111 protein-coding genes and 1 pseudogene (2 of these 112 cut by a window edge) are annotated in these 113148 nt (G+C 58.1%); 65 read left to right on the plus strand and 47 right to left on the minus strand.

The annotated features are described in order from the left end of the window. Positions 1 to 1668, plus strand: the 3' portion of a protein-coding gene (uvrC, locus tag AC2TCY_RS02260; protein ID WP_480845489.1) for an excinuclease ABC subunit UvrC. Its footprint begins 207 nt before the window's first position; 1668 of the gene's 1875 nt are visible here — the last part of the coding sequence; the start codon falls outside the window, past its left edge; its stop codon occupies positions 1666 to 1668. On the opposite strand, the gene AC2TCY_RS02265 is transcribed toward uvrC, so the two are convergent. Continuing rightward, positions 1665 to 2549: a DMT family transporter gene (locus tag AC2TCY_RS02265; protein ID WP_480845186.1), complete on the minus strand. Its 885-nt coding sequence runs from the start codon at positions 2547 to 2549 to the stop codon at positions 1665 to 1667. The two genes, uvrC and AC2TCY_RS02265, sit on opposite strands and share 4 nt — an antisense overlap. 191 nt (positions 2550 to 2740) lie before the next feature. Here AC2TCY_RS02265 and pgsA point away from each other — a divergent pair, with 191 nt between their 5' ends. The 3 genes from pgsA to AC2TCY_RS02280 are packed head-to-tail and all read left to right on the plus strand — an operon-like array spanning position 2741 to position 4106. After that, complete coding sequence (gene pgsA / locus AC2TCY_RS02270; protein ID WP_480845188.1) at positions 2741 to 3409, plus strand: CDP-diacylglycerol--glycerol-3-phosphate 3-phosphatidyltransferase; 669 nt, start codon at positions 2741 to 2743, stop codon at positions 3407 to 3409. A 3-nt stretch (positions 3410 to 3412) separates the two neighbouring features. Further along, entirely contained in the window at positions 3413 to 3658 is a 246-nt protein-coding gene (gene moaD, locus AC2TCY_RS02275; protein WP_480845189.1) for a molybdopterin converting factor subunit 1, read from the plus strand. 4 nt (positions 3659 to 3662) lie between these two features. Further along, positions 3663 to 4106: a molybdenum cofactor biosynthesis protein MoaE gene (locus AC2TCY_RS02280; RefSeq protein WP_480845191.1), complete on the plus strand. Its 444-nt coding sequence runs from the start codon at positions 3663 to 3665 to the stop codon at positions 4104 to 4106. 47 nt (positions 4107 to 4153) lie between these two features. Here AC2TCY_RS02280 and AC2TCY_RS02285 read toward each other — a convergent pair whose 3' ends face one another. The 4 genes from AC2TCY_RS02285 to ubiA all read right to left on the minus strand — a co-directional run bounded on the left by AC2TCY_RS02285 (position 4154) and on the right by ubiA (position 8100). Further along, positions 4154 to 4684: a hypothetical protein gene (locus tag AC2TCY_RS02285; RefSeq protein WP_480845193.1), complete on the minus strand. Its 531-nt coding sequence runs from the start codon at positions 4682 to 4684 to the stop codon at positions 4154 to 4156. A 160-nt stretch (positions 4685 to 4844) separates the two neighbouring features. Continuing rightward, positions 4845 to 5165, minus strand: a complete 321-nt coding sequence (locus AC2TCY_RS02290) for a hypothetical protein (RefSeq protein ID WP_480845194.1) — start codon at positions 5163 to 5165, stop codon at positions 4845 to 4847. Position 5166: 1 nt separating this feature from the next. Further along, entirely contained in the window at positions 5167 to 7071 is a 1905-nt protein-coding gene (locus AC2TCY_RS02295; protein ID WP_480845195.1) for an OmpA family protein, read from the minus strand. Positions 7072 to 7137: 66 nt separating this feature from the next. Then, complete coding sequence (ubiA, locus tag AC2TCY_RS02300) at positions 7138 to 8100, minus strand: 4-hydroxybenzoate octaprenyltransferase (RefSeq protein ID WP_480845196.1); 963 nt, start codon at positions 8098 to 8100, stop codon at positions 7138 to 7140. 12 nt (positions 8101 to 8112) lie between these two features. Between ubiA and AC2TCY_RS02305 the strand changes: the two genes are divergently transcribed. The 7 genes from AC2TCY_RS02305 to AC2TCY_RS02335 all read left to right on the plus strand — a co-directional run bounded on the left by AC2TCY_RS02305 (position 8113) and on the right by AC2TCY_RS02335 (position 16239). Continuing rightward, entirely contained in the window at positions 8113 to 8838 is a 726-nt protein-coding gene (locus AC2TCY_RS02305; RefSeq protein ID WP_480845198.1) for a 16S rRNA (uracil(1498)-N(3))-methyltransferase, read from the plus strand. After that, positions 8808 to 9683, plus strand: coding sequence for a GNAT family N-acetyltransferase (locus AC2TCY_RS02310; protein ID WP_480845199.1), 876 nt, complete (start codon positions 8808 to 8810; stop codon positions 9681 to 9683). The genes AC2TCY_RS02305 and AC2TCY_RS02310 overlap by 31 nt, the downstream gene beginning before the upstream one ends. Then, a complete protein-coding gene (locus tag AC2TCY_RS02315) occupies positions 9680 to 10207 on the plus strand; it encodes a hypothetical protein (RefSeq protein ID WP_480845200.1) in 528 nt (175 codons plus the stop codon). The genes AC2TCY_RS02310 and AC2TCY_RS02315 overlap by 4 nt, the downstream gene beginning before the upstream one ends. A 65-nt stretch (positions 10208 to 10272) precedes the next feature. Beyond that, positions 10273 to 11643 carry a glutamate--cysteine ligase gene (locus AC2TCY_RS02320; protein ID WP_480845201.1) on the plus strand — a complete coding sequence of 457 codons (1371 nt, stop codon included), beginning with the start codon at positions 10273 to 10275 and terminating at the stop codon, positions 11641 to 11643. An 82-nt stretch (positions 11644 to 11725) separates the two neighbouring features. Next, positions 11726 to 12799 carry a phenylalanine--tRNA ligase subunit alpha gene (gene pheS, locus AC2TCY_RS02325; protein ID WP_480845202.1) on the plus strand — a complete coding sequence of 358 codons (1074 nt, stop codon included), beginning with the start codon at positions 11726 to 11728 and terminating at the stop codon, positions 12797 to 12799. A gap of 962 nt (positions 12800 to 13761) precedes the next feature. After that, complete coding sequence (locus AC2TCY_RS02330; RefSeq protein WP_480845204.1) at positions 13762 to 14376, plus strand: GNAT family N-acetyltransferase; 615 nt, start codon at positions 13762 to 13764, stop codon at positions 14374 to 14376. 141 nt (positions 14377 to 14517) lie between these two features. After that, positions 14518 to 16239, plus strand: a complete 1722-nt coding sequence (locus tag AC2TCY_RS02335) for an adenylate/guanylate cyclase domain-containing protein (RefSeq protein ID WP_480845205.1) — start codon at positions 14518 to 14520, stop codon at positions 16237 to 16239. 52 nt (positions 16240 to 16291) lie between these two features. Here the strand turns inward: AC2TCY_RS02335 and AC2TCY_RS02340 are convergent, their stop codons facing one another. The 9 genes from AC2TCY_RS02340 to AC2TCY_RS02380 all read right to left on the minus strand — a co-directional run bounded on the left by AC2TCY_RS02340 (position 16292) and on the right by AC2TCY_RS02380 (position 25532). Next, positions 16292 to 17155, minus strand: a complete 864-nt coding sequence (locus AC2TCY_RS02340; protein ID WP_480845206.1) for a hypothetical protein — start codon at positions 17153 to 17155, stop codon at positions 16292 to 16294. A 154-nt stretch (positions 17156 to 17309) separates the two neighbouring features. Next, positions 17310 to 18605, minus strand: coding sequence for a gluzincin family metallopeptidase (locus AC2TCY_RS02345; protein WP_480845208.1), 1296 nt, complete (start codon positions 18603 to 18605; stop codon positions 17310 to 17312). Between the two features lie 51 nt (positions 18606 to 18656). Next, positions 18657 to 19985, minus strand: coding sequence for a TfuA-like protein (locus AC2TCY_RS02350; RefSeq protein ID WP_480845209.1), 1329 nt, complete (start codon positions 19983 to 19985; stop codon positions 18657 to 18659). Further along, positions 19982 to 21190, minus strand: a complete 1209-nt coding sequence (locus AC2TCY_RS02355) for a YcaO-like family protein (RefSeq protein ID WP_480845210.1) — start codon at positions 21188 to 21190, stop codon at positions 19982 to 19984. Before AC2TCY_RS02355 ends, AC2TCY_RS02350 begins: the two co-directional genes overlap by 4 nt. A gap of 138 nt (positions 21191 to 21328) precedes the next feature. Then, positions 21329 to 21868 (minus strand): DUF3833 domain-containing protein, encoded by a 540-nt coding sequence (locus AC2TCY_RS02360; protein ID WP_480845211.1) that lies wholly within the window; start codon positions 21866 to 21868, stop codon positions 21329 to 21331. Beyond that, complete coding sequence (locus AC2TCY_RS02365) at positions 21865 to 22482, minus strand: DUF3833 domain-containing protein (protein ID WP_480845212.1); 618 nt, start codon at positions 22480 to 22482, stop codon at positions 21865 to 21867. Before AC2TCY_RS02365 ends, AC2TCY_RS02360 begins: the two co-directional genes overlap by 4 nt. Then, positions 22479 to 23702 carry an MFS transporter gene (locus AC2TCY_RS02370; protein WP_480845214.1) on the minus strand — a complete coding sequence of 408 codons (1224 nt, stop codon included), beginning with the start codon at positions 23700 to 23702 and terminating at the stop codon, positions 22479 to 22481. Before AC2TCY_RS02370 ends, AC2TCY_RS02365 begins: the two co-directional genes overlap by 4 nt. Then, a complete protein-coding gene (locus AC2TCY_RS02375) occupies positions 23702 to 24247 on the minus strand; it encodes a hypothetical protein (RefSeq protein ID WP_480845215.1) in 546 nt (181 codons plus the stop codon). Before AC2TCY_RS02375 ends, AC2TCY_RS02370 begins: the two co-directional genes overlap by 1 nt. Then, positions 24198 to 25532: an NAD(P)/FAD-dependent oxidoreductase gene (locus tag AC2TCY_RS02380; RefSeq protein ID WP_480845216.1), complete on the minus strand. Its 1335-nt coding sequence runs from the start codon at positions 25530 to 25532 to the stop codon at positions 24198 to 24200. The genes AC2TCY_RS02375 and AC2TCY_RS02380 overlap by 50 nt, the downstream gene beginning before the upstream one ends. Positions 25533 to 25725: 193 nt before the next feature. Between AC2TCY_RS02380 and AC2TCY_RS02385 the strand changes: the two genes are divergently transcribed. Next, positions 25726 to 26451, plus strand: coding sequence for an SDR family NAD(P)-dependent oxidoreductase (locus AC2TCY_RS02385; RefSeq protein WP_480845217.1), 726 nt, complete (start codon positions 25726 to 25728; stop codon positions 26449 to 26451). A gap of 3 nt (positions 26452 to 26454) precedes the next feature. On the opposite strand, the gene AC2TCY_RS02390 is transcribed toward AC2TCY_RS02385, so the two are convergent. Beyond that, entirely contained in the window at positions 26455 to 28107 is a 1653-nt protein-coding gene (locus AC2TCY_RS02390) for a DUF6504 family protein (protein ID WP_480845218.1), read from the minus strand. 72 nt (positions 28108 to 28179) lie between these two features. After that, positions 28180 to 28467, minus strand: coding sequence for an I78 family peptidase inhibitor (locus AC2TCY_RS02395; RefSeq protein WP_480845220.1), 288 nt, complete (start codon positions 28465 to 28467; stop codon positions 28180 to 28182). Positions 28468 to 28597: 130 nt separating this feature from the next. On the opposite strand from AC2TCY_RS02395, the gene AC2TCY_RS02400 reads away from it, so the two are divergent. Further along, positions 28598 to 29710 carry an S-(hydroxymethyl)glutathione dehydrogenase/class III alcohol dehydrogenase gene (locus AC2TCY_RS02400; RefSeq protein ID WP_480845221.1) on the plus strand — a complete coding sequence of 371 codons (1113 nt, stop codon included), beginning with the start codon at positions 28598 to 28600 and terminating at the stop codon, positions 29708 to 29710. 74 nt (positions 29711 to 29784) lie between these two features. Here AC2TCY_RS02400 and AC2TCY_RS02405 read toward each other — a convergent pair whose 3' ends face one another. The 3 genes and pseudogenes from AC2TCY_RS02405 to AC2TCY_RS02415 form a co-directional block, all read right to left on the minus strand. After that, on the minus strand, positions 29785 to 30720 hold the full coding sequence (locus AC2TCY_RS02405; RefSeq protein WP_480845222.1) for a DMT family transporter: 936 nt from the start codon (positions 30718 to 30720) through the stop codon (positions 29785 to 29787). A 155-nt stretch (positions 30721 to 30875) separates the two neighbouring features. Beyond that, positions 30876 to 31287, minus strand: a pseudogene (locus tag AC2TCY_RS02410) (group III truncated hemoglobin). Positions 31288 to 31337: 50 nt separating this feature from the next. Then, the gene (locus tag AC2TCY_RS02415) at positions 31338 to 34256 is read right to left on the minus strand and encodes an error-prone DNA polymerase (RefSeq protein ID WP_480845224.1); all 2919 of its coding nucleotides are present in this window, start codon (positions 34254 to 34256) and stop codon (positions 31338 to 31340) included. A gap of 110 nt (positions 34257 to 34366) precedes the next feature. Between AC2TCY_RS02415 and AC2TCY_RS02420 the strand changes: the two genes are divergently transcribed. Then, a complete protein-coding gene (locus AC2TCY_RS02420) occupies positions 34367 to 34831 on the plus strand; it encodes a DUF1203 domain-containing protein (RefSeq protein ID WP_480845225.1) in 465 nt (154 codons plus the stop codon). On the opposite strand, the gene AC2TCY_RS02425 is transcribed toward AC2TCY_RS02420, so the two are convergent. After that, the gene (locus tag AC2TCY_RS02425) at positions 34828 to 35817 is read right to left on the minus strand and encodes an ABC transporter ATP-binding protein (protein ID WP_480845490.1); all 990 of its coding nucleotides are present in this window, start codon (positions 35815 to 35817) and stop codon (positions 34828 to 34830) included. The two genes, AC2TCY_RS02420 and AC2TCY_RS02425, sit on opposite strands and share 4 nt — an antisense overlap. An 87-nt stretch (positions 35818 to 35904) precedes the next feature. Here AC2TCY_RS02425 and AC2TCY_RS02430 point away from each other — a divergent pair, with 87 nt between their 5' ends. The 3 genes from AC2TCY_RS02430 (at position 35905) to polA (ending at position 39735) form a co-directional block, all read left to right on the plus strand. Next, complete coding sequence (locus AC2TCY_RS02430) at positions 35905 to 36084, plus strand: zinc-finger domain-containing protein (protein WP_480845492.1); 180 nt, start codon at positions 35905 to 35907, stop codon at positions 36082 to 36084. An 89-nt stretch (positions 36085 to 36173) separates the two neighbouring features. Further along, positions 36174 to 36815 carry a YrbL family protein gene (locus AC2TCY_RS02435; protein WP_480845493.1) on the plus strand — a complete coding sequence of 214 codons (642 nt, stop codon included), beginning with the start codon at positions 36174 to 36176 and terminating at the stop codon, positions 36813 to 36815. 115 nt (positions 36816 to 36930) lie between these two features. Next, a complete protein-coding gene (gene polA / locus AC2TCY_RS02440; protein WP_480845226.1) occupies positions 36931 to 39735 on the plus strand; it encodes a DNA polymerase I in 2805 nt (934 codons plus the stop codon). Between the two features lie 91 nt (positions 39736 to 39826). Here the strand turns inward: polA and AC2TCY_RS02445 are convergent, their stop codons facing one another. Beyond that, positions 39827 to 40582, minus strand: coding sequence for a hydroxypyruvate isomerase family protein (locus tag AC2TCY_RS02445; protein WP_480845228.1), 756 nt, complete (start codon positions 40580 to 40582; stop codon positions 39827 to 39829). Between the two features lie 181 nt (positions 40583 to 40763). On the opposite strand from AC2TCY_RS02445, the gene AC2TCY_RS02450 reads away from it, so the two are divergent. Next, on the plus strand, positions 40764 to 41726 hold the full coding sequence (locus AC2TCY_RS02450) for a DMT family transporter (RefSeq protein ID WP_480845229.1): 963 nt from the start codon (positions 40764 to 40766) through the stop codon (positions 41724 to 41726). Here AC2TCY_RS02450 and AC2TCY_RS02455 read toward each other — a convergent pair. Beyond that, the gene (locus AC2TCY_RS02455; protein ID WP_480845230.1) at positions 41695 to 42276 is read right to left on the minus strand and encodes a DUF1285 domain-containing protein; all 582 of its coding nucleotides are present in this window, start codon (positions 42274 to 42276) and stop codon (positions 41695 to 41697) included. The genes AC2TCY_RS02450 and AC2TCY_RS02455 overlap by 32 nt on opposite strands. A 64-nt stretch (positions 42277 to 42340) precedes the next feature. Between AC2TCY_RS02455 and AC2TCY_RS02460 the strand changes: the two genes are divergently transcribed. From AC2TCY_RS02460 to AC2TCY_RS02480, 5 genes are all read left to right on the plus strand, one after another. Beyond that, on the plus strand, positions 42341 to 43348 hold the full coding sequence (locus AC2TCY_RS02460; protein ID WP_480845231.1) for an AAA family ATPase: 1008 nt from the start codon (positions 42341 to 42343) through the stop codon (positions 43346 to 43348). Beyond that, the gene (locus tag AC2TCY_RS02465) at positions 43345 to 44220 is read left to right on the plus strand and encodes a DUF58 domain-containing protein (protein ID WP_480845232.1); all 876 of its coding nucleotides are present in this window, start codon (positions 43345 to 43347) and stop codon (positions 44218 to 44220) included. The genes AC2TCY_RS02460 and AC2TCY_RS02465 overlap by 4 nt, the downstream gene beginning before the upstream one ends. After that, complete coding sequence (locus tag AC2TCY_RS02470) at positions 44217 to 46979, plus strand: DUF4159 domain-containing protein (RefSeq protein WP_480845234.1); 2763 nt, start codon at positions 44217 to 44219, stop codon at positions 46977 to 46979. Before AC2TCY_RS02465 ends, AC2TCY_RS02470 begins: the two co-directional genes overlap by 4 nt. Beyond that, positions 46976 to 49018 carry a hypothetical protein gene (locus AC2TCY_RS02475; RefSeq protein WP_480845235.1) on the plus strand — a complete coding sequence of 681 codons (2043 nt, stop codon included), beginning with the start codon at positions 46976 to 46978 and terminating at the stop codon, positions 49016 to 49018. Before AC2TCY_RS02470 ends, AC2TCY_RS02475 begins: the two co-directional genes overlap by 4 nt. 66 nt (positions 49019 to 49084) lie before the next feature. Next, positions 49085 to 51301 (plus strand): response regulator, encoded by a 2217-nt coding sequence (locus AC2TCY_RS02480; protein ID WP_480845237.1) that lies wholly within the window; start codon positions 49085 to 49087, stop codon positions 51299 to 51301. Here the strand turns inward: AC2TCY_RS02480 and yaaA are convergent. The 3 genes from yaaA to AC2TCY_RS02495 all read right to left on the minus strand — a co-directional run bounded on the left by yaaA (position 51292) and on the right by AC2TCY_RS02495 (position 54501). Then, positions 51292 to 52062 (minus strand): peroxide stress protein YaaA, encoded by a 771-nt coding sequence (yaaA, locus tag AC2TCY_RS02485; protein WP_480845239.1) that lies wholly within the window; start codon positions 52060 to 52062, stop codon positions 51292 to 51294. The genes AC2TCY_RS02480 and yaaA overlap by 10 nt on opposite strands. 33 nt (positions 52063 to 52095) lie before the next feature. Beyond that, a complete protein-coding gene (gene recQ / locus AC2TCY_RS02490; protein ID WP_480845240.1) occupies positions 52096 to 54135 on the minus strand; it encodes a DNA helicase RecQ in 2040 nt (679 codons plus the stop codon). Positions 54136 to 54213: 78 nt separating this feature from the next. After that, positions 54214 to 54501: a YggT family protein gene (locus AC2TCY_RS02495; protein WP_480845241.1), complete on the minus strand. Its 288-nt coding sequence runs from the start codon at positions 54499 to 54501 to the stop codon at positions 54214 to 54216. Positions 54502 to 54630: 129 nt separating this feature from the next. Between AC2TCY_RS02495 and AC2TCY_RS02500 the strand changes: the two genes are divergently transcribed. The 10 genes from AC2TCY_RS02500 (at position 54631) to smpB (ending at position 62748) form a co-directional block, all read left to right on the plus strand. Further along, positions 54631 to 55998, plus strand: coding sequence for an MFS transporter (locus tag AC2TCY_RS02500; RefSeq protein ID WP_480845243.1), 1368 nt, complete (start codon positions 54631 to 54633; stop codon positions 55996 to 55998). Beyond that, positions 55995 to 56858, plus strand: coding sequence for a penicillin-insensitive murein endopeptidase (gene mepA / locus AC2TCY_RS02505; protein ID WP_480845244.1), 864 nt, complete (start codon positions 55995 to 55997; stop codon positions 56856 to 56858). The genes AC2TCY_RS02500 and mepA overlap by 4 nt, the downstream gene beginning before the upstream one ends. Then, positions 56831 to 57715, plus strand: a complete 885-nt coding sequence (locus tag AC2TCY_RS02510) for an esterase-like activity of phytase family protein (RefSeq protein WP_480845245.1) — start codon at positions 56831 to 56833, stop codon at positions 57713 to 57715. Before mepA ends, AC2TCY_RS02510 begins: the two co-directional genes overlap by 28 nt. A gap of 90 nt (positions 57716 to 57805) precedes the next feature. Further along, complete coding sequence (locus AC2TCY_RS02515) at positions 57806 to 58450, plus strand: queuosine precursor transporter (RefSeq protein WP_480845246.1); 645 nt, start codon at positions 57806 to 57808, stop codon at positions 58448 to 58450. A 263-nt stretch (positions 58451 to 58713) separates the two neighbouring features. Beyond that, positions 58714 to 59133 carry an alternative ribosome rescue aminoacyl-tRNA hydrolase ArfB gene (arfB, locus tag AC2TCY_RS02520; RefSeq protein ID WP_480845247.1) on the plus strand — a complete coding sequence of 140 codons (420 nt, stop codon included), beginning with the start codon at positions 58714 to 58716 and terminating at the stop codon, positions 59131 to 59133. A 60-nt stretch (positions 59134 to 59193) separates the two neighbouring features. Then, entirely contained in the window at positions 59194 to 59940 is a 747-nt protein-coding gene (locus AC2TCY_RS02525; RefSeq protein ID WP_480845248.1) for an SDR family oxidoreductase, read from the plus strand. 29 nt (positions 59941 to 59969) lie between these two features. After that, positions 59970 to 60986 (plus strand): P1 family peptidase, encoded by a 1017-nt coding sequence (locus AC2TCY_RS02530; protein ID WP_480845250.1) that lies wholly within the window; start codon positions 59970 to 59972, stop codon positions 60984 to 60986. Positions 60987 to 61099: 113 nt separating this feature from the next. Beyond that, positions 61100 to 61513, plus strand: a complete 414-nt coding sequence (locus AC2TCY_RS02535) for a c-type cytochrome (protein ID WP_480845251.1) — start codon at positions 61100 to 61102, stop codon at positions 61511 to 61513. Between the two features lie 157 nt (positions 61514 to 61670). Beyond that, positions 61671 to 62213 (plus strand): isopentenyl-diphosphate Delta-isomerase, encoded by a 543-nt coding sequence (gene idi / locus AC2TCY_RS02540; protein ID WP_480845252.1) that lies wholly within the window; start codon positions 61671 to 61673, stop codon positions 62211 to 62213. Between the two features lie 58 nt (positions 62214 to 62271). Continuing rightward, positions 62272 to 62748, plus strand: coding sequence for an SsrA-binding protein SmpB (gene smpB, locus AC2TCY_RS02545; RefSeq protein WP_480845254.1), 477 nt, complete (start codon positions 62272 to 62274; stop codon positions 62746 to 62748). Here smpB and glpK read toward each other — a convergent pair. The 3 genes from glpK to panB all read right to left on the minus strand — a co-directional run bounded on the left by glpK (position 62745) and on the right by panB (position 65981). Continuing rightward, complete coding sequence (glpK, locus tag AC2TCY_RS02550) at positions 62745 to 64223, minus strand: glycerol kinase GlpK (RefSeq protein WP_480845256.1); 1479 nt, start codon at positions 64221 to 64223, stop codon at positions 62745 to 62747. The two genes, smpB and glpK, sit on opposite strands and share 4 nt — an antisense overlap. A gap of 70 nt (positions 64224 to 64293) precedes the next feature. Beyond that, on the minus strand, positions 64294 to 65145 hold the full coding sequence (panC, locus tag AC2TCY_RS02555) for a pantoate--beta-alanine ligase (protein WP_480845257.1): 852 nt from the start codon (positions 65143 to 65145) through the stop codon (positions 64294 to 64296). Further along, positions 65142 to 65981 (minus strand): 3-methyl-2-oxobutanoate hydroxymethyltransferase, encoded by an 840-nt coding sequence (panB, locus tag AC2TCY_RS02560; protein WP_480845258.1) that lies wholly within the window; start codon positions 65979 to 65981, stop codon positions 65142 to 65144. The genes panC and panB overlap by 4 nt, the downstream gene beginning before the upstream one ends. Before the next feature lie 170 nt (positions 65982 to 66151). On the opposite strand from panB, the gene AC2TCY_RS02565 reads away from it, so the two are divergent. The 6 genes from AC2TCY_RS02565 to AC2TCY_RS02590 all read left to right on the plus strand — a co-directional run bounded on the left by AC2TCY_RS02565 (position 66152) and on the right by AC2TCY_RS02590 (position 73654). Further along, on the plus strand, positions 66152 to 67639 hold the full coding sequence (locus AC2TCY_RS02565; RefSeq protein ID WP_480845259.1) for an ABC transporter substrate-binding protein: 1488 nt from the start codon (positions 66152 to 66154) through the stop codon (positions 67637 to 67639). A 63-nt stretch (positions 67640 to 67702) separates the two neighbouring features. Then, positions 67703 to 68773, plus strand: coding sequence for a ligand-gated ion channel (locus tag AC2TCY_RS02570; protein WP_480845260.1), 1071 nt, complete (start codon positions 67703 to 67705; stop codon positions 68771 to 68773). A 40-nt stretch (positions 68774 to 68813) separates the two neighbouring features. Beyond that, the gene (locus AC2TCY_RS02575) at positions 68814 to 69761 is read left to right on the plus strand and encodes an ABC transporter permease (protein ID WP_480845261.1); all 948 of its coding nucleotides are present in this window, start codon (positions 68814 to 68816) and stop codon (positions 69759 to 69761) included. Further along, positions 69758 to 70573, plus strand: coding sequence for an ABC transporter permease (locus AC2TCY_RS02580; protein WP_480845262.1), 816 nt, complete (start codon positions 69758 to 69760; stop codon positions 70571 to 70573). Before AC2TCY_RS02575 ends, AC2TCY_RS02580 begins: the two co-directional genes overlap by 4 nt. Continuing rightward, positions 70570 to 72189, plus strand: a complete 1620-nt coding sequence (locus AC2TCY_RS02585; protein ID WP_480845263.1) for an ABC transporter ATP-binding protein — start codon at positions 70570 to 70572, stop codon at positions 72187 to 72189. Before AC2TCY_RS02580 ends, AC2TCY_RS02585 begins: the two co-directional genes overlap by 4 nt. A 13-nt stretch (positions 72190 to 72202) precedes the next feature. Then, complete coding sequence (locus tag AC2TCY_RS02590; RefSeq protein ID WP_480845264.1) at positions 72203 to 73654, plus strand: aldehyde dehydrogenase family protein; 1452 nt, start codon at positions 72203 to 72205, stop codon at positions 73652 to 73654. A 3-nt stretch (positions 73655 to 73657) separates the two neighbouring features. Here AC2TCY_RS02590 and pncB read toward each other — a convergent pair whose 3' ends face one another. After that, on the minus strand, positions 73658 to 74950 hold the full coding sequence (pncB, locus tag AC2TCY_RS02595) for a nicotinate phosphoribosyltransferase (RefSeq protein WP_480845265.1): 1293 nt from the start codon (positions 74948 to 74950) through the stop codon (positions 73658 to 73660). 165 nt (positions 74951 to 75115) lie between these two features. Here pncB and AC2TCY_RS02600 point away from each other — a divergent pair, with 165 nt between their 5' ends. After that, positions 75116 to 75649, plus strand: a complete 534-nt coding sequence (locus tag AC2TCY_RS02600) for a hypothetical protein (RefSeq protein ID WP_480845266.1) — start codon at positions 75116 to 75118, stop codon at positions 75647 to 75649. Positions 75650 to 75652: 3 nt separating this feature from the next. Here AC2TCY_RS02600 and pncA read toward each other — a convergent pair whose 3' ends face one another. Then, the gene (gene pncA, locus AC2TCY_RS02605) at positions 75653 to 76246 is read right to left on the minus strand and encodes a bifunctional nicotinamidase/pyrazinamidase (RefSeq protein WP_480845267.1); all 594 of its coding nucleotides are present in this window, start codon (positions 76244 to 76246) and stop codon (positions 75653 to 75655) included. A 96-nt stretch (positions 76247 to 76342) separates the two neighbouring features. Here pncA and trhO point away from each other — a divergent pair, with 96 nt between their 5' ends. Then, positions 76343 to 77248, plus strand: a complete 906-nt coding sequence (gene trhO / locus AC2TCY_RS02610) for an oxygen-dependent tRNA uridine(34) hydroxylase TrhO (RefSeq protein ID WP_480845268.1) — start codon at positions 76343 to 76345, stop codon at positions 77246 to 77248. 65 nt (positions 77249 to 77313) lie between these two features. Continuing rightward, complete coding sequence (locus AC2TCY_RS02615; RefSeq protein ID WP_480845270.1) at positions 77314 to 77814, plus strand: ion channel; 501 nt, start codon at positions 77314 to 77316, stop codon at positions 77812 to 77814. Positions 77815 to 77829: 15 nt separating this feature from the next. On the opposite strand, the gene AC2TCY_RS02620 is transcribed toward AC2TCY_RS02615, so the two are convergent. After that, the gene (locus AC2TCY_RS02620; RefSeq protein ID WP_480845271.1) at positions 77830 to 78159 is read right to left on the minus strand and encodes a hypothetical protein; all 330 of its coding nucleotides are present in this window, start codon (positions 78157 to 78159) and stop codon (positions 77830 to 77832) included. Between the two features lie 427 nt (positions 78160 to 78586). Between AC2TCY_RS02620 and AC2TCY_RS02625 the strand changes: the two genes are divergently transcribed. Then, the gene (locus tag AC2TCY_RS02625; protein ID WP_480845272.1) at positions 78587 to 81031 is read left to right on the plus strand and encodes a GcvT family protein; all 2445 of its coding nucleotides are present in this window, start codon (positions 78587 to 78589) and stop codon (positions 81029 to 81031) included. Next, entirely contained in the window at positions 81028 to 82389 is a 1362-nt protein-coding gene (locus AC2TCY_RS02630; protein ID WP_480845273.1) for an MmgE/PrpD family protein, read from the plus strand. The genes AC2TCY_RS02625 and AC2TCY_RS02630 overlap by 4 nt, the downstream gene beginning before the upstream one ends. A gap of 229 nt (positions 82390 to 82618) precedes the next feature. Here AC2TCY_RS02630 and AC2TCY_RS02635 read toward each other — a convergent pair whose 3' ends face one another. Genes AC2TCY_RS02635 through AC2TCY_RS02655 form a run of 5 tightly spaced genes read right to left on the minus strand, consistent with a single transcriptional unit; the run spans position 82619 to position 87276 of the window. Further along, on the minus strand, positions 82619 to 84775 hold the full coding sequence (locus AC2TCY_RS02635) for a hypothetical protein (RefSeq protein ID WP_480845274.1): 2157 nt from the start codon (positions 84773 to 84775) through the stop codon (positions 82619 to 82621). Next, the gene (motA, locus tag AC2TCY_RS02640; protein ID WP_480845275.1) at positions 84772 to 85641 is read right to left on the minus strand and encodes a flagellar motor stator protein MotA; all 870 of its coding nucleotides are present in this window, start codon (positions 85639 to 85641) and stop codon (positions 84772 to 84774) included. Before motA ends, AC2TCY_RS02635 begins: the two co-directional genes overlap by 4 nt. A 46-nt stretch (positions 85642 to 85687) precedes the next feature. Beyond that, positions 85688 to 86281 (minus strand): MotE family protein, encoded by a 594-nt coding sequence (locus AC2TCY_RS02645; protein ID WP_480845277.1) that lies wholly within the window; start codon positions 86279 to 86281, stop codon positions 85688 to 85690. Continuing rightward, entirely contained in the window at positions 86278 to 86769 is a 492-nt protein-coding gene (locus AC2TCY_RS02650) for a hypothetical protein (RefSeq protein ID WP_480845279.1), read from the minus strand. The genes AC2TCY_RS02645 and AC2TCY_RS02650 overlap by 4 nt, the downstream gene beginning before the upstream one ends. Before the next feature lie 9 nt (positions 86770 to 86778). Beyond that, positions 86779 to 87276, minus strand: a complete 498-nt coding sequence (locus AC2TCY_RS02655) for a flagellar basal body-associated FliL family protein (protein WP_480845280.1) — start codon at positions 87274 to 87276, stop codon at positions 86779 to 86781. A gap of 119 nt (positions 87277 to 87395) precedes the next feature. Here AC2TCY_RS02655 and fliF point away from each other — a divergent pair, with 119 nt between their 5' ends. Genes fliF through fliP form a run of 4 tightly spaced genes read left to right on the plus strand, consistent with a single transcriptional unit; the run spans position 87396 to position 90592 of the window. After that, entirely contained in the window at positions 87396 to 88988 is a 1593-nt protein-coding gene (gene fliF / locus AC2TCY_RS02660) for a flagellar basal-body MS-ring/collar protein FliF (RefSeq protein WP_480845281.1), read from the plus strand. Continuing rightward, positions 88988 to 89584, plus strand: coding sequence for a FliH/SctL family protein (locus tag AC2TCY_RS02665; RefSeq protein ID WP_480845282.1), 597 nt, complete (start codon positions 88988 to 88990; stop codon positions 89582 to 89584). Before fliF ends, AC2TCY_RS02665 begins: the two co-directional genes overlap by 1 nt. Further along, on the plus strand, positions 89577 to 89864 hold the full coding sequence (locus tag AC2TCY_RS02670; RefSeq protein ID WP_480845283.1) for a FliM/FliN family flagellar motor switch protein: 288 nt from the start codon (positions 89577 to 89579) through the stop codon (positions 89862 to 89864). Before AC2TCY_RS02665 ends, AC2TCY_RS02670 begins: the two co-directional genes overlap by 8 nt. Further along, positions 89861 to 90592: a flagellar type III secretion system pore protein FliP gene (fliP, locus tag AC2TCY_RS02675; RefSeq protein WP_480845285.1), complete on the plus strand. Its 732-nt coding sequence runs from the start codon at positions 89861 to 89863 to the stop codon at positions 90590 to 90592. The genes AC2TCY_RS02670 and fliP overlap by 4 nt, the downstream gene beginning before the upstream one ends. Before the next feature lie 3 nt (positions 90593 to 90595). Here the strand turns inward: fliP and AC2TCY_RS02680 are convergent, their stop codons facing one another. Together AC2TCY_RS02680 and AC2TCY_RS02685 are read right to left on the minus strand one after the other, a co-directional pair. Next, the gene (locus AC2TCY_RS02680; RefSeq protein ID WP_480845286.1) at positions 90596 to 92038 is read right to left on the minus strand and encodes a sensor histidine kinase; all 1443 of its coding nucleotides are present in this window, start codon (positions 92036 to 92038) and stop codon (positions 90596 to 90598) included. Beyond that, positions 92035 to 92772 (minus strand): response regulator transcription factor, encoded by a 738-nt coding sequence (locus AC2TCY_RS02685; protein WP_480845287.1) that lies wholly within the window; start codon positions 92770 to 92772, stop codon positions 92035 to 92037. Before AC2TCY_RS02685 ends, AC2TCY_RS02680 begins: the two co-directional genes overlap by 4 nt. Before the next feature lie 219 nt (positions 92773 to 92991). Here AC2TCY_RS02685 and AC2TCY_RS02690 point away from each other — a divergent pair, with 219 nt between their 5' ends. Genes AC2TCY_RS02690 through AC2TCY_RS02705 form a run of 4 tightly spaced genes read left to right on the plus strand, consistent with a single transcriptional unit; the run spans position 92992 to position 97160 of the window. After that, positions 92992 to 94236: an ABC transporter substrate-binding protein gene (locus AC2TCY_RS02690; protein ID WP_480845288.1), complete on the plus strand. Its 1245-nt coding sequence runs from the start codon at positions 92992 to 92994 to the stop codon at positions 94234 to 94236. A gap of 57 nt (positions 94237 to 94293) precedes the next feature. Next, positions 94294 to 95166 carry a carbohydrate ABC transporter permease gene (locus tag AC2TCY_RS02695; RefSeq protein ID WP_480845289.1) on the plus strand — a complete coding sequence of 291 codons (873 nt, stop codon included), beginning with the start codon at positions 94294 to 94296 and terminating at the stop codon, positions 95164 to 95166. Next, entirely contained in the window at positions 95159 to 96058 is a 900-nt protein-coding gene (locus AC2TCY_RS02700) for a carbohydrate ABC transporter permease (protein ID WP_480845290.1), read from the plus strand. Before AC2TCY_RS02695 ends, AC2TCY_RS02700 begins: the two co-directional genes overlap by 8 nt. Before the next feature lie 4 nt (positions 96059 to 96062). Beyond that, entirely contained in the window at positions 96063 to 97160 is a 1098-nt protein-coding gene (locus AC2TCY_RS02705; RefSeq protein ID WP_480845292.1) for an ABC transporter ATP-binding protein, read from the plus strand. A gap of 56 nt (positions 97161 to 97216) precedes the next feature. Here AC2TCY_RS02705 and AC2TCY_RS02710 read toward each other — a convergent pair whose 3' ends face one another. Both AC2TCY_RS02710 and AC2TCY_RS02715 read right to left on the minus strand, forming a co-directional pair. Next, positions 97217 to 97825, minus strand: a complete 609-nt coding sequence (locus tag AC2TCY_RS02710; RefSeq protein ID WP_480845293.1) for an MlaC/ttg2D family ABC transporter substrate-binding protein — start codon at positions 97823 to 97825, stop codon at positions 97217 to 97219. After that, positions 97815 to 98579, minus strand: a complete 765-nt coding sequence (locus AC2TCY_RS02715) for an MlaA family lipoprotein (protein WP_480845495.1) — start codon at positions 98577 to 98579, stop codon at positions 97815 to 97817. The genes AC2TCY_RS02710 and AC2TCY_RS02715 overlap by 11 nt, the downstream gene beginning before the upstream one ends. 347 nt (positions 98580 to 98926) lie before the next feature. Between AC2TCY_RS02715 and AC2TCY_RS02720 the strand changes: the two genes are divergently transcribed. The 4 genes from AC2TCY_RS02720 to AC2TCY_RS02735 are packed head-to-tail and all read left to right on the plus strand — an operon-like array spanning position 98927 to position 101684. Then, positions 98927 to 99382, plus strand: a complete 456-nt coding sequence (locus AC2TCY_RS02720; protein WP_480845294.1) for a RidA family protein — start codon at positions 98927 to 98929, stop codon at positions 99380 to 99382. Then, the gene (locus tag AC2TCY_RS02725) at positions 99379 to 100149 is read left to right on the plus strand and encodes a glycerophosphodiester phosphodiesterase family protein (RefSeq protein WP_480845296.1); all 771 of its coding nucleotides are present in this window, start codon (positions 99379 to 99381) and stop codon (positions 100147 to 100149) included. Before AC2TCY_RS02720 ends, AC2TCY_RS02725 begins: the two co-directional genes overlap by 4 nt. A 45-nt stretch (positions 100150 to 100194) precedes the next feature. Further along, positions 100195 to 101382: a GNAT family N-acetyltransferase gene (locus AC2TCY_RS02730; RefSeq protein WP_480845297.1), complete on the plus strand. Its 1188-nt coding sequence runs from the start codon at positions 100195 to 100197 to the stop codon at positions 101380 to 101382. After that, positions 101379 to 101684, plus strand: coding sequence for a 4a-hydroxytetrahydrobiopterin dehydratase (locus AC2TCY_RS02735; RefSeq protein ID WP_480845298.1), 306 nt, complete (start codon positions 101379 to 101381; stop codon positions 101682 to 101684). Before AC2TCY_RS02730 ends, AC2TCY_RS02735 begins: the two co-directional genes overlap by 4 nt. Here AC2TCY_RS02735 and AC2TCY_RS02740 read toward each other — a convergent pair. The 4 genes from AC2TCY_RS02740 to AC2TCY_RS02755 form a co-directional block, all read right to left on the minus strand. After that, positions 101667 to 101975 (minus strand): hypothetical protein, encoded by a 309-nt coding sequence (locus tag AC2TCY_RS02740; RefSeq protein WP_480845299.1) that lies wholly within the window; start codon positions 101973 to 101975, stop codon positions 101667 to 101669. The genes AC2TCY_RS02735 and AC2TCY_RS02740 overlap by 18 nt on opposite strands. Before the next feature lie 15 nt (positions 101976 to 101990). Beyond that, a complete protein-coding gene (locus AC2TCY_RS02745) occupies positions 101991 to 102338 on the minus strand; it encodes an EF-hand domain-containing protein (protein ID WP_480845301.1) in 348 nt (115 codons plus the stop codon). 11 nt (positions 102339 to 102349) lie between these two features. Beyond that, on the minus strand, positions 102350 to 102595 hold the full coding sequence (locus AC2TCY_RS02750) for a glycine zipper 2TM domain-containing protein (protein ID WP_480845303.1): 246 nt from the start codon (positions 102593 to 102595) through the stop codon (positions 102350 to 102352). A gap of 103 nt (positions 102596 to 102698) precedes the next feature. Beyond that, positions 102699 to 103184, minus strand: coding sequence for a redoxin family protein (locus AC2TCY_RS02755; protein WP_480845305.1), 486 nt, complete (start codon positions 103182 to 103184; stop codon positions 102699 to 102701). Positions 103185 to 103283: 99 nt separating this feature from the next. Here AC2TCY_RS02755 and AC2TCY_RS02760 point away from each other — a divergent pair, with 99 nt between their 5' ends. The 4 genes from AC2TCY_RS02760 (at position 103284) to AC2TCY_RS02775 (ending at position 105980) form a co-directional block, all read left to right on the plus strand. Then, entirely contained in the window at positions 103284 to 104495 is a 1212-nt protein-coding gene (locus tag AC2TCY_RS02760) for an NAD(P)/FAD-dependent oxidoreductase (RefSeq protein ID WP_480845306.1), read from the plus strand. Further along, complete coding sequence (rsmD, locus tag AC2TCY_RS02765; protein WP_480845307.1) at positions 104492 to 105052, plus strand: 16S rRNA (guanine(966)-N(2))-methyltransferase RsmD; 561 nt, start codon at positions 104492 to 104494, stop codon at positions 105050 to 105052. Before AC2TCY_RS02760 ends, rsmD begins: the two co-directional genes overlap by 4 nt. A gap of 88 nt (positions 105053 to 105140) precedes the next feature. Beyond that, a complete protein-coding gene (locus AC2TCY_RS02770) occupies positions 105141 to 105776 on the plus strand; it encodes an HAD family hydrolase (RefSeq protein WP_480845308.1) in 636 nt (211 codons plus the stop codon). Positions 105777 to 105800: 24 nt separating this feature from the next. After that, complete coding sequence (locus AC2TCY_RS02775) at positions 105801 to 105980, plus strand: hypothetical protein (RefSeq protein WP_480845309.1); 180 nt, start codon at positions 105801 to 105803, stop codon at positions 105978 to 105980. Here AC2TCY_RS02775 and map read toward each other — a convergent pair. Then, positions 105968 to 106780 (minus strand): type I methionyl aminopeptidase, encoded by an 813-nt coding sequence (gene map / locus AC2TCY_RS02780; protein ID WP_480845311.1) that lies wholly within the window; start codon positions 106778 to 106780, stop codon positions 105968 to 105970. The genes AC2TCY_RS02775 and map overlap by 13 nt on opposite strands. Positions 106781 to 106971: 191 nt before the next feature. On the opposite strand from map, the gene AC2TCY_RS02785 reads away from it, so the two are divergent. Next, entirely contained in the window at positions 106972 to 108633 is a 1662-nt protein-coding gene (locus AC2TCY_RS02785) for a tetratricopeptide repeat-containing sulfotransferase family protein (protein ID WP_480845312.1), read from the plus strand. 45 nt (positions 108634 to 108678) lie between these two features. On the opposite strand, the gene sfsA is transcribed toward AC2TCY_RS02785, so the two are convergent. Further along, positions 108679 to 109401 (minus strand): DNA/RNA nuclease SfsA, encoded by a 723-nt coding sequence (sfsA, locus tag AC2TCY_RS02790; RefSeq protein WP_480845313.1) that lies wholly within the window; start codon positions 109399 to 109401, stop codon positions 108679 to 108681. A gap of 50 nt (positions 109402 to 109451) precedes the next feature. Between sfsA and AC2TCY_RS02795 the strand changes: the two genes are divergently transcribed. Genes AC2TCY_RS02795 through AC2TCY_RS02810 form a run of 4 tightly spaced genes read left to right on the plus strand, consistent with a single transcriptional unit; the run spans position 109452 to position 112363 of the window. Continuing rightward, positions 109452 to 110174: a competence/damage-inducible protein A gene (locus tag AC2TCY_RS02795; RefSeq protein ID WP_480845314.1), complete on the plus strand. Its 723-nt coding sequence runs from the start codon at positions 109452 to 109454 to the stop codon at positions 110172 to 110174. Beyond that, positions 110171 to 110881 carry a GNAT family N-acetyltransferase gene (locus tag AC2TCY_RS02800; RefSeq protein ID WP_480845316.1) on the plus strand — a complete coding sequence of 237 codons (711 nt, stop codon included), beginning with the start codon at positions 110171 to 110173 and terminating at the stop codon, positions 110879 to 110881. The genes AC2TCY_RS02795 and AC2TCY_RS02800 overlap by 4 nt, the downstream gene beginning before the upstream one ends. Before the next feature lie 10 nt (positions 110882 to 110891). Beyond that, positions 110892 to 111464, plus strand: a complete 573-nt coding sequence (locus tag AC2TCY_RS02805; RefSeq protein ID WP_480845317.1) for a peroxidase-related enzyme — start codon at positions 110892 to 110894, stop codon at positions 111462 to 111464. Then, positions 111461 to 112363: an OmpA family protein gene (locus AC2TCY_RS02810; protein ID WP_480845319.1), complete on the plus strand. Its 903-nt coding sequence runs from the start codon at positions 111461 to 111463 to the stop codon at positions 112361 to 112363. The genes AC2TCY_RS02805 and AC2TCY_RS02810 overlap by 4 nt, the downstream gene beginning before the upstream one ends. Here the strand turns inward: AC2TCY_RS02810 and AC2TCY_RS02815 are convergent. Further along, on the minus strand, positions 112356 to 113148 hold the 3' portion of the coding sequence (locus tag AC2TCY_RS02815) for a sodium-dependent bicarbonate transport family permease (protein ID WP_480845320.1). 170 nt of this gene lie beyond the right edge of the window; only the last 793 of its 963 coding nucleotides appear in the window; its start codon lies off the right edge, out of view; its stop codon occupies positions 112356 to 112358. The two genes, AC2TCY_RS02810 and AC2TCY_RS02815, sit on opposite strands and share 8 nt — an antisense overlap.

Here is a 113148-nt window from a genome sequence, read left to right on the forward strand (position 1 = left end):
ATGATCGCCGCGACCGCCTCGATGATGTTCCTGACGACACGCACCGAGACCGAGGCACTGCTGCTGGAGCAAAACCTGATCAAGCAGCTGAAGCCGAAATACAATGTGCTGCTTCGGGATGACAAAAGCTTTCCCAATATTCTGGTCGCCAAGGATCACGCCTTTCCGCAGATCAAAAAACACCGCGGGGCGAAAAAGGAAAAGGGCGCCTATTTCGGCCCGTTCGCCAGTGCGGGTGCCGTAAACCGGACGCTGAACCAGCTGCAAAAGGCGTTCCTGCTGCGCAATTGTTCGGATTCCATGTTCGATAGCCGAACGCGGCCTTGTCTGCTTTATCAAATCAAACGGTGTTCAGGCCCATGCGTCGGTTTGATCTCGGAAGCTGATTACCGCGAAAGCGTCAAGGATGCAGAACGGTTCCTGTCGGGCCGCTCGACCAAGGTGCAGGAGGAGTTGGCCGAACAAATGATGGCCGCGTCCGAAGCGATGGAATTCGAACGCGCTGCCGGTCTGCGCGACCGTATCCGGGCACTGACGCAGGTACAGACATCTCAGGGCATCAACCCGCGCGGCGTGGCCGAGGCAGATGTGATCGGCCTGTACATGGACAGCGGTCAAGCCTGTGTGCAGGTGTTCTTCATCCGCGCCAATCAGAACTGGGGCAACAAGGATTTCTATCCGCGTGTGGGGCCAGATGTCTCTGCGGCTGAGGTCATGGAAGCGTTTCTGGGCCAGTTCTACGACAATAAGGAACCGCCCCGTCAGCTCATCCTGTCAGACGCAATCGAAAACGCCGATCTGATGCAGGAGGCGCTGTCCGAGAAGGCCGGGCGCAAGGTTGAAATCCTTGTGCCACAACGTGGAGAAAAGCAGGAATTGATCGCGGGCGCATTACGTAATGCGCGTGAGTCTCTGGCCCGCCGCATGTCAGAAAGCGCCACGCAAGCCAAGCTGTTGCGCGGGGTGGCAGAAGCGTTTGAACTGGACAATCCGCCCAATCGTATCGAGGTTTACGACAACTCGCACATTCAGGGCACCAATGCAGTCGGGGGGATGATTGTTGCCGGACCTGAGGGGTTCATGAAAAACGCCTACCGCAAATTCAACATCCGCGGCGACGATCTGACCCCTGGCGATGACTTCGGCATGATGAAAGAGGTCCTGACCCGGCGCTTCACGCGCCTGCAAAAGGAAGATCCGGACCGTGACAAAGGAATATGGCCCGATCTGTTGCTTATCGATGGTGGTGCCGGGCATGTAAGCGCCGTGCACGAAATCATGCAGGCGCACGGGGTCGAGGACATTCCGATGGTCGGTGTCGCCAAGGGCGTAGACCGTGATCATGGGAAGGAAGAGTTCCACCGGATTGGTCAGCGCCCCTTTGCATTGAAGCGGAACGACCCGGTTCTGTATTTCATCCAGCGACTTCGCGATGAGGCACACCGGTTTGCTATCGGTACCCACCGCGCCAAGCGGGCCAAAGCTGTCGGTGCGACGCCTCTGGACGAAATCCCCGGTGTCGGTGCGGCCCGTAAACGCGCCTTGTTGGCCCATTTCGGCAGCGCTAAGGCGGTTAGCCGGGCCAATTTGGCGGACCTGAAAGCGGTTGATGGGATCTCAGCCGGGCTGGCGCAGAAGGTTTATGATTTCTTCCACGACAAAGGTTAGCTTTGCCGTCCGCGCCAAAGAATATAGAGCCCGGAGGCTACAATCAGCGCGCTGCCGGTCCACATCGTCTGATCCAGGCTCTCTCCAAAAAAGAAAACGCCCAAACCGATTCCAAACAGCAGCCGGGAATAGCGAAATGGGGTTACAGCTGAAACTTCGCCGGTTCGCATGGCTTTCATAAGTGATGCATAAGCGATTGTGCCAAGGATAACCGCGCCGGACATGTGAAGGCTCGTGTGGACCGACAGCGATGCCATCGGGGCGCCTTCCCAGAACCGGTAAGCGATCCCGGCGACGACAATTGAGAGGAAACCATAAAACCCCAGCACCTCGGTTCCGAGAGTGGCGGGGGCAGCTCGGCTGGCCAGATCGCGCCCGGCAAAGCCGAGCATCCCCAGCACCGCGAGAACCGATAGTATTGAAAAGCTGTCTCCGGTGGGCTGAATGATGACTATGACACCGATCATTCCCACGAAGATTGCGCCCCATCTTCGCCAACCAACGGTTTCGCCAAAAAACAACGCGGCTCCGGCAACGACGACCAGCGGTGTGGCCTGCAGAATCACCGTGGCCGAAGATAAGGGTGTCAGCGCGATGGCCAGTACATAGAACAATCGCCCCAATATCTCGAACAGCACACGGATTTTCATCGGACGAGACAGCACGTCGGGCTGCAGTAATGGCGTGCCGCGCAGGCCTGCCACGCAAGCAAAGACTGCCGCGCCACCTGCCCCGAAGAGAACCAGAACTTGCCAGATCGGCAGAGCGACCGATGCAGCCTTGAGCAACGCATCTTCCAGCGCGAACCCGGCCATTGCGGCGATCATCCAGGCGCTTCCGATCAGGTTTGATCGCGGGTCGGTTTGAATATTTGCAGTCATTCTTGTCGCGTGCGCCCCCTGGCTCGTACGTCCGGCAATCTGACTGCAAACCAGCCGCGCGCCAAGTTGTATCCTGATGAGAGTTCCCGGTTGCGACGGTTTGACCTGAACCGCGCCAAACGCCTGTGATTGGTCCAGTTTTTTTTCACCCTGCCTTTTCTGTCCCGAAGCGGCGATGTACTGTCCGATCCATGAAATGGAACTTGCCAAACATCCTGACGGTCCTTCGTCTGCTCGCCGCTCCTGGTCTAGCAGTAATGTTTTTGTACTTCACCCGTCCGTATGCCGATTGGTTCGCGCTGATCCTGTTCTTGTCGGCAGCGATCACCGACTGGTTTGACGGTTACCTGGCCCGGGCGTGGAAGCAGGAAACCAAGATGGGGGCGATGCTGGACCCGATCGCCGACAAGGCAATGGTCGTGGTCGCGTTGATGATCCTGGTGGGGTACTCGACCGAACACTGGACGCCATGGTTGGTGTTGCCCGCGACCGTGATCCTGTTCCGAGAGGTTTTTGTCTCGGGCCTGCGTGAATATCTGGGCGATGTTGCCGGAACGCTGAAGGTGACGAAACTGGCCAAGTGGAAGACCACGGCACAAATGATCGCCATCGCGGTTTTATTCTCGCAGGGGATCTTCGAGCATTACTTTGTCATGGCCACCTTTGGAATGGATTCCACTACAATTGATCAGGTCCTGACCGGGCAGCTCGAAGACCTGAATGGTGTGCGCCGAAACCTTGAGGCTATGTTCTGGTCGGGCCGGATCGGGTTGTGGCTGCTTTGGGTTGCGGCGGCACTGACATTGATCACTGGCTATGACTACTTACGTAAAGCCATGCCCCACCTGAAGGAGAGCTAAGGGATGGATGTGCTATATTTCGCCTGGGTGCGCGAACGGATTGGTCTGCCCAAGGAAAAGGTTGAGACCAATGCCGCAACAGTATCTGATCTGGTTGCGGAGCTGAGCGCACGCGAAGACCGCTATGCTGCTGCATTCTCTGATCTGTCCGCTTTGCGCGTTGCGCTGGATCAGGAGCTTTCGGATTTTGACGCGCCCTTGTCCGGTGTTCGGGAAGTCGCGTTTTTCCCGCCTATGACCGGAGGCTGACGCAATGCGGATCGCAGTTCAGGAAGAGGCGTTTGATCTGGGGACCGAGGCGAACGCCTTTGCCGCAGGTGACGCAGTGAACGGGGCGGTCGTCACCTTTACCGGTGTTGTACGCGATCTGGCCACCGGTGATTTGGATGTAATGGAGATCGAACACTATCCGGGCATGACCGAGCGTGCACTGACCAAGATCGCACAGGAGGCCAAGGACCGTTGGTCTTTGGGGGATGTGCTGGTCATCCATCGGCATGGACGGCTGGCACCGGGCGACCGGATCATGATGGTCGCCACTGCATCGCCTCACCGCAAGGACGCGTTCGAGGCGGCGGAATTTCTGATGGATTACCTCAAATCCCGTGCGCCGTTCTGGAAAAAGGAAATTACCAAATCCGGCGCCGAGTGGGTCGCTGCAAAGGATGAGGACGAGGACGCTCTGACCCGCTGGTAGGTTTGCACCGGCACCCGCTGGGCAGGTACCGGATTCGTTGGTTCAGCTTAGCTGGACTGCTCGGTGTTACACTGTCGTGCCGCTTCGATAGCCTTCAGAGTGCCATCCAGGCTGACGGTGAAAGCAAACTCTTTTTCCGGAAACACAGTCATTTCGTGTTTATGCATGACGTCGTCGACAAACTGTGCGTTGTTCGCCAGAATGTACCCACCCGTATAGCCTTCGGCGAGATGCTTGGTTTTCTTGTGCGCTTCGGCCTCGTACACGTTGCCGTCGAGCGACAGGAAGATCTTTTCCTTTTTGCCTTTCAGCCCGATGTCGTTTTTTGTGAAAACGCCAAGATACCCCATTTCATGGTCCTTGGTCAGACCCATCTGCACGACGTTCTGGTTTTCATCCATACGCTCGATCAGGCAGGATCCGCGGTTATCATCCACAAAGATGGTCCAGCCCGATTCATCGCCCCAGTTCGAAAATGTGTCGTTCTCCGATGGGATCACGTCACTGCCAGCCAAAGCTGAGGTTGCAGAAAAAACGCTGAGGATTACGGCGGTCTTAAAAGTTGTTTGGAAATTCATTATGCACTCCAATTTTCTGGATCGTGGACATTGAATTGTGCAGGCAAATTTGCACTAATTCATGGTATTGAATTTGTTTGAAGAGTTTAAGACGGCAGAATTCAACCGGCTAAAACACGCCGATTGAATTCGTCACTTTGAAGATAAGTGAGACCGCAGTTTAATCCGCGTTGTTGATCCGTCCGCGCAGTTCTTCAGCCTCTTGTCGTGCGGCGCGTAAGCCTTCCATGGCGGCGGCCAGTTCGGCCTCGGCCTGCGTCAGTTGATTTGTCAGTTCCGCCTCGCGTTGTTGCAGATAGGTGATTGCCTGATCGCGGGTTTCTTCGGCCTCGTGCAGTTCCTGGCTCATCCGGTCCAAATCGGCCACATCGCTTTGGCGCACACGGGACAGGCGATGTGCCAGCCAGTTGGCGAACCAGCCCATGCAGAAGGCTGCGAACAGGATAATGGCAGTTGCGATGACGAATTCTGTTCTGTTCAACTTACTGGTCCTCTGCGTCCGCGTCTGAGGTGGCGGTATCCGAATTACCTGATGTCGCTTCCATCGCCTCCAACCCGGTTTCGGAGTTGGATACCGGCTCCGGTCGGATCAGACGAAATTCGATCCGGCGGTTTTCCTCACGGCCTTCTTCGGTGTCATTGTCGGCAATGGGTTGTGTCTCGCCATAACCGACGGCGGTATAGCTGGAGGTCGGAATGCGACGTCCACGCAGCTCGTTCAGGATGGATTGCGCCCGAGCCTGGCTAAGCTGCTGGTTCATCTCTTCACGCCCCTGACTGTCCGTATGGCCCTGAATTTCCAGCCGGATAGGTCCGCATTCGCGCAAAATGTCCGCGATCTGATTGACGGAATCACGAGAGTCTCCTGCAATCGTCGCCGAACCCGGCTCAAACGCGATTTTTTTGCCCGACTGAACTTCGGCGATCTGTGCCTCACAAATCTCGGGATCGGGCAGGGCGTCTTCGGGTTCAGGCGGCTTCTGGTAGGTGATCGAGAGCGTGTAATCCTGCGCATCGCCCAGCTTTTCGGACAGCTGGCCTGCAATCCGCGCCTTCGTGTCTTCCTCGTGGCTGACCCCGGACAGTTCCACCGAGTCTGGTGTAACAGTCAGTGCGCCGTGATGGAGAAATGACAGGGCTTCGAGACCGGCCAAAACGCGGACCGGCCAATCTGACGGCAGGTCCGGTGCGATCCGGGTAGCAGTGTGTACCTGCCCGGATCCAAAGGCAGCGCGTGCGAAACTGTCGGCCATATCGCGCAGGGTTTCATCGCCTACCCGGCCTCGCAGTTGTACAAGGCCCTCAGGGCTGCGTGTCGCGGAAAACTCGACCGGTCCTGATTGTGCCTCGGTTTCCGGCTCGGGCAGGACGGCGTGCAGGGCAAAGACCTCGGGCAGCGCGGTTTCCAGTTCGCCCACAACCCGGTCGAACAATACAGGAGGTGTGTTTTGCGCGGCGACCAGTGTGATATCGGCATCCGTCAGTGTCACACTTCCTTGCCCGATCTCAGCCAGCGCGCTGATGCTGAGTTCGGCCGCTTTCGCCCAATTTGGTGATGGCACGCCCAAGCCGATTGTGCAGGAATAGGGACCAGTCAGCCCCGCGTTCTGCGCGGCGGCAACAATGATGTCCCGGGCCTCTTCATCCTCTGCGGAACAGGCGTCGAACTGGCCGCCCTGATCGTCAATCAGATAGCGCAGCGTAAACGGCGTAATCACCGGTCGCGGAGCCGAAATCGCAAGGCCGATACGCAGCGTGGGCGGCGCTGCGCGGGTCAGAGCCTGCTCAAGTTGCTCTTTTTCCTGCTGACTGTCGGCGATTGCCGTAATTCGAACCAGTCCGGGACTTGCAGAGATTTTGGCGCGCGGCAGTTTTGACAACGATTCGACAGCATAGGCGATGGCTTCATCCCATCCCTTTGGCTTTGGGTAATCCGCACTTTCCATCAGGTCCGAAACCGATGTGCTCGGGTCCAGATCCTGCAGGCTGTCCATCAGCGCTTTGCGATCTTCGCTTGCGGGGACCAACCCGATAACGGAAATGCCACTGTCATTGCGCAGAATCTCGGCCGAGAATTTGGGCGGGGTCAAGTTCGCGGTTGGGGCCACGTCCATGTCGTCAATAACCCGAGAGGTTTCGACTTCGGTGCCCGCGGCCGTAAGTGCATTGAATCGCGTTGCTTCGTTCGGCGCGGTGCCGGTCAGCACGACCCGCAACCCGTCAGACTGAACTTCGGCCCAGTCATGGCCATTCAGATTTAGTGCCCGGCGAACTGCCAGTTCCGATGCCTCTTCAATCTTTGTAACCGCAAGCCCGGCACCGACCAGAGACAGTACGGCAGACACCACAAAAATCAGGGTAACGGCGATGAGATACGGCAGACGCATGGGTGAGCTTGGGACTCCTCTGGCGATTGGCCCCGGACTCATAGCGGGCACGCGGGGAAGGTGCAATCAGAGCAGCAGCGCGACGCAGAAGAAGATCAGCGGAATAAGGCCGGTGTCTCGGTTGGCGCGGAAAAGCTGAAGCAGCTTGGCATTGTCTTCAGTGTCCAGACCCCTCAGTTGCCATGCCATGTGCCAGCCCATGGCCCAGGGTCCGGCCAACGCAACGACAAGTGCCAGAATGGATGCCTGTGGAAGGGCTGCGTCTATTATGGCCAGCCCCATCAGACAAACCGTGGCGACCAGAAAATACTTGAGCCACCGAGCGGTATCCGTTCCGAATAGGCGGGCAGTAGACTTAATGCCGATCAGTTCGTCGTCCTCTGCATCCTGATGGGCATAGATGGTGTCATAGAACAGCGTCCAGGCAATACCCGACAGGTACAGGGTGACGGCAGGCCAGCCGACCGTGCCGCTATGGGCAGTCCAGGTCAACAATGCGCCCCAGTTGAATGCCAGACCCAGAAAGACCTGCGGCCACCAGGTGAATCGTTTTGCAAAGGGATAAATCGTCACAAGCAGCAGCGACAGCACCCCCATTGCGATGGCTGCCCGATTGAAGGTCAGCAAAATCGCAAACGCCAGCAAGCTTTGCAGCACCATCCAGATCACGGCTTGTCGCACGCTGACCTGACCAGACGGAATCGGGCGGGACCGGGTACGCTCGACTTGTGCGTCGAATTTGCGGTCGGTGATGTCATTCCACGTGCACCCCGCCCCTCGCATCAAAAAGGCGCCGATCGCGCACCCTACAGCAATCCACAGATCCCCCCAGCGCGCGTTTCCACCGCTGAGGATAGCCAGCGCCAAACCCCACCAGCAGGGGATCAGCAACAGCCAAGTGCCAATCGGCCGATCTGCACGCGACAGTCGCAGATACGGACGGGTAAATGCTGGCGCGTGTGTATCGACCCAGTTGCCGGTGACAGAATCGGCGACCTGACCGTCTGGTGTTGGGGCATTGCCTTGCATATGTAAGGTCTCATGAGTGCAAAAATCAGACTGTATGTAGAGCACCCTTTGGGTCCGGGGCAATCAGTTCCTTTGACGCGCGATCAGGCACATTACCTGTTTGGCGTCATGCGCCTGACTGTTGGTGGTCAAGTCGCGCTGTTCAACGGACAGGATGGTGAATGGCTGGCCGAGGTTGCCGAAGCCGGCAAGCGTGGGGGCGTGCTGGTCTGTTCCGAGCAGTCGAAGCCTTTGCAGTTACCGCCGGATTTGTGGCTGCTTTTCGCGCCGATCAAAAAGTCGCGCACTGACTTCATCGTTGAAAAAGCAGCAGAAATGGGCGCGGCGCGGATCATTCCGGTGCAGACGGAGTTTACCAATTCCGAGCGTATCCGTCAGGACCGCCTCCAGGCCCATGCAGTCGAAGCGGCCGAGCAATGCGGCGGAACATTTGTGCCTGAGGTTTCCGAGCTTAAGCGGCTTGACCGTTATCTGGATGCGTGGCCCGAAAGTCGCCAGCTGATGTTCTGTGATGAGGCGGAAGTCGGGTCTGCCCTGCGCCTCGCCAAGAATGACAGGGACCGGCCATGGGCCATCCTCATCGGCCCCGAAGGCGGGTTTTCCGAACGCGAGCGCAAACGGTTGACTGCCTTGCCCTACGCCCATGTGGTCAGCTTGGGCCCGCGCATTCTGCGCGCCGATACCGCCGCAGTAGCCGCGATGACCATGTGGCAGCAGGCACTTGGGGACTGGGCGTGATGTGGCGACTAGCGCAAGCTCATGACGTGCCCGAAATAGAGGCATTCCTGTATCGCCATGTGCAAAGTTCGATGTTCCCATTGGCAAACATGAAGGATTTCGGTCTGAACGGGTCCAATCCACGAGCGGTACAGATGTGGCTGCTTGGGAATGAATTGCGCGCGGTGTTCGCCGTGACCAACGAGGGAATGCTTCTGCCGCAATGCCCCGATAGTTCGGACGAAGAACTACGGGGCGCAATCAGTTTGGTCCGTGGTCGCAAGCTGTTCGGCATCGCTGCCGAGGCCGCCCAGACCCGGCGGATCATGCGACTTGCCGGGTGGGAGGATCGACCCGCGACCCTGAACAGTGACGAGCCGGGGTTTTCGCTTGAGCTGAGCCATCTTGTATTGCCTGATTCCACAGGGGCGGACCTTGTGTCGTTGGGCGAAGTCGATAGGTCCGCCACCGAAACATGGCGGCAGAACTACCTGATCGAGGCCATGGATTTTGACCCGGCACGCGCGCAGGAACAGGCCAAGAAAGACATTGCAGCTTACGTGGCGCGCGATTCTCACAGGGTTTTGTTAATCGACGGTCAACCCGCAGGCATGACTGGTTTTAACGCGCGCCTGCCCGAGGTGGTTCAGATAGGCGGCGTCTTTACGCCGCCCGAATTGCGAGGTCGGGGTATTGCCCGTCTGGCCGTTGCCCTGCATCTGACCGAGGCACGAAACGCCGGAGTTTCGCGCGCGGTCTTGTTTGCCGCTTCAGATGTTGCCGCGCGTGCCTATATTGCTATCGGGTTCAAACCCGCAGGCCAGTACTCTCTGATCCTGTTCACAAACCCGGAGGAAGTTGCATGAGTTTCATCCGACCCGAAGCCAAACTGGCTCTGTGGCGCTGGCGCGAAGTGTTGGTGGCCGTGTTCGTTTTGATTCTGGGTCTCAGCTGGATCAACGGACCAGGGGGATTGTTGGGCTGGTTGGGATGGGTGCTGGTAGCCATCTCGGCTGCGTTGGCCGTTATCGGCTTGCAGCGCGCGCGCTTTCGACTCGGGGTCGGCGGGCCGGGCGTTGTGACGATTGACGAAGGTCAGATCACCTATCTCGGGCCGCTTGATGGCGGCATCGTGGCCGCGCGCGAAATCGAGCGGCTTGCGCTGGACCCCACTTCGTCTCCGGCGCATTGGATTCTGGATCAGCCGGGACAGCCGACGCTTCACATTCCCGTGAATGCCGAAGGGGCTGAGGCGCTGTTCGATGTGTTCTCAGCACTGCCAGGGCTGAAAACCGAACAAATGTTGTCGGAACTGAATGGCGGAGCAATGCATCCTGTTGTTATCTGGGAACGTCAACCGATGCGCCCGGCCCATATCCGCCTGCATTGACACCGGGACAGTTTGCGCCCACGAAAGACCTCCAAGAAAGACACATCAGGATCGGAGCACGCTTCATGTCCATCCCCCAGTCCGGCGGCGGACCGATCGAACGCCACGAACAACTGGCCGAATATCTGGAATCGGGCTGCAAGCCCAAGCAGGATTGGCGCATCGGGACCGAGCACGAGAAATTCGGTTATTGCAAGGACACGCTGAAGCCGTTGCCGTTCGAGGGCAAACGCTCGATCGTGGCAGTGTTGGAAGGGCTGCGGGATCGCCACGGCTGGGCCGAAGTGCGCGAGGCCGGACATCTGATCGGGCTGGAGAAAGATGGTGCCAATGTCAGCCTGGAACCGGGCGGCGCGCTGGAGCTTTCAGGGGCTCCGCTTGAGACGATTCACGAAACCTGTGACGAGGTGAACATTCACCTGCGCGAGGTCAAGGATATCGCCGACGAGATCGGCGTAGGATTCATCGGCCTGGGTGCCGCCCCGATCTGGACCCATGATCAGATGCCTTTAATGCCCAAAGGGCGCTATCGTCTGATGAACGATTATATGGAAGAAGTTGGCACAATGGGCCGTGCCATGATGCGCCGAACCTGTACGGTTCAGGTCAACATCGACTTCGGGTCCGAGGCCGACATGGTACAGAAATTGCGGGTGGCACTGGCGTTGCAACCGGTGGCAACGGCGCTGTTCGCGAACTCTCCGTTCTTTGAAGACAAACCCATCGGTCAGAAAAGCTGGCGCAGCTATATCTGGCGGCATCTGGACGACGCGCGGACCGGCATGCTTCCATTCGTGTTCGAAGAAGGGTTCGGGTTCGAACGCTATGTCCAATACGCGCTCGATGTGCCGATGTATTTCGTTTACCGCAATGGCGAATACATCAACGCGCTGGGCATGTCGTTCCGCGATTTCCTGCAAGGCAAATTGCCTGCCTTGCCCGGTGAGACGCCGACGCTCAGCGATTGGGCCGACCATCTGACGACCGCATTCCCCGAAGCGCGGATCAAGAAGTTCATGGAAATGCGTGGAGCCGATGGCGGCCCGTGGCGCCGCCTGTGTGCCCTGCCTGCCTTCTGGGTTGGCCTGACCTATGACCAGAGTGCGCTGGACGCCGCCTGGGATCTGGTCAAGGGCTGGGATGCCGAGACGCGTGAGGCTTTGCGGGTCGAGGCCGCCAAAGACGGGCTTCAGGCTAAGGTCGGCGGGATCAGCATGCACGATCTGTCCCGCGAAGTTGTTGCGATCGCCGATGCAGGGTTGAAATCGCGCGCTCGACCGGGCGCAGGCGGTCTGGTCCCGGACGAAACCCATTTCCTGAACGCGCTCAAAGACAGTATCGAATCCGGCAAAGTTCCGGCGGACGAGCTGATGGAGCGCTACGACAGTGACTGGAACGGCGATCTGACCCGGATTTACCCCGAATACAGTTATTGATCCGCACCGTCCGGCTTGCATTCGCAAGGATAGGCCGATAGCAGGTTCTGGACCAAATTCAGGGGCCAGTTCGGAAAGCGTCATGGACGATCTTAAGGTAAAATATCTGGGGCAAATCGCCGAGGCTGGCGACGAAAATACGCTCGAAGCGATCCGCGTCGCCGCCGTTGGCAAAAAAGGCGAAGTGGCGCTGAAAATGCGCGAGCTGGGCAAGATGACGCCCGAAGAACGTCAGGTCGCGGGCCCTGCGCTGAACGCCCTGAAGGACGAGATCAACTCGGCGCTGACCGCCAAGAAATCTGCACTGGCCGATGCCGCGCTGGATGAGCGTCTGCGCACCGAATGGCTGGATGTCACGCTGCCGACCCGTGCGCGCCGTCAGGGCTCGATCCACCCCGTCAGCCAGGCGACCGAGGAATTGACCGCGATCTTTGCCGAACTTGGCTTCTCTGTCGCGGAAGGGCCGCGGATCGAGACCGACTGGCATAACTTCGACGCCCTGAACATCCCCGGCCACCACCCCGCGCGGGCCGAAATGGACACGTTTTACATGCACCGCGCCGAGGGCGACAATCGCCCGCCGCACGTGCTGCGCACCCATACGTCTCCGGTGCAGATCCGCTCGATGGAGAAGCAGGGCGCGCCGATCCGCGTGATCTGCCCGGGCGGCGTCTACCGCGCCGACTATGACCAGACCCACACGCCGATGTTCCATCAGGTCGAGGGGCTGGCCCTCGACAAGGACATCTCGATGGCGAACCTGAAATGGGTTCTGGAGGAGTTCGTGAAGGCGTTCTTCGAAGTCGACGATGTCGAACTGCGCTTCCGCGCCTCGCACTTCCCGTTCACCGAGCCGTCGGCCGAGGTCGATATCCGCTGTTCCTGGGATAACGGGCAGCTGAAGATCGGTGAGGGTGACGACTGGATGGAGATTCTTGGGTCCGGCATGGTCCACCCCAAGGTGATTGCCGCCGGTGGAATTGACCCAGAGGTCTATCAGGGCTTTGCCTTTGGCATCGGCATCGACCGTCTGGCGATGCTGAAATACGGCATCCCAGATTTGCGCGCGTTCTTTGATAGCGATTTGCGTTGGTTGCGGCACTATGGGTTTGCGGCGCTGGATATGCCGAACCTGCATGGTGGTTTGAGCCGTTAGAGAGATCATTGGACGACTGGCTAACAGCATATCGCGATTGGTGGAAACGTAGGGTTTCCAAACGTCCACTGCTTTGGCTTTTGTGCTCGTTTCTCGCGGTTTTTGTTCTACCGATGCTGACGTCTTGGGTTTCGGAAAGCAACTCGGCCGCCGTCTTGATCGCTTTTGTCGTATCTGCGCTTTTGTTTCTGCCGGGCATGCTGATTGCTGGCCTTGAGTTTTCGAAGCCCGGTGCTTTCCACATGGGAGATAGGATTCAAAAAGAAAAAACCCAAGACCTGATTAACAAACGCAACAGCGGTTTTTGGAAGTGGTGGTAGGTAGTGTATCAACTTGGTGTATACCTTGCGACCTACTACGACTAGTGCTTCGCGTTTTCTGCACGCCATCGCCGGTGGGTGGGCTATGCCGTTGTATTTGGACCTTTTTTGATCTTTTCCGGGCTTGCGAGCTTCTTTCCCGGATGGATCAACGCGCTGATCCTGCTGGCTATGACGCCGTTCCAAGGACTTTTCTTGCTAGCGCATCACCGTGTCTGGGATAAACGAGACCAGATTTACACCGACCGGCTAAACCGAGTTTACAAAACCAAAAAGCTCATAGATCGCTTCAAGAAGTAAGCGCGGAACAAAGGCCGATAGGCCGCCGCGCTATCGCCAGACCGCCCGCACGGGCTGGCGATTTGTTTCTGTAAGCGCAAAGTTTGAACGATACACCGACTTGGCCAGCATAAATTGCCCACCACGGCCCGAGGATCGCCACCCCGCGGTCTGGCGATGGCTCGGCTTGCGCTGCTTCGGGTAACCTCACTCTTCGCCAGCGAAAAAAACACTCCGCTGAGTTATGTGTAAAATACACCTTTCTTGTTTAACGCGTTTTCGTGCTAGTATCCTCGGAATAAATTTACGCATTCATTTTGGGGGTCATTTCTTTTGGCCGATATTCCGACGAGGCTGTTCAGATTGCGTCCTTTGGAAAAGGCGGATCTGGCAAATGTTAAGCGATGGTTTCAGGACGTCGAAGACCTCGCGCTTTTCGACAGGTCCTGCCGTATTCCATTGAATCAATTACAGACTGAACACATGTGGGACGATGCCGTCAGCGCTTCTAAGGATTGTAACAAATGCTGGTTCGTCATCGAAACCGACACCGGAGAGACACTGGGCATGACCGGACTAGACGCGATATCCAGCATCAACCGTGACGCGGTTATTCCGTTGTTCGTTGACAAGTCCGTGCGGCGCAGCGGTGTAGGGATCCGGGCGTCGGCCTTGTTGTTGGACTTTGCATTCCGGCAGCTTGGTCTGAATCGTATCACGTCGTATTGTCGGGCTGACAACCAGCGCAGCCGGGACGTGGTTCGCAGCCTGGGTTTTCAGGATGAAGGCACGATGCGTCAGGCCTGGTTTGCGGACGGGCAGTTTCACGACATCGTCGTGGTCGGCCTTTTGCAACCGGACTGGATCGCGCATCGTCAATCCCTGGCGCGGGATTTGGGTTCCGAGACAGTCGTTACCTTTGGATCTGACGTTTCTGCCAGCTGGTCATGGCCACCCAGGGAGATTGGAGGCAGTTGAAATGTCACAAGCTTGCAACCGCACAACGCGGCAGAATCGACTATATTTTGCCTGACAGAATCATCGATAGAACCCAATCGAGTAATGCCAGTGAATAGTTCCAGTTCGGACAGACCCATCAAACAAAAGCTTGGCGCGGTGATGTTTGCCGACGTTGTCGGCTATTCCCGTTTGATGAGCGAAAATGAGATGGATACGTATAACGCGTTGAAATCCATTATTTCCCATCTGGAAACCACTTGTGAAACCTACTCCGGAGAAGTGGTCGAAGTACGAGGCGACGGTATTTTGGCTCTGTTCGACACTGCCACCAGCGCCGTCGAATTTACGATCGAACTGCATCGTGTTGCCGCCAAGTACAACCAAACGCGTCCATATGCCGAGCCGATCAGGTTCAGGGCCGGCGTTCACCTGGGAGAAGTCCTGATCGATGAGCGCGGAATTCACGGCGACAATGTCAACATAGCCGCGCGGCTTCAGGAAATTGCCGATCCTGAACGGGTCTATGTTAGCTCGGCCGTCTATGACCAGATCCGCAACCGCTTACGCTATGGTTATGAGTATCTGGGGCCCAAGCAACTCAAGAACATCATGTCGCCCGTGTCCACTTACTGCGTCCGCAGCGAAGTCGAAGGCGCAACGATGGCGGCTGCGATGCGCGCGGAACCGCAACCGGATCTTCTGTTACAGCGCCCCGACACACCGTCTGTGGCCGTTTTACCGTTTTCCATCACCGGACAGGACGAAAACGATGATTGGATCGCCGAAGGTCTGACAGATGACATCATCATGAACCTGTCCAAGTTCCGTAACCTGTTCATCATCGCGCGGAATTCGTCGTTCTTTTTCAAGACGCAGTCCATGCCACCGCAGGATGCCGCGAAACGATTGAACGTCCGTTATGTCGCACGGGGCAGTGTGCGCCGGTCTTCCAGTCGAATTCGGATCACAGCCGAGCTGATCGACGCACAGTCCGAGCGCACTATCTGGGCGGAACGGTTCGACCGCAAGATCGACGATATATTCGACATTCTGGACGAAGTGACCGAATGCATCGTTGCGGCTATGGCGGTAATGATCGAGTCTCATGAAAAACAGCGGACGGTGCAGGCTGTTCCTTCAGATCTCCAGGCATATGGGTCGGTGTTGCAGGGGCAGCACCATATTTTCAAGTACACACGTAACGACAACCGAAAAGCTCAGAATTTCTATGAATCAGCTCTGCAAAGGGACGGCGGCTACGCCCGGGCGGCTGCCGCGCTGTCGCGGACGCTGAATATAGATTGGCGGTATTCATGGGCTGAAGACCCGTCAGGTGCGCTGGACAAAGCTTTGGGGTTGGCGCAGCGTGCGATCGATTTGGACCCCACCGACGCCCGCGGTTTTGGTGAGCTTGGCTTCGTGCATCTCTATCGCAAGGAGCATGACTCGGCGCTCCAGTCGTATAGGCGGGCACTGGCGCTTAATCCCAACGACGCGGATATGCATTCCGATTTTGCGGATGCGTTGGCCCATTCCGGCGACAATGAAGCGGCGATCAACCATTTACAGCAGGCCATGCGCCTGAACCCCTATTTCCCCGACCAATATCTGTGGCACCTGGGCGGTGCCTATTACAATCTGAAGCAGTATGAAGACGTGATCGAATCGGTGAACAAGATGAACAATCCGACCGAAGGTCAACGAATTCTTGCGGCCAGCTATGCGCAGATGGGCAACATGGAAATGGCCCGCCTCATCGCGGACCAGCACCGCGAGGCGCACCCTAATTTTTCGCTGGACCGGTGGTCAAAAGTTCAGCCAGACCGGTTAGAGGACGATACCCAGCATTTCGTGGAAGGCTTGAAAAAGGCCGGGTTCTGAAAACAATAAAGGGCGTGCAGATTGCACGCCCTGAGATTGGGTTCATCGGGGGTCAGTCGCCGCGTGCCTTTGCGCCGCTGACTTTTGCGCCGCTGACCTTGGCACCGCTGACTTTTGCACCGCTGACCTTGGCACCACTGACTTTTGCGCCGCTGACTTTCGCACCACTGATCGCCGGGCTGTCAAAGCCAAAGTAGATGTCGAGCAGAACCTGCTCAAACTGGCCGGCTAGAACGTCCATGCGCATAGTGTAGTCTGCCTTGTCGTAATCCCACACACGGATATCGTTAGCTATTTGATAGTCCGCTGCTGCAACGCCGGATATCGAAGGATCCTGAGGCGCACGGGCTCCCTGGCCGCTTGGAAGATCACCATCTGTAGCGCTGTCTCCGTTGCCATGAACAAGGAAAATGCAAGGCTCTGGAAGATCGTAATAAGTTCCTTCGTAAGAGAAGCCATAAATTCTGGCGAGACGGGTATTAGTTCCGAACTGATCGCCCAGGAAATTGTTGTTCCCCTTGCCGCGCCGCCAACGCTTACCAGTGTTTTTGAAGGATTGCTCATTGAGTTCTTTTGCTTTTTGCCGCCAGACGGAACGACTGGGTTTGCCACTTCTCTTTACTATGGCAATATTTCCGCGCTCAATCGTAGCGCGACCACCGAGAGTAAGACTGCCTGTGGTTCCAGATACTTTGTAGATGCCACTCTTCAGTGGCCCATCGTCGATCTGTACCAACACCAGATCATCGGCTTTCAGTAATACACCGTTAAGCTTATCGTCTGCTCCAATAGTTGGCACCGCTCCAGTGTCTGCCTCGTACGCAGTATCGACCTTGGTAGGTTCCAATATTCCGATGTCGTGAAGCAGGCGTCCGAATAACAACACTTCTGAAAAACTGAGCAAGGACTCAGACATATCACTATCTCCCTCTTACAGGATCGACGACGCCAGAGACCCCATCTCCCCCCTTGTTAGCCCGCAACCTGTGCGTGCCTAAATTAAAAAAATATCATCCCGCGCGGCCAAAATGCCACAAAACGGGGTGAAAACAAAGACTTTAAGGTTTTGCTTATCCAGGCACCCGCGTACGCACCGAAGACGCATGGCTGGAGTCGTCTGGTTCGGCCAGACGTGGACCCGCCGCCACCAGCCCTATATCCCGCATTCGGAAGTTACCTTCGATAATCTGCCGGAACGCACCGCCAGTGATTTCATGGTCCACCGTCAGCAACGCCCGTTCGACCCCAAAATAACTCAGCATATCCGCATCCAGCATCTCCCACGCGTCCGCGAGGTAAGAGCCAAGGAAATCGCGCGCTTCCAGCAGGGCCAAGCGGAACCCTTCGGGATTGGCGGCATACTGAGTATCGAACATCTGCTGCATGATCTCGCTGTATTCAGGAGATCCTTCCAGTTGGTCCGACAGGTCTTCCATCTCGGGGCTGATCAGGTCATGGACCAGCAGCCTTTCGTGATAGATATCGATCAGAATGTCGAACATTGCACCTGTCAGAGGCTCTGATAAGGCGTGTTCGCTAGACCAACCCTGGGCAAACTCTGACAGGGTACGGTCATTGGCGGCGATCCGGATCTGTGCATTCTGCGACAGTTCGGCAAATCGGCTCAGGCGATTGAAGGTATACAGATTGCCATGCGTGTTCCTGAGCAGGTCCTCAACGACCGAACCGAAATGCAGCGACGCCAGCAGCGCCACCATATCCGCCGCAGATTCGTGGAACCCGTAATATTCACCCGAGGCGTCCCCGTCCGACGGCATCCCGATTACGCTGTAGATTATGGAATGCCCGATTTCATGCGCCACGACATCAAAGTTCAGACTATAGGGGCGGTATTCGTCGCCGTGTTCCCACGTTCCACCGGTTTCCAGAAATCCCCAGCCAATGTGCGCATTGTCGAGGCTGGGTAGTAGCGACAATTCCAAACGGTCAAAGTCGCGAGCGAAATGCCAAGGGATTGGTCGGCCGAAATACCCCTCCCAAACGTCCATTGTGAAATGCGCCGAACCGAACAGGTGCGCCGCCTCAAAGCTAGGGTCAGAGGGTGCGATATGGACAAAATTTCCGAATTCATCGGGTTCAGGTGGCGGCTGAAAATACCCGTTCCAGGGCGGCAGATACATCTGTGGTCCATTTGGACCGGGTACGATTGCGCCATATGGTGTGGTTTTGCCGACGGGGTTAACGGTATACATGCGCGGCCCGGACGGGCCGGCGCCGATACTGCCGGGCGGTGCCGAGATTTCCACCAGCTCTGGCTGTGCGTCCGGCTCCAGATAAGGGGACTGCGGGTATAGCAGAAACCGCGTGCCCGGTGCTTCGTCTTCTATGTGCTCGGGCCGGTTCATCAATTTACCCTCCTGCAATTTGCCAGACCCGTGCCTGCCTGGGTGGCAGGGTCAGTGTTCTGTGCGATCGCCATCTGACTGGCAAAACAAGAATTCAGCTTCGATCAATTCGTAAAATGCATCGCGCCCGGCCAGGCCGAGTGAAACTGCATATGATTCAAGATCATCTGGCACCTCTTGGTCAAGCCGCGTTTCAAAATACCATATCAGAGCCTGCAACCGATCCACTGATGCCTGTTTTCCAGCTGGCCGTTGGAGATGTGCGATAGCATCTGCTTTGCGGGCGGCGCGGTCGCGCAGGGCGATGTACTCGCCGTTTTGTCTCAGCTCGGCCAGCAAGGGGACATCCAGCATCTTGGCGCGCGAAGACAGGGCCGCCTGGACGCGAGACCGGTTGGCCAGCAAGGCCTCATAATCCTGTGGGCTCAGGTCGTTTTCCTCAAGCCATCGCATGAGATCAGAGCGCCGCGAAAGCCTTGCGTTGGTTCTGTGATCAGACATTTGCCGTACGAGGGCATCGCGGTCTGGCTCGCGATTGTTACGTCGAGCGTCCTCGTCTGCCAGCAGGCTTAGTAGAGCAAGGTCTCGAAGCTGGGCATATCGTTCCGGGTTCAACCGCAATTCATCGATTGTGCTCTGATCGCTGACTGCCCCCGCGGCAGGTTCTCCGTCGATGCGGGCACGCAATTCACGCCAGGCCAAAGTGGGTTCAACTCGAACTGGTGTGCCATTGGCCTGTTCCGGCGCGTCCTGCTGCGCCATCTGTGTGAGCATTTCGCGAGCGTCATCGGCCTTGGCATCAACCCGACCCTCGGGCAACCACAGTGTGAAATCTGCCGTATCGGAACGTCCGCCCAGCGCATCGCAAATCCTGCTCCACGTCCGCTCGCGATAGTTCAGCGCCTTCGCGACGCGCAGCATCTCTGATGCTGTGTCCGGCGTCACAACGCCGGTTTTGACTGCCCGCTCTGCGGTGGCTCGGACCGAGACCATAGGCTCGCTAAGTGGTAGGAACCCAAGCTCGGCGGGGCTGTGCAGGACCGCGACTTCGTCGTCGTCCTGCAATGCGCCACTGAGGTAATCCTGAAAAATGCGCCCGACGCCGATCATTCCGAAATCGGCCAGCTCGGCGGCGCGCAAAGCCCCCATGCTGGCGCTGCCATAGACGGGAATACCCTGCTCCATCGCCCACAGGATTTCCTTGTGCCAAACCGACGGCACGCCTTCGAAAAAGCCATCAATGATCCCGATTGCGCGCGGTTTGCTGTGGACAGCGCGATAAACATCGCCCTGTCGCACAGGCGGCAGGATGGTAGCATCCAGACACTGCGCCACTTCTTCAGCGGTGAGGGTGGGGCCAACGAAGATTACAAATGTCATGTTGCGGTGTCCCCGAGCTGTTTTGCCCGGTTTCCGGCAACATAATCGGGATCGTCGTGGGGCGCCTCCAGCCCCGGAATAACGGCCCGAACCACCGCAATGTCGACCTCGGAGCGGGACAGATCGACAGTGATAACCTGAGGCACCCCTGCAGACGACAAGCGCTCGAGTAGAAGGGCAAGATCTTCGTCGAATGACCCGGTGACATTGGTGGGGCAGTTCGTAAAATCCGTTGACGCCGTTACCGTTTTGATCAGGTTGCGGACATAGGAACACCGATCAGATTGCGCCTTGTCCGTGAACTCGGCCGGATCCAAATCGTCGCGCGCTCCGGATATGTAAGTCAGCCGTGTCTGAGCGGCTTCTGTCAGTGCGCGCAATAAGGCTATGGAACGGTCGGGGTGGCAACCATCGCCGATGCCGATATGGCCGGGTTTGTCGCCCGCCTCACTGATCACGCATCGCAAACATGCGATCCCGATGTCCGAGGTTGTATCCCAAATCCCCATCTCAAGCCCTGCCGTGGTGATCAGGTCCATCGCCTGTTGGCATCTTGGATCGTCAACGCTGTCAGGATCTACTCGTGGTGGAACCGGTCGATGGTGCCAGAGTGTGGTGGCGTCACGTTCGATCAACTCGCAGATGGCATGGCAACTCGCCTCAATAACGTTATTGCCGGAAGCCAGACCATTTGTCGTCCGCGGAAAGGCGCCTTGCCCGGCACTGTGCGAACCGGTGTAGTCCGTATCGACCATCTCATACGGAACCCAGCAATCCTGATTGACCGTCAGATCGCGTCCCTGCACCCACAGCATGCTGCGATGGGGATCAAAGCGGCCACCTGTAACCTGCGGCAAGGCCGAAACATCCGCGACATGTGCCTTGTCCTGAATCAGATCGGTGTGGCTGGCCAACCGCAGGGGCAACTCTATCCGTTCGGCATGCCAGGATTCAATCGCCTCCATTACACCGGACGCCTCAGCGGCCTGCAAGGAAAGGCCCTTGCCCAGAGACACGGCGACAGACCGCGAATTCGGGCGGGTCACCATCACTGTCGGCAGGCCGACACGGTCCAGCCCGGTCAGGTTGGCGACGCGAGTGATGCCCATCCGTTTCAGATGAGGCCGGACGATGGCAAGGGTCTGTTCCGGGTCCCGCAGGCGATGGGTATCCAGAACATATGTCTTCTGCGATGTCTTGGGCATGCACTTGACCCTGCCATAATGACGCTCAGACCGTCCGCGCCAATGCGGTGTTAATAATCAAGCCCGGTCTGGTTTTGGCAAGGATGGGGGATGAAGTCGAACGGGTCAACCGCCGCAAGGCGACAGCGTCAAATGTCATTACTTTTCAAAGTACAAAATGACTTCGCCCAGACGCACCCCGTAACGCGAGACATAGGCGCGGTTGAGCAATCTGTCGTCGCTCAGCAGCCACATCCAGTCATCAAAATTCACTCGCATGGTGCCGTCTTTCACGGGCAGGTCGATCTTGTATTTCCAGTTGAAGGTATCTCCACGTTCAATCCCGGACGCAGTACCCAGAACGCCCGCTGCAGTACCGGTCCAGGTGTCTTCGCCCGTTTTGATCAAGGTCCAGATCCGCTGCTCGGTTGCACCGTCGTCATAGACGAAATCTTCGACCAGCGTCAGCGTCTCACCGTTCCACGTGCCGTCGATCTCGACCGTAAAACGGCGTGAGACGTTGCCCAGGATATCCTGAAACTGACCATATGCGATGGTCTTCCCCTCAAAGAATTCTTCGAGGTTAAGCTGTCTGTCCGACAGAAAGGTCTTGGGGACTCGAGGTTTGGCAGAGCAAGCAGTCAGGACGGCCAGACCAGCAATTGTGAACGCGCCAAACAGGATTCGACGAGACATCATTGCAGGGGCCTCGATTCAGCCTTTGCATCATGCCCGTAGCCCCCGTTCAGATGTGCAGATGCAATGGCAGGGGCCGGGCGCATTGTGGCGATCAGCTCGGCTACCTTGATGCCGTACTTACGCATCTCGGACCTGTTCATGATCGCACCGTTTTCGGTCAGATACATCCAGTCGGTGACATCCAGTGTGTGACCTCCGGCGTCCTTCGGCAAAATGATGCGGTAAGTCAGTTTTACGGTAGAACCCGATATGAAGCCCTGACCTTCCCCCACAATATCATCGGCAGTGGCGGTGAATGTATTTCCGGTGCCTATCGTCAAATGCCACTTGCGGACCATCTGCTTGCCGTTGGAGTAAGTGAAGTGCTCGGCCAACGTACCGGTGTTACCCTGCCACTCGCCGATCATGCGGGCGACGAAGCTGTTCGACATCTTTCCGTTTGGCCCATAGATCAGACCTTCGGACAGGATCTCTCCGTTCAGATGATCCTTGAGCGAGAACTCAGGCCCGGTGCTGGCATAGTCAGACGGCGATTGAGATCGAAAGCTGAGAAATCGCGCTTTGCCCACAATTACAGCAATTACCGCAAATAGAATGACAGCCAGGAGTTTCATTTGGTAGGGACCTCCGTCGGCAGCGTCAGAACCATTCCGAATGCGCCGAGTTTGAGAATGCAGGGAAGAACGGCATAGGCCAGATTGAGCGTGTTTAGCGCCTGCGCCGTGTTGGATTGTCCGGGAGAAAATCCACTGCGTTCCAGCAGTGGCAGTGTGAAAAAGGCCGCAAGGGCCAGGCCCAGCTTGCCGGCAAAAGACCAGATGCCAAAAGCGGCCGAGGCATTAAGGCGCGCACGGGTCAACACGACCGAAAACATGGCGGGCAGAACAACCATATCGGCGCCAAGCGCTGCACCTGAGGCGATGCAGATCAGGGAAAACGCACCAAGGTTCCCAGCAGACAGCATCGCAGCCCCGATAAAGCCCGCGATAGACAGCGGCATAGCGATCATCAGAGTCTGTTTCGGGCCAATTCGGTTGCTGAGCCGCGTCCAAAGCGGCACGCTGACACCTGCGCTGAGAAAGAACAGGACTAAAAGTGGGCCCGCCTTACCAGGTAGTTGCAAACGATCTTCGACAAAAAACAGAAATAGGGTCGAGGTTATCGCGACCGGCAGACTGTTGATCAGTGCCAGAGCCAGCAGGCGCAGCGCTCCGGCCTGACCAAGCTCGGCGAAGGACAGAGCCTGCCCTGTGATAGGTGCGCGCCACCAGATTGGAAGTGTCAGGACCAGAGTTACAATAGCCAGCAAGCCCAGAAACAGGCCAAAGGATGGATATCCCTGCGCACTGGCACCAAGGGCCACAAACAAAGCAGGCGCGGCGGCAGCTATGATAACGCCGGTCAGCTGCCCGCCCTCGCGGTAGGCGGCCAGCGTCATCAGTTCTTTTGCATCCGGTTTCTTTGCCAGTGTGGCGCTGCGACCATACAGCAAGATAGTCCCGAGGCTGTAGGCTGAAAACAACAGCACCAGGATGGCAATCAAGACACTAACACTGGCCCCTTTGGGCAATGTAAACAGCAGTGGAAATCCAATCGCCAGGCCGACTGCCGCGATCGCCGCAAACAAAGCCTGCCCTTTCGGCCAACGGTCGATGGCCCACCCAATCAGAGGGTCCTGCACCAAGTCCACCAGTCGAATGACCAGCAAGACGGTTCCGATAACGCCGAGGCCAATGCCAAGATTGACGGCGGCAAAACGTGGCAGATGAATGTACAGCGGTATTCCCGCCGCAGCCAGCATCAGGGCATACAAACTGACGCGAGGATACAGCATCACTGCCCCTTTAACCGTCTGGTAAAGGTGGCCGACCGCGTATCATTACCCAGAAAGATGGACATGAAGGCACGCTTGGCGCCCAGATAAGACAAGGAACAGGTCTTGCGGCCATTGCGCCAAAATTCGACAACGTTCGGCCCCTTGGAGACGGCAAGATAGCTGTCGCCCTTGTTGACCGCCTGAAAACACTGTTCCAACTGACTTTGCGTCGGTGCGGGATTCCCTTGACGAGTCATTTCCTCAAGCGTCGATTCAACCAGCGCTTTCTGTTTGAGAGCCTTGCGGTATGTCAGTTTCAGGCCGAAATCTTCATTCCAACTGAATGCAGCCCCTTCGGGCGTGAAAAGTTCTGCGTCATAGATTGGCACGCCTAAAAAGCGAAATGTTGAACTTCCTTTAAGCTGCGCATTGTTGAGCGCATCTGCCACCGGTGACGCCGTCAGCCCGACAGGGGCAAGCAATGCAATCGAAATCAGGGCCACCTGCCAGATGTCAGAGATTGGCCGGCGCAGGCATGGCCGGGTCTTCTTCAAGAATGCCATTGTAAGCTCCGATGGTTTGCGAGGTGCCATTCAGCAAATCGACGACGTGCATTGCGCTGGCGATCCCATCTTCGTGAAAGCCATGTCGGTTATATGCCCCGGCAAACCAAGTACGGTTTCGTCCCTGCATCTCACGGATCTGCCCTTGTGCTCGCAAAGCGGCTTTGTCGAATATCGGGTGGGCGAATTCTACTTGGTCATAGATTTTTGTCGCTGGAATTTCTGAAGATGCATTCAGCGTAACAAATAGCGGGTCGCTGTCTGGAATGTTCTGAAGGCGGTTCATCCAATAGGTGACCCCGACATTGCCGGCTTGCGAGCGATAGATCCAACTGGACCAGCACGCGCGGCGCCTTGGCATCTGGCCCGAGTCGCAATGTAGAATGGCGGTGTTAGGCTGGTATCGGATCGCACCGAGAGCTGCCGTTTCCTCGACGGTTGCACTCTTGCCAAGAATGGCCAGAGACTGGTCGGAGTGGGTTGCCAGAATGATCTCGTCAAACAGATCGGCTTGGCCATCGCTGTGAACGGTTACGCCCAGATCGTGCCGGTCTACATGCTGAACCGGCGCGGCGACGCGGATATCGCAACCACGGGTGCGTAGGGCAGCCTCGATCCGGCGGACATATTCGATGCTGCCGCCCTTGACTGTGTACCACTGGTGCTGGTTGGCGCGGCCGCTGGCCAACAGCGCGTGGTTGCGGAAAAACTGCACCAGAGATCGGGCCGGAAACTGATCCACAAACTCGACCGGCGTAGACCAGATCGCGCCGCACATCGGTATCAGGTAGTTGTGGCGAAACCAGTGGCCCAGACGTAGTTGATCAACCAGCTCACCTATTGTGGTGTCATCGTCTTGTGCGGCATCAGGGGCCTCCTGGCCGAAACGCAGGATGTCGGCGATCATTTTGTAGTAGGCAGGCCGTGCCAGATTGCGCTTTTGCGCCGTCAATGTACGCAGGTTGTTCAGACCGTACTCGATGCGGCCATTGTCGATGGTCGCGCCAAAGCTCATCTCGCTTTCGATGACCGGCACATTCAGCTCGTCGAACAGTTTGGTCAAATAGGGGTAGGTGACATAGTTGAACACGATGAATCCGGTGTCGACCGGCTGATCACTGTTTCTTCCGGCAATGACCGTCCGCGCGTGACCGCCCAGCCGGGGTTCGGCTTCGTAAATCGTCACGTCGTTGTTTTCAGATAGATAGTAAGCGGCAGAGAGACCTGAAATGCCTGCACCTACAATCGCGATTTTCTTCCGCACGTTACGGGATTCGTCGAACATTCCACCCTCATTAATCGGCATTTTACAATGGGATACGCAGGGTAGGCGAGGATGGATCAATCACATTAGAAGTTTTTGACAGATGCACTAGGTCATGACGTCTGGTTTCAGAGCCCAATTCTTTTGACATGGTTTGATCCAACACAGTTTTGAGGCCGTAAAATTCAACAACTCCAAGTGAAACGGTCTACATATGAGCAGCTTTGACGGAAAAACCTATTGGATTGTTGGCGCTAGCGAAGGCCTGGGCCACGCGCTGGCTGAAGTGCTGAGCCGTCATGGGGCGCACCTGATCCTCTCGGCGCGCAATGCCGACCGTCTTGCCGAGATTTGTGCCGCATTGCCAAATGCAAAGCCGGTCCCGCTGGATGTAACCGATTTAGAGTCTGTTCGCCACGCCATGGCTGAGGTCGGCAGGATAGATGGGTTGGTTTATAACGCCGGTGCTTACGATCCGATGCGCTCGGCGAAATGGAATACCGAATCCGCTCTGATGATGAGTGATGTGAACTATCTGGGTGCTGTGCGCATCTTGGGTGAAACGGTGCCCGGCTTCGTTCAGGCCGGTCGCGGCGAGATAACGCTGATCGGATCCCTGGCGGGTTATCACGGTTTGCCCGCGGCGATCGGATACGGGGCCAGCAAGGCGGCGCTGATCTCTCTGGCGGAAACGATGCGGCATGATCTGGCGGGCACGGGTGTGACTGTACGAATTGTGAATCCCGGCTTCATCAAAACTCGGCTGACCGAGAAGAACAGTTTCAAGATGCCCATGCTGATGACGCCCGAGGGTGCGGCAGAACGCGTGGTCAAGGCGATGTCGCGCCGTCGGTTTCGTACGGATTTTCCCGCCCCGTTTTCCTGGATGATCCGTCTGATTGACTACTTGCCGGATTTGCTGGTTTATCGCGGGAAATAGAGTCTAACCAAACTGCCCGTGACAGAACCAGCCCGCCGACATGGTGCCGCCATGGCCGTAAAACAGCCACAACCGTTCGCCCTGTTCGGTCACCACCACCCAATAATCGCGCACGCCGCTGCGCCAATTGGGGTCGTCAAGCCACCATTCCGGCGCAATGCGTTCCGGGCCGGTGGCCTGCGCCAGCTGCCAGTCGCGCCCGCGCCAGCGAAAGGCGGTGGGCACGTCGGGGGTTTCCGGGGCCATTACCGGTTCGGGCTGCCACATCTGCAAGGGCCGGGGGCGCGGCGGGGCGGGCCAGTTGCGGGCAGGTTCTGACCATGCGGCGGCCAGAATCTGCGCCGTTTTCTCAGGGATGTGCGAAGCTGCCGGGTGGCGTCTTGTGATCACCTCAAGCCCGACCCGGGCGCCCAGTTTGCCGATCAGGTCGTCTACAGCCGTATTGCCCTCAAGCCGATTGCGGGCCACGCGACGCGCCTCGGCATGGCCGGCCACGGTGCGGGCGTGGATGGGCTCGGTTTGGATCGCCTCGAGCCGCAGCATGTCGATGCCATAGCCAGCATCAATCTTATCTATTTTCATCTCTAACAAAGGTCGAATACGATGTTTGTCGAATGTCGGACGGGCCAATCCGACCTCGATGATCTCGGCCGCCTGATCGGCGCGATGCGCCTCAAGCCGCAGCGTGCGGACGCCGCGCGCCTTCTCCTCCAGCTTGGTGCAGAGCGATGGCAAGACCCGGTCGATGGCGGCCATCACGTCCTCGATCAGGCCGATCGGGTTGGGCATGGTCATCCGCACCGCAAAATGATGCGGCGGGCGGGCGGGTGAGACCGGTTCGGGCGCGCTGCCCATCGCCTGATCCAGTCGCAGCACCAGCCCCCGCCCGAAGCGGCGGGCGAGACTGGCGCGCGGCTGGCCCAGCAGATCACCGATCCGGCGCAGGCCCAGCCGATTCAGCTGCGCCACAGTCTGATCTTCCAGCCGCAGCGCGGCGATAGGCAGCGGGCTCAGCGCGCCATAGGCCTGCCCCGGCGCGGCGATCCGCGCGCCGCCGCCCAAGGCCATCACCTGCGGTGCGGCCCCGCCCTTGGTCCAGTGCCGTCGTTTACCCGCCCGGGCGCGCGTGGCACGCGCCTCCTGACTGATGGCATCACCGCTGCGGTCCGATGTGGCCTCTTGCCCGGCATAGCGCGCCAGCGCCCAGGCCGCGCCCAGCGTGTCGGCGATGCCCATCTGCACGCTGAGACCCATATCGGCGCAATCGGTTTCGATCACGCTCAGCAACGTCTCTTCGCCCCCAAACAGATGCGCACAGCCCGACAGGTCGACGATCAGCCCGTCCGGCGACTCTTCGGCCACCCACGGGCTGAACTTGCCCGCCCACCGTCGTAGCGCGGTCAGGAACGCGGCCTCGGCCGGAGCGTTGCGGGGGCGGGTGATGAGGCTCGCGCACATGGCATGGGCGTCGCGCACGGGCTGGCCCACACGCAGACCGGCGGCCTGAGCGTCGGCATTCAGCGAAGTGACGACCTGCATGTTCGATTGCTCGGCGACCACGGCCAAAGGTCCGGCATGCAGGCCACGCGCGGCGCGCACCAGCCGTTCAGCCCCAAGATGGGGGAACCACAGCGAGAGTATTCGGCGTTTCGGCATCGGGCAGACATTCAAATGTTCTCATTTTGTTCTTAGGCGAGAATCATGTCTGGAGTCGAGTCCGCACTGCGTTTACCCGCAGGTCAAACGCTGAATGACACCGGCACCGTTCACGAACACATTCAACCGGTCGATGCGGTAATCCTGGGTCGCAATGTCATTCGGTCCCAAAACACGGGATCGCTCTGGCAAGTCTGCTTGAATCGACGACACTGGCTGACCAACCGCATCCGCAAACGCCTCGCCCTTGCAGAAGGCCAGATCGACCGGCGGGTTGTCGGTTGCGGTTGCGGTCGTTTCGGGAACGGTCGTCTCGGCACAGGCCGCCAGAAGGATCAGGATCGGGATCAAACGGTGCATTGGCGTTCCTTTTTCAGGCAATGTCGTTTCTGCAATATCAAATAATTAGCCAACCTGCCATGAAAGCACAGTTGAAAACACCCTGTATTTGACGCAGGGTCGGGTCAAAATTGACAGGGAGATTAACACCATGCGCACCCGTGCCGCCGTTGCCGTTCAGGCGGGCAAACCTTTGGAAGTTATGGACGTGAACCTTGAAGGCCCCAAGGCGGGCGAGGTTCTGGTCGAGATCAAAGCCACAGGCATCTGCCACACTGACGAATTCACCCTGTCGGGCGCTGACCCCGAAGGTCTGTTCCCCGCCATTCTGGGCCATGAAGGCGCCGGTGTGGTGGTCGAGGTCGGCCCGGGCGTCACCAGCCTGAAGCCGGGCGATCACGTGATCCCGCTTTACACACCCGAATGCCGCGAATGCGAATATTGTCTGCATCCCAAGACCAACCTGTGTCAGGCGATCCGTTCGACGCAGGGCCAGGGTCTGATGCCCGACGGGACGTCTCGTTTCTCGACGCTGGATGGCGACCCGATCCTGCATTACATGGGCTGCTCGACCTTCTCGAACCACACGGTACTGCCCGAGATTGCGCTGGCCAAGGTGCGTGAGGACGCTCCGTTCGACAAGATCTGCTACATCGGTTGCGGTGTGACCACCGGCATCGGGGCGGTGATCAACACAGCCAAGGTCGAAATCGGCAGCCGCGCCATCGTGTTCGGTCTGGGCGGCATTGGTCTGAACGTGATCCAGGGCCTGCGCCTGGCCGGAGCCGATCAAATTGTCGGCGTCGATCTGAACCCGTCCAAGGTGGAAATGGCCACCAAGTTCGGCATGACCGATTTCGTGAACCCAAAAGAGGTCGAGGGCGATCTGGTGCCTTATCTGGTCGATCTGACGAAGGGCGGTGCGGATTACACGTTCGACGCCACCGGCAATGTCGGCGTGATGCGCGACGCGCTGGAATCGGCGCACAAGGGCTGGGGTGAATCGATCATCATCGGCGTGGCGCCGGCGGGGGCCGAGATCTCGACCCGTCCGTTCCAACTGGTTACTGGCCGCTCGTGGCGCGGTACCGCATTCGGCGGCGCCCGTGGCCGGACCGACGTGCCCAAGATCGTCGACTGGTACATGGAAGGGAAGATCGAGATCGACCCGATGATCACCCACACCATGGGTCTGGACGACATCAACCACGGCTTCGACCTGATGCATAAGGGCGAGAGCATCCGTTCCGTTGTAGTCTACTAAGGCTCTAAATAGGCTAAAACCGCTTAAACGGATGTCCACGGCGCGCTCGAAAGCGCGCCGTTTTTCTACATCGGTTACTCTCCCGACCGTGTCACACCTGTATCCGACCGGGGTGATCGCACGCGTAGAACCGGTGTGTTGGCCGACGTATTCGCCCGACTCTCGCGCCAGACGACGAAAACGCCCGAAGCGATGATGATGCTGGCCCCGATGGCGACCCAACCGTCCGGCTTTTCGCCAAAGAAGATCATGCCGAACAGCGTGGCCCAGATGATCTGACTGTACTGGCTGGGGGCGATAACCCCGGCCGGAGCGGCGCGATAGGCCAGAATGATCAGATGCTGAGCGATCACCGAGAACACGCCGACCAGAGCCATCATCGCCAAATGCAACAAAGATGGTGGTTGGTAAACTGCCGGCTGCGCAAGGCTCATGGCCGCTATGGCCAGTAGCATCGGATAAAGGATCAGAACGGCTGAGCGTTCCTCATTCCCGATCTTGCGCACCAGAACCGAACCGAAGGCGCTGCAAAAGGCGGCTGTCAGGGCGGCCAGGTGGCCAAGGGTAATATCCGTTGCACCCGGGCGCAGGACGATCAGCACCCCGATCAGGCCTACACCGACTGCGGCCCAACGCTGGGCGCGGACCACCTCGCCCAGAATCGGGATCGACAGGACGGTGACGATCAGCGGGAAAGAGAACAGCAGCGAATAGACTTCGGCCAGCGGCAGGACCGAGAATGCATAAAACGCGCAGACCATTGACGTGACCATCAAGGCGGATCGCAGCAACACCAGCCACGGATGATTGGGCAGGAAGTTGCCGGTCGTCCGGTCGGTCAGGATTGTCACCGCCATCGGGACAAAAGAAAACAGCGTTGCAAAAAAGATGATCTGCATCACCGAATAGGTCCCGCCCAGCACCTTGATCAGCGCGTCATGACTGGCAAAGACTGCAAAGCCTAGAAATGCATAGCCAAGTCCCCGCAGGATGGTGTTTTGAGCGCTCATCAGTCTGGCCTCGGTCAATGGGTCGGTGTGGTGGCGGCATGCCATAGCAGCGCGGACGGATTCCCCGGCTGTCTTTATCGCTGCTTAACTATTTTTTTCTGAGGCGGGTAGCCCTTATTTTACCGCTAACATGTCATTGCCGACATGGTCCAAGATTATTGCAGGATCGGCGGCGCGTCCTTGGGTTGACGCGCGGATTGCACGCCCGCTCATCCCCACGCCGATGCGGCGGGCCAGGGCGACCCATGGCGTGGCGGTCTCGGGCGGCAACGTCTGGGTGGCGACCTCTTCGAACAGATCCAGCCAGTGGGCGAAGAATTCCGGTTTCACGTCGGGTCGTTCGATATGCACGCGCTGCGGATTACCATCATAGCTACGCTCGAACAGAATGGCGTTGCGCCAAAAGGCGGCGATCTTTTCCTCATGCGCGGGCCAGTCGGTGACGTGGTTGGCAAATACCGGGCCCAACAGCGTGTCCTGCCGGACGCGGGCGTAGAAGGCGCGGACCTGCGCGTTGATCTGTTCGGGCGTCGCGGGAAAGCGCGGTGGCAGGGTTGGTCTGGACATGGGCGGTCTCGGATTTCGACTCTGTTCAAGGCCAATAACCCGTTCCACGATCATGCTACAGGGGTGGTTTTGTCGCGCTGGTTCGGCGTCAGAAGATGCCGCAGCAAAGCCACCGGGTGCGCCTTGAGGCTGAGACGGGTGGCGACGTAATCCTCGACCACCTGCTCGCCCAGCGTCATCTGCGGCAGATAGGCTTCGGGCTCGTCCAGCGCCTCGCCCTCCAGATCCTGCGAGAACAGCGGTAGCGGCTTGGCGGTCGCAATCGCCTTGGCCTGCCACAAAGCCTCGCGCCGTGTCAGGTCGCAGGCGGCGAAGGCATCCGCCTCGGCCAGCCGTTCGATCACCGATGGTCCCAAACCGGCACGGCGCCAGACATCGTCGACCTGATGGTAGCCATTGCCGCGCGCGGCTGTCAGCCAGCTGGCATCTTCCTCGCTGAGGCCCTTGATCTGGCGGAAGCCCAGCCGCAGCGCCAGCCCGCCCTGACCGTCAGGTTCCATCACATTGTCCCAAAAGCTGGCATTGATGCAGACCGGGCGCACCTGCACCCCGTGCTCGCGCGCATCTCGCACGATCTGGGCGGGGGCATAGAATCCCATTGGCTGCGAGTTCAGCAGCGCGCAGGCGAAGATGCCCGGGTGGTGGCATTTGATCCAGGCCGAGGCGTAGACCAGCAGCGCAAAGCTGGCCGCGTGGCTTTCGGGGAAACCATAGGACCCAAAACCTTCGATCTGCGAAAAACACCGCTCTGCAAAATCCTGTTCATACCCATTGCGTTTCATCCCGCGCAGGAACAGCGCGCGGAATTCGCTGACATTGCCATGTTTCTTGAACGTCGCCAGCGAGCGGCGCAGCCGGTCGGCTTGTTCCGGGGTGAAACCTGCGCCGACAATGGCAATCTGCATCGCCTGTTCCTGAAACAGCGGCACGCCCAGCGTTTTGCCCAACACTTCGCCCAGCTCGTCCGAGGGGAAGCTGACCTCCTCCTCACCATTTCGCCGCCGAATATAGGGGTGGACCATGTCGCCCTGAATGGGGCCGGGGCGGATGATGGCGACCTCGATCACCAGATCATAGAAATTGCGGGGCCGCATCCGGGGCAGAAAGTTCATCTGCGCCCGGCTTTCCACCTGAAACACGCCGATGCTGTCCGCCTTGCATAGCATGTCGTAGATGACAGGGTCCTCGGGCGGCAGGGTGGCCAGCGTATAGCTGGTCTGGTGGTGCTGCCCGATCAGGTCGAACGCCTTGCGAATGCAGGTGAGCATCCCGAGGCTGAGCACATCGACCTTGAGGATGCCCAGACTGTCGATGTCGTCCTTGTCCCAGCAGATGACCGTGCGATCCTCCATCGTGGCGTTTTCGATGGGGACAAGCTCGTCCAGCCGCCCCTCGGTGATGATGAAGCCGCCGACATGTTGCGAGAGATGACGGGGAAAGCCGTCGATCTCATAGACCAGCATTAGAGTCTGTTTTAGCCGCCGATCTTCGGGGTCGAGGCCGATTTCACGCATCCTTTGGGCTTCGAGGCCAGAGGCCGAGAAGAAGCCCCAGAGTTGCGAGGAGAGCGCCGAGATGGTGTCTTCGGTCAGACCCATGGCGCGGCCGACCTCGCGGATGGCGCGTTTACCGCGGTAATGCACGACCGTTGCGCAGAGGCCCGCGCGGTGGCGTTCGTAGCGGTCATAGATGTGCTGAATCACCTCTTCACGGCGTTCATGTTCGAAGTCCACGTCGATATCGGGCGGCTCGTCGCGCGCCTCGGAGACAAAACGTTCGAAGACCATGGTGCCCATCTCGGGGCTGACCTCGGTGATGCCGAGGCAGAAGCAGACCACCGAATTGGCCGCCGACCCGCGTCCCTGGCACAGGATGCCGCGAGAACGGGCAAAACTAACGATATCGCGGACGGTGAGGAAGTAGGGTTCGTATTTGAGCTTACCGATCAGGGTGAGCTCATGCGCCAGCATCTTTTTCGCCTTTTCCGAGGCGCCTGCCGGATAACGCCAGGCCAATCCCTCATGCGCCAGGCGGTGCAGGCGTTCGGTTGGGGTTTCCTGTTCACTGCCCTCGCTTGGGTACTCATACCGCAGCTCGTCGAGCGAGAATGTGAGCTGTTGGCTGAGTGCATGCGCGCGCGCCACGGCACCCTCATGGCCTTTGAAGATACGCAGCATCTCGGCCTCAGACCGCAGACGCTGTTCGCCGTTGGCCAGTGCCTCGCGGCCCAGCTCATCCACCTTGCGGCGCAGGCGGATGGCGGTCAGTACATCGGCCAGCTTGCGGCGGGTGCCGTGATGCATCAGCGGCGTGGCGCTGGCGAGTGTGGGGATGCCGATCCGCCTTGATTCATTCTCTAATAAAGAGAAATATGTGCTATCTACGCCATCATACCGAGGATGCATCAACAGATGCATCCGCCCGGCAAAGCGGCGCGTCAGCTGTTGCGCCTGTGTCCGCCATGCGCTCGCGCCGTCCGGGGGTCGGATCGCTTGTGGCCAGAGCAGCAGGTGGAGACCGTCGGAGAATTCCAAAAGGTCCGACAGGTGCAGGATGCAATCGCCTTTCTCGGCGCGCAGGCGGCCTTTGGACAGGATACGGCACAGATTGGCCCAGCCCTGCCGGTTCAGGGGCAGAGCGGTGACGGTCGGCGCGTCGGTAAAAGTCAGCCTTGCCGCCGGGATCAGACGCGGTACCGCGTGGATCGGATAAGAGGACGGTTTGGGGATGTGATCGGGGCAGGGTGGGCCGATTGAGGTGTTCTGTGCTTCCCACTCCACGCGCTCTCGCACCTTGCGGGCGATCTCGCGCCCTTGGGTGTGGGCGCGGACAATCCCGGCGACCGAGTTGTCATCGGCAATCGCAATGGCAGGCAGGCCAAGGGTGACGGCACGCTCCATATACTCCTCGGGGTGCGAGGCCCCGGTGAGGAAGGTGAAATTCGACGTGATCGACAGTTCGGCATACATGGTGATTCAGCATTATATTCACGTTTTGTTCTTTTTCGAGTCCTTTGCGCAGGAAACGGGTCGCTTGGGGCTGATCCGGTGGGCATGGTCGGGGAAAAAGGAGACCCGAGATGTTCAAGATCACAGCACTACCCACCGAAGAAGTACGCACCCTGCAAACCGGCGGCCCGGATGCCTACGGCGCCACACCCGAGCGAGCTGTTTCGACGGGAACAGGTAACCCTTGCCGCCATTGTTTGCAGAACATTCCCGAGGGGGACGACATGCTGATTTTGGCACATCGCCCTTTTTTAGAGACACATCCTTACGCGGAAACTGGCCCGATTTTTCTGTGTGCTGCCCCCTGCGAGCGGTACGAAGGTGAAGAGTTACCCGAAATTCTGACGACCTCGCCCGACTATCTGATCAAAGGCTATGGCGAGGATGACCGGATCGTTTATGGCACCGGGGCGATCACGCCTGCGGATCAGATCGGCACCGCAGTCAGAGACATCTTTGCCCGTCCGGACATCGCCTATATCCACGTCCGGTCCGCCCGCAACAATTGCTATCAGGCGCGGATCGACCGAATCTAAAGCTTGACGCGGTGCATGCCCCGACGCGGTTGATCCAGATCGTCCACCGGGACATCCGTGCGGGTCGAGGTAAGAGCGAGGAACACATCTTCCAGATCCGCCTCTTCGGTGCGGACATCGCGGATGCGAATACCGGCCTGACGGATCGAGTCCAGGACCTGCTCGGCGCTGGTCTGGGTGCTGCGATACTGCAGAACGAGGTTGCCGTCGTCGCGCAGCATGGCCTCGACACCCTCGGTGATTGGCAAATCGGTAATCGGGTTGTCGGGCAGGATCACCATAGTCCGGCTGTCCATCCGGCCCAGAAGGTTGGCGGTGCTGTCTTGTGCAACCTTCTCGCCGTGGTTGATGATGGCAATCTCATCGCACATCTCCTGCGCTTCTTCCAGATAGTGTGTGGTCAGGATGATTGTCATGCCCTGTTCGTTCAGCTTGCGTACATTGGTCCAGAGCATCTGGCGTAGTTCGATATCGACGCCTGCCGTGGGCTCGTCCAGAACCAGAATTTTCGGATGATGCACCAGCGCCTTGGCCAGCAACAGCCGCCGCCGCATACCGCCCGACAGAGTGCGGGCGTAGGCGTCGGCCTTGTCGCTGAGACCGACAAGCCCCAGAATCTCATCACTGCGCCGCTCGGATTTCGGCACGCCGTAAAGTCCTGCCTGCACTTCCAAAGCGCCGCGAGGGGTGAAGAACGGATCAAGGTTCAGTTCTTGCGGCATGACGCCGATTGCAGCGCAGGATTGCCGTGGATTGCGATCCTGGTCGAAGCCCCAGATTGAGACGTGCCCCGAGGTTTTGACCACCAGCCCCGCCAGAATGTTGATCAGAGTCGATTTTCCCGCCCCGTTCGGCCCCAGCAATCCAAAAACCGACCCGCGCGGAACCATAAGATCGATGCCTTTCAGAGCGTGTTTCTCAGGTTGTCCCTTGCCGCCACGGTATGTCTTGCGCAGACCTTCGATCCTGATTGCCGCATCGGTCATGTGGCTCTTGCCCCCGGTTTCCTCATCGCTCATAAACGCACCTATTACATGCCCGCGAGGCCGACAACCATGGAAGGATCGCCAGCCGTGACACTTGAAGCGCCGGAAACCAAGATCGTCGAAACCGCCCGTGTTGCCTGTGACGGCGGCGAAGGCGCATTGGGACACCCGCGTGTCTGGCTGCAAATCCCTGAGGATACGGGTTGGGTTGAATGTCCGTATTGCGATTGCAAGTATGTATTGAACACATTCGAACCTGACGGTTGAGACCAATCCGACGATCTCGCCTAGTGTGGGCAAGGGTACATTGAAGCATGAGCGCGAGATCAGATTGTTTTCTAATGGCCGACGTTATCATGGTGTCAGATTTGGCGCTTTTGACGACGGGTTGGGTGCGGGAAGTATACACCTTTCCCGGGCGGTCGGATTTACTGATTAAGATAAGAAATGCAGACGCACGGAATGGAGTTCGCGGCCTTGCAAAGCGCATTGCATGGCGTGTTTTCGCGGATGCGAAATATCGCAATATGTTGAATGAGGTCGAGTGTGAACTGAAGGTCGCGATGAAAATTGGCGAGCAGATCAAAAGCTCGCCTTTGCCCAGAATGCTTGGGATCGTGCAAACGGATCGCGGGCCTGGGGTTGTCGTCGAAAAAATATGCGGCGAAGACAACGGCTTGGCATTGCATCTGGCCAAAATGTGCAAGCGCAATGAGTTGACCACCGAGAAGCTGGATCAGTTGAATGCTTTTGTTGACAAAATGTATGATCTTCAAATTGTTGCACGCGACCTGAATGCAAGAAATATCGTCTACGGGAATCGGGGGGCAGAATCCGGCTTTTTCCTGGTTGACGGGTATGGAGAGCACAACCTGATCCCATTGAGAAGCTTGTCGCGGCGATTGAATGACCGGTCACTAAATCGCCGGTTTGAAATCCTGGCGGGCAAGCTTGGCCTTGCCTGGAACAAAAATCGCCGGACTTTTGCATTAAGTTGAACCGCGCCGAGATCAGAACGTGAATGTCTCGACTCGTTGATTTGAATAGCCAACAGGCTCGTCAATTCCACCCGCGTCCTTTAGATGTTTCCCGAACCCTATGCCGGAGCCATACATGTCACATACGAAGTTCGGAAAAGGTTGCCACCTGCATCTGATCGACGGATCAGCCTTTATTTTTCGGGCCTACCACGCTTTGCCGCCGTTAACGCGGAAATCTGACGGAATGCCGATTGGCGCGGTTTCGGGCTTTTGCAACATGTTGCAGAAGTATGTTGAGGATAACGCCGGGCCAGATGCGCCGACCCATGTTGCGGTGATCTTCGACAAGGGTTCACACACGTTCCGCAATGATCTGTACGACTTGTACAAAGCTAACCGCGAAGCGATGCCAGAGGATCTGCGCCCTCAGATGCCCCTGACGCGTGAGGCGACGAAGGCCTTCAATATCGCTTGTAAGGAGTTGGAGGGGTATGAGGCCGACGACATTATCGCGACCCTCGCTGTTCAGGCCCGCGATGCGGGCGGCCGTGTGACCATCGTCAGTTCTGACAAGGATCTGATGCAGCTGGTCGGCGACGGGGTCGATATGCTGGATGCGATGAAGAACAAACGCATCGACCGCGATGGTGTGTTCGAGAAATTTGGGGTTGGTCCCGAGCGTGTTGTGGATGTGCAGGCTCTTGCCGGGGACAGCGTCGATAATGTTCCGGGTGCGCCGGGGATCGGGGTAAAAACAGCAGCCCTGTTGATCAACGAATACGGTGATCTGGAAACGCTGTTGGACCGGGCCGAGGAGATCAAGCAGCCCAAGCGTCGTCAGACGCTGATCGAAAAGCGGGATCAGATAGAACTGTCGAAAAAGCTGGTGCAGCTTGATGAGAGAACCCCACTGGATTTCACGCTGGACGATCTTGAGGTGAAAGACCCTGAGCCGGAGACGCTTTTGGGTTTTCTGGCCGAGATGGAGTTCCGCACCCTTACAAAGCGGATCGCGGACAAGCTGGGCGCCGAGGCTCCGGTTATAGCAGATGCACCCGCGCCCGCCGTCGAGGATGCCGACGCCGAAGCCATCGCTTTCGACGCATCGAAATACGAATGCGTGCGCGACGCGGACGCTTTGCAGAAATGGATTGCCCAGGCTTATGAACGGGGTTGGGTTGCGGTGGATACCGAAACCACCGGCCTGAATGAGATGATTGCAGATCTGGTCGGGATTTCGCTGTGCATCGAGCCGGGTGAGGCCTGTTATATTCCGCTGATCCACCGCGAAAGCGCGACGGATGATCTGTTCGGGACGGATGCGCTGGCCAAGGGGCAGATGCCGCTGAATGAGGCTCTAACACTGCTGAAACCGATGTTTGAGGATCCCTCGATCCTGAAGATCGGGCAGAACATGAAATATGATGCCAAGATCTTTGCGCGCTATGGTGTGAGCATTGCCCCGATCGACGACACGATGCTGATGTCTTACGCCATGCATGGCGGTGAGCATGGGCATGGCATGGATACGCTGTCCGAGCGCTATCTGAACCACACTCCGATTCCGATCAAACCGCTACTGGGTTCGGGCAAGTCAGCGATCACGTTTGACAAGGTGCCGATTGACGAGGCCACCGCCTATGCGGCCGAGGATGCGGATATCACGCTGCGCCTGTGGAGGCTGTTCAAGCCGCAGCTTCATCAAGTGCAGGTGACTACAGTTTACGAGACGCTGGAACGCCCGCTGGTCCCGGTGCTGGCCGAGATGGAGATGCATGGCATCAAGGTCGACCGCGATGTGCTGAGCCGCATGTCCAACGCATTTGCACAAAAGATGGCCGGGCTGGAGGCTGACATTCATGAGTTGGCGGGCGAGAATTTCAACGTCGGCTCCCCTGCGCAACTGGGTGAAATCCTGTTCGACAAGATGGGCCTGGAAGGCGGCAAGAAGGGCAAGACCGGGAAATACTCGACGGGTGCTGATATTCTGGAAGACCTTGCGACCGAGCACGAATTGCCGCGCCGGGTGCTGGACTGGCGGCAACTGTCCAAACTTAAATCGACTTATACAGATGCGCTGCAGACCCATATCAACCCCGATACAGGCCGGGTGCATACGTCCTACTCGATCACCGGCGCGAATACCGGGCGTTTGGCCTCGACCGATCCGAACCTTCAGAACATACCCGTCCGTACTGAGGAAGGGCGACGCATTCGTGAAGCGTTCATCGCCGAACCGGGAAATGTTCTGGTCAGCCTGGACTACAGCCAGATAGAACTGCGGATCTTGGCGCATATCGCGGATATTTCGGCTCTGAAACAGGCGTTTTCGGATGGTCTGGACATTCATGCGATGACTGCATCGGAGATGTTCGATGTACCATTGGATGAGATGACCCCTGACATTCGCCGTCAGGCCAAGGCGATCAACTTTGGTGTCATCTATGGGATTTCCGGCTTTGGGCTGGCGCGCAATCTGCGCATTCCTCGGGCCGAGGCGCAGGGGTTCATCGACCGCTATTTCGAACGCTTCCCCGGCATTCGGCGCTATATGGATGACACTGTCGCTTTCGCCAAAGAGAATGGCTATGTGCAGACACTGTTTGGACGAAAAATCCACACGCCCGAAATTAACGCCAAGGGCCCACATGCCGGGTTCTCGCGCCGTGCGGCCATCAACGCACCGATTCAGGGGACGGCAGCCGATGTGATCCGGCGGGCCATGGTGCGGATGCCGGGTGCCATCAATGGTCTGCCCGCAAAGATGCTGTTGCAGGTGCACGACGAACTTCTGTTCGAAGTGGCCGAAGACGCCGTGGATCAGGTGATCGCGACCGCACGTGACGTGATGGAGGGCGCATCGGACCCCGCAGTGAAACTGGATGTAAAGCTGGTGGTTGACGCAGGTCAGGGTGCCAACTGGGCTGAGGCACATTGAGATCAAGCCAATTGGTACGCTGCTCATCAGGCCCAACGGGCCATCTTCGCAGCGGGTCAGGCCTGCGGCCCGACCGGGCGCGTAGCAGATGCTATGGCTGCATCCAACCCAGACTGGCTTGGGTTTGGCGCATAGACGGAGTGTATTCCGCGCTGACCCAACCCGTGTATCCGCTGGCGTCCATTTTGGCGAATAGTGTTGGGAAATCCGTTTCACCGCGCCCCGGCTCCGAGCGATCTGGGGCAGCGCCGATCTGGGCATGTGAAATCCGATCCCGGTAGGCCTCCCAGATGGCAATTGCGTCACCGTGGATCATATGCGCGTGAAAACTGTCATATTGAAGGGCGACATTAGGACGGTTCACTCGGTCCAGAACGTCGGCCGCCAGAGCGTAATCGTTCAGAAAGTACTCCGGTTGAGAAACCGGGTTGAGTGGCTCGATTGTGAAGTTCTGTTGCGGGGCGAAATCTGCGGCCCACTGCAGGTTTTGCACAAAGCAATCCAGCGCCAGCGGGCCTGATGAGTAGCCCGACATGATGTGGATCAGCCCGGGACGCAGCACGTCCGCATACCGCATGACGCGTTTGATATCTGACTGAAAGCGCGCCTGGCCGTCGGGTATCGCGGCGTAACCCGGCGTACCTCCCGTGTAGTTGGGTGGCGGCGCATTGATCAACGCAAGCTCCAACCCGTTGGCCAACAGTGCCCGGCGCGTTTCCCTTGCGGCTAGGTCATAAGGGAACAAGACCTCGACCGCTTTGAAACCTGCCTCAGCTGCTGCCTGAAACCGATCAAGGTAGGGGAGCTCTTGGAAGAGCAGCGAAATATTGGCGGCAAATCTGGGCATGCTGGGTCTCAGGTCGTGATGAACCGATCTTAGCTTTCAGGTGTTTTTCGCGAAAGAGCCTGAAAACGACAGAGTGTCGAAAATTAGCCAGATCGCCAGTTTCAAATCAGAGACATTCGGCCTATCGCGGCGAATCATTTCAACGGCGCCGTGTCAGAAAAAAGGTCTGTATGCGATGGCTATGAGCCCTGAACCCGTTCGCGGGAACACCCTAGTTGCGTCTGATGGGCGGCAATCCGCGCTGTCCGGGAATACGCTGGCTGTTGCGTCCATGTTGACTTGGGCTGCGGGCTTTCCAGCAGCAGAGATCCTCTTGCAAAGTTGGCCGCCGATCACGTTGATCGTGGCGCGATTGGCGCTGGCAGCCGCAGTGATGGTGCCGATCTGGTTTTTGCTCGACGGACCAGACCGTGTTTTGCGTGCCCGTTGGGGTCATGCGATGCGCGTCGGAGGTTTGGGGCTAGGATTGGGAATGTTTCTGCTTCTTGTTGCTCAGAAGTTAACCGACCCGGTCACAGTAGCGATAATTGCCTCATCAGCCCCGATCATTGCGACGCTGCTAGAGCTTTTGGCGGGGACACGGCGTTTGAAACTGAATTTTCTATTAGGTTTGGCAGCCTCGATCATCGGAGGTCTGATTGCGACCAGCGCTGTTGCTCCGGCACAGCTAGGGCTGGGTGCGGCCTGTGCCGTTTTGTCGACAGCGTTGTTCTGCTGGGCCTGCATGGCTACGGCGCGCGACTTCCCCGAGCTCAGCCAGGTCGGGCGAAGCACGATTACGCTGGTCGGTGGTCTTTTTATGACCTCGATTCTGCTGATAGGGGCTGGCCAGCTCGGAATGGAGGTTTTGCCAACAGCACCGTTTGACACGCAGCAGGCGGGGATGCTGGCAATCTACGCTCTTGTCGCGCTTGGGCTCAGCCAGGTTCTGTTTGTGGCGTCAATCGGCAAGCTCGGTGTTGCTCTTGCTTCGTTTCACATCAACATCGCACCATTTTATGTCATGGTGATCCTGGTTGTGCTGGGTGAGGAATGGAATTGGACCCGCGCAATGGGGGCTGGCATCGTGGCGCTTGCCGTCGTTTTGGCCCAGGACCGCAGGCCGCGGTCGCCTAATCTTCCACCAGACTGTCAGACGCGATGAGGGGAAAGAACTGGCCGTCAGACCAGACACCGAACCAGTTATCGTGAAGGGCGCCTATCTCTGCGAGGCGGTAGAAGCTTTTGCGGTCGATCCGGGCCTCAAGGTTCGCGCGGATCAATACATAGGGTGAAGGTTCATCTGTATCCGGATTGTTGACAATCCTGATCGGGTGATCTGGACCAGCCGTCGCCCTATCGTCCACTTGGGTAATGAATGTCAGGGTCTGAGTATCGCCTTCCCCAGCGCGTTCGAAATCCACGGCAACAAAAGGCGCATCATCGACGGTGATTCCCACCTTTTCGACCGGGGTTACTAGGTAATACTTGTTCTCTTCTTTCTTAAGAATTGAGGAAAATAGCTTCACAAGCTCGAACCGGTTGATGGGCGACCCTAAATAACTCCAGGTACCATCTTTGGCGATCCGAATGTCCAGATCGCCGCAAAACGGAGGATTCCACAGGTGAACGGGCGGTAAACCCCTAGTTTTGGCCGCTTTGACCGATGCCGCCAGACCATCGGGTGAGGGTGTCACAGGTTTTTGTCCGCTCATTGCTTTTGCCATTTCCTCTCAGCGCGATACACTTCAATCATAATAGTCCACGGAAGGGAAAGTCATGACCGAACCTGCCGACCTCGTTGCCGAGATCGAAGCGCTGGAAAACAAGCTACAAGAGGCCAAACTATCGATCACGCGCCGTTTTATCGGACAGGAGAGGGTCGTGGATCTGACTTTGACCGCTCTTTTGTGCGGCGGTCACGCATTGTTGATCGGTCTGCCGGGGCTGGGAAAGACCCGCTTGGTTGAAACATTGTCCACCGTGATGGGATTACATGGCAACCGAATCCAGTTCACACCCGATTTGATGCCGGCCGACATACTGGGATCCGAGGTTCTGGACACCGCCGAGGACGGTAGCCGGCATTTCCGATTCATCTCGGGGCCCATTTTCTGCCAGCTGCTGATGGCGGATGAGATCAACCGCGCCAGCCCGCGGACTCAATCAGCGCTACTGCAGGCGATGCAAGAGCGTACGGTCACGGTTGCGGGCGAAGATCGTTCGTTGGGTGTGCCTTTCCATGTGTTGGCCACGCAAAATCCGATCGAACAAGAAGGGACCTACCCACTGCCCGAAGCCCAGCTGGACCGCTTTTTGGTACAGATCGATGTGGATTATCCCGACCGCCAGACAGAACGCGACATCCTGCTGGCCACGACCGGGGTTGAAGAGGAAGAGGCCAGCCAGATTTTCACCAAGGACGAATTGCTGGCGGCCCAGGTTTTGTTGCGTCGTATGCCTGTAGGGGATTCGGTTGTTGAACTGATCCTTGATCTGGTGCGCGCATTCCGTCCGGAAGAACCGGGCGTATCTGATCGTGTTGCTGAAACCGTGGCCTGGGGTCCGGGACCGCGTGCGGCACAAGCGCTGATGATGACCGTGCGGGCCCGGGCGATGCTGCAAGGCCGTTTGGCGCCCAATGCCGAAGATGTGCTGGACATGGCGAGGCCGGTGCTCAGCCACCGTATGGCTCTGAACTTTGCGGCACGGGCGCGTGGTGACAGCCTGGCCGATCTGATCGAAACCACGGCAACCGGATTGACCCGCACAGAGGCAGCGGCGTGAATGCCGCGCTGACCCTTCGCGAACGATCCGAAGCCGAGGCATCCCGGCTGCCGCCGCTATTGGCGCGGGCCGAGCATCTGGCAGGCACTGTGTTGCTGGGCGATCACGGCCGCAGGCGCTCAGGCCTTGGTGATGATTTCTGGCAATACCGTCCGGCTCAGATCGGTGACAGCCGCCGGTTGATTGATCACCGGCGCTCGGCGCGCGGGGATCAGCAATTTGTGCGTGAACGGGAATGGCAGATTGCCCAATCCATAATGTTATGGGTGGATCAGGGCGCTTCGATGCGGTTCGCATCAGACAAAGTGCTTCCGACCAAGGCGGATCGGGCACGTCTACTGGGCCTTTCAACTGCTATTCTGCTGGTGCGTGGGGGCGAGCGCGTGGGCCTGACCGGTACCACCCTACCACCGCGCCGGGGCAACGCGCAGATTATCCGGCTGGCACAAGCGTGGACTGAGGATTCCGAGACCGACTATGCCCCTCCGGAGCACCGCGCCATGATTCCGCATGCGCGTGCCGTGTTCATATCCGATTTTCTGGGACCACTGGATGAGGTCGAACTGGCCCTGACCAAATCCGCTGACCGGGGCGTACGTGGTGTCCTGCTGCAGGTCCTTGATCCGGGTGAAGAGGCCTTCCCCTATCGTGGCCGAACCATTTTCGAAAGCGTTGGTGGCACTGTCCGTCACGAAACCCTCAAGGCCGGCGATCTGCGTCAACGGTATTTGGATCGGCTGGCAGAACGCAAGGACGCGCTGGAGCAGCTGTGCCGTGCGACTGGCTGGCAACTGGGTCTGCATCACACCGGGGACAGTGCGCAATCGGCTCTATTGTGGCTCTATCGCGCATTGGATGGGGGTGCACAATGACGGTTCTGGCGGGTATCGGCTTTACCGCCCCTTGGATATTGCTGGGTCTTCTGACCTTGCCGATCCTCTGGTTGATCCTGCGTGCAGTGCCGCCTGCGCCGATCCGCCGTCTGTTCCCGGCGGTCACTCTGATGCTGGGTCTGAAAGATGATGAAAGCGTTTCGGACCGAACGCCCTGGTGGCTCCTTCTTTTGCGGATGCTGGCGGCAGCAGCGATCATCATCGGCCTGGCGGGTCCGGTTCTGAACCCGGCGCGCGACGAAACAGGTTCGGGACCGCTGCTATTGGTTTTGGACGCCAGCTGGGCCGGGGCGACGCGCTGGTCCTCAACCCTGGATCAGATCGACGCGCAACTGACAGAGGCCGGTCGGGCGGGACGCCCCGTGTCGATCATTCGCTTGACCGAGCCCGAGGCACCGATTTTTCAAGCTGCCGAAGCCTGGCGTGGGCGATTGCCCGGTTTGACTCCGATGCCTTGGCAACCAACCGAGACGCAGATTGCCGCTGCCATTGCCACATTGGACGAAGTTTCCGGCGGTTTCGACACGCATTGGTTCAGTGACCGCCTGTCCTATGATGGGCATGACCGGTTGCTTTCGGCTTTGCAATCGCGGGGTGCGGTCACAGCTTATATGTCTGCGACGCAGGTTGTCGCAGTGGCCCCGGCCTCCTATCAGGACGGTGCAATCCAATTGACCGCACTAAGGGCTGATGCCAGTGAGCCGGAAACGGTCACTTTGTTGGCACAAGGGCGCGACCCGGCCGGCGCCAAGCGGGTATTGCACTCTACGGAAATGCAGTTCGAAAAAGGCTCTAATCAGGCGCAAACCGAGCTGGCGCTGCCGTCCGAGTTGCGGGCTCGAATTACACGATTCGAAATACAGGGTCAGCGATCCGCCGGCGCGGTCACTCTGATCGATGACAGCCTGCGTCGCCGCGAGGTCGCCCTGATTGCAGGAACGCTGAACCGTGAGGGGTTGGAGCTGCTGTCTCCGTTGCACTACCTGACACAGGTCCTGATCCCGACCGCCGATTTCGTTGAAGGCGGTCTGCTGGACGTCTTGCCAGCCAATCCGGATGTGATTGTTCTGGCCGACGTCGCCAAATTGTCCGACACCGAACAGACCGAGCTGGTTGAATGGGTCGAGCAGGGTGGATTGCTGCTGCGCTTTGCCGGTCCCCGCATGGCCGCCAGTGACCTGGGGCGGGACGAAGAGGACATTTTGCTGCCTGTCCGCCTGCGCAGCGGTGGGCGGTCCGTCGGTGGCGCGATGAGTTGGGGTGAGGCCAAGGGATTGGCGCCTTTCCCGGAAAGCTCTCCGTTTTATGGGCTGAAAATACCTGAAGACGTTACCGTGACCACTCAGGTCATGGCGCAACCAGACCCCAACCTTGCGGATCGGGTCGTGGCGTCCTTGTCCGATGGCACACCTCTGGTGACGCGCAAGTCGCTGGGGCTGGGTCAGGTGGTTCTGTTCCATGTCACGGCGGATGCGGAATGGTCCAGCCTGCCGTTATCCGGCCTGTTCGTTGAGATGCTGGACCGACTTGCAGTGGCCTCTGCTGCCAAATCCCGGCAGGTGGAACAACTGCAAGGAACGACGTGGGAGCCGATCCAGATTCTGGACGGGTTCGGAACCCTGTCGGAAGCTGGAAATCTGCCGGGGGTGGACGGAGTCGATCTGGTTTCTGGAACCATTGGGCCTGATCTGCGTCCCGGTCTTTACGAAAGCGGCAAGCAGAAGCTTGCTCTGAATGTTCTGTCGGATGATGCTGTTCTGAGCCCAGTTGTCTGGCCGCAGGACATTCCGATCAAGGGGCAAGAAGTCAGCACCGAAACGCCTGTCGGAGGAATTCTGCTGAGTCTGGCCCTGATTCTGTTGACTGTGGATGTGATCGCTTCGTTATCCCTGTCGGGTCGTCTGGGGCTGGCCCGCGCGGCGGTCGTGACCTTGGGTGTTCTGTTGGTGGTACCGCAGGCGCAGGCGCAAACGCCGGAGGAAACCGAGTTCGCGCTTGATGCCACTCATGAACTTGTTCTGGCACATGTCCTGACTGGTAACGCAGAGGTGGACGAAATCGCGCTGGCCGGGATGCGTGGGTTGGTGCAGACCCTGTATTATCGCACGTCGGTTGAGCCTGCCCAACCGATTGGTGTCGATCTTGAACGTGATGAACTTGCGTTTTTCCCGCTTCTCTACTGGCCAATTACCCCGGATCAGCCGCAACCCTCGTCCGAGGCCTATGCCAAACTGAACGCATATCTACGCTCAGGCGGTATGATCCTGTTCGACACGCGCGACGCGAATATCGCTGGGTTTGGCACCTCCAGCGCAAACGGCCGCAAGCTTCAGCAGTTGGCAGCACCGCTAAATATCCCCTCGTTAGAGCCTGTTCCGCGTGACCATGTTTTGACCCGTGCGTTCTATTTGCTGCAGGATTTCCCGGGTCGTTATTCCGGCACCGAGATCTGGGTCGAAGCGGCCCCGCTGGATGCGGAACAGATCGAGGGGATGCCCTTCCGCAACCTGAATGACAATGTTACGCCGGTGGTGATCGGCGGCAACGACTGGGCCGGAGCCTGGGCCGTGGATCGTAATGGTCAGGCGCTGTTGCCGGTTGGGCGTGGCTATGCGGGGGAACGCCAACGTGAGCTGGCCAATCGCTTTGGCGTCAATCTGGTGATGCACGTGCTGACCGGGAACTACAAATCCGATCAGGTCCACGTGCCCGCGTTATTGGACAGGTTGGGACAATGACCGGAACCGTAATTTTTGATCCCCTCGTTTATTGGCCGGTTCTTGCGGTTGTCGCAACTATCGCGCTGGGCGGAGTGTTGCTGGCCCTGTGGCGCGGCCTTTCGGGCTGGGCGTTGCGTGGACTGGCAGCTCTGGTCGTAATCGCGGCGTTGTCCGGTCCGGTCTATCAGATCGAAGACCGTGCGCCGCTGACGGACATCGTCTTGATGATCGAGGATGAAAGCGCCAGTCAGGCCTTGTCGGACCGTGCGGATCAAACCGCACAAGCCGCCGAAGAACTGGCGGCCGAAATCGAAAGCCGCGAGAACACCGAACTGCGCCGCATCAGCGTAGGCGACGGGGACGGGGACGAAGGTACACAGATCATGGCTGCCTTGAACGCGGCGCTGGCCGAAGAACCGCGCGCGCGCATCGCCGGTATCCTCGTCGTTTCGGATGGCATTGTCCACGACGTCGATCAGGCCCCGGACCTGCCGGCACCGATGCACCTGCTGCAAACGGGACGTGCTGCCGACTGGGATCGCCGTTTGATTGTTCGAAACGCCCCGGCCTTTGCCATCATTGGTGAGCCTGTAACTCTGACTTTGCGAGTCGAAGACAGCGGTGCCGTACCGCCCGGTGCCGTCACCGCACCGCTGGAAGTCTCGGTTGATGGCGGCGAACCCGAAAGCTTTGCCATGCCCATTGGGCGCGACGTTGAAGTACCTATTGCGCTGCCGCATGGCGGGCGCAACGTTATCCAGTTCACCGTGCCTCAGGCCGAGGGTGAGCTGACCGACCGTAACAACACCGCGCTGATCCAGATCAACGGCGTGCGCGACAGGCTACGCGTTCTGTTGGTTTCGGGCGAGCCGCATCCGGGCGGGCGCACCTGGCGCAACCTTCTGAAGTCGGACAGTTCCGTCGATCTGGTGCATTTCACAATCCTGCGCCCACCTGAGAAACAGGACGGTGTGCCGGTGGATGAGCTGTCGCTGATCGCCTTCCCGACGCGCGAGCTGTTTCTGGAAAAGATCAACGATTTCGATCTGATCATCTTTGACCGCTACAAAAGGCGGGGCATTTTGCCGGCGATCTACCTGGACAACGTCACCAACTATATCAACGATGGCGGCGCCGTGCTGATCGCTGCTGGGCCTGATTTCGCCTCAGCCGACAGTATCTTTCGGTCACCGCTTGCACCGTTGCTGCCTGCACAACCCACTGCGCGGGTGATTGAGGAACGGTATGTCCCTATGGTTTCAGAACTGGGTCAACGTCACCCTGTGACCACGAATCTGGGCGATGCCGACAGTTGGGGTGCGTGGTTGCGCCAGATTGATGTGAACCACCGTACTGGCGAAGTGTTGATGACGGGCGTGGACGAGCGCCCGCTGCTGGTGCTTGATCGCGTCGGCGAAGGGCGCGTGGCGCTTTTGGCGTCGGACCACGCCTGGCTGTGGAGTCGCGGCTTCGAAGGCGGCGGCCCGCAGCTGGAACTGCTGCGCAGGCTGGCGCATTGGATGATGAAAGAACCCGAGCTTGAAGAAGAAGCTCTGTGGGCCGAAGCCACCGGCCAGTCTATGCGCATCATTCGCCAAACCCTGAGCGACGAGGTCGGCAAAGTGACCGTTACTCGCCCGAATGGCGAAGCTCTACAGGTCGAGCTGCAGGAGGTGTCTCCTGGTCGGTTCGAGGCAACGTATTTTGGCCCCGAGATCGGTCTCTACCGCTTGCAGGAGGGCGAACACTCAGCCGTGATCGGCCTAGGCCCCGCCGCGCCCAAAGAGTTCGAGCATACCATCGCCACCGATGAGGTTTTGAGCCCGGTTCTGGCGGGTATGCGTGGCGGCGCGATTCGCGTCGAGGACGGTCTGCCTGTGATCCGCAACGTCCGCGCCGGGCGACCGGCAGCCGGGCGCGGGTGGATTGGGCTGACTCCACGCAACGCTTATGAGACCCGGGATGTCACCCAAGCAGGATTGTTGCCGCCCTGGCTGGTTCTGTTGCTGGCCGGTGGGTTCCTGCTGGCCGGTTGGCTGCGAGAGGGGCGACACTAGACAGTTTAAGCACTTTTTCATCGTCTGCCGGGATGCTGTGCGCAAACAGTCCCGGAAAGTCCAGCGATGAGCCTAGCAGAAAAACTAGCCCAAGAACGGCGCGCGCGTCTTGCGGCCGAGCGGTTGTTACACCTCAAACAGGCCGAGCTGTCGGCGGCAAATCGTAAACTTGGCCGCCACGCTATCGCGCTAACCCGTCAGATTGGTGAGACACAAGCCGAGGTCGAGACGGTGCGCGACGAGAATGCAAAGGTCAAATCTGACCTGACCGTCGCCAATGCCAAGATCGAACTGGCCGAACGACGGCTGTGGCATTCGATCCAGACCATTCAGGACGGTTTTGCCTTTTTTGATGGGAATAGTCAGCTGATCAGCGCCAATACAGCGTATCTGAGTGTGTTCGAAGGCTTGGACGAGGTGGCGCCCGGAATCGACTATCGCCGCATACTTGAACTGCTGACGGACGAAGGCATCGTGGATATCGGGGCGGAGCCAGTCTCGCAGTGGCGAGAACGTATGCTGGCACGCTGGTCCAGTGCCAACCCCGAGCCGGTTGTGATCCTGCTGTGGAACGGCGAGTATATCCGGCTGATCGATCAGCGTGGCAGCGGTGGTGACGTCGTCAGTCTGGCGCTGAACATTACGTCTTCCGTTCGGCACGAGGCCGAACTGCACGCTGCTCGCGAACGGGCCGAGGCCGCCAACCGTGCGAAATCCGCCTTTTTGGCCAATATGAGCCATGAGATACGCACCCCCATGAACGGTATCGTCGGCATGACGGAGCTGCTGACCGAAACGCCATTGGGCGAGGAGCAGAGGCTATACGTCAATACAATTCGAAACTCGGGTGAGGCGCTACTGGTCATCATCAATGATGTGCTGGACTATTCAAAGATCGAGGCCGACAAGCTTACCCTGCACCCGGAACAGTTCGACTTCGAGCGTTGCATCCTCGAAGTGGCGATGCTTCTGCAACCCAGTGTGCGCGACAAGGGGCTGACTCTGCTGGTGGATTACGACCTGTTCCTGCCAACTCTGTTTGTTGGCGACCCGGGTCGAATACGACAGATCATGACCAATCTTGTGGGCAACGCAGTCAAGTTCACTACACATGGGCATGTGTTGATTCGTGTTACCGGAGTGCCGGATATGGACGCGCAACGCTGTGATATCCACGTGGCGATTGAAGATTCTGGTATCGGCATCGAACCCGAAAAGATTGGGCACATATTCGGTGAGTTCAATCAGGTCGAAGACGAGAGGAACCGCCAGTTTGAAGGGACGGGGCTGGGGCTGGCCATAACCAAACGCCTGATCACGATGATGGGCGGCAAAGTCTGGGTCGAAAGCGAGGTGGGCAAAGGATCTTGTTTTGGTTTTCGTATCTCGTTGCCTACGGCTGAGGGACCGCAGCCGGCACCCCCCGATCTGGCCGGGCGATTGCGCCATGTGCTGGTGGTCGAAGATCTGGTTGTGAATTGCGCCATCCTGACGAAACAACTGGGGCGGCTCGGGTCTCGTGTGACCGTGTGCAATACCGGTCGTGAGGCGCTGAAGGTGGTGGACGCCTCTGTTGATCTGGTTCTCTGTGACCAGGACCTGCCGGATATGGACGGGCTTGAGTTGGCTACAACCTTGCGTGACCGGGGCTGGGGCGAACTGCCGATCGTTGTCATGTCAGCCAACCCGGGCGTGATCCATGCCGATCCTGCGCATCGCCTGATAGAGGGCGTTCTGCAAAAACCCATCCCGCGGTCAGAGCTTTATTCACGGCTGACGGCACTCGGCGCGCCGGTTTTCGCCCAGAAGGGTCAATTAGAAGAAGTTGGTGGCGCCGACGAATTTGCGCCAAAACCCCAGGGTCAGAGACTGATGCGCGTTCTAGCCGCTGAAGATAACCGGACCAATCAGCTGATACTGGAAAAGATGACCAAGGATCTGAACATAGATTTGAGGATTGTCGCCAACGGGCTTGAGACAATTGAGGCCTATGCCGAATTTGACCCCGATCTAATCTTCATGGACATCTCAATGCCCAAAATGGACGGCAAAGAAGCCACCGGAGAGATACGGCGGCGCGAGATCGGCACACAACATCGGGTGCCTATCGTTGCCCTCACTGCCCACGCTATGGCGGGAGATGATCAGGGAATTTTGGCGGCGGGATTGGATCATTACCTGACCAAACCACTGCACAAAAATCTGATTTTGCAAATGATCGTCGACCACTGCCCGCCCGAGGCGCAACCGCCCGCGCGCAAAGAGAACTGTGATCAGGCCTGATAAGGCCGCAAAAAGACGGGTTTGTCCTCGGATGACAGTTCGGGGCGGTATTCATAGCCACCGGTGTCAAAATCCTTGAGGCCTTCGGGATCGGTCAGCCGGTGCTGGACAATGTACCGCGCCATTGCGCCGCGCGCCTTTTTCGCAAAGAAGCTGACGATCTTGGGTGAACCGCCTTTGTCTTCCATAAAGACTGGAGTGGTCACGCGTGGTTTCAGGACCCCAAGATCGACTGCCCCGAAGTATTCCTGGCTGGCGCAGTTCACCAGAACCTGAGATCCGACTTCTTCTGCCTGAGCATTCAGCGTTTTGCTCAGCTGATCGCGCCAATACTCATATAGGTTCTTACCGCGGCGGGTTTTCAGTTTACTGCCCATCTCTAGCCTATATGCCTGAATGGCATCCAGCGGGCGCAACACGCCGTAAAGCCCAGACAGAATGCGCAGGTGGTCTTGCGCCCAGGCCATCTCTTCGGTGTCCAGCGAAGCAGCTTCAAGCCCCTGATAGGTGTCCCCGGCAAAAGCCAGTGCGGCTGGTCGGGTCAGCGTGGCGCAAGGCGCTTCGGAAAAGGCGCGATAGCGGTCACGGTTCAGGCGGGCCAGGTCGTCGCTGAGATCCATCAGTTTTTTCAGGTCGCCCAGCGTCAGATTGCGCGCGGTCTTTGACAGGCGGATCGCGTCATCCTGAAAGTCTGGTTGCGTGACGTCCACATCTCGTTCTGCCCAATCCAGCCGCTTGGCTGGGGAAATCACTACCAGCATATCCGCCCTCATTCATTGCCTGTCGATGGGTATCTAGCCCGCTTGTCGCAGCACGTCCAGAAAAGCGGTGCCAAACCTTTCGTGACGGCGATCGCCCAGCAGCTGTTCCATCATGCGAGGGTCATCGGGCCGCATTTGCGCAACTTTGGCCAGTTGCGAGGCGGAACAGGTCAGCGGTTTGTCAATCCCCTCGGGACCACGCGACAGCTGACTTTGCACCTGCAGCAGGCGGTCATAGATTTCGCCCTGATCGCGCCCGGCCAGCTTGCGCCGCGCCGGGTGTATGGCCTCGACCGCTCCGGCGATCACTTCAAGGAATGTATCCCCGTAGCGTTCCAGCTTTTTCGCCCCCACGCCACCAATACGCGCCATATCGTCAAGCGTCGATGGACGCTTCTCGGACATTTCGATCAGCGTGCGGTCGGGGAAAATGACATAAGCCGGGACTCGCGCGGCCTCAGCCAACGCGCGGCGTTTCGCCTTGAGCGCGGACAGCAGCGGCGAGTCTTCTTCGGACACCATCATTTTGACGGCCGGGCGCCGGGTCGCTTTGCGGATCGTGTCTTTGCGCAGGTTGATCTGCGTCTCACCTTTCAGAATGGGTTTCGCGGCCTCGGTCATACGCAGCGCGCCGTGACGTTCTGGGTCGGGGCGCACCAGATCGTGCCCCATCATCTGCCGGAAAATCGCCTGCCATTGCGGGCGTGACCAGTCCTTGCCGATGCCATAGGTGGACAGGTTGTCATGTCGGCGGGCCCGGATTTTGTCGGTCTCATTCCCTAAGAGGATGTCGATCAGGTGGCCAGAACCGAACCATTCCTCGGTGCGCAGGATCGCAGACAGGGCCATCCGGACTGGCGTGGTTCCGTCAAACACCTCGGGCGGCGTATCGCAGAGATCGCATTTGCCACAAGGCTCTGTGTGTTCCCCGAAATAGCCCAACAGAGTCTGACGACGGCATTCCAGTGCTTCGGCCAGTCCCAGAAGGGCATTCAATCGTGCATGGTCAGCCATGCGCCGTTCTGGCGGGGCCAACCCTTCGTCGATTTGCGAGCGGCGCAAACGGATATCTTCCGGCCCGTATAGAGTCAGCGTTTCGGCAGGCCCGCCATCGCGCCCGGCGCGACCGATTTCCTGATAGTAAGCCTCGATGGACTTGGGCAGGTCTGCGTGGGCGACCCAGCGGATATCGGGCTTGTCGATCCCCATGCCGAAAGCGACCGTTGCGACCACGATCAGCCCGTCTTCGCGGGCAAAACGGGTTTCGACGATGCGGCGATCCTCGGCTTCCATCCCGCCATGATAGTGGCAGGCAGTATGACCTTCTGCGCGCAATGCCTGGGCCAGTACTTCGGTCTTGTTGCGGGTGCCGCAATAGATGATGCCGGATTGGCCTTTGCGCGCCTCGGCAAAGTCGAGGATTTGCTTGCGTGGACCGTCCTTGGCGCCAAAGGCCAGATGGATGTTGGGCCGGTCGAACCCGCGCAGAAATTTGCGAGGGGGAGTGCCGTCGAACAGCTTCTCGACAATCTCGTTCTGCGTTTCCGCATCCGCCGTCGCGGTGAAGGCCGCCAGAGGCACGTTCAGCGCCCGCCGCAGCTCTCCGATCCGCAAGTAATCGGGGCGGAAATCGTGGCCCCACTGGCTGACGCAATGCGCCTCGTCCACGGCGATCAGGCTGACGCCGATCCGGCGGAGCATCCCCAGAGCCGACCCGGCGGCCAATCGTTCGGGCGCCATGTAGAGTAGTTTGAGCCGTCCGGTCTCCAGTGCCTCCCATACGGCATCGGTTTCTTCGGGCGTGTTGCCCGAGGTCAGTGCTCCGGCCTCGACCCCGGCCTCTTGCAGCCCGCGCACCTGATCGCGCATCAGGGCGATCAGGGGGGAAATCACCACCGTCACGCCATCGCGCAACAGGGCAGGCAGTTGAAAACATAAGGATTTACCACCGCCCGTGGGCATGATGGCCAGCACATTCTCACCTGCCGTCACGGCATCCACGATCTCTTCCTGCCCGGGGCGGAAGTCGTCGAATCCAAAGACATCTCGCAGCAAAGGTGCGGCGTCGAACATGTGCGGGGTGGCCCTGTATTAAGGTTTATCTGCTCTTAATACAGGACAATCACATACTAAGATTCGGTGAACAAGAGGTCAGTAGAAATAGACCGCATTGTTGATCAGGACGATCCGCAACGCATAGACCGCGACCAGCACCACCAGGGGTGTCAGGTCGAGCCCGCCCATTGCGGGCAGAATGCGCCGGATCGGGCCATAGATAGGCTCTAGTATCCGGTTCAAACCATACCAGATTTGCGCCACCAGCTGTTGGTGCAGATTCAGCACCTGGAAGTTGATCAGCCAGCTCATGATTACATGGGCGAGGATGATGAACCAGACAATGTCCAGGATCAGCAGCAGGATTTGGATCAGCGACAGCATGGGCACTCCGTTTTCATATCTGCAGAGACCTAAGCGCCCGGGCGGCAAAGAGCAAGTGCGCCCGAATAGAACGCTTGCGAAATGCCCCAAAGGTCCGTCTTATAAAGACAAAGAACACAAGGGGCAGAGATGGCAGAGATTTCCAGGCGCAAGCGCATTTGGGGCTGGTGGTTTTTTGACTGGGCAAGCCAGCCGTATCACACTCTGCTCGTCACGTTTGTTTTTGGCCCCTATTTCGCCGGAGTAGCGGCGGGGTTTTATACCAATTCCGGATTGGACGCACAGGCTGCCGCAGCACAGGCACAAACGGTCTGGGCAAATTGCCTGACCATTACCGGGCTGATTATCGCCTTTGGCGCGCCGCTTTTGGGAGCCATGGCCGATGTTTCGGGACGCCGAATCCCTTGGATATTCGCCTTTTCGGTGATGTATGCGGTCGGCTCTGCGGCGCTGTGGTACACGATGCCGGACGGATCGAACATGTGGCTGATGCTGTCGGCCTTTGGGCTGGGGTTTGTCGGTGCGGAATACGCGCTGATTTTCATAAACTCGCAGCTGCCCGATCTGGGCAACGACAATGAGGTGGGCGAGATTTCCGGCTCGGGCTTTGCCTTTGGCTATTTCGGCGGTCTGATCTCGTTGGCGATCATGTTGGCGTTGTTTGTTGAACAACCCAATGGCAAGACGTTGATAGGTATGGACCCGATGTTTGGTCTGAATGCCGCTGCGCGCGAAGGCACACGCTTTGTCGGGCCCTTTACCGCCGGTTGGTTTGTTTTGTTCATGGTGCCCTATTTCCTGTGGGTGCGGGACGACGCGCAAACGGACAAGAAAGGCAGCGTGGGCGAGGCGCTGAGCCTTTTGGCAAAATCTATATCCGCACTGCGTTACCGGGTCAGTCTGGCGGCCTATCTTGGCTCGTCCATGTTCTACCGCGATGCTCTGAACGGGCTTTACAGTTTCGGAGGCGTCTACGCGCGGCTGGTGCTGGAGTGGGATCTGATCAAGATCGGCGTCTTTGGCATTGTCAGCGTGCTGGCCTCGGCCATATTTGCGTGGGCTGGTGGCAAGATGGACAAGAAATATGGCCCTAAACCGGTCATTCTGGTGGCCATCTGGGTGCTTATCTTCGTTTGCGCGACTGTTGTCATGATGGACAGGACGCAGATCTACGGCATTGCCTTGCCCGAAGGATCAAGCCTGCCGGATCTGGTGTTTTTTGGCTGCGGTATTCTAATCGGAGGCATGGGCGGTATTCTGCAATCGTGCAGCCGGTCTATGATGGTGCGCCATACCGACCCCGAAACCCCGGTTGAGAGCTTTGGCTTATACGGTCTGTCCGGTCGCGCCACCGCCTTTGCCGCGCCGCTGCTGATCGGAATTACCACAACAGTCACCGGCAGTGCGCGTCTGGGGGTGTCACCGATCATTCTGTTGTTTATTCTGGGTCTATTCCTGATGCGCTGGGTCAGACCGGAAGGGGATCAGAGCAGATGATTTTACGACGTTTTTTGGCAATACTGGCACTTGTAACACTGGCGGGCACCGCCACGGCACAGCCCCTGGCAAAGCAGTTGTTCGGGGCGCAAAAACAAAGCTCTCAACAAAAATCTGCTGCTTTCGGCAGTTATTCGCGCGGATGCGCCGCGGGCTCAGTGCAACTGCCCGAAACCGGGCCGACATGGCAGGCAATGCGCCTGTCGCGGAATCGCAATTGGGGTCACCCGCAAGCCATTGACTACGTGCAGGACCTCAGCAAATTCGCCGCGAAGCAACCGGGATGGAATGGTCTCTATATTGGAGATATCAGCCAGCCACGGGGCGGGCCGATGACATCCGGCCACCGCAGCCATCAACTGGGTCTAGACATCGATATCTGGATGCTGCCGGGCGACAACATGCGTATGTCACGCAAGGCGCGCGAGAATATCTCGTCCATTTCCCTGCGCCGGTCTAACGGGGCCTACGTCAACGGCAATTGGACCAAACAGCACCACGCTGTTCTGCGCGAAGCGGCCAAGGATAAACGCGTAGCCCGGATATTTGTTTTCCCGGGTGCCAAGGTTCAGATGTGCAATGACGAGAAAGGCAACCGGGCATATCTCCGCAAAATCAGGCCGTGGTGGGGCCATCACTATCACTTCCATGTTCGGTTGAAATGCCCGAAAGGATCACGCGGTTGCGTCAATCAGGATCCGCCGCCCCAAGGGGATGGCTGCGCCGAGGCACAACAATGGGTGCGCAATATCCTGAATCCGCCGCCGCCAGACCCGAACGCACCGCCGCCCAAGAAACGCCGTGAGTACCGGTTGGCAGATTTGCCCCAGCAATGCGCTTCGGTCCTGCAGTCCAACTGATCGCCGCTCTGCTGATGGCGGGATCGGTTTGGGCGGTTGACGTCAAAACCGCCATCCATCTGGGCAGTTTTGCGTGGCGCAACAACGCCGACTGGTTCGGTGGGTTTTCGGCCCTCCACATCTCGGATGACGGGCACAGCATGACAGTGGTCAGTGATCGGGCCAACGTCGTTACCGCCCGGATCGAACGTGACGGGGATAAGATTACCGGAATTGATATGCTGGATCGCTGGCCGGTTCTGTCCAGCACGGGGCGCATCATGACGGGTCGGGCCGGAGATTCCGAAGGGATCGCGTATTCCCCTGACGGGTCTTTCTACATTTCATTCGAAGGTGTCCATCGCGTGGCCCATTACACCGGCCCCGATAGCAAGGCCCGCGTGTTGCCACGCCCTAAGGCGTTTGATTCCCTTGATCGAAACGGGTCCCTTGAAGGGCTGGCGATTGACGATCAGGCCCGTCTTTACACTCTGACCGAGAAAAACCGGACTGCGCAGGGTGATATCCCGGTGTACCGCTGGGATGGTCGGGTTTGGTCGACACCCTTTGTATTGCCGCAGCGGGGCAAGTTTCTGCCTGTTTCCGCCGATATTGGTCCGGATGGGCGGTTCTATGTGCTCGAACGTTCGGTATCCCTGACCGGGTTTCGCTCGCGTCTGCGACGTTGGCAGTTAGATGGCGACGACCTGGAGGCCGAGGAAATCCTGTTCGAGACCGGCACCGGCGCGCATGACAACCTCGAAGGGGTGTCAGTCTGGCGCGATAGGCAGGGCCGATTGCGCGCGACGATGGTGGCGGATGACAATTTCATGGCGCTGCAGCGCACGGAACTGGTGGAATACCTGCTGCCCGATTGACTTGCCGATTTCAAATGGCTAGAAGCGCGGCTTGCCTTGGGATGAACCCTTGGCCAAGTCGCCGCTACCTTGTCAAAACGGGCATCAAAAATGCAACGCAGCTTTATCCCCGGCATCATTGCCATGGCCGCCATTGTCGTGGCCTCGAACATCCTGGTCCAGTTCCTGATTCTTGACGGTCTGCTGACCTGGGGTGCTTTCACCTATCCGCTGGCCTTTCTGGTCACCGACATCATGAACCGCGTCTATGGTGTGGCCACGGCCCGCAAGGTCGTGTTTGCCGGGTTTGTCACCGGTATCATCTGCTCGCTGATCGGCAGCCAGATCATGCTGCAGGGCGATGGCTTTACTTATGCCGCCGTACCGCTGCGGATCGCCGTAGCCTCGGGCACCGCTTTCCTGATTGCGCAAATGACCGACGTCACCGTGTTCAACGCGATGCGCGGCGGCCGCTGGTGGCGTGCGCCTCTGGTCTCGACGCTGGTGGGTTCGGCTCTGGACACGGCGCTGTTTTTTACCATCGCGTTCTCGGCCTCGGTCACGTTCTTTGGCGCCAATGCTGATGCCGCGATCAGCTGGGCATGGGAGCCCATTCCCTTCATGCTGTCCGGCCCGATGGCACCGCTTTGGGTGACACTCGCGTTCGCTGACTGGCTGGTGAAATTGTCGCTGGCCCTGATCGCGCTGATCCCGTTCAAGGTGATCGTTGCGCGGTTGACAGCGCAGCCTGCGTAAAAAAACGCTTTGAGATTGGCGCATCTTGTGTCAGGCTCAAAGTTAACCGCAACAGATAGAAAAGGAGGTGATCCAGTGTCGAGAAAGAGATTGGAGAGAGGTGTTGGAACAACCGGGGGGAAAACCTGCTGAGGCAGCCCTTGGCGGAGCGCTCGCTCCGGCTGGTCGAATGATCTAACCGACCCAACCTCCTGAACTTTCGAAGGGCCGTCCCGCCGGGGCGGCCCTTTTTGTTTCTGCAAGCGACCTGTAAGGTTCGGCTCATGTTACACGTCTCCGACGATATCACCCTACAAGACTGGGAAATGACCGAAAGCTTCATGCGTTCGTCCGGCCCCGGTGGGCAGAATGTGAACAAGGTTTCGACCGCAGTGGAGTTGCGGTTCGAGGCGGCGCGCTCACCCTCGCTGCCCGATCCGGTTAAGACCCGGCTGAAACGGTTGGCAGGTCGTCGTTGGACCAAGGAAGGTGCGATCATCATCCAATGCGATGAGACCCGCTCGCAGGCGCGCAACCGTGAAATTGCGCGGACCCGTTTGGCCGAATTGATCAATCGTGCATTGGTCAAACCCAAGCGGCGTATTGCCACCAAGCCGACTTATGGTTCGGTCAAGCGCCGGTTGGCGGCGAAAAAGGCGCGTTCTGATGTCAAAACCCTGCGCGGAAAAGTCTCCGAAGAATGATCTGGTATCTTTCCGATCCGTTGCTACTCTGACCCCGAAAAGCGGCGAGAGGGCAAGATCATGAGGTTAGAGGGAAAAACCGCAATCGTGACCGGGGGCGCATCCGGATTCGGCGCCGGGATCGTACAGAAGTTCCTGACCGAAGGTGCCCGTGTGATGATTGCCGATATCAACGGCGAAGCAGCCCGCGACCTGGCCTCGCAACTTGGCCCTCAGGCCATCGCACAACAGGTCGACGTTGCCGACGGCGCTTCGGTGCAGGCCATGGCGGATGCAGCGATCGGAGGGTTCGGGCATCTCGACATACTGGTGAACAATGCCGGTGTGACCCATCTGCCGACCCCACTGGAAGATGTCAGCGAGGAAGATTTCGACCGTGTCTACAACGTGAACATGAAATCCGTCTATCTGACCGCCCGTGCCCTGATGCCTCATATGAAATCGCGTGGAACCGGCGCGGTTCTGAATGTCGCTTCGACAGCAGGCCTGTCACCGCGCCCGAACCTCAACTGGTACAACGCCTCAAAGGGGTGGATGATCACCGCGACCAAGACGATGGCGGTGGAATTGGCACCATCGGGTGTGCGCGTCAACGCAATCTGCCCGGTGGCGGGCGAAACACCGTTGCTGAAGTCCTTCATGGGTGAGGATACCCCCGAAATTCGCGCGAAATTCCTGTCGACGATCCCCCTGGGCCGTTTTTCGGCGCCGGAAGACATGGCCAACGCTGCCTGTTTCCTGTGCTCGGACGAGGCCAGCATGATTACCGGAACGGCCCTCGAGGTCGACGGTGGCCGGTGTATCTGACCCAACACGCGTCTAATAGTGATACCAAGATGACCCCCGGACCCAAGAACCTGATCACTGATGTGCCCGGCCTGAAGGTCGGCAACGCGCAGGATGACGTGTTGAAATCGGGCACAACCGTGCTGACAGCCGATGAGGCGTTCACAGCGTCAGTTCATGTGATGGGCGGTGCGCCGGGAACGCGCGAAACCGATCTGCTGGCGCCAGACAAGACCGTTACCCGAATCGATGCAATTGCCCTGTCCGGCGGGTCCGCCTTTGGTCTGGACGCCTGTTCCGGTGTCTCTGATGCATTGCGCGCACAGGGCCGGGGTTTTCCGGTCGGTAGCACGATTGTGCCGATTGTACCGGGGGCCATCCTGTTTGACCTGCTCAATGGCGGTGACAAAGAATGGGTCGAGAACCCGTATCGCGCGCTTGGTCGCGCGGCGTTTGAAAATGCGGCAGAGGATTTCGCATTGGGAACGGCTGGTGCAGGCACCGGTGCGCTATCGGCCATGCACAAGGGCGGACTGGGCTCGGCCTCATTCGTGATGGACAATGGCGTTACGGTTGGGGCGTTGGTCGCGGCCAACCCGCTGGGCAGTGTTACCACACCGCGCGACCGACATTTCTGGGCCGCGTCTTTCGAGCAAGGCAGCGAATTTGGAGGGTTAGGCCCTGATATGGCCACTGGATTGGGCCGCATCCACACGAGCCGAAAGGCGGCGGCGATGAAGCCGGCTGCCCCGGAACAGACCAATACGACCATTGCCATCGTGGCAACCGACGCAGCCTTGACCAAGCCGCAATGCCAGCGTCTGGCCGTGGCGGCGCATGACGGCATCGCGCGAGCGATTGTTCCGGCCCACACTCCGGGCGACGGGGATCTGGTCTTTGGCGTCAGCACAGGTGATCGCGAAGTTGAGACTGAGGCTGATCTGGGGCTTCTCGGACACGCAGCGTCGCTGTGCCTGTCGCGCGCCATTGCGCGGGCGGTGTATCTTGCGACTCCGGCCTCCGGCGATCTTTTGCCGTGTTGGTCCGGTGTACATGACTTAAGTTAAGGACGAGCTACGTGCCGCAGTGGCACAGTGCCTTCGCGCGGCAATCTGCGCGTTGACTCTTTCATGCGCCGGAGTTCCATTCGGGGCAGCCAATTCGTATCGGAGCAAAATCTATGAATCGCATCCTCGCAACAGCACTTGTCAGCCTGTTGGCCGTTCCCGCCTATGCCGAAGGTGATGCCGAGGCCGGCAAGAAGACTTTCAACAAGTGCAAGTCCTGCCACATGATCGCCGACCCTGCGGGTGAGGCTATCGTCAAAGGCGGTAAAACTGGTCCAAACCTCTATGGAATCGCCGGGCGTACCGCGGGCACTGTGGAAGGCTTTAAATACGGTGACAGCATCGTTGCTGCCGGTGAAAACGGCCTGGTTTGGGACGAAACCACTTTTGTTGAATACGCTCAGGATCCCAAAACGTTCCTGAAGACATATCTGGACGACACCGCAGCCAAATCCAAGATGACCTTCAAACTTAAGAAGGGTGGCGAAGACGTTTACGCCTATATCGTGAGCGTTTCCGGCGAATAACGCCTACTGCCAAACCGTGAGATTATGTACAAAAGGCCGCAGCCCCTGCGGCCTTTCGTGCGCTTGATCAGGGGATCGATCAGGGTCACCTTGGGGGAAAACCGGTACCTGGTGGAATACCTGTGCGAACCGCCCCACCGGCAACAGGAGACGACAGATGGGAATCATGATCCCGGCCTGGGTCGAGGGCAAGCTTGCGCCCGTCGACAAACTTGAAGCACATGAAAAAGGTCTCAAGCACAAGGCGGTCTCGGTCTTTGTCGTGCGGGGGACCGAAATTCTGATGCAGCGCCGGGCGCTGGGCAAATACCATACGCCGGGTCTGTGGGCGAACACGTGCTGTACGCATCCCGACTGGGACGAAAACGCTTCTGCCTGCGCTGTACGGCGCCTGCAGGAAGAACTGGGTATCAAGGGTCTGTACCCCGAGTACCGGCATCGTCTGGAATACCACGCAGATGTGGGCAACGGCATGGTCGAGAATGAAGTGGTCGATGTTTTTCTGGCCCACGCACGTGGCCCGTTGGAGATTACGCCCAACCCTGACGAAGTCATGGATATCCGCTGGGTCGACTATCACGATCTGCTGGCCGAGGTTCAGCGTCACCCGGATCGGTTCACGCCGTGGCTCAAGATCTATCTGCACAACCACGCCGACACGATTTTCGGCCCGGATCTGATCATTTCCGCCAAAACATGAGGTGCAGGGTGAAACCCTGCCTTGCAAGGGCCACGCAAGCCGCCTAAATCTTCGCGTCATGGCCAAGCAGAAGACAGATCCGAATTACAAGGTAATCGCCGAGAACCGGCGCGCCCGCTTCGATTACGCAATCGAGGACGACCTCGAGTGCGGCATCGTGCTGGAAGGGTCAGAGGTCAAATCCCTGCGTGCGGGTGGTTCGAACATTGCCGACAGCTACGCCTCGGTCGAGAACGGAGAGCTTTGGTTGGTTAACAGCTATATCGCGCCTTATGAACAGGCCAAGGTGTTCAAGCACGAGGAGCGCCGCCGCCGCAAGCTATTGGTGTCGCGCAAAGATTTGTCGAATCTTTGGAACGCGACCCAGCGCAAGGGCATGACGCTGGTGCCGCTGGTTTTGTATTTCAACCACAAGGGCCTGGCCAAGGTGAAGATCGGGATCGCCAAGGGTAAGAAAACCCATGACAAACGCGAAACCCAAGCCAAGCGCGACTGGTCACGGCAAAAGCAGCGTCTGATGAAGGACCACAGTTAAAACGCCATCGCCGCCTGCACCGCGCGTTGCCAGCGGGCATAGGCGGCGTCGCGGTCTTCATCGCCTTGGTTAGGCTCGAATCTCCGATCCAGTTCCCATGTTTCGGCAAATCCGGCCTGATCCGGGTAGACGCCGGCCTTCATCCCTGCCAGCCATGCCGCGCCAAGGGCAGTGGTTTCCTGCATCACTGGTCGGTCTACAGGAGCGCCCAGGCAGTTTGACAGCCCCTGCATGGTCCAGTCGGATGCGCTCATCCCGCCATCCACGCGCAGGATGACATCGGCCTCGGCGCCCCAGTCGCCTTGCATGGCGTGCCAAAGGTCGCGGGTTTGGAACGCGATGCTTTCAAGTGTGGCCCGTGCGATCTCGGCCCGGCCCGAGTTCCGTGTCAGCCCGAACATGGCGCCCCGGCAATCGGGTTTCCAATAGGGCGCGCCGAGCCCAGTAAAGGCCGGAACCAGCACAACGTGTTGTGTTGGATCAGCTTGCGCAGCCAGATCGCCGCTCTGCGGGGCCGCATCGATAATTTGCACCGCATCGCGGAGCCATTGCACTGCAGCACCGGCAATAAAAATCGACCCCTCCAGCGCATAGGTGCGCTGTCCGTCCAGTTGATAGGCAATCGTGGTCAAAAGGCGGTTCTTGGACAGAACGGGCTGTTTGCCTGTGTTCAGCAGTGCAAAACACCCGGTACCATAGGTTGATTTCATCATCCCCGGCTGGAAACAGGCCTGTCCGATGGTTGCGGCCTGTTGATCTCCGGCAACGCCCAGAATTGGGATGGCCCCACCCAACAGGCCGGTCTGCCCGAAATCAGACGCGCAATCGTGCACTTGGGGTAGCACAGACATCGGGATGTCGAGCAGATTGCAAATCTCAGCGCTCCAATCGCCTTTGTGAATATCATACAGCAACGTTCGGGCCGCGTTGGTCGCATCCGTGGCGTGCACGCGGCCTTCGGTCAGCCGCCAGATCAGGAACGTGTCGATGGTACCGAAAAGCAGCTCTCCGGTGATGGCGCGTTCGCGGGCGCCGGGGACGGTGTCCAGCAGCCATTTGACCTTGGTCCCCGAGAAGTAGGGATCCAGAAGAAGCCCGGTTTGCGCAGTCACGTCATCCTCGCATCCGGCTTGTCGGAAATGCGAACAGATGTCGGCGGTACGGCGATCCTGCCAGACGATTGCGTTGTGGATGGCTTTGCCTGTCGCCTTGTCCCACATAACGGTAGTTTCGCGCTGGTTGGTTATGCCGATGCCGGCGATCTGCTGGGCTGAGACGCCAGTGTTATCCATCACCTCGCGGCAGACGGTCAGAACGCTGTCCCAAATGTCTTCGACGTCGTGTTCCACCCAACCTTCCTGAGGGAAATGCTGAGGGAACTCTCGCTGAGCCGTTCCAACGCGCTGCATCTGCGCGTCAAACAGAATGGCGCGTGACGACGTGGTGCCTTGATCGATTGCCAAAACATAGGTCATGCCTGCGCTCCTCCTCGTTTCGTTTTGCAGGACTTTAGCGCAAACAGCTGAGCGCGGACCAGAGCGGATTTCAGGCAGGTGTTACCGGTATATTGTCAATCAGACGGACCCCGTCCGCCCAGGCCGTGACAAACAGCCGTGCCGGACGAGAAGCAGCTGAAAGCGCCTCTAGCGTTTCGGCGCAGCGCAGATCGATGTATTCGACTTCGGTAAACCCAACTGCGATCAAATCGGCCTCGGCCTTTTGCGCCAGTAAGGGGAATGCTTCGCCCGCCGTCAATCGGGCGGCAACATCCCGCATGATTTCGCTTTTCTTTGCGGCAACTTTTAACCCGTCGGGTGACAGCAGAAGATTTCGGGACGACATGGCCAGTCCTGAAGGTTCACGTACGGTCGGGCAGCCAATCACTTCGATGGGGATGTTGAGATCGCGGGCCATTCGGCGGACGACCAGCAGCTGCTGATAGTCTTTTTCCCCGAAATAGGCTCGATTAGCCTGGGTCTGCAGGAACAGTTTGGCTACCACGGTGGCCACTCCGTCAAAGTGGCCTGGGCGGAATGGCCCTTCCATTACATCAGTCAGGCCAGAGACGAGAACTGTCGTCGAGAAACCTTCGGGATACATCTCTTCCGGGTCGGGAACATAGATCGCATCCACGCCGTAAGGGGTCAGCTTTTCCGCGTCGTCCAACTCGGTCCGGGGATACTTGGCAAGATCCTCGGGGTTGTTGAACTGCTTGGGATTCACAAAGATCGTGACGATCACGCGATCGCAATTCGCCTTGGCAGCCTCGACCAGTGACAGATGCCCTTGATGCAAAGCGCCCATCGTCGGCACAACGCCGATCACCGCATCCTTGCGATGCCATTGAGAGGTAAGCGCACGCAGATCGGCCAGGCGCCGTAGGATCGGTGCGGTCATGTTTTACGTCCCTTGGCCGGGGCCTGATCCGCAAAGACATGCTCGTCTGCCGGGAAATTGCGGGCGCGAACCTCGGTTGCATATTCGGCGATAGCTGCTTCCGCCTGCAGGCCCAGATCGGCATAACGTTTGACAAATTTTGGTTTGAATGCGGTGAAAAAGCCCAGCATGTCGTCCACGACCAAAATTTGCCCGTCGCATCCAGCCGAGGCACCGATACCGATGGTCGGAATCGCGACCTCGGCGGTAATGCGGTCGGCCAGAACCTGCGGGACCTTTTCCAATACGACCGAAAACGCGCCGGCCTCAGCCACGGCGCGAGCATCCGCCATCACAGCCTCGGCCTGCTCGTCGCGGCCCTGAACCTTATAGCCACCCAAAGTGTTGATCGATTGCGGCGTCAGCCCGATATGCGCCATTACCGGGATGCCGCGCTTGACCAGAAAACGGATCGTCTCGGCCATTTCGACCCCGCCTTCCAGCTTTACGGCACCTGCGCCGGTTTCCGACATCAGACGGGCTGCATTTCGGAAAGCGCCCGAGGCGTCGTGTTCGTAGCTGGCAAAGGGCATGTCGATAATCATCATCGCCTTGTCCAGACCGCGTGCTACAGCCTGACCGTGCATAATCATCATTTCCATGGTCACGCCCAGGGTCGACGTCATGCCATGCAGCACCATGCCGACACTGTCGCCCACCAATACGAAATCGCAATGAGCGTCCATCACCCGTGCCATCGGTGTCGTGTAAGCGGTCAGACTGACCAGAGGTTCAGTGCCTTTTCGGGCGCGGATATCCTCGGCGTTCGGGGCTTTTTTGCGGGCGGTGGCGCTCATACTCGCTCCTGCGGGGTCCATGTTGCAGTGCGGCATAGCAGATTGCGACCGGCCATAGAAACCCCGGTTGCGCGAACATTTCCTTGAATGACCCAAGGTTTAAAGGGACATTGGTACGAGAAAAGCCTGCAAATCAGCCGGCGCGTAATTTCAATAAGGGAGAGTTTTTCATGACAATGCAGGTGTTTCGGCCCTTTGCATCCGCACTGGCGCTTGGCGCAAGTCTGTTCGCATCGCAGGCTTTGGCCAAATCCGACATTACGATTGCGATGCAACTCGAGCCGCCACATTTGGACCCGACCAGCGCGGCCGCACAGGCCATCGATTCGGTTGTCTACACCAACATTTTCGAAGGCCTGACCCGATTCATGGGCGATGGTTCAGTTGTTCCGGGTTTGGCTGAGAGCTGGGAAATATCTGACGATGGCACCGTCTATACGTTCAATCTACGTGACGGTGTGACTTTCCATGATGGCACCACCATGGATGCCGAGGACGTCAAGTTCAGTCTAGATCGCGCCATAGCGGAAGATAGCGCCAACGCTCAGAAAGCACTGTTCGCGGGAATCCAGAGTGTCGAAGCTGTCGATCCGCTGACTGTCAAAGTGACCCTGTCCGAGCCTAACGGAAATTTCCTGTTCAACATGGCCTGGGGGGACGCAGTTATCGTCGCCTCCGAGAGCATCGATAATATCAAGACCAACCCGGTTGGAACAGGCGCTTTTACCTTTGGCAATTGGGTTCAGGGCGACAGCATTACTCTGAACCGCAACCCGGACTACTGGGGTGATCTACCCGCGCTAGAGACGGCAACGTTCAAATTCATATCGGACCCTACCGCCGCCTTTGCCGCAATGATGGCCGAGGATATTGACGCGTTCGACAATTTTCCTGCACCGGAAAACCTGCCTCAGTTCGAGGCCGATCCTCGTTTTCAGGTGCTCGTCGGGTCCACCGAAGGTGAGACGATCCTGTCAACCAACAACAAGCAGGCCCCGTTCGACGACATCCTTGTTCGTCAGGCAGTGGCCCATGCGATTGATCGGCAGGCCATCATCGACGGCGCCATGTTCGGATATGGCACCCCGATTGGTACGCATTTTGCGCCCCACAACCCGGCCTATGTCGATCTGACCGGGCAGTCCGCCTACGATCCTGAAAAGGCCCGTGCGTTATTGACCGAAGCCGGGCTTGCCGAAGGTTTCGAAACCACGCTGCACCTGCCACCGCCTTCTTACGCGCGCCGTGGAGGAGAGATCATCGCGGCTCAGCTGGCCGATGTCGGCATCAAGGCCGAGATCATCAATGTCGAATGGGCGCAATGGCTGGAATCGGTGTTCAAGGGCAAGGATTTCGGCCTGACCATCGTCAGCCATACCGAACCGATGGATATCGGCATCTATGCGCGGCCTGACTATTATTTTCAGTATGACAGCACTGATTTTCAGGCTCTGATGGATACTCTGAATTCCACAACAGACCCTGAGGAACGGTCCAGACTGCTGGGCGAAGCACAGCGGTTGATCTCGACCGATTACGTCAACGGATACCTTTTCCAGTTGGCCAAATTAGGCGTGGCTAAGGCGGGCGTTCAGGGTCTTTGGGAAAACGCGCCCACCGCGGCAATAGACCTGACAGCAATCAGCTGGTCCGAATAACAAAAAAAGTCGGGGCCGCAGCCTGCGGCCCCGGCCAGTTCCCGTTTTAGTGTAAGCCTGGTTATGACCGTGTTCCGTGTCCTTATTCTGTTTGTTTTCACAGTTTGCCTTACTTTCGTATCTGTTGGGCAGACAGCAGCCCAGAACGTTCTCGACAGCCGATTGGACGCATTGGTTGGGACCCCAGAGAACCCCCTGGACGTTGGCATAGGCATAAAGATCGACCAGATCACCAGCGTTGACCAAAAGGCTGAAAACTACGGTGCCGTTGTTGTGCTGCGGGTCGAATGGACCGACCCTGCACTGGCGTTTGACGCGCAAGAGCTGGGGCGTGACATCAAGGTCTTCAACCCACCAGCGCTTGCGGATCACGCCGCTGAAATCGGCACTGTGCTGCCTGCTTTCGTCATCCACAATCAGCAATCGAATAAGTGGATTCATGAATCTGCGGCTTCTCTGCGGTCTAACGGGAAAGTTGTGTATGTCGAGAAATCTTCGCTGACATTGCAGGCACCGCATTTTGATTTTCGTAAGTACCCTTTCGATACGCAGGAGTTCCATTTTGACGTCGTGTCGATCTTCCCATCCGACTACGTGTCCTATTACCCGCTGGATGAATTCTCGGGCCTTGGCGATCTGCTGGGCGAGGAAGAATGGATTCTGGACAATGCTCGGGTAGAGGCTTCCAGTGTTGTCGGCTTGTCCGGCCGGGAAAGTGATCAAGTTGCCCTGATCTTCGACGGTAACCGCCACCTGACCTATTACGTTATTCGGGTGTTTCTGCCGATGCTGGTTCTGATAACGGTCGGCTGGGCGCTGTTTTTCCTTGATGAATACCGGAGGCGTATCGAAATCGCAGGGGGCAACCTGCTGGTTTTCGTGGCGTTTAACTGGGCGATCTCCGCCGATCTGCCGAAACTGGGCTATCTGACGTTTCTGGATTTCATCCTGCAATGCATGTTTCTGATGACGGGGGCACTGATTGTTTTCAATGTCGCCCTGCGCAAGCTCAAGGTATCCGGGCGCGAAGGAGCGGCCAGACTATTGGACAATTACGCGATCAAGTGGATTTACCCACTGGGGTACGCCGCAATCGTCGGGTACGCGGTTTTTGCCTATCTTCTGGTGCCTTAGATGCTGGACCCGCGCGGTATGTGCGCCTAACGTCTGAACCATGCTCCGCTATGCCCTCAAACGCCTGATATCGCTGGTGATCAGCCTGATTGTCGCTTCGGTGGTAATCTTTGCAGTTATAGAAGTTGCTCCGGGTGATCCGGCGTCGTTCATGCTGGGTGTAAATGCGCAGGCGGATACTCTGGCGGCGTTGAGGGCCGAGCTCGGATTGGACGTGTCCAAAATGCAGCGATACTTCAACTGGGTTGGCGGGATGATGGTCGGAGATTTTGGCACTTCTTATACCTATCGCACACCGGTGTCGCAGATGATCGCCGACCGCTTGTGGGTATCTTTGCCGCTCGCACTTTACGCGTTGACTCTATCGACTCTGATCGCCTTCCCAGCTGGGATCTACGCTGCCGCCCGCCGCGGCAAACCGGGGGATCTGGCGGTTATGGGCGCGACGCAGCTGGGCATCGCAGTCCCGAATTTCTGGTTTGCCATGATGTTGGTGCTGATCTTTGCCATCAACCTGCGCTGGTTCAATGCTGGCGGCTTTACCGGCTGGGAAACGGGGATCTGGACCGGGCTGCACTCTCTGACCTTGCCAGCCATCGCGCTGGCCCTGCCGCAAGCCGCCATTCTGGCGCGTGTCATGCGGTCGGCCCTGCTGGATATACTGGGCGAGGATTTCATGCGTACCGCCCGTGCCAAGGGTCTCAACCGCCGACAGGCGCTCTGGCGGCACGGGGTACGCAATGCGTTGATCCCGGTTCTGACTATCATCGGGTTGCAGTTTTCCTTCCTGTTGGCGGGCTCGATCATCATCGAGCAGGTGTTCTACCTGCCCGGCCTTGGGCGGTTGGTGTTTCAGGCCATTTCTGCCCGCGACTTGATCGTGGTCGAGTCGGTCGTCATGCTGCTTGTCTTTGCCGTCATCACCGTTAATTTTCTGGTCGATCTGGCCTATGCCGCAGTTGATCCCAGGCTAAGGAGCAGGACATGAGCCGTAACCTGATCCTTGGCGCGTGCCTGTCTTCGCTGGTTCTGCTGGCTGCATTGGTGTCGTTTGTCTGGACGCCCTACGACTATGCCGCGCTGAACATCCCGGCCAAGTTGCAACCACCCAACGCGCAGCACTGGTTCGGAACGGATCATTTCGGGCGCGATATGTTTTCGATGATCATGGTGGGTGCGCGGACGTCGATTGCGGTTGCTCTGGTCGCTGTCGGGATCGGTATGGCGCTGGGCGTGCCGTTGGGTCTGACCGCGGCGGCGCGTAAGGGCGCTTGGGTGGACGAGGTAATTATGCGCGGCAACGATCTGGTTTTCGCTTTCCCTTCGCTGGTCATCGCCATCCTGATTACAGCGGTCTTCGGTGCTGGCGCGATCAACGCCATCATCGCCATCGGTATTTTCAACATCCCTGTCTTCGCTCGCATCACGCGCGGCGCAGCGCTGTCATTGTGGGAGCGTGAATACATTCTTGCCGCCCGTGTCGCGGGTAAGGGAGCGGCGCGGATATCGGCAGAGCACATCCTGCCCAATGTGGCAAACCTGCTGATCGTACAGGGAACGATTCAGTTTTCGCTGGGAATCCTGGCCGAAGCTGGCCTTTCCTATGTGGGCTTAGGTGCGCAACCCCCGACGCCTAGCTGGGGTCGAATGTTGGCCGACGCGCAGACAATGGTCAGTTTTGCCCCGCATTTGGCTCTGATTCCGGGTTTAGCCATCATCGTGACAGTGCTGGGCCTGAACCTGTTGGGAGATGGTCTGCGAGACTGGCTGGACCCGCGCATCAGGGTGGCCCGCGCATGAGTTTGCTGCAGATCGATAACCTTTCGCTGACGATTCACGGGGCGCCAATTCTCAAACGGGTCAGCCTGGCGATTGAACCGGGGCAGATCACCGCTGTGACGGGGGAAAGCGGGTCGGGCAAGTCGATGACCGCGCTGGCTGTCATGCAGCTGTTACCAAGCGGAGCAGAGCCTTGCGGAGCCATTTTGTTGGATGGCATCGACTTGCTGGACTGTTCTGAATCACAGATGTGTGCTCTGCGCGGCGCGTCGATCGGGATGGTGTTCCAAGAGCCGATGACCGCCCTGAACCCGGTCAAGACGATAGGGGATCAGGTAACCGAAACCATCTTGATTCATAAAGCCATGCCGCCGCCCGAGGCGCGTTTGCGCGCGCAGGAGGTTCTGACCCGGGTCGGCATGCCCCCCCACAAGTTCCCGCTGTCCCGCTACCCTCATGAACTATCCGGCGGTCAACGCCAGCGTGTCGTGATCGCAATGGCCATTGCTTTGCGCCCACGGCTGCTGATCGCGGATGAGCCGACCACGGCCTTGGACGTGACAACACAGGCTCAAATCCTGGACCTGCTGAAGGGGCTGGTTCGTGAATATGGTATGGGCTTGCTGATGATTACTCACGATCTGGCAGTTGTGGCAGACATGGCGGATCAGATCGTCGTCATGCGTCACGGCGAGGTTGTTGAATCAGGTGCGACCGACCATCTGCTGCGGCACATGCAACACCCCTACACCCGAATGCTGTTTGAAGCGTCCAGCCATCAGGTCTCGCTGCCCGAGACATTGAACCCGCGTCCTTTGCTTGAGGTCGCTGATGTTGTCCGTGACTACCGCTTGCCACGCAAGCGCCTGTTTGCTGCGCCAGATCATCACCGCGCTGTGGATCAGGTCAGTTTTACCCTGAACCGGGGCGAACGATTGGGTTTGGTTGGCGAGTCTGGGTGCGGGAAATCGACCCTAACTAGGGCGATTCTGGGATTAGAGGAAGTGCAAGGTGGCAAAATTCTGTTGGACGGGAAGTCTGTATACACTAGTCACAAGCCTGACCTTGCCGTGCGCCGCAAGATGCAGGTGGTGTTTCAGGACCCATTTGGCAGCTTTAACCCTCGACATCGCGTTGCCCGCCTGATTACCGAGCCGTTCCACTTGTTGGAGACCGCTCCGGTTGGTTCAGAACGTCAGGACCGCATAGCAGAAATGCTGACGGCCGTTGGTCTCAACCCGGATGACGCGGGGAAATACATCCACGAGTTTTCAGGTGGTCAGCGTCAGCGTATCGCCATCGCGCGCGCACTGATGATACAGCCGGAACTGATTCTGTTTGACGAAGCGGTCTCTGCACTTGATGTCTCGGTCCGGGCGCAGATATTGGACCTTCTGGTTGAACTCTGTGAAGCTTATGATCTGACCTATCTGTTCATCAGCCATGATCTGAGTGTCGTACGCACAATCACCGATCGCGTTATGGTGATGCAGGCGGGCAAGATCGTGGAACAAGGCGAAACCGAACAGGTCTTTGCGAACCCAAATCATCCCTATACCCAAAAACTGATCAAAGCGGCGCCAACCTTGCCTGATGTCAACCAAGAAATACCGCCAAATCCCAATGTTAGAGCCTAAACAGGAGCATCTCATGTCTCACCCTCTTTGGTTCGATCCCAGCCTGTGCCTGATCGGTGGGGCATGGGTTAAACCCAAGTCCTCTGCGACTCTGCCTTTGGTAAACCCGTCGGATGGAACGGAGATTTGCCAGATTGCGCGTGGCGGGGCAAAGGATGTCGAGTTGGCCGTACATGCTGCCCGATCAGCGCTGGATGGCGAATGGGGTCGTATGAGTGCTTTGGAGCGGGGTCGCGTCCTGTCGCGTCTGGGGCAGCTGGTGCTGGAGCGTGTCGACGACCTGGCTTTGATCGAAGCAATGGATGTCGGCAAACCGCTGACGCAGGCCCGCGCCGACGCGTTGGCATTGGCGCGGTACTGCGAGTTTTACGGGGGTGCCGCAGACAAAGTGATGGGGGAAACGATTCCCTATCTGGATGGGTACACGGTGTACACTCTGCGCGAACCACACGGGGTGACGGGCCATATCGTGCCGTGGAACTATCCGATGCAGATCATCGGCCGCTCGGTCGGGGCGGCGCTGGCGATGGGCAATGCCTGCGTGTTGAAACCAGCTGAAGAGGCTTGTCTTACAGCGTTGGCCTTTGCCCATCTTGCAGTCGAGGCAGGATTGCCTGCTGGTGCGTTGAACGTCGTTCCCGGACTGGGAACTGAGGCAGGCGCGGCTTTGTCGGGGCATCCTGGCGTCAATCATGTCTCTTTCACCGGATCGGTGGCGACGGGCGCGCAGGTTCAGCAGGCGGCGGGGCGCAATGTTATACCGGTAACGCTGGAACTGGGTGGAAAATCGCCACAACTGGTCTTTGACGACGCCGATCTTGAGGCCGCTTTGCCATTTCTGGTGAACGCGGGCATTCAGAATGCGGGGCAAACCTGTTCAGCTTCTTCGCGCATTCTTGTGCAACGCGGCGTGTACGAGCAGATAAAATCAATGATGTCTGAAGCCTATGCGCAACTGACTGTAGGCCCGGCGATTCAGGATCTGCGCGTTGGCCCGCTGATTTCCGAGCGTCAGAAACAGATCGTGACCAGCTTTGTCGAGAAAGGATCCGACCTTACCATAGCCGCACAAGGGCAGATCGTGGAACAGGCTCCGGACGCAGGAGCTTATGTACGCCCGACATTGTTTTCTGATGTCCCGCCCGATCACGTATTGGCAAGGGACGAGGTATTCGGTCCGGTTCAGGTCCTGATACCGTTCGAAACCGAAGATCAGGCTCTAACTATAGCAAATAGTACCGATTATGGCCTGGTCGCCAGTATCTGGACCCGCGCCGGCGCCCGGCAGATGCGGCTGGCGAAACGCCTGCATTCGGGGCAGGTCTTCATCAACAATTACGGTGCAGGCGGCGGTGTTGAGCTGCCTTTTGGTGGTGTCGGAAAATCCGGTCATGGCCGCGAAAAGGGGTTCGAGGCGCTTTATGGTTTTTCTCAGCTAAAAACGGTCGCTGCGTATCATGGGTAGACCTTAGACGATTACTTCGAACGCTTCTTGTTCGCCGACGCCGAACACTTTTTTGTATCGCGCTATCTCGTCAGCCGGCCCCATCGCTTTTTCCGGGTTGTCCGACAGTTTCACGGTCGGGCGGCCATTGGCTGACACTGCCTTGCACACCAGCGAAAACGGCGCGAGCGCATCTTTGGGAACCAGCCCCCTGAAATCATTGGTAAGCAACGTTCCCCAACCAAAGGACACCTTTGTCCGATTGGAGAATTGGGCGTGCAGTTCGCGAATTTTGCCCACGTCCAGGCCGTCCGAGAAGATGATCCGTTTTTGTAGCGGGTCCTCGCCCCGTGAATTCCACCAGTCGATTGCGATTTCTGCACCGGTAGCCGGGTCTCCGCTGTCGATACGGATGCCGGTCCATCCGGCCAGCCAGTCGGGTGCGTTGTCCAGAAAACCCTTGGTGCCGTAGGTATCCGGCAGAATGATACGCAGATTGCCATCATGCTCTTCATGCCAGTCGCTGAGAACGTCATAGGGCGCGCGCTCGAGCTCCGCGTCTGTTTCGGCCAAGGCGGAATAGACCATAGGCAGTTCGTGTGCGTTTGTACCGATTGCCTCGACCTCGCGCCGCATGGCGATCAGGCAATTGGATGTTCCTGTAAAGGCCGATCCCAATCCTTCAATCATCGCCTGCGCGCACCAGTCCTGCCACAGGAAGGAGTGTCGGCGCCGAGTGCCGAAATCCGCGATGCTGAGACCTTCGACATCGCGCAGCTGGTCGATCTTTTCCCAAACCCGTGTCATCGCACGGGCATAGAGTACCTGTAGTTCGAACCTGCGCATGTCGTTCAACACCGCACGTGACCGCAGCTCCATCAGAACGGCCAATGCCGGGATTTCCCACAACATGACTTCGTGCCACTTACCCTCAAAAGTCAGTTCATACTGATCTCCCTTGCGTTCAAGGTGATAGGGCGGAAGGCGCAGATTTTCGAACCACTCCATGAAATCCGAGCGAAACATCTGTCTTTTGCCGTAGAACAAGTTGCCACGCAGCCATGTGCTTTCGCCTCGGCTGAGGCTGAGTGATCGAATGTGGTCAAGCTGTTCGCGCAGCTCTCCTTCGTCGATCAGGTGGGCCAGCGGGACGTGATTCGAACGGTTAATCAGCGAAAAAACAACATCGGTTTGAGGCTTATTTCGAAACACTGACTGGCACATCAGCAGTTTGTAGAAGTCCGTGTCGATTAAAGACCTGATAATTGGGTCTATTTTCCATTTATGATTGTACACACGCGTCGCGATGTCGACCATGAAGAGCTCCTGCGATTTCCGTTGTTAGATCAATCGAAGCGGTGATTGGCAAGAGTCGCCAAATTGGTAACAATGCCAAGGTCAAGTCACATTGCGGGCTTATTATGAGTTCTCTTCACCATTTAGTGAGGGGGTGGGGATGGTAGAAAAGGTTAAGTTTTGTGAATGGGTCTTGAGTACGATTTTGACATAGTTGCGATTGCACCTGACGAAGTTGACCCGGAACATGGGTTTGCGGCCATGACCGGCACGCGACCGGTGCGCGCGTTGTTTCGGGATTTCCACACCGCTCAGGCTTTGCGATCGGCGTCGCCCAAGATTCGCAGGATCTTCCTGGAATCCGGGTTCAGCCTGGAAACGCGCAATGGCGGTGGGCGCCGCGGCTATTACCCGCCCGAAGATTCAGTTGATCGTGATCGCATTCTCAGGCGGTTGTTCACGAATATCAGAAACATGGGCCTGCAGGGTGAATATTGCGGTGAGTTCGATTTCTGGGAGTTCCTGCATCATGTCAGGACTGCAAAGCCTGGTGAGGTGCGTGTAAACGGCAAGCCAGAAAAACTGCCAAAGCTTCAGCAGCCAGTCAGCGCACCGCCAGAGCGCCGGACGGTCGTTGGACGCGTCGGCTTTGCACTGGCGACGGCAGTTATTCTGTTTATAGTTCTGAAATACTTGGCCGAACGCGGCGCGGCGCCTTAACCGCTAAACTAGCGATACACCAGCCGCGCGCATCGCTTGCTCTGCTGCGGCCAGCGACCCGTCCATGTCGATTGCACGGCAGGCGGCCATATTGACCGTCACGTCAAAGCCCAGCAGGGTAGCGTCCACAGCCGAGTAATACACACAGAAGTCGGTGGCCAACCCAACCAGTGTCAGTTGTCGGATTCCGCGCGTATCCAGATAGCCTTTGAGGCCTGTTGGGGTTTCCCTGTCGTTCTCAAAAAACGCGGAATAGCTGTCGATAGCGCTGCGAAACCCTTTTCTCAGGATCAGATCGGCATCCGTGCGAAGGTCTGGGTGGAACGCAGCGCCTTCAGTTCCCTGAACGCAATGGTCGGGCCACAGCACTTGCGGGCCATAGGACATCTCGGTCATCTCAAACGGAGCCTTGCCCGGATGCGAACTTGCGAACGAGGTATGACCCGCCGGGTGCCAGTCCTGCGTCAGGATGACGGCGTCGAACTGGTCCATCATCTCATTGATCGGGGCAACAATCTGATCCCCTCCAGATACGGCCAGGGCTCCGCCGGGGCAGAAGTCATTCTGGACGTCGATAACGATCAGAGCATGGGTCATGGAGGCCTCCTGTATAAGGTCTATCGGTATGGGGAGGGGCAGTGGTCGTCAATCCGCTCTCTTGCGTCTGATCCGCGCGGGTCTTAAATCGCGCCCATGTACATGATTGCCGCACTATACCATTTCACCCGGTTTTCGGACCCTGAAGCTTTGCGTCCCGGGCTGTTGGCCCTGTGTCGCGCGCAGTCCGTCAGGGGCACGCTGCTGTTGGCGCATGAGGGGATCAACGGCACGATAGCCGGCCCACGCGCAGGAGTTGACGCGGTTCTGGCACATATCCGCGCCTTGCCCGGATGCGACGGGTTGGATTGGAAAGAAGCCACTTCCGAACACCCTCCATTCGGCAAGATGAAAGTACGTCTGAAAAAAGAGATCGTAACGATGGGCCAGCCGGATATCGATCCACGCGCCAGCGTAGGCCATTACGTCGAGCCCGAGGACTGGAATGATCTGATCCGCTCGGACGACGTAGTGGTGATCGACACACGTAATAACTATGAAGTGGCCGTTGGCACTTTTGAAGGTGCGATAGATCCTAATACTGGCAGTTTTCGTGAATTCCCCACCTGGTGGGAGGCCAATAAAGACCGGTTTCACAACAAACGTGTCGCCATGTTCTGTACCGGCGGAATACGGTGTGAGAAGTCGACGAACTATCTGCTGGGGCAGGGGGTCGAGGATGTCTATCACCTGAAAGGTGGCATTCTGCGGTATCTCGAGGAAATGCCTGAAGAAGACAGTACGTGGCAAGGCGAGTGCTTCGTGTTCGACAATCGCGTCTCGGTTGGTCATGGCTTGACTGAGGGGCCGCACAAGCTGTGCCATGGCTGCCGTCGTCCGATCCTGCCCGAAGACATGAAACGCTCGGAATACGAGCATGGCGTGTCTTGTCACCAATGCATCAATGAAACCTCCGAGGCGGATAAGATGCGGTTCCGCGAACGGCAAAAGCAAATTCTGTTGGCGCGTTCGCGAGGGAACGAGCATCTGGGTTCGGATTGATTTCGGCTTGCAGGCTGGTGCAGGAAACCGGATGATCCCACGCAAACCAGCATGATGGATCGTTAATGTCCCACGAGCCCAGAACCTTGGAAGAATGGAAATCGACCTTTTTGGCGGCACTCGGGCTGGTTCTGGCCAGTTTTCTTGCGTGGTTCGGGCTGTCGCGGCTTAGCGAAGCCACCGCTGGGGACACGATCGGCACAATCGCCGCGGTGGGTTTGGTAATCTGGATCGTGTCACAGTCCTGGTACTACATGACCCAGGTGGAATCGCCACGACGGCTATTGTTCCTGATGGGAGTGTCCTTCATCCAGGTTGTACCTTTCCTGTTCGCAGCCGTTTATGGCGCGTTCGGGTATAACGAGCATTGTGTCATCGGCGCTCATGGACCGGCCGACATCTTGTATTTCTCGTACGTCACCTTCACCACGGTCGGATATGGCGACATGTCACCTACAGGCTTGTGCCGTGGGTTGGCCGTGGCCGAAGCCGTGACAGGGTATATCCTGCTGGGCATGTTTGTCGCTGCTGCGGTCGCCCTCTACGCTCGCAATCACGGCAAATAAGGCTCTAAACCGGGGCTATTTATTCAGATCGATCCATTGTGACATCATCTGTTTATCGCGAAAACACTCGCTTGGAATCGGGCGGCGTTTGCTGCGGGAAATCCGCTCGGCGAAGGCGACTTGTTTGCCGGTCGGGTAATTGGAAAAGGGCGACGTGTCCTGCGGTTTGTGCGCCGAAATCCAGTCTGACATAGACTTGCGATCGCGCTGCGCCTCGACCGGAATTTCCAGGGCCGATTGTTGTGCGATTGCGCGGGCATATCGCATCTGCCGATCCGTGACCGGAAGAAGGTAGTAATCGTTGCTGGGTGCATCGAACCAGCTTTGACGGGCTGCGTTGGCCATAGCTCGAAAACCTCCGTTCCACCTGCGACACCTTGTGGAACAAATATAGAACATTTTAGGAACTTTTTCAAGATTTCAGCTGGCGGAGGCACTTGTCGCGCCATTCTCAATCCAACTTGTCCCACCGTCACGCGGCCAACAACGGCGCGTTTTCCACGCGCTCAATACCTATCAATGAGTGATCTTCCGATAATTCAACCCACGGTCGGTCATATCTTCGCGCCCGATGGCACAAGCGGCGGTGCTCCGCTCATGGCGCGCTGGGATAGACTGGCAGAACACCCATTCGAAGAAGACCAGCCCGTCGTGTTTGTTTCACTTCCGGCCATTCATGCTCTGTTCCCGACATTTCGCGTCGGGAACAGAGCATCAGTGGGGTGCGGTCTGTGGCTGACTTTCGGAAATGGATGCATTCAGGAGAGAACCCATGAAAACCCATGCGCAGGCGGTAGTGATTGGAGGCGGTCTGGTCGGCTGTTCAATCCTGTATCATCTTGCAAAGCTGGGCTGGCGCGATGTTGTTTTGCTGGAACGGGATGAACTGACCAGCGGTTCGACCTGGCATGCAGCGGCGAACATTCACGGGCTGCATGACAACAACAACGTGACGCGCATCCAGCACTACACGATGAATCTGTACAAAGAGCTGGAGAAAGAAACCGGGCAGGGTTGCGGCGTTTTTCAGCCCGGATCGCTCTATTTGGCGCAGACCGAAGATCGCGAGCACCAATTGCGCCTGCAAGAGGCGAAGGCAAAGTTCTATGGTCTGAACTTCTATGAAATCAGCCGCGCGCAGGCGAAAGAGCTGCACCCGTTGGCGCAGTTCGATGACATTCGCTGCATCATGTATGAACCCGATGGCGGCAATGTCGATCCGTCCGGCGTGACCATGGCCTATGCGGCGGGGGCACGGGCAATGGGCGCCACGATCGAGCGGTTTTGCCCCGTAATAGGGACTGATCAGCAGCCCGATGGGTCATGGATCGTTCGCACAAAGAAGGGCGACATTCACGCGCAATGGGTGGTCAATGCGGGCGGTCTCTGGGGGCGCGAAGTCGCGGCTTTGGCCGGGATCGAACTGCCGTTGCAACCGACCGAGCATCAGTATTTCGTCACCGAAGCAATTGATGAGGTCGCAAGCCTAGGTCGACGCTTGCCGTCCATTGCAGACCGAGACGGTGAGTATTACTTCCGCCAGGAAGGCAACGGCCTGTTAATCGGCGCCTATGAGAAGGACATGCGGTTCTGGGCCGAAGACGGAACACCGCTGGACTTTGCCCATGACCTGTTCCCCGACGATCTGGACCGGATCATGGAAAACGTCATTCGTGCCACTGAAAGAGTGCCTGCCGCTGCCACGGCCGGTGTCAAACGGGTGATCAACGGCCCGATGATCTGGTCGCCGGATTCGAATGCAATCTGGGGGCCAGTGCCAGAGCTGAAGAATTACTTCTGCTGCACCGGCATTATCCCGGGCTTCTCGCAATCCGGCGGTCTGGGCCTGCTGGCCGCGCAGTGGATGATCGAGGGCGAGCCGCAATACGACATGTTCGCATGGGATCTGGCTCGTTTCGGCGACTGGGCTGATAAGGCCTTCACCAAGGCACGTGTAGAAGATGCCTATACACACCGGTTCGCGATCCACTTCCCAAACGAGGAACGCAGCGCAGGTCGCCCCGCGCGCGTGCGGCCCGCCTACCGGATGCAGCAGGACATGGGCTGCGTCTTCGGCCTGAACTGCGGTTGGGAGCACCCGCTATGGTTCGCAGATCAACCCGGCACGGTTGAGACCAACGGCTTCACTCGCCAGAACTGGTGGGAACCCGTCGGGCGCGAGGTCCGAATGCTGCGCGAACATGTTGGTGTCATCGATATCTCGAATTTCGCCAATTACACGATCAAGGGACCGGGTGCCCATGACTGGCTGGAAGCCCTCGTCGCAAACCGGGTGCCGACCGAGGTAGGACGCTCGTGCCTGACGCCGCTGATTTCAGTGCGAGGCGGGGTGGCCGGTGATTTCACGATCACCAAGGTGGCTGAAGACGAATACATGATGATCGGGTCCGGTATGGCCGAGCGTTACCATCAGCGGTTCTTCAACATGGTGAAGCTGCCGGAAGGCACGACGTTCGAGGTCGCCACCAATCGCATCGCGGGCTTCAACGTCGCTGGTCCAAGGGCGCGGGATGCCCTGCAACAGTTGACCAACGCAGATTTGTCGAACGAGGCGTTCCGATTCATGCGCTCGGCAACCATCGAAGTTGCCGGCGTCACCTGCCTGGCGATCCGAGTCAGCTTTTCCGGTGATCTGGGATGGGAGCTTCATTGCGCCGAAGAAGATCAGATCAGGCTCTATTCCGCGCTATTGGAAGCGGCAAGGCGATTTGACGGCGGTCCGGTTGGGGGCCGAGCTTTGGGCTCGTTGCGGATCGAGAAGGGTTATGGATCGTGGGGTCGCGAGTATTCACAGGAATACTGGCCGCAAGAGGTCGGATTGTCCGGGCTGATCAAGCTCGACAAAGACTTCCTGCACAAGGAGGCGTATCTGGCGGTCAAGGACAACGCACCGCGCGAGGTGTTGTCGATCTTTGAAGTTGAAGCGGACAACGCAGACGCGACCGGCGGCGAGCCGATCTTTACTGCCGACGGAAAGCCTGTAGGCCGCGTGACCTCTGGCGCTTATGGCTATTCGGTAGGTAAATCCCTTGCCATCGGTTATGCCGATCCGAATGCAGCACAACCAGGTGACACCGTCGAGATATTCATCCTCGGAAAACCACACACAGCCAAGATCCTCTCAAACGCGCCATTCGACCCGAAAGGAAACCGTCTTAGGGGAATCACAACTGCTCAGATGGAAACAGCCGAATGACCAGCACTTTTGATCGCGTCGCAGAATTCACGCTGTCCCGTCCTGCTGACGAGATGCCCGACAGCGCCCACGAGGCAGCCGCGCTGATGTTGCTGGACACGATGGGTGTTCTGATCGCTGCAGGTCCGATGGAGGCAGGAGTTATTGCCCGCGAAACGGCGGCGTCACTTTATGCCAGCTCCGACCCGACTTACAGCGCGCGCATGTTGTTTGACGGCCGCACGGTCAGTCTGGCCGGCGCTGCTTACGCGGCCGCGACCCAGACTGATAATCTCGACGCCCATGACGGCTTCAATCCGACCAAAGGCCATATCGGCGTGGTCGTGGTACCTGCCCTTGCAGCACTGGCCGAGCATTGCCCTGATCTGACCGGTCGCGACGCGCTATCTGCGGTGATAACCGGGTATGAGATTGCTGGACGCGCGGGTCTGGCGTTGCACGCTACCGTCAGTGATTACCACACTTCGGGTGCTTGGAATGCACTGGGGGTTGCGGCCATGGCCGCGCGGCTGCGTGGTTTTTCGCCTGATCAGCTGCGTCAGGCTTTTGGTATTGCGGAGTATCACGGACCGCGCAGTCAGATGATGCGCGAGATCTCCAATCCTACCATGTTGCATGACGGATCAGGTTGGGGTGCCTTGGCGGGCATGTCGGCTGCAATTCTAGCAGAACGCGGATTCACCGGTGCGCCGGCGATTACTGTAGAAGAAGATCGTGCAGCTCCCTTCTGGGACGATCTGGGCACAGTCTGGCAGATGAGTCAGCAGTATGTGAAACCCTATCCGATCTGCCGATGGGCTCATGCGGCCATAGACGGCGCCCGGCTTTTGATGCGGCAGCACGACCTGAGCCACCAGCAGATTGAAAGCATTCAAATCAACAGTTTCCACGAAGCCGCCTGCTTGTTTCCGGGCCTGCCGGAAACCACATCCCAGGCACAGTATTCCTTGCCATTCGCTGTTGCGGTTCAAACAATTCACGGTCGAATTGGTGTCGAGCATATTTCAGGAACAGGCCTGTCAGATCCGGTTGTTGCAGACCTGATCAAGCGCATTCAAGTCGCCGAAAGTGACCGCCACAACGCGCGTTTCCCGCAAGGACGTTGGGCCGATGTCCAAATTATCACCAAAGATGGTCGGAACCTTCGTTCTGGAGATCTGAATGCCCGAGGCGGCCCCGACGTGCCGTTTAGTCGGCAGGAAATTGTCGAGAAGTTCAAGGAATTCTCGGTTCCTTTCATCGGTGAGACGCGTGCGGACAAGATCGAGGCAGCTATCCTTGGGCTTGTTGAGACGAACGCACGGTATTCCGAGTTATCGAAGCTGCTTTTCGATCCGCCGGAAGGACGAAGCGCCTAAGCCGGTTACCTGTCTAAAAAGTCAGTGTTAGTGTCTGTTTTTTCTGTTGCGAAAATTGGCAGATTGTTTGGGCTGTGTGCCGGACTTTCCGCGAAAAATTGCTGGTGCGACACCGAACAGAACTTCCAAAAGAACGCACCGTGCCCCCAAGTTTTACGAGGAATGCCGAACTGGCTTGGATTGCGATCAGCTTTTGATTTCGGCGGATTCTAAGAACGTTTCCTGCTATCTAATCAGCTGTATCTTCGCCCAGAATGGCGAACAATTCGCCGATTTTCCTTCGAACAGTCGCGCTATCCTGCAACAATTCCATCGCATCGGCCATCGGCTTATCTGGCTGGCGATCAACCGGTTTTTCCAGCAATAGACTCAATTTGGCCAGAGCGCTGTACATTCCTGAGGCATCACTCTCGGTGTTCTCCAACAACCCTGCCCTCCAGAAGTTTCGGTCGGCTTCAGTGGTTTCGCCGATATCTTTCAGAACCATCGCCGCGCCGGCAAAATCCTGACTGACCACGAGCGCCTGCGCCCGTATACGTTGGGCGGCCTCCGAGTTATCCCCGGATAGCTCCAACAAGGCTTGTCGCGGTCGCGCCTGATGTAGTGACGCACGGGCACGAAGGTGAGATCTGTCCAAGCGGCGCGCGTTGTCCGTTTTCCGGTTCGCCAGGGTAAACCCAAGCTTTGCAAATCCCAAACTTGTCAGACGTTCAGAAAGGGAAATGGCTGTATCCGTCTTCATGGCTTCACGCCGTTCTTCCGAAAGGCTCAATACGTGACTCAGAAAAGTCACGTCGTCCGCGCGCTCGGCCAGAAGTAGCAAGATTTGATTGTGCGTTCTGCGCCAACCCTTGTCATTCGGGGATGGCGGAACTTGTTTCATTGCGGCTTCAAATTCCTGATTAAGACCCAAGGCCACCGCATGCGCGCGAGCCATCATGAGACCAATCTCTGATCTACGAAACTGAACCGCATAAGCCGCTGCAAGATCCAGTTCCTGTCCCGTAATCGCACCTCGATCGGACCATCTTTTGTCGATCAAACGAGCCAGCGCAAGGGGCGCTTCTATGGTAGCGTCCGGGGCCGTCGCTGCCGCAATCAAAAAGTAGTCGGTTTGTTCGCTGTCTCCTTCGGCTGCGGCCACGCCAGCATTGGCCAATGCCAGTTCAGGCCGATCATTCCCATCAAGCCGTTTGGTCGCCCGCAATACACGTCGCGATGCCTCCAGCTTTCCGGCTTCTACGAATGTTTCGGACAGGATCGGTCCCAGATGGTGTTTCAAGTGAGGGGGAAGACGAGCAAAGGAATGCTCGATTGCGTTTGACTGGTCATCCGCAGTCAAACGGCCTTCCGACAACAATGCCCAAAAAGCTGCGTCGCCTCCGCAACGCTGCTGATCCGCGAATGGGTTCGGACTGACTGCCTTCTGGCCGTCCATTATCCGTGCAATCGCCTCGATCCGGTCCCATGTCTCGATACGCTGAGGAGCCAGTTTCAATACCTGAACCGCCTCGGCGCCAAAGCCATAGTAGGTATAGAGTTTTGCCAGCATTTCCGCTCTTGTCGTGTCCAGCCGGTCAAATTCCTGGAACAAGCTAGTTCTCAACTCGGCCACTTGTTGCGGGAAAGGTCGAGAATCCGACCAGTTTTCAAACCCCAACTCTGCGTTCGGGATGCAGGTTGGCCGTGTGTCAACTTGCTGCAACGGAGATTTTTTTGACCCTGAAAACTCATCCAGAATCGACGAAACCTTCAGGTTGCGCGGCAGTTCAACGGGAATCTGTGTCGGCCCAAAGTATCCCGACTGCCGCGTGCCGACACCGGCCAGATCCAAATCAACGACCTCTCGGTCGGACCCTTGCAAGATCCGCGACATCAATTGGGTTTCAAATCCACGACGCTTTGTCTGCAGCAACAAGACCGAGAGATCCGAGCGCAGGGATTTTGGTGGCTCGGTCTTGTGTCCGCCGCTGCCCCTTCCCGGCAAAATTGGCGGGAGGGCTGCGGTTTCAGGAGGTGGCGCGTATTTACCCGGCGCAATATCCACGACGACCATTGTCTGGCGGTGCAAAAAGGCCTTGGCGATACACTCACACCCAAAGACCATTTCAAGCGTCGCGCCGGGTTCGGACTGAGACAAAGACGTCAGCCGCCCCTCGGACAGACGGTTAAAGACAGAACGGGTTTCGAACTCTGCGCCTTCAAGAGCCAACGACAGGCGCGCACCGTTGGGCTGCGGCGTCAAATCCCAACCAGTGCCCGGGGGAACCTGAACCACAAGACGCGTGAATCCGTCATGTTCGCCGGACCGCACCCTGACGGATTGCGCCATAGTGCCCGATGCCAGAACAATCAGGACTAAGGTCAGGAGGAAGACGCGTGTCATGCGGCCGCCTGCTTCAGTTCTTTCAGTGCATCCTCAAGTTCCGAGAACCCAGGGCGATTGTGGGTAGGGGTGTTCTGGCGGCCTACCTCAATGCACATTGCAGCATTGTGGTTGTGGAGATTTGCGACCAGAACCTCTTTGATCAGTTGATAAAAATGGTTGTCCTCCTCTACTACGGCCTTGAGCTTTCCCGCGAAAGGTCCAACCAGGCCATAGGCCAGAAACACGCCGAGGAATGTACCGACCAAGGCACCGCCAATGAGTTTCCCCAAAACTTCCGGAGGCTGATCAATCGAACCCATCGTCTTGATGACCCCCAACACGGCCGCCACAATTCCAAGTGCCGGCAACCCGTCTGCTACAGTTTGCAACGCATGGCTGGAATGCATGGCGTGATGGAAATTCGCGTCCATCCGTTTTTCCAGAACCTCTTCGACCTGGTGAGGATCATCGTAATTCATCGAGGCCGAACGCAGGGTGTCGCAGATCAGGTCCACTGCCTCTTTGTCGGCCTGAATTTTGGGGTAAGCCGAAAACAGGCCCGAGGATTGAGGATCTTCGACATGCTGTTCCACCTCAACAGGGTTGGTGCGCGCTATACGGATCAGCGAAAACAGCAGGCACAGCAGATCCCGATAATCTTCAGGTTTCCATTTCGGGCCTTTGAACACTTTGCCCATGTCTTTGGCGGTGTGTTTAACAGCACTCATGTCATTGCTGATCAGGAAGGCGCCAATAGCCGCACCGCCGATCATCATCATCTCAAATGGTAGCGATTTCATAATGATCGCCATTTTGCCCCCAGCGGCGAGGTAACCGCCGAAGACCATGACGAAGATAAAGGCAATTCCAATGATTCCGATCATGGGAGATCTCCAGCGTTTCGAAGAATGGATTGGCGGAGCATCTGAGCTACTCCTCAGGTGCCAGGGCATTGCGCCCGGCCATCACAACGCTAATCGTATAGGCCGCTTCGGGGCTGAGCCCGGCCATCACGCCCGCGGCTGCATCGGGTGGCATACGTGACAAGAAACCGGCTGCGAACACGGGGTCCATCGTCTCGAACAAATCCGCAGCATCCTTGGGCTTCATATTCTGATAAACATCCGTGAGCCGGGTCAGGTCGGATTCTGCGGCTTTGTCGGCAATTGCCAGTGTTTCGCGCAGCGACTCTTCCGCTTCCAGCAACGCGGTCAGACGGGTTTCGATGGCGCGCTTTGCGATCTCCTGCGCCTTCTCCTGGTCCACTAGAGTTGCTTCGCGGCGGTTCAAGTCCTCCTCACGACGGAGTAGGGCAGTCAACAGCACCTGCAATTCTGCCGGTGTGGTCCCTTCCGCAGAGGGCTTTCGGGTCGGGGCTGCAATGGGCTCAGCGCTGCGGGCCAGTGCCGGACCTGCTTCCAATCCCAGACGAATGGCTGCCGATCCAATCATTAGCAGCGATATCACTGTCAGAACGCCGCCACGTGGCCGTTTTGGCCTTGTGCGTGAGGGGGCTTTGATCATTGTGCCGCTCCGCCTTGCACACGCGCGTGGCGGAAAAACATGATCCCTTCCGGTGCTTTGGCTTCCTCCGACGCAGAACCCTTGTCTGCACCATGCTCTGTGGCAATCTCGACCGTAGCGGGTTCCTCTCCATCTGGCTCTTCGACCTTTTCCTTCAGGTCCTCCACGGGCTCTTGCGATGTGCTCTTTTGTGCTTGCTCATCGGGGATGACGTCATGCATCGACGCCATCATCAGTTCCAGCTTCTGCGCAACCTTTTCCGCACGCTCGGTTAGGTCCAGCAGTGACTTCCCGGATTGATCGGACGCTGCGCGAGCGGATTCCAACGAACCTTTCAGTTCATCCGCCTGTGCAGAGAGGACCGAAACAGCCCCGCCTACGCCTTTTTCAAGGTCGGTAAACCGCTTCAAGCGCCTTGCCAGAACAAAACAATAGAGACCTGCGCCAAGTGCGCCGGCGACCAGCAGAATATCGGCTATCAGTTCCAACTTCGCCTCCTAGTTCAACACGAATTCCATAACCAAGACGTCACGTACGCGCCCCTCGCCGACCACAATTCCAATACGCCGCAGCAGGTGCCCCCGGATGCGGACCAGAGCCAGCGAATCCTCAAGATCGCTCAGTTCAACCGCGCGGAGGTAGCCGTTCAGAACATCCATGATTCTCGGCAGCAGCATCTCAACGTCCGCGACATAGTCAGCATTCACCTCAAGCTGGGCATGGAACTTCAGATGGCGAGAATCACCGGCATTGACCGAGATGATTACCGGCGGCAGGTCGACGAATCCGATATTGGGCAAGGCGTCTGCGGATATGCTCTGGTCCATTTCCGCAGCCTCTTTCGACATGGCTTTGCCTCCGATTGGCAATAGGCCAGAGCTGGTAACGAAAAACCCGATCGCCGCGCCTGCGATGGCCAGAATCATCGCAATGATCATGCCCTTTTTCCCTGATTTCTTAGGGGCTTCTGCCTCTTCGACTGTTGCGTCGGTCATGACGTCCTCATCCTTGCGTTCGACAAATGTCATAACCCCGCAGGGACTAACCGATTGTTAAGGGCAATCGTTCAAACAAGGGACGAGCCGCACAGAAAGTCGGCGAGTCGGAGGTGAGCGTGCAGCAGATCGGAACTGTCTGGGCAAGTTTGGACAGGCGCAAACAAGTCATAGTGGCTGGTGCCGTTGCGCTGGTGTTTCTGGGCGTTCTCGCCATGTCGCGGATCGCGACGGCGCCCTCGATGACGCTGCTTTATGCAGGGTTGGAAAGCGGTGCTGCCGGGGACATCGTGCGTTCGCTGGATCAGCGCGGCGTTCCCTACGAGATCAAAGGCGGGTCTATCTATGTACCCGGTGGGCAGCGGGACGAGCTGCGCATGACGTTGGCCAGTGAAGGGCTGCCGGCGAATGGCAACCGGGGATATGAGCTGCTGGATTCGCTAAGCGGTTTCGGAACCACCTCGCAGATGTTTGACGCAGCTTATTGGCGCGCAAAAGAAGGAGAGCTGGCACGTACAATTGTCGGCAGTCCCCATATCAGTCAGACGCGCGTACACATCGCTAACGGATCGTCGAATCCGTTCCAGCGCAGTGTGGCCCCGACGGCGTCTGTTTATCTGGTGCCTTCCGGGGCTCAGATTACTGGAGATCAGGCCAAGGCGATCCGGTTCCTGGTTGCCTCGGCGGTCAGTGGACTGGCCCCCGAAAATGTCACGGTCATCGATTCGAATGGTGCCGTTATCGGCGTGCAGGATACCGCGGTTGCTGCCGATACGTCGGATGACAAGGCGAAACAGTTGCGCGAACGCGTGCTACGTCTAGTCGAGGCGCGGGTCGGTGCGGGCAATGCGGTTGTTGAGGTCAGCGTGGATACCGTGACCGAGACTGAGTCTATCCGGGAGCGGCGCTTTGATCCCAAGGGGCGCGTTGCCATCAGTACGGATGTCGAGGAACGGTCGGACAGCGCGCGCAATCAGTCTGCAGATGTGACTGTTGCGTCCAACCTCCCAGATGGCGATGGCGCCGGAGGTGATGAATCCAACTCAACTGCCACTCAAACCCGTGAGCGGGTAAATTACGAAGTTTCCGAAACGGAGCTGGAGGTGCATCGCGCACCCGGAGCGATCAAACGCCTGACGGTGGCTGTTCTTGTAAACGGCACGCGTACGGTTGGTGTCGACGGGGCGGAAATCTTTGAACCGATACCTCAGCCCGAGCTTGACGCACTGGAGGAGCTCGTGGCGTCGGCCGTTGGCTATGATGCTGAGCGTGGAGATGTGATTACGCTGAAGTCTCTGGACCTGCCTCTGGTTGAGCCGAAAGGCACATTGGTAGCTGCGTCGCTGTGGCAAAAGATCCATTTCGACGCCATGGCACTGATCCAGATGACAGTATTGGCTCTTGTTTCCCTTGTTTTGGGTCTGTTTGTGATCCGACCTATCTTGACGAATTCGGCAACGATGCCCGCATTGTTGCCTGCGGGCGCTCAACCTCAGGCGGACGCTTCGTCCGTTTTGGTGGGGGAAATCGCCACAGATGACCCGCAGGAATTCACGCCCCTACCCAACCAAAGCCAGCAGAACGTCCCTGCAGTGACGGCTCGTCAAAGCGAAGATGCAGTCGATCGCCTGCGCGCCATGATCGGCGACAAACAGGAGGAAACCGTCGAAATCCTGCGCAGTTGGCTTGAAGAAAGCGAGGAGAAAGTGTGATGTCCATTGCTCACCTGCTCGAGGATTTCACGGTACAGGTTGGCGCCGTAGCGATACATCTGTTGGATGATGACGCGCTCGAGGAACAGCGCCTTGCTGCATTCGAGGCCGGTTACGGTGCCGGCTGGGAAGATGCCGTTCAGGCGCAGGAACAAGCGCGTGGACAAATAAGCGCCGAACTGTCCAGCACGCTGTCAGACCTGTCCTTTACCTATCATGAGGCGCTAACCCGCATGACGCTCTCGTTGGAGTCGATGTTTCAGAGCCTCGTTCAGACCGTCCTGCCTGAGATTTTGGACCAGAGCTTTGGACCACGTTTGGTCGCTCAGCTGTGCGAGATGGCAAAAGACCAGATCGGGCAGCCGATGCTCTTACTGGTGCCCACAGGAACCGCAGAACAGGTTGAACCACTGATACCGCATGACTTTTCAGCGCAAGCTCGGGTTGTTGAAGATCCTGCACTGCAGCCTGGTCAGGCCAGGTTGCAGGTCGGCACCGCCAGGTCTGAGGTGGATTGCGAGGCGTTGCTGACCGCTATTTCCGGCGCATTCGACGCCCATGTTTTTGAAGCAAAAGAGGCTTTGTCAAATGAGTGATCCCCAAGCTCCCAAGTCTGAGAAATCCAACCCGTTCGAGACTGTTCCGATTGAGGTGACCGTCTCGGTTGGCCGCGCTCGTCCGTTGATCCGCGATTTGCTGAACATGGGTGAAAACGCCGTTCTGACGCTCGATAAGCGGATCGAGGACCCGGTGGATCTGTATGTCGGCGATCAACTTGTCGCTCGCGGCCTACTGGAAGAACTGGAAGGAGACCAGGCAGGGCAACTTGCAGTGCGCTTGACCGAGATTTCGGATTTGCAGAATGGTATCGGATGATGCGCCATCTGTCCTGGTTGGCAGTGGCGCTGCTCTTGCTGCCTTCGATGGCAGCCGCGCAGGAGTTGTCGCTATCTCTGGGTGAAGGGGGGTCGATTTCCTCCCGGGCTATTCAGCTGATCTTGCTGATTACTGTGCTGAGCCTGGCACCGGGGATCGCGATCATGATCACCTGTTTTCCATTCCTTATTACGGTGCTGGCGATCTTACGGCAGGGTATCGGGTTGCAGCAGTCACCGCCCAACATGCTGATCGTCAGCCTCGCTCTGTTTCTGACGTATTTCATCATGGAGCCCGTGTTTTCAGAGGCCTGGGTCACTGGCATCAAACCCTTGGTCGACGAAACCCTGGATGTTGAGCCTGCACTTGAAAGGGCCCTGATCCCATTTCGCGAATTCATGGCAGCTCGTCTGGATACAGAGACGTTTCAGGCCATGGCGTCACTGCGCCCGGATGGCGAGGCGATGCGATTGTCGCCTCAGGCACCTTTGTCCGTACTGATGCCTTCATTCATGCTGTCCGAAATTGCGCGGGCTTTTCAGATCGGGTTCTTGATCTTCCTGCCTTTTCTGATCATCGACCTGGTTGTGGCGGCCGTCCTGATGTCGATGGGCATGATGATGGTGCCGCCAGCAACGGTATCGTTGCCGTTCAAGCTCGCTTTTTTCGTGATTGCCGATGGTTGGGCACTGATAGCTGGGGCACTGGTTCGCAGTTACGCGCCGTAACGCCTATTGCCGGGTGATCAATAACCGCGCACGCAGGCCTTGTTCCCCGGCTTCGAATTGCAGCGTACCACCGTGCTGCTCGGCAACGGTTGTGGCGATCGTCAGGCCCAACCCGAACCCGTCAGACGACCCGATATTCGAGCCGCGCCGAAATGGCGTCAGCAACGCTTCGATATCCTCGACAGACAGATCGGTACCCTTGTCCTCGACGATGATGGTGGCGGTTTGCGCGTCGGTTTCCAGCGCGACCTCGGCATGGCGTCCATATTTCAGGGCGTTGTCGATCAGGTTCGTCAATGCGCGTTTCAATGTGATCGGGCGCGCCGTGACCAGAATGCGCCGGGTTTCGGTCAGGGATCCCCGGCCCCTGCGGGACATGAAGACAGACGGAGCGCCTTCGACTGTAACCGGAGCCACTTCTTTCAGGGTCACGGGCTGTCCCATGTCTTGGTAATCGGCGACCATCGACTCGACGAGAGAGGTAAGTGAAATCTGACGCGGTTCCTCGATGCTCAGCTCGGAGCGCGTATAAGTTAGAACGCTTTCTATCATGCCGGTCATCTGGTCCACGTCGGCTTCGAGCTTTTCGCGCAAATCGGCGTCGGGGATCAGTGCGGCGCGCAGGCGGACGCGAGTCGCGGGCGTGCCCAGGTCATGGCTGACGCCTGACAAAACGATGGCACGTTTTTCCAGCTGTGAGCGCTCGTCATCCAGATGATCGTTTACGGCAGAAACCATCTCGCGCAGCTCTTCCGGCCCGTCTGCGTCATAGCTGTCGGGCCCACCGCGCCGCCTGCGGTCACGCAGCGCCTGTGAGAAGCGGCTGAACGTGTCGGAGACATTTCCGACTGATGTCAGAATGACGGCCAAAGTTACGACGGCAGCGAGAATGGCAGGTAAGCGAAGGTCCGCAGGAGCCGCCTTGCATCCCCAGATACCGGTCCCGTCCACCTGTTGCCAAGGGCCGCGTCCGAATTGCGCTATCAGGATCGGTTCACTGCAATAAGTGGCAAGAAGGCGTGTCAGATTGCCCAGTTTCTCTGGTCCGGTCTGGTCGCTTTCTGAAACGATGCCCGAAATCGGATAAACCAGCCGGTCCGACATCACCGCAAGCGTCAGTTCGCGCCCGCTTATCGGCGAGGAGCTATCCGTCAGAATAGACAGGTTAGTGACAAAACGGCGGCCAGAGAACCCGGGCATTTGTTCGAACATGCCAGCTTCGGCGAGGGCGGCAGCCTCTGGGGGCAAAGGTGTTATGGAAATGGCGGTCGTCGGCGCGATGCCCGTGCGCAACTCTTCATAGACCGAAAACCCCGCCACGAAGGATCGCGTCAGGTACCTGTCCCAGGCTTGCGAGGAAGCAAACCACAGCCCAGCCGCCAGCAACCCCGAGGCAAATCCCCCTAAAGACCAGATCCAGCCCAGACTGCGCAGGCGCAGGGTCATGCGTCCTCTTCCACCGTGACCTCAGCAGCAAAGACATATCCCACACCGCGTTCGGTCCGCAGCATTTGCGGGTCCTTCGGGTTGGTCTCGATCTTGGATCTCAGGCGCCCCACCAGCATGTCGATGGCGCGTCCCTGCGCCTCGGGCTTGTCGGTTTCACCGGTGACATCAAGGGCAGCGGCGATTTCGTCCCGGGTCAGCGGAATGTGCGGATTGGCCAACAAAACCTTAAGCAATGCGGTCTCGCGCTGCGACAGGGACACCAGGTACCCTTCAGGCGAGTGTACTTCGTCCCGTTTGCCGTCGTAGGTCCAGCCGCCAAAGTGAAACGTACGTGTGCGGCGGCGGTAGGCCAGAGACGAAGTTCGCCGCGCCCGCTGCATCACAGCCCGGACGCGAGCCAGCAGCAGTTGAGGGTTGAACGGTTTGGCGATGTAATCGTCAGCTCCGACCTCATATCCCGCCATGCGTTGATGATCCGCCGAAAGAGCCGAGACAAGAATGATCGGCACATCCTGTTCGCGTCGCAGACGAGCGCAGATTTCCACGCCATTCTCGTCTCCCAGCATCACGTCCAACAGGATCAGGTCGATCCGCCCCGAGGTCAGGTGCGATCGTACATCCTTTTCCGAACTGGCGGGCAGGGCGATAAATCCGTTCTGCTGAAAGAACTGGGTCATCATTGATCGCATCTCCGGATCGTCATCCACCACCAAGAGTCGCGGAATGCTCACGTTGTCTGTCCTCCCAATCTGTCCTCCGGTGTTGCCGCCAATTGTAACGATCTGCAACAGATTCAAGGTCAACGTAACATGCTGTAACAAAAGCGGTGGAAAATTCCCATCCGTCAGGGCTTTGGCCCGGATTATCCGTTGCCAGACGTCTTTCTGGTCGCAGTATTACGCACATGGCTGCCGTCTCGGCGGCAAGGGATTCTCAGGGAGGAGACAAAAATGAAGCGTTTTGCATTTGCCACCGTTTCGACTTTGGCCGTTGCGGCTGGGTCGTCCGTTGTGGCCGAACCGCAGGCTGAAGTCCTGCATTGGTGGACTTCGGGTGGGGAGGCCAAATCGGTTGCCGTATTGCAGGAAGAGTTCGCCTCGAACGGCGGCACCTGGACTGACATGCCGGTTGCTGGCGGTGGCGGAGATGCGGCGATGACCGCGTTGCGCGCCCGTGTTCTGGCTGGCAACGCGCCGACGGCTGTTCAGCTGAAAGGCCCCGCCATTCAGGAATGGTACGAAGAAGGCGTTCTGGCCGACATTTCCAGCGTAGCCGAAGCTGAAGGCTGGGCTGATGTTCTTCCTGCATCGATCGCGGGACATATGCAGTGTGAAGGCACATGGTGCGCGGCGCCGGTAAACGTGCACCGTATCGACTGGATCTGGGCGAACGCCGACATCTTGGCCGCCAATGACATCGAAATGCCCACAACCTGGGATGAGTTCAACGCCGCTGCCGAAAAACTGCAGGCTGCTGGTGTGATCCCGCTGGCCCACGGCGGTCAGGCATGGCAGGACGCCACCGTTTTTGAGGCGGTCGCGCTGGGTCTCGGTGGTCCCGAGTTCTATCAGAAAGCATTTGTGGACCTGGATCCCGAAACGCTGACTTCGGACACCATGGTACAGGTCTTTGATCAGATGCGTACAATGCGCGGTTACGTGGACGAGAACTTCTCGGGTCGCGACTGGAACCTTGCCACCGCTATGGTGATGAATGGCGAAGCGGCGTTCCAGATCATGGGTGACTGGGCCAAGGGCGAATTCCTGGCCGCTGGCAAAACCCCCGGCGAAGATTTCCTGTGCGCCTCGACCCCCGGCGACGGATATCTGTACAACGTCGACAGCTTTGCCATGTTCGAAGTGGAAGGTGACGACAACCGCGCCGGTCAGGAACTTCTGGCCAAGCTGATCGTTGCGCCGAACTTCCAGGAAGTGTTCAACCTCAACAAGGGTTCGATCCCGGCACGGACCGATGTTGCACTGGATGCGTTCGACATCTGCGCCAAGATCTCGGCCGAAGACATGGGTTCGACCTCGGCGGGTGGCTCGCTGCTGCCGTCCTATGCCCATGGCATGGCGCTGCGCGGTTCGCAGGCCGGTGCGATCACGGATGTTGTGACCGCGCATTTCAACTCGGATATGTCCTCGGCTGACGCAGTTCAGCAACTGGCGGACGCAGTGGCAAACAGCTACTGATCCAATACGCTCTGCCCCCTATACTGAGGGGCAGAGCACCTTTCCCCGGAGGCTAAAATGTCCGAATGGCTGGAAAACCACCTGCCCAAGGTGGTGCTGGCACCGTCGTTCATCGCCGTATTGATCTTTGTCTACGGATTTATCGGATGGACCGCATGGGTGTCGCTGACCCGATCGAAACTACTGCCGAAATACGAGATCAAGGGCTTCATTCAGTACGAACGCCTGTTTGACTCGCCCCGTTGGGATACGGCGATCAACAACCTGTACATCTTTGGTGCGCTTTTCATCGTGATCGCGATGATACTGGGCCTGTTGCTGGCCATCCTGCTGGATCAGAAAATCCGCGTCGAAGGCGCGATCCGCACGATCTACCTGTACCCGATGGCGCTGTCGATGATCGTCACCGGTACTGCGTGGAAGTGGATCCTGAACCCGGGTCTGGGGATCGAGGCCATGGTGCAGGGCTGGGGCTTCCCCAACTTCGAATTCGACTGGCTGGTGAACCCCGATTACGCGATCTACACCATTGTGATTGCTGCGATCTGGCAGAGCTCGGGCTTTGTCATGGCGCTGTTTCTGGCCGGTCTGCGGTCGGTGGATGGAGAGATCATCAAAGCCGCGCAGGTCGATGGTATTCCCACATGGCGTATCTATACCGCGATCATCATTCCTTCGATGGCCCCGATCTTTCTGTCAGCCTTCATCGTTTTGGCCCACCTTGCGATCAAGAGCTTTGACCTTGTCATCGCCCTGACGGGTGGCGGTCCGGGTTACGCGACCGACCTGCCGGCAACCTACATGTACGCAATGGCCTTTTCGCGCGGCGATATCGGTCAGGCGGCGTCCTCCGCGATGATCATGATGCTGGTCGTCTTTGCCATCGTGGTTCCTTACCTTTACTCAGAGCTGAGGGCGAAAAATGACTGATCTGTCGATGCCCCAAACCGAAACCCGCACCCAAAGCGCCACTGGCAAGATTGCCCTGCGTTGGCTGCTATATGTCCTGCTGGGCCTGTTCGCGTTGTATTACCTGATGCCGCTGTTCGTGATGTTGACCACATCACTGAAAAGCCTTGAGGAAATCCGCACCGGCAGCCTGATCTCACTGCCCCGCGAGGTCAGCTTTGACGCCTGGAAAACCGCATGGTCCGGCGCCTGTACCGGTATCCAATGTGAAGGCCTGCGGCCTTACTTCTGGAACTCGGTCCTGATCGCGGTCCCTGCAGTTGCCATCTCGACCCTGCTAGGTGCGCTGAACGGCTACGTCGTGGCGCAGTGGCGGTTCAAAGGCGCCAACATCATCTTCTCGCTGATGCTGTTTGGTTGCTTTATCCCGTTTCAGGTTGTTCTGCTGCCCATGGCGCGTCTGCTGGGCATGATGGGGATTGCCGGAACCATTCCGGGCCTGATCTTTGTCCACGTCATCTACGGGCTGGGCTTCACCACGCTGTTTTTCCGCAACTACTATGTCACCATTCCGTCCGAGCTGACCAAGGCAGCCCGCGTAGATGGGGCCGGGTTCCTGCGGATTTTCTGGTCGATCTTCCTGCCACTGTCGCTGCCAATCATCGTGGTGACCGTGATCTGGCAGTTCACGCAGATCTGGAACGACTTCCTGTTCGGCGTGTCGTTCAGCCAGGCGGGAACGCAGCCCGTGACCGTGGCGCTCAACAACATCGTAAACTCCACCACCGGCGTCAAAGAGTACAATGTCGACATGGCCGCCGCGATTATCGCGGGGCTGCCGACGCTGCTCGTCTATGTCGTTGCCGGTAAGTATTTCATCCGCGGCCTGACCGCCGGTTCTGTGAAGGGATAGACTCATGGCTCCCATTCTCGACATCAACAATCTCTATAAGAATTACGGCGCGACCGAGATTCTGAAGGACATCAATATCTCGATCGAGCCGGGCGATTTCCTGGTGCTGGTCGGACCATCGGGCTGCGGCAAGTCCACTCTGCTGAACTGTATTGCAGGGCTGGAGCCGATCACCGGCGGCACGCTGGCCATCGGTGGTAAGGACATGACCCATGTCAGTCCCAAGGACCGCGACATCGCGATGGTGTTCCAATCTTACGCGCTGTATCCAACCATGTCGGTGGCCAAGAACATCACCTTTGGCATGAAGGTGCGCGGCGTCGATCAGCCCACGCAGGACGCCAAGCTAAAAGATGTGGCCTCGTTACTTCAGATCGAACCGCTGCTGAATCGCCGCCCCAGCCAGTTGTCGGGCGGTCAACGTCAGCGAGTGGCGATGGGTCGGGCGCTGGTGCGTGATCCCAAGCTGTTCCTGTTTGACGAGCCGCTGTCGAACCTCGACGCGAAACTGCGGGTCGAAATGCGGACCGAGATCAAGAAACTGCACCAGACGCTGGATGCCTCGATTGTCTATGTAACGCACGACCAGATCGAGGCGATGACGCTGGCCACCAAGATTGTGGTTCTGAAAGGCGGCATCGTGCAGCAGATCGGCAGCCCCGCGGAGATTTACAACAACCCCGCCAATCTGTTTGTGGCCGACTTCATGGGTTCACCCGCCATGAACCTAATCCCGGCGCAGGCGACGAATAGCGGATCGGGCACGCAGATATCGATCGCGCGTGATGCGGGCGAAACTCTGGTGCTGAACGATGCCCGCGACCTGTCCCTGCCAAATGACGTGATCCTGGGTCTGCGCCCAGAAGACATTGCCGAAGCCGGATTCCGTGCTGGTGCCGGCGTGCAAGAGGCCGCTTGTATGGTTGACATGGTCGAACCGGCCGGAGCGGACACCTACGTCGTCTCAGAACTGGGCGGCAAACAGGTCACGGCCCGGCTGCATGCAGAAACCAGTGCACAGGCGGGTCAGATGTTGAACCTCGCCTTCGACATGAGCAAAGTCTCGTACTTTGCCAAGGAAACCGGTGAACGGCTGAATTAAAAACAAACGCCGCGCGAAATGATCGCGCGGCGGCCTTTTGGAAAGCTATGGCAGGCTTAGCCGACCTTTTTCAGATCCTTGATCAGTTGATCCAGATTGCCTTTGCGTGCATCCAGCATCGCGCCAATTTCTGTGCGTTCGGTCAGCAGCAGGTTCACGCCTTCAATGAACATATTGTAGAACTTGCCGCTGCCGGATTTGTCCGACACCAGAAAAGTCACTTCGAACGGGGATGAGCCGCGCAGTTTGACCGAGGTTCTGACCTCGTAACCGGTTTTGATTTTTCGTGCGTTGCGAACCGTCACTTCACCGCCGATGAACTCACGGAAACGGCGACCGTATTTGCGGGAAATATAGCCCTGAAACGCCTTGGTGAATTGACGCAGCTGGGCCGGGCTGGCCGTGCGCGCATCAGCACCTAGCGCATAACGGGCCATGATCGGCACATCGCCATATTGCACAAAAATCTTCTGAAAGTCGCGCAGCATGGCATTTTCGGATTTACCGGACTCGATGACACGGGTGATGTCGGCCACCACGCTATCGACCAGTTGCTTGGCTCCGGCTTCGGTAAGTGCAAAAGCGGGCAGCGGCAAAGCTGCGACCGTCAGCCCGGTCAGGGCAGTTGCGACAAAGCGGCGGCGGTTCAACAGGTTATTCGGCATAGGGGTCCTCGTAGGGGTCGAGATAGGGGTCCCTGACTGGGTCGGTCCCGGTTGTGGCATAAGGGTCGTCATAGAGTCCCAGATAGGCCTCTTCGTCGTCCCTTGCCAGTTCAAAGCGTCGATTTTGCAGGTAGATCGTGCGCGCCTGGGCGTAACTGTCCGCACTTTCATACAGTATCGAGTCGACAGTATCCGAGAACCGCCCGCGGTCACCCATGCGGCGCACGATCTCGGCATAAACACCCAGGTTGTCTGCCGGGCGCGTTGGGCTGAAATTGATCGGATTCGAGAATAGATTGACCACAACCCCGACCGCATCGCGCGTAGTCGACGGGCCATAGAACGGTAGCTCGACATACGCACCCTCGCTAAAACCCCAGACATGCAGGGTCTCGCCGAAGTCCGTGTCGACAGGCGGCAGGTTCAGTTCATCTGCAGGGGATGATAATCCGACACCGCCAACAGTCATGTTGATCAAGAACCGAACTAACGCATTGCCCATTTGTTTCGGGTTGCCCTGCAACAGGTAATCCACTGCCTGACCGGGCAGCGAGATGTTTTCCGCAAACGTGTTAAAGCTTGTGACCATCGGGTCGGGCACAATCTTTACATATCCTTTTGACGCCGGGCGAAACAGAAACCGGTCTAGGCCCAAATTAAATTTGTGAATACCCCGGTTTGCATTTTCGTAGGGATCGAATATCTCGCCACGCGCCGCTTGCTCGGCCGGTTGCGATGCGCATGCGCTCAGCATGGCGATGACGGACAGAATAAAAAAGTGCTTCAAACGGACTCTGCTCGACACGGTCTTTGTTACTCCAGATCGCCGGTTCGGAATCACCAGGCTTTCAATCACTAGTGCTATGGCTGGTCTTCGGGGCCTCAAGTTGCTGACACATAAAAGTTTCAAGCTCGAATGGAAACACCTAGCCTTTAACCCGGCCAATACATTTCGGTAAAGTGACAGAAAGAACGATCATCGGAATAAGAGAAGTTACGCTCAGACCGTGGCAGTCGGCAAAATTTCAGGTTTCTGGCTTTCCCAGTCGCCTCATCCCGGTTAGCGTCCGCGCGAGTCGAATTTTAGGTGAGGAAAAACTCATGAGCATCGCGGCCAAATTGGACAGCCTGGGCGTAAATCTGCCGGACGGGCCAGCACCTGCAGCGAACTATGTACCCTTCGTGCGCGTGGGCAACATCGTTTATGTCTCGGGTCAGATTTCCAAGGACGACAATCTGATCACCGGCAGGTTGGGTGATGACATGGATGTTGAGGCAGGCGCAGCGGCGGCGAAAGTCTGTGCCATAAACCTGCTGGCCCAGGTCAAGGCGGCCTGTGGCGGCGACATTGAAAAACTGGTGCGTGTGATCAAATTGACCGGGTTTGTGAACTCGACCCCCGATTTTACGGCGCAGCCGCAGGTGATCAACGGCGCCTCTGATTTTCTGGTCGAAGCGCTGGGCGAGGCCGGGCATCACTCGCGCTCGGCCGTCAGTGCCGCATCCCTGCCGCTGGGTGTGGCGGTCGAAATCGAGGGGATTTTCGAAGTTCAATGACGCCATCACTTCCAGCAGAATTTCTGCGCCACCCGATCGCGCATCGGGCATTGCACGACGTTTCTGACAACCGCCCGGAAAACAGCCGGGCGGCCATTCGCGCCGCGGTCGACGCAGGCTACGGAATCGAGATCGACCTGCAACTGACCGCTGATGGTCAGGCAATGGTGTTTCATGACTACGACCTGACACGCCTGACAGGGCAGTCGGGTCCGATCCAGCAGATCACGGCAACGCAGGCGCATTCGCATTCGCTATTGCATTCGGATGGCGAAGGTATTCCGACTTTGGATGAGGTGCTGGAACTGGTTGCCGGCCGTGTTCCCCTGTTGATCGAATTCAAAGATCAGGATGGCGCGATGGGCACGAATATCGGTGCGCTCGAGGCCGATGCGGTTCGCGCATTGCAGGGCTATGACGGACCTGTGGCGTTGATGTCCTTCAATCCCAATTCCGTCGCGGAACTGGCGCGTCTGGCACCGCAATTGCCGCGCGGTATTGTAACGTGTGCTTACCAGCCCAAGGTTGAGCGTCTGCCTTCGCACGTGTGCGACCACTTGCGTGACATTCCGGATTTCACTCGTGTCGGTGCAAGTTTCATCAGCCACGAGGCCGCAGACCTTTCCCGTCCTCGCGTGGCGGAGCTGAAATCGCAGGGCGTCCCGATCCTGTGCTGGACTGTTCGCTCGCCGGAACAAGAGGCCGAAGCGCGCAAGGTTGCCGACAATGTGACCTTCGAAGGGTATTTGGCGGCACATCCTGCTTGAACCCACCCCGCGCTGTCACAAATAATGATCAGGCGCGGAGGGGACATGGATCAGGCACAAATCGAAGTACGGGTTCTGGGCTCGCTTTCGCAGATTTCTGCGACCGAGTGGGACAATTGCGCCTGCCCCGAAGCCGCGGATGGCGGACGCCCGTTTGATCCCTTTACCACCCATCGATTTCTGTCCGCGCTTGAGGAGAGCGGTTCGGTAGGGCGCGGCACCGGCTGGCAGCCACAGTACCTGACTGCCTATATGGACGGGATGCTGATCGGTGCGGCGCCGATGTACGTCAAATCCCACAGCCAAGGCGAATACATCTTCGATCACAGCTGGGCCCATGCCTATGAAAGCGCTGGCGGGCGGTATTACCCGAAACTGCAGATCGCGGTTCCGTTTACCCCGGCCACGGGGCGGCGGTTTCTTGTCCGACCCGGGTATGACGCTGTAGGCATGTCCGCACTGGTGCAGGGTGCTGTTCAACTGGCTGCCGAAAACCAGGTGTCGTCCCTGCACACCACGTTTTGCACCGAGGCCGAGGCGCTGGCGGGTGGGCAGATGGGCCTGATGACCCGAACCTCGCAGCAATTTCACTGGTTGAATGACAGCTATTCGGATTTTGATGGATTTCTGTCCGCCCTGTCTTCGCGCAAACGCAAGAATATCCGAAAGGAGCGAGCGCTGGCCTGTGGGTTTGGCGGGGACATTCGTACTCTGAGCGGTGCTGATCTTCGGCCCGAGCATTGGGATGCCTTCTGGCGCTTTTATCAGGATACCGGATCCCGCAAATGGGGCGCACCGTACCTGACCCGGCAATTCTTTGATATCGTGCAGGAAACCATGGCCGATGACATGGCCTTGGTTCTGGCCGAGCGAAACGGATACCCTATCGCGGGCGCGTTGAACTTCATCGGGCGCGAAGTGCTCTATGGCCGATACTGGGGCTGTGTCGAGCATCACGCCTGCCTGCATTTCGAACTGTGCTATTATAGGGCGATCGACTTTGCCATTGCCCACGGTCTTACCCGTGTCGAAGCCGGTGCGCAGGGCGAACACAAGCTGTCGCGTGGTTACCTTCCTACGCAAACGCACAGCCTGCACTGGATCGGCGATCCGGGCTTTGCGGACGCCGTTGCGAAATATCTGGACACCGAGGCCCATGCAGTGGGAGAAGAGATCGAGATTCTAACGGATTACGGTCCGTTCAGGAAATCGAACCCGGAGGAACAGCAATGACCGAACTATTGTCGACCGAGACCCGCGGCCCGCTGCTGGACCCGCTGTTCAGAAATGGCTGGACCATGGTCGAAGACCGTGACGCGATTACCAAGACCTTCATTTTCGAAGACTTTGTCCACGCATTCGGCTGGATGACCCAGGTGGCGATCTTTGCCGAGAAATGGAACCATCACCCCGAATGGTCCAATGTCTATCGAACGGTCGAGGTGGTGCTTTCTACCCACGATGTAGGCGGTTTGTCGTCTCTGGATGCCAAGTTGGCGCGTAAGATGGACAGCCTGTTATCGATCACCGCCTGATCCCATGCCGCCCGCCAGCATCGCGGCTACACCCATTTGTTCGAACTCGGCCGGGGTTACGGTGCCATCGCTGACGTCGATGTTGCCGGGAATGCCGGTCGTACGGTTGCCGACGGACCGGACACTGCGCGCGGCGGGATTGATGTCCAGACAACGCGTATTGTAACACGTCAATCCACTGGTATTGATCTGGATGCCTACCTGCCCGTCCGGCCCCGTAACCACAGTTGCCTGCGGTGCGTCGCAGGCCGCCAACAAGGCAACTGCGCCCAATCCGATCCATTTGTTCATTTCATGCTCCTGCCGCTAGTCCAAACGGCCATTGCCATCCTGATCGGCCGCGTTGAAGTCATCGTTCATCTGCGCGTCATACTCAGCCCTGGAAATAAGGCTGTCGCCGTCGCGGTCAACAGACTGAAACTGTTTGATATCCAGAAAGGGCTTAGCTTCGCTCTGACCCAGAGTGCCGTTCTTGTCATCGTCCATTTCCTGAAACGCGTAGTCCGAGAACGCGTTGAACTCTTCCTTGGACAGAAACCCGTCATTGTTGGTGTCGATCGCTTTCAACTCGGCTTCGTGCAGTTCCGCGACGCTCTCAGCCATGGCTGCGCCGGTCATCATCAGGGTCAGGATCACTGGAGTTACGGTTTTCATCTCAATTCTCCTCAGCACGCGTATCTCTGACCTTCGAAACCACCGGCGGCCGCGCCGGCAGCCGTCAGGATGGTTTTACCCGACCCGCCGCCGAATTGGTTGCCGATGGCACCACCGATCAAAGCACCGCCCAGAGTTCCGCTGAGACATGCAATCTCGTGCTGACGCGCAGCCTGTTGTTGCGGTGTCGGGGCCGGTCCGCAGGCTGCCAATGCGCCCGTGCAACCGAGGATAAACGTAATCGCCTTAAGCCTCATCAACGAACTCCTTGATTGAATGCGCCAAGTATTCGCGCATCGGGGCGTTGTATCAAGTTAAATAGGAATCATGCCGTCCGGTCAGCGCCAGGAGCCACCGAGCTCAGATCCTCTCCAGCAACCCTTCACCAGACGAAACCTCGCATGCCCCCAGGTCATCTTCAAGATTCAAGGCCACGACCTTACCGTCCTCGACCAACATCGCATAGCGCTTGGAACGAGAGAACAGGCCGACTTGCGGCGCATCAAATTCCATGCCGACCGCCCTGGTGAATTCGGATGCCGCATCGGCCATCATGGTCAGGCCTCCTTTGGTTGCTCCGGTGGCTTCGCCCCAGGCTTTCATGACAAAGGGATCATTGACCGAGACACAGATGATTTCATCCACGCCCTTTGCATCGAACTGATCCTTCGTGCGGATAAAACTGGGAACGTGTTTCGAATGACACGTGCCTGTAAACGCACCCGGCAAGGCAAAGATCACCACTTTGCGTCCTTTGGTCTTTTCCGAAACCCGAACCTCTTCCGGGCCGTCGTTTCCATTCTGGATCAATGTCGCATCGGGCAGAGTATCGCCGGCTGAAATCATTTAGAAGCTCCTGTCATTTGGATTTGCAGAGTCGGTCCCCGCCGCAATATAGGTGGGCAAGGGAACGAGACCACATAAAGAAGACAGGGCGGGAGGAATATGAGCCATATAGTAGTGATAGGTGCCGGACAGGCGGGGGCATCGCTTGTCGCCAGGTTGCGCAAGGACGGGTTCGAAGGTGACATCACCCTGATCGGGGCCGAACCGCATCTGCCCTACCAGCGCCCGCCGCTTTCCAAGGCTTATCTGCTGGGCGAGATGGAGCTGGAGCGCCTGTTTCTAAGGCCCGAAAGCTTTTATGCTGAAAACAACATTACCCTGAAACTGGGCCAGCCGGTGACTGGGATCGACGCGCAGGCCAAGACAGTGACGCTGGGTGATGAGGTGATTTCCTATGACGAACTGGCCCTGACGACCGGATCGGACCCGCGCCGCTTGCCCGCCGCCATCGGTGGCGATCTGGAGGGCGTCCACGTGGTGCGTGATCTGGCGCATGTCGACGATATGGGCCCCTATGTGACCGAAGGTGCACGTGCGCTGATTGTCGGCGGTGGCTATATCGGGCTCGAGGCCGCAGCGGTCTGCGCCAAGCGCGGGGTCCGGGTGACTCTGGTCGAGATGGCTGACCGCATCCTGCAGCGGGTCGCTGCACCTGAAACCAGCGACTATTTCCGCACCCTTCACAGCGAATACGGTGCCGACATTCGCGAAGGGGTCGGACTCGACCGCCTGCTGGGCGAAAACGGCAAAGTCACCGGGGCAGCGCTGACAGACGGCACCGAGCTGGACGTCGATTTCGTTGTCGTCGGTGTGGGCATCGCGCCCTCGACCCAACTGGCCGAAATGGCAGGGCTCGAGCTGGACAACGGCATCAAGACCGATGCCCATGGCCGCACCTCCGACCCGTCGATCTGGGCGGCGGGCGATTGCGCGTCCTTCCCACATCAAGGTGACCGCATTCGCCTGGAAAGCGTACCAAACGCGATCGATCAAGCCGAAGTCGTGGCGCAGAACATGCTGGGTGCGGCCAAAGACTATGTGGCTACACCGTGGTTCTGGTCGGACCAGTATGACATCAAATTGCAGATTGCGGGTCTGAACACGGGCTATGACCGTGTCGTCACTCGCAAGGGCGAGGGGCAGACCGTGTCTTTCTGGTATTACAAGGGTGATCAACTGATCGCGGTGGATGCAATGAACGACCCGCGCGCCTACATGGTCGGCAAACGCCTGATTGATTCCGGTAAGACCGCCGATCCGGCAATCGTGGCTGACCCGGATGCGGACCTGAAGCCGCTGCTCAAGGCGTGAGGATCATTGCCGGGGATTTCCGGGGCCGTGCCTTGGCCTCGGTCGGCAAAGGCGACGCGGGTGCGCATCTGCGCCCTACCACCGACCGGGTTCGCGAAAGCCTGTTCAATGTGCTGACCCACCAGATCGATTTCGAAGGCCTGCGTGTGCTCGATCTGTTTGCCGGTACTGGCGCGCTGGGCCTGGAGGCGTTGTCGCGCGGTGCGGACCACGTGACATTCGTAGACGACGGACGTGTGGCGCAGGGTCTGATCCGCAAGAATATCGACCTCACCCACAGCGCCGATCGAACAGATCTGATCCGGCGGGATGCAACGCGTCTGGCTGATAATCCCGGTGCGCCATATGACCTGATTTTTCTTGATCCACCTTATGGCAAATCCTTGGGCCAGAAGGCGATTGCCGCTGCGATTGCCGGAGGTTGGCTTAGTGATGACGCCCTGTTGGTCTGGGAAGAAAACGCCCCGATGGCTGCCCCCACCGGGTTCGACCTGCAGGACGCGCGGAAATACGGTGATACGCATATCTCTTTGATGTGGAGGACTGTTTCAGGTTGAAACAAGTCGGGCGGGTTGGTGCCGATTGCCGATTTGCATGTGACCGATCCCTCGGCTACGTCAAACCCTGAAGCAGGCGGAGGTCCACATGCATGATCTGGTCATATTTGATTGCGACGGCGTCCTGGTGGATAGCGAGCCCTTGTCCAATCAGGTATTGGTCGAGAACCTGGCGCGATATGGGTTGAACCTGACCTTCGAGGACAGCGTTGGTTTTTTCCTCGGTGGCACCATGACCGGAGTTCGCGACAAGGCGCGGGCGCTGGGCGCAGAGTTGCCTGATGACTGGGTTGATCAGGTATACGCGGAAACCTATGACCGCCTGCGGGCCGGTGTGTCTTTGGTGTCGGGCATTCCCGATTTGATAGAAACGTTGGATCAGCAGGGCATTCCGTTCTGCGTCGCGTCGAACGGAAGCCCGGACAAGATGAAAATCACACTGGGCCAGAACGGCCTGTGGGACCGGTTCAGCGACGTCATGTATTCGGCGCATGAGCTTGGAACTGCAAAGCCGGACCCGACGATGTTTGAGAAGGCGGCAGAAAGGTTCGGCGCCTCTTCCGCGGTCGTCATCGAAGACAGTCAGAACGGAGTTACCGCCGCAATCCGCGCCAATATGCGCTGTCTGGCCTATGCTCCGCACGGAGATGGCACAAAGCTGGCGGACCTCGGGGCCGAGCTGTTTACTGACATGGCCGAGGTTCCGGCGCTTTTGGGAATTTGACCCCTTCGTGCTAATATCCGGCGCATGGATCGCACGCTGACCCCTCCGCTGTGGGCCTTTTCACAGGACGCCGAAACCGAGACCGGGCCGGACCCCAAACCCATGCGCGCGCCAGTATTCATTCACGATGCGATTACGCCGTGGGGCAGTGAAACTCTGTTATTGAAAGTACTGCGCGAGCAGGCCGCGGATCAGGACGAATAGGTCGGGTGGAATTTGCCGCCCGGTGAAAGGGTAAAAATCTCGACCCCATCAGCGGTTACCCCCACCGAATGCTCGAACTGCGCCGACAGTGACTTGTCGCGGGTCACAGCGGTCCAGTCGTCGGCCAATGTCTTGGTCTCGGGGCGGCCCAGATTCACCATCGGCTCGATGGTGAAGAACATACCTTCTTCCAGCTTGGCGCCAGTGCCCGGACGACCGTAATGCAGAACGTTGGGCGGCGCGTGGAACACACGGCCCAGCCCGTGACCACAGAAATCGCGCACCACGCTCATCCGATGTGATTCGACATAGGCCTGGATAGCGTGGCCAATATCGCCGAACGTATTTCCCGGTTTGACCATTTCGATGCCTTTGAACAGCGCGTCATGGGTCACCTGGATCAGCCGCTCGGCCTTGCGCGGCAGTTTCCCGGCAACATACATGCGCGAAGTATCGCCGAACCAGCCGTCGACGATGACGGTGACGTCGATATTCAGGATATCGCCATCCTTCAGCTTCTTGTCGCCCGGAATTCCGTGGCAGACCACATGGTTGACCGAAATACAGCTGGCGTGTTGGTAGCCTTTGTAGCCAATAGTCGCCGATTTTGCGTCGGCATCCTCGACCATCTGTGTGATGATCCGGTCGATCTCGCCCGTGCTTTGGCCGGGAAAGACGTGTTCCGCAATATCGTCAAGAATCCGCGCGGCCAAGGCCCCTGCCGTGTGCATCCCGGCAAAGTCACCCTGTTCATAGATGCGGATACCGTCCTTGGTCAGACGGCCACGATGTTCTTTCATCGACGCTAGGCTCCAAATGTTTCGCGCAGCACTCCTTTTACGCTGCTTGTGCAGAAAGTACCAGAGGGTGCAGGGTCACAATGTAAAGGCCGCGGCGGCCAAACGCGTCATCGCAGGTGGACCCTGCGGACAGAATGAACTAGCACGAGGCGAACTGTTGCAGGTTGCGCAAACGACAGAAGGGCAAAGCAATGCAAAAAGCTGACCAGTTGAGGGCCGAGATTTCCAGCATTGCTGATCTGCTCAAAAACGGCCGGCCGGAACGTGCTTTCAAGCGGGCAACCAAGGCTGCCAAAAAGTGGCCAAATGTGCCGGCATTGCCAAGGCTTGCGGGGTTGAGTGCAATCCAGCAACAAAAATTCAAGCTGGCTCAGACGCATCTCGAACAAGCCTGGCGGCTGGACCCGGGAAATCCTGAATTGATTCAAAACTACGGGCTGAGTCTGGTTCAGGGCGGGGATGCAGACGCAGCGTTGCGGTTCTTCGCAAAGATTGGGGCGAAGGCACCTTTGACACCGCCTCAGCAGTTCATACGGGCAATGGCATTGCTGCGGGAGCGTGAGACGGAAAAAGCTCTGTCCGCAATTGAACTGGTACTGAAACGCCAGCCGGGAAACTTGCAGGCGCATTGTCTGAAGGCGGACATACTGGACGAAATGCATCAGTGGGACCGGGCCATCGGCGTGCTGACGGCGCTTGTCAGGCAGCATCCAAAGTTCCACTATGGTCAATTGCGTCTGGCCAAGGCTCAGGTTGGGGTGGGGCAGCTGGATGAAGCGCTGAAACATGCGCGCGCGGCGTTTGCGCTTGCCCCCGGCTTTCCCGAGACTCTTGAGTTCATGGCAACGCTTCCGAACCTATCGCCGGACGACTATTCGGCGTTGAAAACCCAGATATCAAAAGTGCTCGGCGCTGAACTGCCCAACAGGGAAGCAGCGTCGATGGCTCACTTCGCGGCTGCTGGCCTAGCGAAGCGGGATAAAGACATTGCGCAGGAGATGCATCACCTGACCGAGGCCCACACGTTGCTGAAAGAGGGCTTCCAAGAATGGGAAGAGCGCAGTGCGAAGGATTGCCGGAAACGGCTGGCTGCGCCTCTGCCCGTCGCTTCGGCTGATCCGCGTCCAGATGCACCGCGCCCGATCTTCGTTGTCGGCTTGCCCAGATCCGGCACAACGCTTGTCGAGCGCATTCTGGCGGCGCATTCCGGTGTTCAGGGGCTGGGAGAGCTCGCCAGTGTTCATCAATGGGCCAGGAAAGCCGAAGCCCAGCCATCCGAGGGGCAGCAGGCGCAGAAACTGGCGGATTTCTATATCGATTACATTCCGAAGCTTGCGGAAAACACAGTGGCATTTGTGGACAAGGCGCCGGGCAACTATGCGTTCCTTGGCGCTATGGCACAGGCTTTCCCGAATGCGGTCATTCTGAATGTTCAGAGGGATCCGCGAGATGTCGCGCTTTCTATGTGGCGCACGCATTTTGGCGCTGCAGGTCTCTATTTCACCCATGACTTCAAATGGATGGCGGCCGAGGCCAATCGCTATCGCCGCTACATGCTGCATTGGCAAAACCAACTGCCGGGCCGCATTCACAACATTCAATACGAATATCTGGTCGACAATCTGAACGCCGCCGCCGCTGAGCTTGCACAGATGTGCGATCTGCCCTTCGAAGACAGCATGCTGTCGCCGCAAAAATCGTCGGATGCCGTCAAAACGGCCAGCAGTTTGCAGGTTCGTAAACCGGTCAGCGCGTCTTCGGTCGGGCGCTGGCGGACGGTCGCGGATCAGCTTGAACCGTTTATTCAGGGTCTGGATACAGAGTTGTGGCCGGACCTAAGCGAAGAAACATAATTCGCAGTTAGCTTTACGGTTGGCCCGCGACAATTCTGAGCAGCTCTAGTGAGTACTGTTCAAAGCGATGGCACTCATTCGATGTATGTCCACCCAAACTCCTTTGGGCGAAATGCGCGTCCCGTAGACCAGCCGCTCGACGCCCTTGGCCTGTGCTACCTCAAATGCGGCGGCATAGGTCGGGTCGATATCTGACGCCAGCGCAAATCGGTCGCAATCTGTGCGCTGTACCAGATAAAGCATGATTGACCGGTGCCCCAGTGCCACCATTGCCGCCAGTTCACCCAGATGTTTGGTTCCTCGAGCGGTGACGCTGTCGGGGAATTCCGCCAGTCCGGGTTGGCGTGAGAGGGTGACGCTTTTGACCTCGACATAGGCATCGGGCAATCCGGGTTGGGTCAGCAGGAAGTCGATGCGGCTGTTTTCGCCGTATTTCACTTCGGTCCGCACGGATTCATATGCTGCCAATTCGGGTATCTCACCAGCCTCCAACGCTGCGCGCAGAGCTTTGTTGGGCACCGAGGTGTCAACCCCGGTGAAGTGCCCATTCTCATGATCGACCAGCCTCCAGCCGTACTTCAGCTTCTTCTTCGGATCGTCATTTGGTTCCAGCCAGATTTTCTCGCCCGGCTCGGCCAGTCCCATCATCGAGCCGGGATTGGCACAATGCGCTGTTACCTCACGCCCGTCTTCCAATCTGCAATCAGCCAGAAAGCGTTTGTAGCGTCGGATCAGGCGGGCGGGCACAAGGGGGGTTTCAAATCGCATGGCCAAGGGCCTATACCTGCCCTGACAGTCGATCAAGAGGAGAGGGTTCCATGGCCAATCCAACTGCCGCGATGCTTGTGATCGGGGATGAGATTCTGTCGGGCAGCACCCGCGACGCGAACATGCATTTTCTGGCGCAGGAATTGACCAAACATGGGATCGATCTGAAGGAAGTGCGCATTGTAAGCGATGATGCCCAGGCGATAGAACCTGCGATCAAGGCTCTGTCTCGGCTGTACGACCATGTCTTTACCAGTGGAGGCATCGGTCCGACCCATGATGACATAACCGCAGATTGCATGGCGCGGGCGTTTGGCGCGTCAATTGATGTCCGGGCGGATGCGCGGGCCCTGCTTGAGATACATTATGAGAAGTCAGGTCTGGAGCTGAATGAGGCCCGCCTGCGCATGGCGCGTATTCCGGACGGGGCGGAGCTGATCGACAACCCAGTGTCGACCGCGCCGGGTTTCAGCATCGGAAATGTGCATGTGATGGCCGGTATTCCGGTGATCTTCCAGGCCATGGTGGCAAGTGTCTTGCCTAGTCTGACGGGGGGAAGCCCCCTGTTGTCCCAAACCCTGCGTGTCGATCGTGGAGAGGGCGATATCGCCGCCACACTGACGGTTCTTGCTGAGGAGTTCTCGGATCTGTCTATTGGATGCTATCCGTTCCAGATGAACGGCGTATTTGGCGCCAACGTGGTGGTCCGGGGAGCCGAAGGCGCGCGCGTCGACGCCGCCATGACCCGCCTTGCCAAAGAGCTTGAACTGTGAGCGTCAGTTGGGCTGAAATCGTCGACGCCACTTGGCCCGCTGCGCGGTTCGAGCAGCTGGGCCCACTGCAGTTGCGTCATGGTCAAGGCGGCGGATCCCGCGTGTCAGCAGCCAGCCGATTGGGTGATGTAAGCAGCGCCGATATTGATACGGCCGAGGCTGCGATGCTGGCCATCGGGCAGAAACGCCTGTTCTGCCTGCGCCCCGGTGACGAGGTGCTGGACGGTCAGCTGGCAGATCGTGGGTATGATATCCTGGATCCTGTGAACATTTATTCTTGCCCGGTTGATCACCTGACAGACCTGCCGATCCCGCGTGTGACGATATTCAACATCTGGCCTCCTCTTGCGATCATGCACGAGATCTGGGCACAGGGGGGCATCGGTCCGGAACGGCTGGCGGTCATGGATCGGGTGCAGGGAACAAAGACCGGACTTTTGATGCGGCGCAAGGATCAGCCGGCCGGCGCGGGCTTTGTCGCGATTCACGACGGTATAGCCATGGTGCATGCGGTGGAAATCCTGCCCGAACATCGCCGTCAGGGGTTGGGGCAATGGGCCATGCGTGCCGCGGCCATTTGGGCGCTGGACAACGGGGCCCAGACCCTTAGCGTGATCTGTACCAAAGCGAATGCCGGGGCCAACGGCCTCTACCACTCGCTTGGGATGGAGATCGTCGGAGAATACCACTACCGGCAACGCGTCTGAGGAGACCGAATTGACCGATCAGGAAATGCCCACCGCGCTGAATTTACCGATGGTAGACCCGCTGCCGCCCGAAACGCAGAAGTACTTTGATATCTGCGTCGAAAAGCTGGGCATGATCCCCAATGTGCTGCGCGCCAATGCTTTTGACATCGAAAAGCTGAACACATTTACCGCGATGTATAACGATCTGATGCTGGCCGACAGCGCGTTATCCAAACTGGAACGCGAGATGATCGCTGTGGTCGTCTCGTCCATCAATAAGTGTTTCTATTGCCTCGTCGCCCATGGCGCTGCTGTTCGCCAACTGTCCGGCGATCCGCAATTGGGAGAAATGCTGGTTATGAATTATCGGGTCGCACCTTTGGATGACCGTCAGCGCGCCATGCTGGACTTCGCCGCCAAAATGACCACGTCTAGCGCCGAGGTTGAGGAGCCCGACCGTCAGCGTCTGCGCGAAGTAGGCTTCGAAGATCGCGACATCTGGGACATCGCGAATGTGGCGGGGTTCTTCAATATGACCAACCGCGTCGCCAGCGCCACTGGCATGGTTCCAAACCCCGAATACCACGCGCAGGCCCGATGATCCGAGTTCTGTCTTTGTGTGTGGTTCTGCTTGCCGGCCCTGTTCTTGCGCAAGACCTGACTCTGCCAGCCAGTGCGCGCCAGATAAGCGAGCGCACCAGCGCTTTGGACAGCTACGACTTGCCCGTCGGGGCCTTTGCGGATGACACTGTTCCCACCCGCACGGTCGAAGGACGGGTCGAACGGATCACGTGGCGGTTGCAGGCGGGTTCCAGCACGACACTGCAAATTCTGGCCCCCTTGCGAGACCAGCTTCAGGCGCAAGGGTATGAGATTGAATTCGAATGTGAGGCTCGGACCTGTGGCGGCTTCGATTTTCGCTTTGGTACAGAAGTTGTGCCGACGCCCGACATGTATGTGGCCATACATGACTACCGTTTCCTGTCCGCGACACGCGGGGATGAGGTTCTGACTCTGCTGATCAGCCGCAATCCACCAGCTGGGTATGTTCAGATGATCCGGGTCACGCCAGTTGGCACGAAACCCACGCCGCCTCTGGTGATCGAAGAAACGGTTGACGGATCGGGTGGGTTGTTGTCCGATCTGCGCCGAGACGGGCATGTAATTCTGGATGATTTGCACTTCCGGACGGGAGAAGTGGCGCTGGGCGAAGGACCGTTTGCTTCGCTGGCTTTGTTGTCCGCCTATCTGACTGATAATCCCGGCACCCGGCTGGCTCTGGTGGGGCACACCGATGATACCGGTGCACTGCAGGCCAATATTGCAGTCAGCACCCGGCGCGCCGAGACCGTTCGCACCCGTCTGATCGAAGCTCACGGTGTTGCCGCCGACCGCGTCGAGGCGCAAGGGGCCGGGTACCTGGCGCCGATTACCTCGAACGCGACACCTGCGGGCCGCGACATCAATCGCCGGGTCGAGGCGGTTTTGCTGGTCAACTGACCCACCACAGATACAGTGGCAGGCCAACCGTGATGTTGAACGGAAAGGACACGCCCAAGGACAGGGTTAGGTAAATTCCGGACTCGGCCTTGGGCAGTGCGATTTTCATGGCAGCTGGTACGGCGATGTAAGAGGCCGAAGCCGCCAGCACCATGAACAGGAAAAGGCTGCCTTGGGGCAATCCGATTATCATACCCATGGCCCACGCCATCATTGCGCCGATCAGCGGCATCAGCATGCCGAAGGCAAATAGCCCAACCGACAGCTTGTCACGGTTCCGGATCAGGCTGCGGCCCGCCGACAGGCCCATATCCAACAGGAATAGACACAGAATGCCAGTGAAGGGCGTCACGATGAAAGGCGCAATCATCTGCATTCCTTTACCGCCTGTGATGGCTCCGATCAGGAACGACCCTGTCAGCAGCACGATTGACCCGTTGGCCAGCAGGTCCTGCCAGATTTTGTCATCTTTAACTCTGTTGCCGCCCGTTTTATGCGCCAGCCACAGTGCTGACAGGATCGCGGGTACCTCCATCGCTGCGGCGACGGCGACCATGAACCCGTCATGGTCCAGCCCTGTCAGATCCAGCAAACTGGTGGCGGTGACAAAGGTCACAATTGAGATCGAGCCGTAATGTCCGGCAACAGCCGCCGCGTTCAGCGAATCCAGTCGCGTCATCACCCGCAGCAGACCAAAGCCCACGAATGGAATAGCAAATGACAATGCCACACCGCCCAATAGCGTCAGAAACAGGTCCTGATGAATGCCGTGCGCGGCCAGACTA

The organism is Ruegeria sp. HKCCD7181 (assembly GCF_057221055.1).

Bases quoted from the DNA above. Each gene is read 5' to 3' on its own strand.
- AC2TCY_RS02265 (WP_480845186.1), bottom strand. From the start codon at position 2,549: ATGACTGCAAATATTCAAACCGACCCGCGATCAAACCTGATCGGAAGC.
- pgsA (WP_480845188.1), top strand. From the start codon at position 2,741: ATGAAATGGAACTTGCCAAACATCCTGACGGTCCTTCGTCTGCTCGCC.
- moaD (WP_480845189.1), top strand. From the start codon at position 3,413: ATGGATGTGCTATATTTCGCCTGGGTGCGCGAACGGATTGGTCTGCCC.
- AC2TCY_RS02280 (WP_480845191.1), top strand. From the start codon at position 3,663: ATGCGGATCGCAGTTCAGGAAGAGGCGTTTGATCTGGGGACCGAGGCG.
- AC2TCY_RS02285 (WP_480845193.1), bottom strand. From the start codon at position 4,684: ATGAATTTCCAAACAACTTTTAAGACCGCCGTAATCCTCAGCGTTTTT.
- AC2TCY_RS02295 (WP_480845195.1), bottom strand. From the start codon at position 7,071: ATGCGTCTGCCGTATCTCATCGCCGTTACCCTGATTTTTGTGGTGTCT.
- ubiA (WP_480845196.1), bottom strand. From the start codon at position 8,100: ATGCAAGGCAATGCCCCAACACCAGACGGTCAGGTCGCCGATTCTGTC.
- AC2TCY_RS02305 (WP_480845198.1), top strand. From the start codon at position 8,113: ATGAGTGCAAAAATCAGACTGTATGTAGAGCACCCTTTGGGTCCGGGG.
- AC2TCY_RS02315 (WP_480845200.1), top strand. From the start codon at position 9,680: ATGAGTTTCATCCGACCCGAAGCCAAACTGGCTCTGTGGCGCTGGCGC.
- AC2TCY_RS02320 (WP_480845201.1), top strand. From the start codon at position 10,273: ATGTCCATCCCCCAGTCCGGCGGCGGACCGATCGAACGCCACGAACAA.
- pheS (WP_480845202.1), top strand. From the start codon at position 11,726: ATGGACGATCTTAAGGTAAAATATCTGGGGCAAATCGCCGAGGCTGGC.
- AC2TCY_RS02335 (WP_480845205.1), top strand. From the start codon at position 14,518: ATGTTTGCCGACGTTGTCGGCTATTCCCGTTTGATGAGCGAAAATGAG.
- AC2TCY_RS02340 (WP_480845206.1), bottom strand. From the start codon at position 17,155: ATGTCTGAGTCCTTGCTCAGTTTTTCAGAAGTGTTGTTATTCGGACGC.
- AC2TCY_RS02345 (WP_480845208.1), bottom strand. From the start codon at position 18,605: ATGAACCGGCCCGAGCACATAGAAGACGAAGCACCGGGCACGCGGTTT.
- AC2TCY_RS02350 (WP_480845209.1), bottom strand. From the start codon at position 19,985: ATGACATTTGTAATCTTCGTTGGCCCCACCCTCACCGCTGAAGAAGTG.
- AC2TCY_RS02355 (WP_480845210.1), bottom strand. From the start codon at position 21,190: ATGCCCAAGACATCGCAGAAGACATATGTTCTGGATACCCATCGCCTG.
- AC2TCY_RS02360 (WP_480845211.1), bottom strand. From the start codon at position 21,868: ATGATGTCTCGTCGAATCCTGTTTGGCGCGTTCACAATTGCTGGTCTG.
- AC2TCY_RS02365 (WP_480845212.1), bottom strand. From the start codon at position 22,482: ATGAAACTCCTGGCTGTCATTCTATTTGCGGTAATTGCTGTAATTGTG.
- AC2TCY_RS02370 (WP_480845214.1), bottom strand. From the start codon at position 23,702: ATGCTGTATCCTCGCGTCAGTTTGTATGCCCTGATGCTGGCTGCGGCG.
- AC2TCY_RS02375 (WP_480845215.1), bottom strand. From the start codon at position 24,247: ATGGCATTCTTGAAGAAGACCCGGCCATGCCTGCGCCGGCCAATCTCT.
- AC2TCY_RS02380 (WP_480845216.1), bottom strand. From the start codon at position 25,532: ATGTTCGACGAATCCCGTAACGTGCGGAAGAAAATCGCGATTGTAGGT.
- AC2TCY_RS02385 (WP_480845217.1), top strand. From the start codon at position 25,726: ATGAGCAGCTTTGACGGAAAAACCTATTGGATTGTTGGCGCTAGCGAA.
- AC2TCY_RS02390 (WP_480845218.1), bottom strand. From the start codon at position 28,107: ATGCCGAAACGCCGAATACTCTCGCTGTGGTTCCCCCATCTTGGGGCT.
- AC2TCY_RS02395 (WP_480845220.1), bottom strand. From the start codon at position 28,467: ATGCACCGTTTGATCCCGATCCTGATCCTTCTGGCGGCCTGTGCCGAG.
- AC2TCY_RS02400 (WP_480845221.1), top strand. From the start codon at position 28,598: ATGCGCACCCGTGCCGCCGTTGCCGTTCAGGCGGGCAAACCTTTGGAA.
- AC2TCY_RS02405 (WP_480845222.1), bottom strand. From the start codon at position 30,720: ATGAGCGCTCAAAACACCATCCTGCGGGGACTTGGCTATGCATTTCTA.
- AC2TCY_RS02415 (WP_480845224.1), bottom strand. From the start codon at position 34,256: ATGTATGCCGAACTGTCGATCACGTCGAATTTCACCTTCCTCACCGGG.
- AC2TCY_RS02420 (WP_480845225.1), top strand. From the start codon at position 34,367: ATGTTCAAGATCACAGCACTACCCACCGAAGAAGTACGCACCCTGCAA.
- AC2TCY_RS02425 (WP_480845490.1), bottom strand. From the start codon at position 35,817: ATGACCGATGCGGCAATCAGGATCGAAGGTCTGCGCAAGACATACCGT.
- AC2TCY_RS02435 (WP_480845493.1), top strand. From the start codon at position 36,174: ATGGTGTCAGATTTGGCGCTTTTGACGACGGGTTGGGTGCGGGAAGTA.
- polA (WP_480845226.1), top strand. From the start codon at position 36,931: ATGTCACATACGAAGTTCGGAAAAGGTTGCCACCTGCATCTGATCGAC.
- AC2TCY_RS02445 (WP_480845228.1), bottom strand. From the start codon at position 40,582: ATGCCCAGATTTGCCGCCAATATTTCGCTGCTCTTCCAAGAGCTCCCC.
- AC2TCY_RS02450 (WP_480845229.1), top strand. From the start codon at position 40,764: ATGAGCCCTGAACCCGTTCGCGGGAACACCCTAGTTGCGTCTGATGGG.
- AC2TCY_RS02455 (WP_480845230.1), bottom strand. From the start codon at position 42,276: ATGAGCGGACAAAAACCTGTGACACCCTCACCCGATGGTCTGGCGGCA.
- AC2TCY_RS02460 (WP_480845231.1), top strand. From the start codon at position 42,341: ATGACCGAACCTGCCGACCTCGTTGCCGAGATCGAAGCGCTGGAAAAC.
- AC2TCY_RS02470 (WP_480845234.1), top strand. From the start codon at position 44,217: ATGACGGTTCTGGCGGGTATCGGCTTTACCGCCCCTTGGATATTGCTG.
- AC2TCY_RS02475 (WP_480845235.1), top strand. From the start codon at position 46,976: ATGACCGGAACCGTAATTTTTGATCCCCTCGTTTATTGGCCGGTTCTT.
- AC2TCY_RS02480 (WP_480845237.1), top strand. From the start codon at position 49,085: ATGAGCCTAGCAGAAAAACTAGCCCAAGAACGGCGCGCGCGTCTTGCG.
- yaaA (WP_480845239.1), bottom strand. From the start codon at position 52,062: ATGCTGGTAGTGATTTCCCCAGCCAAGCGGCTGGATTGGGCAGAACGA.
- recQ (WP_480845240.1), bottom strand. From the start codon at position 54,135: ATGTTCGACGCCGCACCTTTGCTGCGAGATGTCTTTGGATTCGACGAC.
- AC2TCY_RS02495 (WP_480845241.1), bottom strand. From the start codon at position 54,501: ATGCTGTCGCTGATCCAAATCCTGCTGCTGATCCTGGACATTGTCTGG.
- AC2TCY_RS02500 (WP_480845243.1), top strand. From the start codon at position 54,631: ATGGCAGAGATTTCCAGGCGCAAGCGCATTTGGGGCTGGTGGTTTTTT.
- mepA (WP_480845244.1), top strand. From the start codon at position 55,995: ATGATTTTACGACGTTTTTTGGCAATACTGGCACTTGTAACACTGGCG.
- AC2TCY_RS02510 (WP_480845245.1), top strand. From the start codon at position 56,831: ATGCGCTTCGGTCCTGCAGTCCAACTGATCGCCGCTCTGCTGATGGCG.
- AC2TCY_RS02515 (WP_480845246.1), top strand. From the start codon at position 57,806: ATGCAACGCAGCTTTATCCCCGGCATCATTGCCATGGCCGCCATTGTC.
- arfB (WP_480845247.1), top strand. From the start codon at position 58,714: ATGTTACACGTCTCCGACGATATCACCCTACAAGACTGGGAAATGACC.
- AC2TCY_RS02525 (WP_480845248.1), top strand. From the start codon at position 59,194: ATGAGGTTAGAGGGAAAAACCGCAATCGTGACCGGGGGCGCATCCGGA.
- AC2TCY_RS02530 (WP_480845250.1), top strand. From the start codon at position 59,970: ATGACCCCCGGACCCAAGAACCTGATCACTGATGTGCCCGGCCTGAAG.
- AC2TCY_RS02535 (WP_480845251.1), top strand. From the start codon at position 61,100: ATGAATCGCATCCTCGCAACAGCACTTGTCAGCCTGTTGGCCGTTCCC.
- idi (WP_480845252.1), top strand. From the start codon at position 61,671: ATGGGAATCATGATCCCGGCCTGGGTCGAGGGCAAGCTTGCGCCCGTC.
- smpB (WP_480845254.1), top strand. From the start codon at position 62,272: ATGGCCAAGCAGAAGACAGATCCGAATTACAAGGTAATCGCCGAGAAC.
- glpK (WP_480845256.1), bottom strand. From the start codon at position 64,223: ATGACCTATGTTTTGGCAATCGATCAAGGCACCACGTCGTCACGCGCC.
- panC (WP_480845257.1), bottom strand. From the start codon at position 65,145: ATGACCGCACCGATCCTACGGCGCCTGGCCGATCTGCGTGCGCTTACC.
- panB (WP_480845258.1), bottom strand. From the start codon at position 65,981: ATGAGCGCCACCGCCCGCAAAAAAGCCCCGAACGCCGAGGATATCCGC.
- AC2TCY_RS02565 (WP_480845259.1), top strand. From the start codon at position 66,152: ATGACAATGCAGGTGTTTCGGCCCTTTGCATCCGCACTGGCGCTTGGC.
- AC2TCY_RS02570 (WP_480845260.1), top strand. From the start codon at position 67,703: ATGACCGTGTTCCGTGTCCTTATTCTGTTTGTTTTCACAGTTTGCCTT.
- AC2TCY_RS02575 (WP_480845261.1), top strand. From the start codon at position 68,814: ATGCTCCGCTATGCCCTCAAACGCCTGATATCGCTGGTGATCAGCCTG.
- AC2TCY_RS02580 (WP_480845262.1), top strand. From the start codon at position 69,758: ATGAGCCGTAACCTGATCCTTGGCGCGTGCCTGTCTTCGCTGGTTCTG.
- AC2TCY_RS02585 (WP_480845263.1), top strand. From the start codon at position 70,570: ATGAGTTTGCTGCAGATCGATAACCTTTCGCTGACGATTCACGGGGCG.
- AC2TCY_RS02590 (WP_480845264.1), top strand. From the start codon at position 72,203: ATGTCTCACCCTCTTTGGTTCGATCCCAGCCTGTGCCTGATCGGTGGG.
- pncB (WP_480845265.1), bottom strand. From the start codon at position 74,950: ATGGTCGACATCGCGACGCGTGTGTACAATCATAAATGGAAAATAGAC.
- AC2TCY_RS02600 (WP_480845266.1), top strand. From the start codon at position 75,116: ATGGGTCTTGAGTACGATTTTGACATAGTTGCGATTGCACCTGACGAA.
- pncA (WP_480845267.1), bottom strand. From the start codon at position 76,246: ATGACCCATGCTCTGATCGTTATCGACGTCCAGAATGACTTCTGCCCC.
- trhO (WP_480845268.1), top strand. From the start codon at position 76,343: ATGTACATGATTGCCGCACTATACCATTTCACCCGGTTTTCGGACCCT.
- AC2TCY_RS02615 (WP_480845270.1), top strand. From the start codon at position 77,314: ATGTCCCACGAGCCCAGAACCTTGGAAGAATGGAAATCGACCTTTTTG.
- AC2TCY_RS02620 (WP_480845271.1), bottom strand. From the start codon at position 78,159: ATGGCCAACGCAGCCCGTCAAAGCTGGTTCGATGCACCCAGCAACGAT.
- AC2TCY_RS02625 (WP_480845272.1), top strand. From the start codon at position 78,587: ATGAAAACCCATGCGCAGGCGGTAGTGATTGGAGGCGGTCTGGTCGGC.
- AC2TCY_RS02630 (WP_480845273.1), top strand. From the start codon at position 81,028: ATGACCAGCACTTTTGATCGCGTCGCAGAATTCACGCTGTCCCGTCCT.
- AC2TCY_RS02635 (WP_480845274.1), bottom strand. From the start codon at position 84,775: ATGACACGCGTCTTCCTCCTGACCTTAGTCCTGATTGTTCTGGCATCG.
- motA (WP_480845275.1), bottom strand. From the start codon at position 85,641: ATGATCGGAATCATTGGAATTGCCTTTATCTTCGTCATGGTCTTCGGC.
- AC2TCY_RS02645 (WP_480845277.1), bottom strand. From the start codon at position 86,281: ATGATCAAAGCCCCCTCACGCACAAGGCCAAAACGGCCACGTGGCGGC.
- AC2TCY_RS02655 (WP_480845280.1), bottom strand. From the start codon at position 87,276: ATGACCGACGCAACAGTCGAAGAGGCAGAAGCCCCTAAGAAATCAGGG.
- AC2TCY_RS02665 (WP_480845282.1), top strand. From the start codon at position 88,988: ATGTCCATTGCTCACCTGCTCGAGGATTTCACGGTACAGGTTGGCGCC.
- AC2TCY_RS02670 (WP_480845283.1), top strand. From the start codon at position 89,577: ATGAGTGATCCCCAAGCTCCCAAGTCTGAGAAATCCAACCCGTTCGAG.
- fliP (WP_480845285.1), top strand. From the start codon at position 89,861: ATGATGCGCCATCTGTCCTGGTTGGCAGTGGCGCTGCTCTTGCTGCCT.
- AC2TCY_RS02680 (WP_480845286.1), bottom strand. From the start codon at position 92,038: ATGACCCTGCGCCTGCGCAGTCTGGGCTGGATCTGGTCTTTAGGGGGA.
- AC2TCY_RS02690 (WP_480845288.1), top strand. From the start codon at position 92,992: ATGAAGCGTTTTGCATTTGCCACCGTTTCGACTTTGGCCGTTGCGGCT.
- AC2TCY_RS02695 (WP_480845289.1), top strand. From the start codon at position 94,294: ATGTCCGAATGGCTGGAAAACCACCTGCCCAAGGTGGTGCTGGCACCG.
- AC2TCY_RS02700 (WP_480845290.1), top strand. From the start codon at position 95,159: ATGACTGATCTGTCGATGCCCCAAACCGAAACCCGCACCCAAAGCGCC.
- AC2TCY_RS02705 (WP_480845292.1), top strand. From the start codon at position 96,063: ATGGCTCCCATTCTCGACATCAACAATCTCTATAAGAATTACGGCGCG.
- AC2TCY_RS02710 (WP_480845293.1), bottom strand. From the start codon at position 97,825: ATGCCGAATAACCTGTTGAACCGCCGCCGCTTTGTCGCAACTGCCCTG.
- AC2TCY_RS02715 (WP_480845495.1), bottom strand. From the start codon at position 98,579: ATGCTGAGCGCATGCGCATCGCAACCGGCCGAGCAAGCGGCGCGTGGC.
- AC2TCY_RS02720 (WP_480845294.1), top strand. From the start codon at position 98,927: ATGAGCATCGCGGCCAAATTGGACAGCCTGGGCGTAAATCTGCCGGAC.
- AC2TCY_RS02725 (WP_480845296.1), top strand. From the start codon at position 99,379: ATGACGCCATCACTTCCAGCAGAATTTCTGCGCCACCCGATCGCGCAT.
- AC2TCY_RS02730 (WP_480845297.1), top strand. From the start codon at position 100,195: ATGGATCAGGCACAAATCGAAGTACGGGTTCTGGGCTCGCTTTCGCAG.
- AC2TCY_RS02735 (WP_480845298.1), top strand. From the start codon at position 101,379: ATGACCGAACTATTGTCGACCGAGACCCGCGGCCCGCTGCTGGACCCG.
- AC2TCY_RS02740 (WP_480845299.1), bottom strand. From the start codon at position 101,975: ATGAACAAATGGATCGGATTGGGCGCAGTTGCCTTGTTGGCGGCCTGC.
- AC2TCY_RS02745 (WP_480845301.1), bottom strand. From the start codon at position 102,338: ATGAAAACCGTAACTCCAGTGATCCTGACCCTGATGATGACCGGCGCA.
- AC2TCY_RS02750 (WP_480845303.1), bottom strand. From the start codon at position 102,595: ATGAGGCTTAAGGCGATTACGTTTATCCTCGGTTGCACGGGCGCATTG.
- AC2TCY_RS02755 (WP_480845305.1), bottom strand. From the start codon at position 103,184: ATGATTTCAGCCGGCGATACTCTGCCCGATGCGACATTGATCCAGAAT.
- AC2TCY_RS02760 (WP_480845306.1), top strand. From the start codon at position 103,284: ATGAGCCATATAGTAGTGATAGGTGCCGGACAGGCGGGGGCATCGCTT.
- AC2TCY_RS02770 (WP_480845308.1), top strand. From the start codon at position 105,141: ATGCATGATCTGGTCATATTTGATTGCGACGGCGTCCTGGTGGATAGC.
- AC2TCY_RS02775 (WP_480845309.1), top strand. From the start codon at position 105,801: ATGGATCGCACGCTGACCCCTCCGCTGTGGGCCTTTTCACAGGACGCC.
- map (WP_480845311.1), bottom strand. From the start codon at position 106,780: ATGAAAGAACATCGTGGCCGTCTGACCAAGGACGGTATCCGCATCTAT.
- AC2TCY_RS02785 (WP_480845312.1), top strand. From the start codon at position 106,972: ATGCAAAAAGCTGACCAGTTGAGGGCCGAGATTTCCAGCATTGCTGAT.
- sfsA (WP_480845313.1), bottom strand. From the start codon at position 109,401: ATGCGATTTGAAACCCCCCTTGTGCCCGCCCGCCTGATCCGACGCTAC.
- AC2TCY_RS02795 (WP_480845314.1), top strand. From the start codon at position 109,452: ATGGCCAATCCAACTGCCGCGATGCTTGTGATCGGGGATGAGATTCTG.
- AC2TCY_RS02810 (WP_480845319.1), top strand. From the start codon at position 111,461: ATGATCCGAGTTCTGTCTTTGTGTGTGGTTCTGCTTGCCGGCCCTGTT.